Source organism: Elioraea thermophila (ex Habib et al. 2022), from assembly GCF_003336755.1.
Classification (GTDB): Bacteria; Pseudomonadota; Alphaproteobacteria; order Acetobacterales; family Acetobacteraceae; genus Elioraea; species Elioraea thermophila.
Map to the genome: position 1 here is coordinate 1 of NZ_QMDI01000005.1, position 114750 is coordinate 114750.

General features: G+C 70.9%; 95 protein-coding genes and 2 pseudogenes. 48 read left to right on the plus strand and 49 right to left on the minus strand.

Annotation, left to right across the window (positions count from 1 at the left end; genetic code table 11):
* Positions 1-119 precede the first annotated feature (119 nt).
* From rpsG to DWB05_RS15360, 10 genes and pseudogenes are all read right to left on the minus strand, one after another.
* A complete protein-coding gene (rpsG, locus tag DWB05_RS08215; RefSeq protein ID WP_114376728.1) occupies positions 120-596 on the minus strand; it encodes a 30S ribosomal protein S7 in 477 nt (158 codons plus the stop codon).
* 17 nt (positions 597-613) lie between these two features.
* Positions 614-985, minus strand: coding sequence for a 30S ribosomal protein S12 (gene rpsL / locus DWB05_RS08220; RefSeq protein WP_114376729.1), 372 nt, complete (start codon positions 983-985; stop codon positions 614-616).
* A 288-nt stretch (positions 986-1273) separates the two neighbouring features.
* The gene (rpoC, locus tag DWB05_RS08225; RefSeq protein ID WP_114376730.1) at positions 1274-5440 is read right to left on the minus strand and encodes a DNA-directed RNA polymerase subunit beta'; all 4167 of its coding nucleotides are present in this window, start codon (positions 5438-5440) and stop codon (positions 1274-1276) included.
* Between the two features lie 94 nt (positions 5441-5534).
* A complete protein-coding gene (gene rpoB, locus DWB05_RS08230; RefSeq protein WP_408608478.1) occupies positions 5535-9707 on the minus strand; it encodes a DNA-directed RNA polymerase subunit beta in 4173 nt (1390 codons plus the stop codon).
* Positions 9708-9891: 184 nt separating this feature from the next.
* Positions 9892-10287 carry a 50S ribosomal protein L7/L12 gene (rplL, locus tag DWB05_RS08235; protein WP_114376732.1) on the minus strand — a complete coding sequence of 132 codons (396 nt, stop codon included), beginning with the start codon at positions 10285-10287 and terminating at the stop codon, positions 9892-9894.
* A 98-nt stretch (positions 10288-10385) separates the two neighbouring features.
* A complete protein-coding gene (rplJ, locus tag DWB05_RS08240; RefSeq protein ID WP_114376733.1) occupies positions 10386-10904 on the minus strand; it encodes a 50S ribosomal protein L10 in 519 nt (172 codons plus the stop codon).
* Positions 10905-11258: 354 nt separating this feature from the next.
* Positions 11259-11951, minus strand: a complete 693-nt coding sequence (rplA, locus tag DWB05_RS08245) for a 50S ribosomal protein L1 (RefSeq protein ID WP_198669124.1) — start codon at positions 11949-11951, stop codon at positions 11259-11261.
* Positions 11952-12018: 67 nt separating this feature from the next.
* A complete protein-coding gene (gene rplK / locus DWB05_RS08250) occupies positions 12019-12453 on the minus strand; it encodes a 50S ribosomal protein L11 (protein ID WP_114376735.1) in 435 nt (144 codons plus the stop codon).
* A gap of 104 nt (positions 12454-12557) precedes the next feature.
* The gene (locus DWB05_RS08255) at positions 12558-13211 is read right to left on the minus strand and encodes a chromate transporter (RefSeq protein ID WP_157967133.1); all 654 of its coding nucleotides are present in this window, start codon (positions 13209-13211) and stop codon (positions 12558-12560) included.
* A 262-nt stretch (positions 13212-13473) separates the two neighbouring features.
* Positions 13474-13854 (minus strand): annotated as a pseudogene (locus tag DWB05_RS15360) (chromate transporter); the annotation flags it as partial.
* Between the two features lie 126 nt (positions 13855-13980).
* Here DWB05_RS15360 and DWB05_RS08265 point away from each other — a divergent pair.
* The gene (locus DWB05_RS08265) at positions 13981-14625 is read left to right on the plus strand and encodes a YjbF family lipoprotein (protein WP_114376737.1); all 645 of its coding nucleotides are present in this window, start codon (positions 13981-13983) and stop codon (positions 14623-14625) included.
* Here the strand turns inward: DWB05_RS08265 and DWB05_RS08270 are convergent.
* Complete coding sequence (locus DWB05_RS08270; protein WP_114376738.1) at positions 14588-15673, minus strand: glycosyltransferase family 4 protein; 1086 nt, start codon at positions 15671-15673, stop codon at positions 14588-14590. The two genes, DWB05_RS08265 and DWB05_RS08270, sit on opposite strands and share 38 nt — an antisense overlap.
* A 74-nt stretch (positions 15674-15747) precedes the next feature.
* Entirely contained in the window at positions 15748-17694 is a 1947-nt protein-coding gene (locus tag DWB05_RS08275) for a polysaccharide biosynthesis protein (RefSeq protein ID WP_114376739.1), read from the minus strand.
* A 119-nt stretch (positions 17695-17813) separates the two neighbouring features.
* Between DWB05_RS08275 and DWB05_RS08280 the strand changes: the two genes are divergently transcribed.
* Entirely contained in the window at positions 17814-19010 is a 1197-nt protein-coding gene (locus tag DWB05_RS08280) for a TIGR03087 family PEP-CTERM/XrtA system glycosyltransferase (protein WP_114376740.1), read from the plus strand.
* Between the two features lie 11 nt (positions 19011-19021).
* Here DWB05_RS08280 and DWB05_RS08285 read toward each other — a convergent pair whose 3' ends face one another.
* The 6 genes from DWB05_RS08285 to DWB05_RS08310 form a co-directional block, all read right to left on the minus strand.
* A complete protein-coding gene (locus DWB05_RS08285) occupies positions 19022-19888 on the minus strand; it encodes a sulfurtransferase (RefSeq protein ID WP_114376741.1) in 867 nt (288 codons plus the stop codon).
* Positions 19889-19962: 74 nt separating this feature from the next.
* A complete protein-coding gene (locus DWB05_RS08290; protein ID WP_198669111.1) occupies positions 19963-21093 on the minus strand; it encodes an acyl-CoA dehydrogenase family protein in 1131 nt (376 codons plus the stop codon).
* 55 nt (positions 21094-21148) lie between these two features.
* The gene (locus tag DWB05_RS08295) at positions 21149-21745 is read right to left on the minus strand and encodes an OsmC family protein (RefSeq protein ID WP_114376742.1); all 597 of its coding nucleotides are present in this window, start codon (positions 21743-21745) and stop codon (positions 21149-21151) included.
* 24 nt (positions 21746-21769) lie between these two features.
* Entirely contained in the window at positions 21770-22588 is an 819-nt protein-coding gene (locus DWB05_RS08300) for an ABC transporter permease (RefSeq protein ID WP_198669112.1), read from the minus strand.
* On the minus strand, positions 22585-23817 hold the full coding sequence (locus tag DWB05_RS08305) for an ABC transporter substrate-binding protein (RefSeq protein WP_114376743.1): 1233 nt from the start codon (positions 23815-23817) through the stop codon (positions 22585-22587). The genes DWB05_RS08300 and DWB05_RS08305 overlap by 4 nt, the downstream gene beginning before the upstream one ends.
* The gene (locus DWB05_RS08310; RefSeq protein ID WP_114376744.1) at positions 23810-24652 is read right to left on the minus strand and encodes an ABC transporter ATP-binding protein; all 843 of its coding nucleotides are present in this window, start codon (positions 24650-24652) and stop codon (positions 23810-23812) included. Before DWB05_RS08310 ends, DWB05_RS08305 begins: the two co-directional genes overlap by 8 nt.
* Positions 24653-24873: 221 nt before the next feature.
* Here DWB05_RS08310 and DWB05_RS08315 point away from each other — a divergent pair, with 221 nt between their 5' ends.
* The gene (locus tag DWB05_RS08315) at positions 24874-25539 is read left to right on the plus strand and encodes a TetR/AcrR family transcriptional regulator (RefSeq protein ID WP_198669113.1); all 666 of its coding nucleotides are present in this window, start codon (positions 24874-24876) and stop codon (positions 25537-25539) included.
* Between the two features lie 4 nt (positions 25540-25543).
* Here the strand turns inward: DWB05_RS08315 and hemW are convergent, their stop codons facing one another.
* A complete protein-coding gene (gene hemW / locus DWB05_RS08320) occupies positions 25544-26695 on the minus strand; it encodes a radical SAM family heme chaperone HemW (protein ID WP_114376746.1) in 1152 nt (383 codons plus the stop codon).
* 78 nt (positions 26696-26773) lie between these two features.
* On the opposite strand from hemW, the gene glgX reads away from it, so the two are divergent.
* The 4 genes from glgX (at position 26774) to glgA (ending at position 34276) form a co-directional block, all read left to right on the plus strand.
* Positions 26774-28858: a glycogen debranching protein GlgX gene (gene glgX, locus DWB05_RS08325; protein WP_114376747.1), complete on the plus strand. Its 2085-nt coding sequence runs from the start codon at positions 26774-26776 to the stop codon at positions 28856-28858.
* Positions 28859-28963: 105 nt separating this feature from the next.
* Positions 28964-31474: a glycogen/starch/alpha-glucan phosphorylase gene (locus DWB05_RS08330; RefSeq protein ID WP_232818469.1), complete on the plus strand. Its 2511-nt coding sequence runs from the start codon at positions 28964-28966 to the stop codon at positions 31472-31474.
* Between the two features lie 94 nt (positions 31475-31568).
* Entirely contained in the window at positions 31569-32846 is a 1278-nt protein-coding gene (glgC, locus tag DWB05_RS08335; protein ID WP_114376748.1) for a glucose-1-phosphate adenylyltransferase, read from the plus strand.
* Complete coding sequence (glgA, locus tag DWB05_RS08340) at positions 32843-34276, plus strand: glycogen synthase GlgA (RefSeq protein ID WP_114376749.1); 1434 nt, start codon at positions 32843-32845, stop codon at positions 34274-34276. The genes glgC and glgA overlap by 4 nt, the downstream gene beginning before the upstream one ends.
* A 34-nt stretch (positions 34277-34310) precedes the next feature.
* On the opposite strand, the gene DWB05_RS08345 is transcribed toward glgA, so the two are convergent.
* Positions 34311-35552 carry an NADP-dependent isocitrate dehydrogenase gene (locus DWB05_RS08345; RefSeq protein ID WP_114376750.1) on the minus strand — a complete coding sequence of 414 codons (1242 nt, stop codon included), beginning with the start codon at positions 35550-35552 and terminating at the stop codon, positions 34311-34313.
* A 138-nt stretch (positions 35553-35690) separates the two neighbouring features.
* Between DWB05_RS08345 and DWB05_RS08350 the strand changes: the two genes are divergently transcribed.
* The 3 genes from DWB05_RS08350 to DWB05_RS08365 all read left to right on the plus strand — a co-directional run bounded on the left by DWB05_RS08350 (position 35691) and on the right by DWB05_RS08365 (position 40873).
* Entirely contained in the window at positions 35691-38633 is a 2943-nt protein-coding gene (locus DWB05_RS08350; RefSeq protein ID WP_114376751.1) for a PAS-domain containing protein, read from the plus strand.
* A 3-nt stretch (positions 38634-38636) separates the two neighbouring features.
* Positions 38637-38855, plus strand: a complete 219-nt coding sequence (locus DWB05_RS08355; protein ID WP_114376752.1) for a hypothetical protein — start codon at positions 38637-38639, stop codon at positions 38853-38855.
* Positions 38856-39076: 221 nt separating this feature from the next.
* A complete protein-coding gene (locus DWB05_RS08365; RefSeq protein WP_114376754.1) occupies positions 39077-40873 on the plus strand; it encodes a PHA/PHB synthase family protein in 1797 nt (598 codons plus the stop codon).
* Positions 40874-40889: 16 nt separating this feature from the next.
* Here DWB05_RS08365 and DWB05_RS08370 read toward each other — a convergent pair whose 3' ends face one another.
* The 7 genes from DWB05_RS08370 to DWB05_RS08400 form a co-directional block, all read right to left on the minus strand.
* Entirely contained in the window at positions 40890-41861 is a 972-nt protein-coding gene (locus DWB05_RS08370; protein WP_232818470.1) for an MBL fold metallo-hydrolase, read from the minus strand.
* Positions 41862-41978: 117 nt separating this feature from the next.
* A complete protein-coding gene (gene holA, locus DWB05_RS08375; protein WP_114376756.1) occupies positions 41979-42995 on the minus strand; it encodes a DNA polymerase III subunit delta in 1017 nt (338 codons plus the stop codon).
* Entirely contained in the window at positions 42992-43480 is a 489-nt protein-coding gene (gene lptE, locus DWB05_RS08380; protein ID WP_157967134.1) for an LPS assembly lipoprotein LptE, read from the minus strand. Before lptE ends, holA begins: the two co-directional genes overlap by 4 nt.
* 22 nt (positions 43481-43502) lie before the next feature.
* The gene (gene leuS / locus DWB05_RS08385) at positions 43503-46115 is read right to left on the minus strand and encodes a leucine--tRNA ligase (RefSeq protein WP_114376758.1); all 2613 of its coding nucleotides are present in this window, start codon (positions 46113-46115) and stop codon (positions 43503-43505) included.
* Positions 46116-46227: 112 nt separating this feature from the next.
* On the minus strand, positions 46228-46743 hold the full coding sequence (locus DWB05_RS08390; RefSeq protein WP_114376759.1) for a DUF3576 domain-containing protein: 516 nt from the start codon (positions 46741-46743) through the stop codon (positions 46228-46230).
* Positions 46744-46894: 151 nt separating this feature from the next.
* Entirely contained in the window at positions 46895-48181 is a 1287-nt protein-coding gene (locus DWB05_RS08395; RefSeq protein WP_157967135.1) for a porin, read from the minus strand.
* A gap of 224 nt (positions 48182-48405) precedes the next feature.
* Complete coding sequence (locus tag DWB05_RS08400; protein ID WP_114376761.1) at positions 48406-49044, minus strand: thiamine phosphate synthase; 639 nt, start codon at positions 49042-49044, stop codon at positions 48406-48408.
* Between DWB05_RS08400 and DWB05_RS08405 the strand changes: the two genes are divergently transcribed.
* Complete coding sequence (locus tag DWB05_RS08405; protein ID WP_114376762.1) at positions 49043-49735, plus strand: YggS family pyridoxal phosphate-dependent enzyme; 693 nt, start codon at positions 49043-49045, stop codon at positions 49733-49735. The genes DWB05_RS08400 and DWB05_RS08405 overlap by 2 nt on opposite strands.
* Positions 49736-49784: 49 nt before the next feature.
* Here DWB05_RS08405 and DWB05_RS08410 read toward each other — a convergent pair whose 3' ends face one another.
* The 3 genes from DWB05_RS08410 to DWB05_RS08420 all read right to left on the minus strand — a co-directional run bounded on the left by DWB05_RS08410 (position 49785) and on the right by DWB05_RS08420 (position 52747).
* Positions 49785-50258: a hypothetical protein gene (locus DWB05_RS08410; RefSeq protein ID WP_114376763.1), complete on the minus strand. Its 474-nt coding sequence runs from the start codon at positions 50256-50258 to the stop codon at positions 49785-49787.
* A gap of 386 nt (positions 50259-50644) precedes the next feature.
* On the minus strand, positions 50645-51511 hold the full coding sequence (gene motA, locus DWB05_RS08415; RefSeq protein WP_114376764.1) for a flagellar motor stator protein MotA: 867 nt from the start codon (positions 51509-51511) through the stop codon (positions 50645-50647).
* A gap of 186 nt (positions 51512-51697) precedes the next feature.
* A complete protein-coding gene (locus DWB05_RS08420) occupies positions 51698-52747 on the minus strand; it encodes a flagellar motor protein MotB (protein ID WP_157967136.1) in 1050 nt (349 codons plus the stop codon).
* A gap of 308 nt (positions 52748-53055) precedes the next feature.
* Between DWB05_RS08420 and mbhE the strand changes: the two genes are divergently transcribed.
* Genes mbhE through mnhG form a run of 7 tightly spaced genes read left to right on the plus strand, consistent with a single transcriptional unit; the run spans position 53056 to position 58879 of the window.
* Entirely contained in the window at positions 53056-55350 is a 2295-nt protein-coding gene (mbhE, locus tag DWB05_RS08425; RefSeq protein ID WP_198669114.1) for a hydrogen gas-evolving membrane-bound hydrogenase subunit E, read from the plus strand.
* Positions 55347-55790 (plus strand): MnhB domain-containing protein, encoded by a 444-nt coding sequence (locus DWB05_RS08430; RefSeq protein WP_114376767.1) that lies wholly within the window; start codon positions 55347-55349, stop codon positions 55788-55790. Before mbhE ends, DWB05_RS08430 begins: the two co-directional genes overlap by 4 nt.
* A 4-nt stretch (positions 55791-55794) precedes the next feature.
* Positions 55795-56157 (plus strand): Na+/H+ antiporter subunit C, encoded by a 363-nt coding sequence (locus DWB05_RS08435; RefSeq protein WP_114376768.1) that lies wholly within the window; start codon positions 55795-55797, stop codon positions 56155-56157.
* Positions 56157-57656, plus strand: coding sequence for a Na+/H+ antiporter subunit D (locus tag DWB05_RS08440; RefSeq protein ID WP_114376769.1), 1500 nt, complete (start codon positions 56157-56159; stop codon positions 57654-57656). Before DWB05_RS08435 ends, DWB05_RS08440 begins: the two co-directional genes overlap by 1 nt.
* Positions 57653-58144, plus strand: coding sequence for a Na+/H+ antiporter subunit E (locus DWB05_RS08445; protein WP_114376770.1), 492 nt, complete (start codon positions 57653-57655; stop codon positions 58142-58144). The genes DWB05_RS08440 and DWB05_RS08445 overlap by 4 nt, the downstream gene beginning before the upstream one ends.
* Positions 58141-58461 carry an MrpF/PhaF family protein gene (locus tag DWB05_RS08450; protein ID WP_114376771.1) on the plus strand — a complete coding sequence of 107 codons (321 nt, stop codon included), beginning with the start codon at positions 58141-58143 and terminating at the stop codon, positions 58459-58461. Before DWB05_RS08445 ends, DWB05_RS08450 begins: the two co-directional genes overlap by 4 nt.
* Entirely contained in the window at positions 58454-58879 is a 426-nt protein-coding gene (gene mnhG / locus DWB05_RS08455) for a monovalent cation/H(+) antiporter subunit G (protein WP_114376772.1), read from the plus strand. The genes DWB05_RS08450 and mnhG overlap by 8 nt, the downstream gene beginning before the upstream one ends.
* On the opposite strand, the gene DWB05_RS08460 is transcribed toward mnhG, so the two are convergent.
* The gene (locus DWB05_RS08460) at positions 58783-59550 is read right to left on the minus strand and encodes an aspartate/glutamate racemase family protein (protein WP_114376773.1); all 768 of its coding nucleotides are present in this window, start codon (positions 59548-59550) and stop codon (positions 58783-58785) included. The two genes, mnhG and DWB05_RS08460, sit on opposite strands and share 97 nt — an antisense overlap.
* Before the next feature lie 176 nt (positions 59551-59726).
* Between DWB05_RS08460 and DWB05_RS08465 the strand changes: the two genes are divergently transcribed.
* The 10 genes from DWB05_RS08465 to DWB05_RS08510 all read left to right on the plus strand — a co-directional run bounded on the left by DWB05_RS08465 (position 59727) and on the right by DWB05_RS08510 (position 70604).
* Positions 59727-61346 carry an ABC transporter substrate-binding protein gene (locus DWB05_RS08465; protein WP_114376774.1) on the plus strand — a complete coding sequence of 540 codons (1620 nt, stop codon included), beginning with the start codon at positions 59727-59729 and terminating at the stop codon, positions 61344-61346.
* Positions 61347-61405: 59 nt separating this feature from the next.
* On the plus strand, positions 61406-62359 hold the full coding sequence (locus DWB05_RS08470) for an ABC transporter permease (protein WP_114376775.1): 954 nt from the start codon (positions 61406-61408) through the stop codon (positions 62357-62359).
* 3 nt (positions 62360-62362) lie between these two features.
* Positions 62363-63274, plus strand: a complete 912-nt coding sequence (locus DWB05_RS08475; protein WP_114376776.1) for an ABC transporter permease — start codon at positions 62363-62365, stop codon at positions 63272-63274.
* A 65-nt stretch (positions 63275-63339) separates the two neighbouring features.
* Positions 63340-64083, plus strand: a complete 744-nt coding sequence (locus DWB05_RS08480; RefSeq protein WP_114376777.1) for an SOS response-associated peptidase — start codon at positions 63340-63342, stop codon at positions 64081-64083.
* An 89-nt stretch (positions 64084-64172) separates the two neighbouring features.
* On the plus strand, positions 64173-65690 hold the full coding sequence (gene guaB, locus DWB05_RS08485) for an IMP dehydrogenase (protein ID WP_114376778.1): 1518 nt from the start codon (positions 64173-64175) through the stop codon (positions 65688-65690).
* A 22-nt stretch (positions 65691-65712) separates the two neighbouring features.
* Positions 65713-67026: an RsmB/NOP family class I SAM-dependent RNA methyltransferase gene (locus tag DWB05_RS08490; RefSeq protein ID WP_114376779.1), complete on the plus strand. Its 1314-nt coding sequence runs from the start codon at positions 65713-65715 to the stop codon at positions 67024-67026.
* A complete protein-coding gene (locus DWB05_RS08495) occupies positions 67023-67595 on the plus strand; it encodes a GNAT family N-acetyltransferase (protein WP_114376780.1) in 573 nt (190 codons plus the stop codon). Before DWB05_RS08490 ends, DWB05_RS08495 begins: the two co-directional genes overlap by 4 nt.
* Before the next feature lie 66 nt (positions 67596-67661).
* Entirely contained in the window at positions 67662-69209 is a 1548-nt protein-coding gene (gene guaA, locus DWB05_RS08500; RefSeq protein ID WP_114376781.1) for a glutamine-hydrolyzing GMP synthase, read from the plus strand.
* A 67-nt stretch (positions 69210-69276) separates the two neighbouring features.
* Positions 69277-69852, plus strand: coding sequence for an NnrU family protein (locus DWB05_RS08505; protein ID WP_114376782.1), 576 nt, complete (start codon positions 69277-69279; stop codon positions 69850-69852).
* A complete protein-coding gene (locus DWB05_RS08510; protein ID WP_114376783.1) occupies positions 69849-70604 on the plus strand; it encodes a GNAT family N-acetyltransferase in 756 nt (251 codons plus the stop codon). The genes DWB05_RS08505 and DWB05_RS08510 overlap by 4 nt, the downstream gene beginning before the upstream one ends.
* 7 nt (positions 70605-70611) lie before the next feature.
* Here the strand turns inward: DWB05_RS08510 and DWB05_RS08515 are convergent, their stop codons facing one another.
* The 6 genes from DWB05_RS08515 to DWB05_RS08540 form a co-directional block, all read right to left on the minus strand.
* Positions 70612-71187, minus strand: coding sequence for an NADPH-dependent FMN reductase (locus DWB05_RS08515; RefSeq protein ID WP_114376784.1), 576 nt, complete (start codon positions 71185-71187; stop codon positions 70612-70614).
* Positions 71188-71266: 79 nt separating this feature from the next.
* Positions 71267-72244: a quinone oxidoreductase family protein gene (locus DWB05_RS08520; RefSeq protein WP_114376785.1), complete on the minus strand. Its 978-nt coding sequence runs from the start codon at positions 72242-72244 to the stop codon at positions 71267-71269.
* A 28-nt stretch (positions 72245-72272) separates the two neighbouring features.
* Positions 72273-72722, minus strand: a complete 450-nt coding sequence (locus DWB05_RS08525; protein ID WP_114376786.1) for a methylated-DNA--[protein]-cysteine S-methyltransferase — start codon at positions 72720-72722, stop codon at positions 72273-72275.
* 62 nt (positions 72723-72784) lie between these two features.
* The gene (locus tag DWB05_RS08530) at positions 72785-73981 is read right to left on the minus strand and encodes a CaiB/BaiF CoA transferase family protein (protein WP_114376994.1); all 1197 of its coding nucleotides are present in this window, start codon (positions 73979-73981) and stop codon (positions 72785-72787) included.
* Positions 73978-74883 (minus strand): hydroxymethylglutaryl-CoA lyase, encoded by a 906-nt coding sequence (locus DWB05_RS08535; protein ID WP_114376787.1) that lies wholly within the window; start codon positions 74881-74883, stop codon positions 73978-73980. The genes DWB05_RS08530 and DWB05_RS08535 overlap by 4 nt, the downstream gene beginning before the upstream one ends.
* A 48-nt stretch (positions 74884-74931) precedes the next feature.
* A complete protein-coding gene (locus DWB05_RS08540) occupies positions 74932-75495 on the minus strand; it encodes a thermonuclease family protein (protein ID WP_198669115.1) in 564 nt (187 codons plus the stop codon).
* Positions 75496-75754: 259 nt separating this feature from the next.
* Here DWB05_RS08540 and DWB05_RS08545 point away from each other — a divergent pair, with 259 nt between their 5' ends.
* A complete protein-coding gene (locus DWB05_RS08545) occupies positions 75755-76444 on the plus strand; it encodes a PEP-CTERM sorting domain-containing protein (RefSeq protein ID WP_114376788.1) in 690 nt (229 codons plus the stop codon).
* On the opposite strand, the gene DWB05_RS08550 is transcribed toward DWB05_RS08545, so the two are convergent.
* On the minus strand, positions 76445-77413 hold the full coding sequence (locus tag DWB05_RS08550; protein ID WP_232818471.1) for a mitochondrial fission ELM1 family protein: 969 nt from the start codon (positions 77411-77413) through the stop codon (positions 76445-76447).
* 69 nt (positions 77414-77482) lie between these two features.
* On the opposite strand from DWB05_RS08550, the gene DWB05_RS08555 reads away from it, so the two are divergent.
* The 5 genes from DWB05_RS08555 (at position 77483) to DWB05_RS08575 (ending at position 83885) form a co-directional block, all read left to right on the plus strand.
* On the plus strand, positions 77483-78202 hold the full coding sequence (locus DWB05_RS08555) for an orotate phosphoribosyltransferase (RefSeq protein WP_114376789.1): 720 nt from the start codon (positions 77483-77485) through the stop codon (positions 78200-78202).
* On the plus strand, positions 78199-79896 hold the full coding sequence (locus tag DWB05_RS08560; RefSeq protein ID WP_232818472.1) for a peptide ABC transporter substrate-binding protein: 1698 nt from the start codon (positions 78199-78201) through the stop codon (positions 79894-79896). The genes DWB05_RS08555 and DWB05_RS08560 overlap by 4 nt, the downstream gene beginning before the upstream one ends.
* A gap of 18 nt (positions 79897-79914) precedes the next feature.
* Positions 79915-80859 (plus strand): ABC transporter permease, encoded by a 945-nt coding sequence (locus DWB05_RS08565; RefSeq protein ID WP_114376790.1) that lies wholly within the window; start codon positions 79915-79917, stop codon positions 80857-80859.
* Entirely contained in the window at positions 80856-81740 is an 885-nt protein-coding gene (locus DWB05_RS08570; protein WP_114376791.1) for an ABC transporter permease, read from the plus strand. The genes DWB05_RS08565 and DWB05_RS08570 overlap by 4 nt, the downstream gene beginning before the upstream one ends.
* A gap of 102 nt (positions 81741-81842) precedes the next feature.
* The gene (locus DWB05_RS08575; protein ID WP_114376792.1) at positions 81843-83885 is read left to right on the plus strand and encodes a PhoX family protein; all 2043 of its coding nucleotides are present in this window, start codon (positions 81843-81845) and stop codon (positions 83883-83885) included.
* A gap of 72 nt (positions 83886-83957) precedes the next feature.
* Here DWB05_RS08575 and DWB05_RS08580 read toward each other — a convergent pair whose 3' ends face one another.
* The 4 genes from DWB05_RS08580 to DWB05_RS08595 all read right to left on the minus strand — a co-directional run bounded on the left by DWB05_RS08580 (position 83958) and on the right by DWB05_RS08595 (position 90406).
* Complete coding sequence (locus DWB05_RS08580; RefSeq protein WP_114376793.1) at positions 83958-85115, minus strand: MBL fold metallo-hydrolase; 1158 nt, start codon at positions 85113-85115, stop codon at positions 83958-83960.
* A gap of 102 nt (positions 85116-85217) precedes the next feature.
* The gene (locus tag DWB05_RS08585; RefSeq protein ID WP_157967137.1) at positions 85218-86876 is read right to left on the minus strand and encodes a PhoX family protein; all 1659 of its coding nucleotides are present in this window, start codon (positions 86874-86876) and stop codon (positions 85218-85220) included.
* Positions 86877-86880: 4 nt separating this feature from the next.
* Positions 86881-89187, minus strand: a complete 2307-nt coding sequence (locus DWB05_RS08590; protein ID WP_114376795.1) for a molybdopterin-dependent oxidoreductase — start codon at positions 89185-89187, stop codon at positions 86881-86883.
* Between the two features lie 73 nt (positions 89188-89260).
* Positions 89261-90406, minus strand: coding sequence for an alpha/beta hydrolase (locus DWB05_RS08595; RefSeq protein ID WP_114376796.1), 1146 nt, complete (start codon positions 90404-90406; stop codon positions 89261-89263).
* A 72-nt stretch (positions 90407-90478) separates the two neighbouring features.
* On the opposite strand from DWB05_RS08595, the gene DWB05_RS08600 reads away from it, so the two are divergent.
* Both DWB05_RS08600 and DWB05_RS15055 read left to right on the plus strand, forming a co-directional pair.
* The gene (locus tag DWB05_RS08600) at positions 90479-91882 is read left to right on the plus strand and encodes an aspartate aminotransferase family protein (RefSeq protein WP_114376797.1); all 1404 of its coding nucleotides are present in this window, start codon (positions 90479-90481) and stop codon (positions 91880-91882) included.
* Positions 91883-92012: 130 nt separating this feature from the next.
* Positions 92013-94334 (plus strand): methyl-accepting chemotaxis protein, encoded by a 2322-nt coding sequence (locus DWB05_RS15055; protein ID WP_114376798.1) that lies wholly within the window; start codon positions 92013-92015, stop codon positions 94332-94334.
* A gap of 135 nt (positions 94335-94469) precedes the next feature.
* Here DWB05_RS15055 and DWB05_RS08610 read toward each other — a convergent pair whose 3' ends face one another.
* On the minus strand, positions 94470-95450 hold the full coding sequence (locus DWB05_RS08610; protein WP_114376799.1) for a 2-hydroxyacid dehydrogenase: 981 nt from the start codon (positions 95448-95450) through the stop codon (positions 94470-94472).
* 122 nt (positions 95451-95572) lie between these two features.
* Here DWB05_RS08610 and DWB05_RS08615 point away from each other — a divergent pair, with 122 nt between their 5' ends.
* The 7 genes and pseudogenes from DWB05_RS08615 (at position 95573) to DWB05_RS08640 (ending at position 103612) form a co-directional block, all read left to right on the plus strand.
* Entirely contained in the window at positions 95573-96361 is a 789-nt protein-coding gene (locus DWB05_RS08615; protein WP_114376800.1) for an SDR family oxidoreductase, read from the plus strand.
* Between the two features lie 21 nt (positions 96362-96382).
* Entirely contained in the window at positions 96383-97648 is a 1266-nt protein-coding gene (locus tag DWB05_RS08620; protein WP_114376801.1) for a Zn-dependent hydrolase, read from the plus strand.
* Positions 97645-99723: a hydantoinase/oxoprolinase family protein gene (locus DWB05_RS08625; RefSeq protein WP_114376802.1), complete on the plus strand. Its 2079-nt coding sequence runs from the start codon at positions 97645-97647 to the stop codon at positions 99721-99723. The genes DWB05_RS08620 and DWB05_RS08625 overlap by 4 nt, the downstream gene beginning before the upstream one ends.
* The gene (locus DWB05_RS08630) at positions 99720-101420 is read left to right on the plus strand and encodes a hydantoinase B/oxoprolinase family protein (RefSeq protein ID WP_114376803.1); all 1701 of its coding nucleotides are present in this window, start codon (positions 99720-99722) and stop codon (positions 101418-101420) included. Before DWB05_RS08625 ends, DWB05_RS08630 begins: the two co-directional genes overlap by 4 nt.
* Positions 101417-101749: pseudogene (locus DWB05_RS15365) on the plus strand (FkbM family methyltransferase); the annotation flags it as partial. The gene DWB05_RS08630 and the pseudogene DWB05_RS15365, both read left to right, overlap by 4 nt.
* 62 nt (positions 101750-101811) lie before the next feature.
* A complete protein-coding gene (locus tag DWB05_RS15220) occupies positions 101812-102132 on the plus strand; it encodes an FkbM family methyltransferase (RefSeq protein ID WP_157967138.1) in 321 nt (106 codons plus the stop codon).
* 10 nt (positions 102133-102142) lie between these two features.
* Complete coding sequence (locus DWB05_RS08640; protein WP_114376805.1) at positions 102143-103612, plus strand: N-acyl-D-amino-acid deacylase family protein; 1470 nt, start codon at positions 102143-102145, stop codon at positions 103610-103612.
* A 105-nt stretch (positions 103613-103717) separates the two neighbouring features.
* On the opposite strand, the gene DWB05_RS08645 is transcribed toward DWB05_RS08640, so the two are convergent.
* Positions 103718-104731, minus strand: coding sequence for a 2-hydroxyacid dehydrogenase (locus DWB05_RS08645; protein WP_269815566.1), 1014 nt, complete (start codon positions 104729-104731; stop codon positions 103718-103720).
* 126 nt (positions 104732-104857) lie between these two features.
* Between DWB05_RS08645 and DWB05_RS08650 the strand changes: the two genes are divergently transcribed.
* Both DWB05_RS08650 and DWB05_RS08655 read left to right on the plus strand, forming a co-directional pair.
* Positions 104858-106027 carry an acyl-CoA dehydrogenase family protein gene (locus DWB05_RS08650; RefSeq protein WP_114376806.1) on the plus strand — a complete coding sequence of 390 codons (1170 nt, stop codon included), beginning with the start codon at positions 104858-104860 and terminating at the stop codon, positions 106025-106027.
* A 145-nt stretch (positions 106028-106172) separates the two neighbouring features.
* On the plus strand, positions 106173-107294 hold the full coding sequence (locus tag DWB05_RS08655) for a CaiB/BaiF CoA transferase family protein (protein WP_114376807.1): 1122 nt from the start codon (positions 106173-106175) through the stop codon (positions 107292-107294).
* A gap of 28 nt (positions 107295-107322) precedes the next feature.
* On the opposite strand, the gene DWB05_RS08660 is transcribed toward DWB05_RS08655, so the two are convergent.
* Complete coding sequence (locus DWB05_RS08660) at positions 107323-108351, minus strand: polyprenyl synthetase family protein (RefSeq protein ID WP_232818473.1); 1029 nt, start codon at positions 108349-108351, stop codon at positions 107323-107325.
* Positions 108352-108445: 94 nt separating this feature from the next.
* Between DWB05_RS08660 and DWB05_RS08665 the strand changes: the two genes are divergently transcribed.
* Both DWB05_RS08665 and DWB05_RS08670 read left to right on the plus strand, forming a co-directional pair.
* Positions 108446-108661, plus strand: a complete 216-nt coding sequence (locus DWB05_RS08665) for a putative signal transducing protein (protein ID WP_114376808.1) — start codon at positions 108446-108448, stop codon at positions 108659-108661.
* The gene (locus DWB05_RS08670) at positions 108655-109407 is read left to right on the plus strand and encodes a tRNA1(Val) (adenine(37)-N6)-methyltransferase (protein ID WP_332871717.1); all 753 of its coding nucleotides are present in this window, start codon (positions 108655-108657) and stop codon (positions 109405-109407) included. Before DWB05_RS08665 ends, DWB05_RS08670 begins: the two co-directional genes overlap by 7 nt.
* Positions 109408-109547: 140 nt before the next feature.
* Here the strand turns inward: DWB05_RS08670 and DWB05_RS08675 are convergent, their stop codons facing one another.
* The 4 genes from DWB05_RS08675 to DWB05_RS08690 all read right to left on the minus strand — a co-directional run bounded on the left by DWB05_RS08675 (position 109548) and on the right by DWB05_RS08690 (position 113262).
* Positions 109548-109832, minus strand: a complete 285-nt coding sequence (locus tag DWB05_RS08675) for a hypothetical protein (RefSeq protein WP_114376809.1) — start codon at positions 109830-109832, stop codon at positions 109548-109550.
* 124 nt (positions 109833-109956) lie between these two features.
* Positions 109957-111012 (minus strand): ribonucleotide-diphosphate reductase subunit beta, encoded by a 1056-nt coding sequence (locus DWB05_RS08680; RefSeq protein WP_114377001.1) that lies wholly within the window; start codon positions 111010-111012, stop codon positions 109957-109959.
* A 101-nt stretch (positions 111013-111113) separates the two neighbouring features.
* Positions 111114-111341 carry a DUF2188 domain-containing protein gene (locus tag DWB05_RS08685; protein ID WP_114376810.1) on the minus strand — a complete coding sequence of 76 codons (228 nt, stop codon included), beginning with the start codon at positions 111339-111341 and terminating at the stop codon, positions 111114-111116.
* Between the two features lie 37 nt (positions 111342-111378).
* The gene (locus DWB05_RS08690; protein WP_198669116.1) at positions 111379-113262 is read right to left on the minus strand and encodes a ribonucleoside-diphosphate reductase subunit alpha; all 1884 of its coding nucleotides are present in this window, start codon (positions 113260-113262) and stop codon (positions 111379-111381) included.
* Positions 113263-113624: 362 nt separating this feature from the next.
* Between DWB05_RS08690 and DWB05_RS08695 the strand changes: the two genes are divergently transcribed.
* On the plus strand, positions 113625-114623 hold the full coding sequence (locus tag DWB05_RS08695) for a lysophospholipid acyltransferase family protein (protein ID WP_114376812.1): 999 nt from the start codon (positions 113625-113627) through the stop codon (positions 114621-114623).
* Positions 114624-114750: the final 127 nt, after the last annotated feature.

The window sequence follows — 114750 nt, forward strand, 5'->3', positions numbered from 1 at the left end:
CGTCTTGCCATGGTCGACATGACCAATCGTCCCGATGTTGCAGTGCGGCTTCGTCCGCTCAAACTTCGCCTTCGCCATGGCCCTTCCCTATCGCTCGTCCGTCTGCCGTTTCGTCCGCGTCACCACCGGTAGTGCGAGAAGGCACGGTTGGCCTCGGCCATCCGGTGCGTGTCCTCGCGCTTCTTCACTGCCGCCCCGCGATTGTTCGCCGCATCGAGCAACTCGTTGGAAAGCCGCTCCTGCATCGTGTGCTCGCCGCGCTTGCGCGCCGCTTCGATGATCCAGCGGATCGCGAGCGTCTGCCGCCGCTCCGCCCGCACCTCCACGGGGACCTGATAGGTCGCGCCACCGACGCGGCGGCTGCGCACCTCGACCGCCGGCTTCACGTTCTCGATCGCCTCGTGGAAGACGCGCAGCGGGTCGGTCGAGCCGCCGACGCGGCGCTTCACCGTATCCAGCGCGCCGTAGACGATCGCCTCGGCCACACTCTTCTTGCCGTCATACATCAGGGCGTTCATGAATTTCGACAGCACGACGTCCCCGAACTTCGGATCGGGGAGCACCTCGCGCTTCTCGGCACGCCGGCGACGAGCCATCCGTCAGCCCTCCTCGCTCACTTCGGCCGCTTCGCGCCGTACAGCGACCGGCGCTGGCGACGCTTGGCGATGCCTTGCGTGTCGAGCACGCCGCGCAGGATGTGGTAGCGCACGCCCGGCAGGTCCTTCACGCGACCGCCGCGAATCATGACCACCGAATGCTCCTGCAGATTGTGACCTTCGCCCGGGATATACGAGACGACCTCATAGCCGTTCACCAGGCGAACCTTCGCCACCTTGCGCAGGGCGGAGTTCGGCTTCTTCGGCGTCGTGGTGTAGACGCGCGTGCACACGCCGCGCTTCTGCGGGCATCCCTGCAGAGCCGGCACCTTGTTTCGCCTCTTCTTCGCCTCACGCCCCTTGGCGATCAGCTGATTGATCGTCGGCATCCCATCCCTCGCGCCGCACCGGTCACCCGGTCGATCATCCTCACAACAAATCACCCCGGCCGTCGGCCCGAAGGCGACAGCCGTGATTTGACCCTCATCTGCCCCGACCTAAGCTCTCCAACGGAGAGCGGCGCCGGAGCCGATCGCATCCCTTGAGCAGCCGCGGCGGCCCCGCCAACCGCGAGGCGCGCAACCTATCGGCGGCGGCCTAGGCCGTCAAGCGGAGCACCGCCGCCTCAGGGCCGCAGGACAGCCCACCCCCCCGCGCATGTCGGCGGTGGGCTCTGCCTACTCCGCCGCCACCTCGGCCCCGGGCAGGGCCGGTGCCTGACCAGGGGCGACGCGCGTCTTGTCGCGCTGCGCGGCGAGCGCCTTCAGCCGCATCATCACATTGCCGGTGCCTGCGGGGATGAGGCGGCCGACGATCACGTTCTCCTTCAGTCCGGCGAGTGTGTCCACCTTGCCCGCCACCGCGGCCTCGGTGAGCACGCGCGTCGTCTCCTGGAAGGAAGCGGCGGAGATGAAGCTGTGCGTCTGCAGGCTGGCCTTGGTGATGCCCTGCAGCACCGGGAAGGCCTTCGCCGGGCGCTCGCCGGCGGCGATGCGCGCCTCGTTCTCCATCTCGAACTCGATGCGGTCGACCTGCTCGCCGACGAGGAACGTCGTGTCGCCCGGATCCTCGATCTCCACCTTCTGCAGCATCTGGCGAACGATCACCTCGATATGCTTGTCGTTGATCTTCACGCCCTGCAGCCGGTAGACGTCCTGGATCTCGTTGACGAGGTAGTTGGCGAGCGCCTCCACGCCGAGCACGCGCAGGATGTCGTGCGGCACGCGCGGCCCATCCACCAGCGGGTCGCCCTTGCGCACATGGTCGCCCTCCTGGACCGAGACGTGCTTGCCCTTCGGGATCAGGTATTCGCGCTCCTCGCCGGTCTCGTCGTTCTTCACCACGATGCGGCGCTTCGCCTTGTAGTCCTTGCCGAACTCCACCCTGCCATCGATCTCGCTGATGATCGCGTGATCCTTCGGCCGGCGCGCCTCGAACAGTTCCGCCACGCGCGGCAAACCACCCGTGATGTCGCGGGTCTTCGAGCTCTCACGCGGGATGCGTGCGAGCACGTCGCCGGCGTTCACCCGCTGCCCGTTCTCGACGGAAAGGATCGAGTCGACGGAGAGGAAGTACCGCGCCTCGGCATTGTTCGGCAGGCGCACGATCTCGCCCTTCTCGTCGCGCAGCACGATGCGCGGACGCAGATCCGCCCCCTTCGCCGCCTGCTTCCAGTCGACCACCACCTTCGACGACAGCCCCGTCGCCTCGTCGACACGTTCGACGATGGTCACCCCGTCGATCAGGTCGACGTACTCGACGATGCCTCCCTTCTCGGTGATCACGGGCAGCGTGTAGGGATCCCACTCCGCGAGCTTCTGGCCGCGCGTGACCTGGGTGCCTTCGTCGGCGAGCAGCTTCGCGCCGTAGGGCACGCGGTAGCGCGCGCGTTCGCGCTTCTGCGCATCGAGCAGGACGAGCTCGCAGTTGCGGCTCATCACGATCGCCACCCCCTGGCTGTTGAGGACCACGTTGCGGTTCTTCACCGTCACCGTGCCCTCGGTCGCCGCCTCGACCTGGCTCTGCTCCGCGCCGCGCTGCGCCGCACCACCGATGTGGAAGGTGCGCATGGTGAGCTGCGTGCCCGGCTCGCCGATCGACTGCGCGGCGATCACACCGATCGCCTCGCCGATGTTCACCGGCGTACCGCGCGCGAGGTCGCGGCCGTAGCACTTGGCGCACACGCCCGTCCGGCTCTCGCAAGTGAGCACGCTGCGAATGAATACGCTCTCCACTCCGGCGCGCTCGATCGCATCGGCATCCGCCTCCTCGATCAGCTTGTCGCGGGGAACGAGCACGCTGCCGCTGATCGGGTCGATCACGTCGCGCGCCGCCGTGCGGCCGAGGATGCGCTCGGACAACGGCGACACCACCTCGCTGCCGTCCAGCACCGCGCGCACCGTGATGCCCTTCTCCGTGCCGCAATCTTCCTCGACGATGATGCAGTCCTGCGCGACGTCGACGAGACGACGGGTGAGGTAGCCGGAGTTCGCCGTCTTCAACGCCGTGTCGGCGAGGCCCTTGCGGGCGCCGTGCGTGGAGTTGAAGTACTCCAGCACGGTCAGCCCCTCCTTGAAGTTGGAGATGATCGGCGTCTCGATGATCTCGCCCGAGGGCTTCGCCATCAGCCCGCGCATACCGGCGAGCTGACGCATCTGGGCGGGCGAACCGCGCGCGCCGGAGTGGCTCATCATCCAGATCGAGTTGATCGGCTTGCCCTTCTCCTTCTTGGAGATCTCCTTCATCATCGCCGCCGCCACCTCCTCGGTGCAGCGCGACCAGGCATCGACCACCTTGTTGTAGCGCTCGCCCCAGGTGATCAGCCCGTCCTGGTACTGCTGTTCGAACTCCTTCACCTCGGCTTCGGTCTTGGCGATCAGTTCGCGCTTGTTGGCGGGAACGATCATGTCGTCCTTGCCGAAGCTGATGCCGGCCTTCGCGGCATGGCGGAAGCCGAGGCCCATCAGACGGTCGGCGAAGATCACGCTCTCCTTCTGGCCGCAGTGGCGGTAGACGGCGTCGATCACGTCGGACACCGCGCGCTTGGTGAGCTGGCGGTTGACCAGGCTGTACGGCAGGTTCGGGTGGCGCGGCAGGATCTCGCCGATCAGCATGCGCCCCGGCGTGGTGACGACACGTTCGTAGACCCTGTTGCCGGACGCGTCGACCGTCTCCCGTCGCGCCCTGATCTTGGTGTGCAGCGTGACGTGACCCGCCTCGAGCGCCTGCTCGATCTCGCCGATCGAGCTGAAGGCCGGCGCGGTCTTGTCGTCAGCCTCCTCGAACTCCTTCGTCTCCAGCGAGAGGTAGTAGATGCCGAGCACGATGTCCTGGCTCGGCACGATGATCGGCTTGCCGTTCGCGGGGCTGAGGATGTTGTTCGTGCTCATCATCAGCACGCGCGCCTCGAGCTGCGCCTCGAGCGAGAGCGGCACGTGCACCGCCATCTGGTCGCCGTCGAAGTCGGCGTTGAAGGCGGTGCAGACGAGGGGGTGAAGCTGGATCGCCTTGCCCTCGATCAGCACCGGCTCGAAGGCCTGGATGCCGAGACGGTGCAGCGTCGGCGCGCGATTGAGCAGCACCGGATGCTCGCGGATCACCTCCTCGAGGATATCCCAGACCTCCGGCCGCTCCTTCTCCACCATCCGCTTCGCCGCCTTGATGGTGGTGGCCAGCCCGTACTTCTCGAGCTTGGAGTAGATGAACGGCTTGAACAGTTCGAGCGCCATCTTCTTCGGCAGCCCGCACTGATGCAGCTTCAGTTCGGGCCCGACCACGATGACGGAACGGCCCGAGTAGTCGACGCGCTTGCCGAGCAGGTTCTGGCGGAAGCGCCCCTGCTTGCCCTTCAGCATGTCGGACAGCGATTTCAGCGGGCGCTTGTTCGCCCCCGTGATCGCGCGCCCCCGCCGGCCATTGTCGAACAGCGCGTCCACCGCCTCCTGCAGCATGCGCTTCTCGTTGCGCACGATAATGTCGGGGGCGCGCAGCTCGATCAGCCGCTTCAGCCGGTTGTTACGGTTGATGACGCGCCGGTAGAGGTCGTTGAGATCGGAGGTCGCGAACCGACCGCCATCCAGCGGCACGAGCGGACGGAGTTCGGGCGGGATGACCGGGATGACATCGAGGATCATCCATTCCGGCCGCGTGCCGCTCTCCAGGAACGCCTCGACGAGCTTCAGCCGCTTGACCAGCTTCTTCCGCTTGGCCTCGGAGGTCGTTTCCTTCAGTTCGGCGCGGAGCTTGGTCTTCTCGGCGTTGAGGTCGATGGAGGCGAGCACGGCCTTCAGCGCCTCGGCACCGATGCCGACCGAGAACGCATCCTCGCCGAACTCGTCGATCTTGCGCTGGTACTCCTCCTCCGTGATCAGCTGATGGAGCTTGAGGTCGGTGAGCCCCGGCTCGAGCACGAGATAGTTCTCGAAGTAGAGGACCTTCTCGACCTCCTTCAGCGTCATGTCCATCATCAGGCCGATGCGCGAAGGCAGGCTCTTGAGGAACCAGATGTGCGCCACCGGGCTCGCGAGCTCGATGTGGCCCATCCGCTCGCGCCGCACCTTGGCGAGTGTCACCTCCACACCGCACTTCTCGCAGATGATGCCGCGGAACTTCATCCGCTTGTACTTGCCGCAGAGGCACTCGTAGTCCTTGATCGGGCCGAAGATGCGCGCGCAGAACAGCCCGTCGCGCTCCGGCTTGAAGGTGCGGTAGTTGATCGTCTCCGGCTTCTTGATCTCGCCATACGACCAGGAGCGGATCTGATCGGGGCTCGCGATCGAGATCCGGATCTGGTCGAAGGTCAGCGTCCCGCTCTGCTGACCGAGAATTTTCATCAACTCGTTCATCGCACCACCCTCGCCCTCATCGCCACCGCGATGGTTCCGCGACCGTCGTTCGCTCGCGACGGGGTGCTGCGCCCCACCGCAGCACCCCGTCTCATCACGCTCCGCGCGTCTCGAGCTCGACGTTGAGCCCGAGCGACTTCAGCTCCTTCACCAGCACGTTGAAGCTTTCGGGGATGCCGGCCTCGAAGGTGTCCTGATCGCGCACGATGGCCTCGTACACCTTCGTGCGGCCGGAGACGTCGTCCGACTTCACCGTCAGCATCTCCTGCAGCGTGTAGGCCGCCCCGTAGGCCTCGAGCGCCCACACCTCCATCTCGCCGAAGCGCTGGCCGCCGAACTGCGCCTTGCCACCCAGCGGCTGCTGCGTCACCAGGCTGTAGGGGCCGATCGAGCGGGCGTGGATCTTGTCGTCCACCAGGTGATGGAGCTTGAGCATGTAGATGTAGCCCACCGTCACCTTGCGCTCGAAACGTTCGCCCGAGCGCCCGTCGTACAGCCACACCTGGCCCGTGCGGTCGAGGCCGGCCTTCTCCAGCATCGCCTCGATGTCGTCCATGCGCGCGCCGTCGAACACGGGGCTCGCGATCGGCACGCCGCGACGGAGGTTCTCGCCGAGCTCGTCGAGTTCGGGCTCCGTCAGCGGTTCGATCTGCTCGCGATAGATCTCCTCGCCGTAGATGTCCTTCAGCTTCTCGCGCAGCGGCGCGTAGTCGCGCATCCGGCGCGCGGCGTCCACGGCCTCCCCGATCTGGCGCCCGAGCCCCGCGCAGGCCCAGCCGAGATGCGTCTCCAGGATCTGGCCGACGTTCATGCGCGACGGCACGCCGAGCGGGTTGAGCACGATGTCCACGGGGGTTCCGTCCTCGAGGAACGGCATGTCCTCGATCGGCACCACCTTCGACACCACGCCCTTGTTGCCGTGCCGGCCCGCCATCTTGTCGCCCGGCTGCAGCTTGCGCTTCACCGCGACGAACACCTTCACCATCTTCATCACGCCGGGTGGCAGCTCGTCGCCGCGCTGCAGCTTCTCCACCTTGGAGAGGAAGCGCGCCTCGAGCTTCTTCACCGCCTCGTCGAACTCGCGCTTCAGCGCCTCGATCTCCGCCATCGTCGCATCGTCGGTCACGACGATGTTGCGCCACGCCCCGCGCGGGATCTCCGCCAGCACCTCCTCGGTGATCAGCGTGCCGGCCTTCAGTCCCTTGAAGCCGGAGGCGGCCGTCTTGCCGAGCAGCTTCTCCTTCACCCGGTTGAGGAAGCTCCGCTCCTGGATCGCCTTCTCGTCGTCGCGGTCCTTGGCCAGGCTCTCGATCTCGGCGCGCTCGATCGCCAGCGCACGCTCGTCCTTGTCCACGCCGCGGCGAGCGAACACGCGCACGTCCACCACCGTGCCCGACACGCCGGGCGGCAGGCGCAGCGAGGTGTCGCGCACGTCGGAGGCCTTTTCGCCAAAGATCGCGCGCAGCAGTTTCTCCTCCGGCGTCATCGGGCTCTCGCCCTTCGGCGTCACCTTGCCGACCAGGATGTCGCCCGGCCGCACCTCGGCGCCGATGTAGACGATGCCCGCCTCGTCGAGGTTCTTCAGCGCCTCCTCGCCGACATTCGGGATGTCGCGCGTGATCTCCTCCTGGCCGAGCTTGGTGTCGCGCGCCATCACCTCGAACTCCTCGATGTGGATCGAGGTGAACACGTCATCGCGCACGATCCGCTCGGAGATCAGGATCGAGTCCTCGAAGTTGTACCCGTTCCACGGCATGAACGCGACGAGAACGTTTCGCCCGAGCGCCAACTCGCCGAGGTCGGTCGACGGCCCATCCGCGATGATGTCGCCGGCCTTCACCACGTCGCCCACCTTCACCAAGGGGCGCTGGTTGATGCAGGTCGACTGGTTCGAACGCTGGAACTTGCGCAGGCGGTAGATGTCGACCCCCTCCGTCGTGCCGTCCTCGCGCGTGGCGCGCACGACGATACGGGCACCATCGATCTGATCGACCACGCCCGGCCGGCGAGCGACGATCGTCGCACCCGAGTCGCGCGCCACCGGTGCCTCCATCCCGGTGCCGACGAGGGGTGCTTCGGTCTCGATCAGCGGCACCGCCTGGCGCTGCATGTTCGAGCCCATCAGCGCTCGGTTGGCGTCGTCGTTCTCGAGGAAGGGAATCAGCGCCGCCGCCACCGAAACGAGCTGCTTGGGGCTGACGTCAATCGCCGTCACCTGTTCGGGCGGCACCATCGCGTAGTCGCCGCCCTTGCGCACGGAGACGAGCTCGGCCTGGATCCGGCCGTCGGGGCCGATCGGCACGTCGGCCTGGGCGACGACGAGCTTCTCCTCCTCCATCGCCGAGAGGTAGCGCACCTCGGGCAGGACCTTGCCGTCCTTCACCATGCGATAGGGGGTTTCGATGAAGCCGTACTTGTTCACCTGCGCGTAAGTCGCCAGGCTGTTGATCAGACCGATGTTCGGCCCCTCGGGCGTCTCGATCGGGCAGATGCGGCCGTAATGCGTGGGGTGGACGTCGCGCACCTCGAAGCCCGCGCGTTCGCGCGTGAGCCCGCCGGGCCCGAGCGCGGAGAGGCGGCGCTTGTGCGTCACCTCGGAAAGCGGGTTCGTCTGGTCCATGAACTGCGACAGCTGCGAGGAGCCGAAGAACTCGCGCACCGCTGCCGCAGCCGGCTTGGCGTTGATCAGGTCGTGCGGCATCACGGTGTCGATGTCGACCGAGCTCATCCGCTCGCGGATGGCGCGCTCCATCCGCAGCAGGCCGACCCGGTACTGGTTCTCCATCAGCTCGCCGACGGAGCGCACGCGGCGGTTGCCGAGGTTGTCGATGTCGTCGATGTTGCCGCGGCCGTCCTTCAGCTCGTGCAGCATGCGCACGACGGCCAGGATGTCGGCCTTGCGCAGCGTGCGCACGGTGTCCGGCACCTCATCCAGCGAAAAGCCGAGGCGCATGTTCATCTTCACGCGCCCCACGGCTGAGAGGTCGTAGCGCTCGGGATCGAAGAACAGGCCGCGGAACAAGGCCTCGGCGGTCTCGAGTGTCGGCGGCTCGCCCGGGCGCATCACGCGGTAGATGTCGAGCAGCGCCTCGTCGCGGTTGGTGTTCTTGTCGATCACCAGCGTGTTGCGCAGCCACGGGCCGGTGTTCTGGTCGATCGCGAGCGTGGGCAGCGCATCGAAGCCTGCCGCCTCGATGTCGGAGAGCTTGGCCTCCGTGATCTCCTCGCCCGCCTCGAGATAGACGAGGCCCGTCGTCGGATCGACGAGATCTTCCGCCGCGTAACGCCCGATCAGGTCGGTCCGCCCGACCAGCACTTCGGTGGTGCCGGCCTCGGCGATCTGCCGCGCCTTGCGCGGCGTGAGCTTGGTGCCGGCCTCGGCCACCACCTGGCCCGTCCGCGCATCGACCAGCGGCTCCATCAGCTTCACACCGCGGAACGCCTCGACGTCGTAAGGCCGCTTCCAGCCCTTCGCCCCGCGCGAGAACACCACCCGGCCATACACGGTGGCGAGGATCTCCTCGGCGTCCATGCCCTGGATTTCGCCGGGCTCGAGCGTCTCGCCGCGCGCCTCGCGTTCGGCCCGCAGCTTTTCCGTCGCCGCACTCTCGAGCGCGTAAAGGAGCGTGGTCACCGGCAGCTTGCGGCGCCGATCGATGCGCACGTAGAGGATGTCCTTGGCGTCGAACTCGAAATCGAGCCAGGAGCCGCGATAGGGAATGACGCGCGCGGCGAACAGGTACTTGCCCGAGGAGTGCGTCTTGCCCCGGTCGTGGTCGAAGAACACGCCCGGGGAACGATGCATCTGCGAGACGATGACGCGCTCGGTGCCGTTGATGATGAAGGTGCCGTTGTCCGTCATGAGCGGCATGTCGCCCATGTAGACGTCCTGCTCCTTGATGTCGCGGATCGAGCGCGCCCCGGTATCCTCGTCGACGTCCCAGACGATCAAGCGCAGGCGCACCTTCAGCGGCGCGGCGTAGGTCATGCCGCGCTGCATGCACTCCTCGACGTCGTATTTCGGCTCCTCGAATTCGTACTGGACGAATTCGAGCCGCCCGCGCCCGGCGAAGTCGTCGATCGGGAAGACGGACTTGAACACCTCCTGCAGCCCGGTGTGCGTGCGCGCATCGGGCTTCACGTTCATCTGCAGGAAGGCCTCGTAGGAGGCGCGCTGAACCTCGATCAGGTTCGGCATCGGCGCCACCTCGGGGATGCGCCCGAAACTCTTGCGAATCCGCTTCTTGCCCGTGAACGATCCGATCATCGATGCGCTCATCGACCCGCTCTCCCGCCAGAGCAACCGGCACCGCCCGCGCGGACGGCACTATCGGGCCCTCGGCCGCCGTGAGGACGGCCGAACACAAAGCCGAAGGCCGGGCGGAGGGGCCCCCTCTCCGCCCGGCACCTGCGTGCGGCCGAAGCCGCTCTGCTGACAGGGGCGAGACCGATCACTTGATCTCGACGGTCGCGCCCTGCTCTTCCAGGATCTTCTTGATCTTCTCAGCCTCTTCCTTGCTCACCCCGGACTTCACTTCCTTCGGCGCGCCCTCGACCAGGTCCTTGGCCTCCTTCAGGCCAAGCCCGGTGATGGTCCGCACCTCCTTGATCACGTTGATCTTCTTGTCGCCAGCCTTGGCCAGGATGACGGTGAACTCGGTCTGCGCCGGAGCGGCCTCGGCCGCCGGGGCCGCAGCACCGGCCGCCGCCGCGCCGGGCACCGCCGCCACCGCGACGGGCGCGGCGGCCGACACGCCCCACTTCTCCTCGAGCATCTTGGCGAGCTCGGCCGCCTCAAGGACGGTCAGGCTCGAGAGCTCGTCCACCAGTTTTGCAAGATCCGCCATCGGGTTATCCTTTCTTCACTCGGTTCGGTCTTCGCACGCAACCCGCTCGTCCCGGGCTGCACGTTCACGTTTTGCTCAGGGCGACGCCGTTTCCCCGCTCACGCCGCCTCGTCCTTGCGCGCATAGGCGCCGATCACCCTGGCCAGCTGGCCGGCCGGCGCGGCGAGCATGCCCGCCACCCGTGTCGGCGGTGCCTTCAGCACGCCGAGCAGCTTCGCCCGCAGCACGTCGAGCGAGGGCAACTCGGCCAGTGCCTTGACCCCTTCCGCATCGAGGGTGCGGGTGCCGACCGCGCCCCCGATGATCACCAGCTTCTCGTTGGCCTTGGCGAACGTCACCACCGTCTTGGCCGCGGCCACGGGATCCTTCGACCACGCCAGCGCGGTCGGACCCTTGAGCAGCGGAACCACGGCCTCGAACGGCGTGCCGCGAAGGGCGAGAGCGGCGAGACGGTTCTTCGTCACCCGGAAGGTCGCGCCGGCCGCGCGCATCTGCCGCCTCAGCTCCGACACCTCCGCCACCGTCAACCCCTCGTTGCGGGTGACGACGACGATCGGCACGGAGGCGAAGGTGGCGGAGAGCGAAGCCACGAGCTCCCTCTTCTCCGTACGGTCCACGTCCCGTCTCCATCGCTCCGGCGCGCCCGAAGCCATCCCCGAACGCGCCGACCTTCACCATGGACGACCCGATCCGGGCTTGCGCCCGCACCGGCCCGCCCGGCTCGCCTGCCCGAACGAAGAAGACCGAACCGAACCGCGACACCCGAGGCACTTGCTCGCCCCGGCCGTCACGCCCGATCGGCTCCTCCTGTCTACCGCCTGCGGGCCCGAAGGCCCTTCACGGGGTCACCCCCACATGCGGTCTCGGACAGGATCGGGCGGATCGAACCCGACCCGCCCTTGCTTCCGACACGCGGGCCGAGCCCCCGGCCGGAACCCGTACGCCCCTCAGCCGGGGGCAGAACCTCTCGCTCAGACCCCGACCGAAGCGGGATCGACCTTCACCCCCGGCCCCATGGTCGAGGAGAGCGAAATCTTCTTCACGTAGGTCCCCTTCGCCCCCGAGGGCTTGGCCTTGATGATGGCGTCGATGAAGGCGCGGGCGTTCTCGACCAGCTTCTCCTCGGGGAAGGACGCCTTGCCGATGCCGGCGTGCACGATGCCAGCCTTCTCGGCGCGGAACTCGACCTGCCCGCCCTTCGCCGCCTGCACCGCCCCCTTCACGTCCATCGTCACCGTGCCGAGCTTCGGGTTCGGCATCAGCCCCCGAGGCCCGAGGATTTTGCCCAGACGGCCGACGAGGGCCATCATGTCCGGGGTGGCGATGCAGCGGTCGAACTCGATCTTGCCGGCCTGCACGGCCTCGGCGAGATCCTCCGCTCCCACGATGTCGGCACCGGCGGCCTTGGCCTCCTCGGCCTTCGCCCCCTTGGCGAACACGGCGACCCGGAGCGTCTTGCCGGTTCCGTTCGGCAGCACCGTCATGCCGCGCACCGCCTGGTCGGCGTGGCGCGGATCGATGCCGAGATTCATCGCAATCTCGATCGTCTCGTCGAACTTCGCCCGCGCGTTCTGCTTGACGAGGCGCACCGCCTCCTCGAGCGGGTAGGCCTTGTTCGGGTCGAAGCCGGCATAGAGCGCGGCGAGCCGCTTGCCGGCCTTCAGCGCGCGCGGCGGGACGGCGGGCTTGCCGGCAGCGGGGGTGGTGCGGGCCTCAACCTGCGCCATCGCCTCAGCCCTCCACCACCTCGAGGCCCATCGAGCGCGCCGAACCGGCCAGCATGCGCATCGCCGCCTCCTCGTCGTAGCAGTTCATGTCGCGCATCTTGATCTTGGCGATCTCGCGCAGCTGGCTCGTCGTCACCTTGCCGACCTTCGCGCCCTTCCCCGGCGTCTGACTGCCCTTCTCGAGCTTGGCCGCCTTGAGCAGGAAGTAGGTGTTGGGCGGGGTCTTGATGACGAAGGTGAAGGTGCGGTCGGAATAGGCGGTGATGACCACCGGCGTCGGCACACCCGGCTCCATCTGCTGGGTGGCGGCGTTGAATTCCTTGCAGAACTGCATGATGTTGAGCCCGCGCTGACCGAGTGCGGGGCCCACGGGGGGCGAGGGGTTCGCCTTCCCGGCCGGAATCTGCAACTTGATGTAGCCAACGACCTTCTTCGCCATCGTTCACCCCCGCCTGCTCAAGGGGGCCGCGGTGCCAGCGGAGGCGCATCCTCCTCCCGCGTCCCGAAACGAGGCGCGCGCTATGCTCCCTCGCCCCGCCGCTGTCAAGGGTCGAGAGCGCGGATCAGCACGCCGATCCCGGCACAAGCGCCGAGGGTGCAGAGCACGCCGAGGCGGAGCGCGAACAGGGCAACGACGCCCACCCCCGCCACCGCGACGGCTGCCCAGTCCGGTACCGCCGGCAGGGGCAGGCGCAGGGCGCCGACCGGTAGCCAGGCAACCTCGCGAAAGAGGACGGAGAGGGCGAAGGTCGCACCGAGGCTCGCGATCAACCCGACGGCGGCGGCAGAGATGCCGGCAACCGCCGCCCTCGCACGGGCGCTGCCGGCGAGGCGGTCCGCCACCGGCACCGCCAGCAGCGGCAGGGCGAAGGAGGGCAGGAAGAGCAGGACGACGGCGAGAAACCCCACCGCCGTGCCGTGCCCGAGCCCGCCCTCGCGCGCCCCGGCCAGCACGGCGAGGAACTGCAGCACCAGGATGGTGGGTCCCGGCGTGGTTTCGGCGACGGCGAGCCCGTCGATCAGTTCGGTCGCCGTCACCCAGCCGCGCCGGGCGACCGCCTCTTCCGCCACCCAGGCGAGGATGGCGTAGGCCCCGCCGAAGGCGAGGACGGAGACCTTGGCGAAGAACCGTCCGATCGCACCCGCCGCCTCGCCCATGGCTGCGGCGCCGGCGATGGCGAGCCCCCACAGCAGCATCAGCGCGAGGCCGGCCGCGACGACACCCGCTCGCCCGGGCGGCGCGACGTTCGGCGAGGGGGCGGTGTGGCCCGCCCCGCGCGATGCGAGCCTTCCGCCGATGAGCCCGAAACCAGCCGCCGCCAATACGATCGAGGGGGCGGGGAGACGCAGGAAGAAGGCGGCGGCGAATGCGGACGCCGCAACCGCCAGCGCGATCCGGCCGGATGGCGCGACGCGAGAGGGCCACCACCGCCTGCGCCAGGATGGCGAGCACCGCCCCGCGCAGCCCGAAGAACAGGGCGGAGAGCGCCGGCGCCTCGGCGTGGGCGGCGTAGAGCGCAGCCAGCGCGGCGATGGCGACCGTGCCGGGCAGGATGAACAGCGTGCCCGCGGCCATCGCCCCCGTCACGCCGTGCAGGCAGAAGCCGAGCCAAGTCGCGAGCTTGTGCGCCTCCGGACCGGGCAGCAGCAGCGCGACGGCAAGGCCGAGCGCGAACCGCCCCTCTCCCACCCAGCGCCGTTCCGCCACCACGAGGCGATGGAGGAGGGCGATCTGCGCCGCCGCTCCTCCAAACGAGACGAGACCGAACGCCAGCCACACCCGGCAGGCGGTCGCGAAGGAGGGGGCCGGCGCCGCCTCAGCGCCGGATGCGGCTGGCATGGTGGGGTGCTTTCCGACGAGCTGTTCGAGCGGTGGGACAGGACCGAAGCAGCCCCGCAACCGCCACGCCAGCGAGGATCCGCCCCCCTCCCGCGCCCGTGATGCGGCTCGTGCTACCCTCCTGCCATGGCGTGCATCCGGTTCGCCCCGGCCGTCCTCGCCCTCGCCGTGATGCTCTCCGCCTGCAGCGACACGCCGGGCGGGGCGGTGGTCGAGGTGCTCAGCGAGGCCGTGGCACCCGATCGCACCCCCCCGGTCAGCCGGGCCGAGGCGATGGCCCTTCCTTACGCCTCCGCCCTGGGCACCCTCGGCGGTCGGCGGCCGGCCTTCGTCGTGCTGCATTCGACGCAGGGCGGGCGGCAGATCTGGCTGAGTGCCGACCGGGTGGCGATCGCGACCGAACAGGGCCGCGTCGTCGCCCTCGCCGGCCTTGCCGGCACGATCACCGAAACCCGCTTCCGCGACGGTCAGCCGCCGAAGCCGCTCGCGGGCGGCGAACACCTGCGGCTGGTCGACATCGCGCCCAACCTCTGGGGCCTCACCATCGCTTGCGCCAACCGCGAGGACGGGGAGGAGACGATCCGCATCCTCGGGGAACCGGCGCCGACCTTGCGGGCCGTGGAGACCTGCCGCACGGAAACCGCTGAGCGCTTCACCGAACGGTTCTGGATCGGCGCCGAGGACGGGCTGATCCGGCGGGCCGAGCAGTGGATCGGGCCCGGCCTGCGGCGGCTCACCTTCGAGCTGGTGAAACCCCCGACCAGCTGGTGAGGCCGGCCCGTCGCGCCCGCCACGCCACCCAGGCGGCGTAGAGGGCGAGCGCGGCGACCACCCCGGCCACCACCGCGAGCTTGGCGGGCGGAGAGAGGGCGACGAAGCGGAAGGCCACGAGGCCGAGCACCGCCGTCATCCCGACCGACAGCGCGCTCACCGCCAAAGGCGGCACGCCCGTGCGCGCCAGCACCTGGTAGAGATGGCCGCGATGCGCCTCGGCAAGCCTCTCCCCCGCGAGCGCCCGGCGGATCAGGGTGAAGGCGACATCGAAGATGGGTACCGCGAGCAGCAGCGGCACGATGTAGAGCGAGACGCGCGCCTGGTCGAAGCGGGCGGCGGCGATGCCGAGGATGGCGAACAGGTAGCCGATGAACTGCGACCCCACATCGCCCAGGAAAATCTGCGCCCGCGGCACATTGAACGGCAGGAACCCGGCACAGCCCGCGGCAAGGCTTAGGGCGGCGACGTAGACGAAGGCCCCGCCCTCGGCGAGTGCCAGCGCGGCGAGAAAGAGAGCGGCAACCAGCGCGATGCCCGCACACATGCCATCCAGCCCGTCGATGAAGTTCATCGCATTGGTGAGGAACACCACCCAGAGCACCGTGAGAGGCCAGGCGAGCGGCCCGAGTGGGACGGGCCCGATCCAGGGCAGCGAGAGGGTGTCGATGGCGAGCCCCCAAGGCAGGGGGGCGATCGCCGCCGCCACCTGAGCGAGCAGCTTCCAGTGCTGGCGGAACGACAGGATGTCGTCGGCGAGCGAGACGGCGGCGATCGCCGCCGCTCCGACGATCACGGCGAGAAAGTACGGGTCGTCGAGGCGGGCAAGCGTGGCGAACCGATACTGGATGAGGAGCCCCACCAGGGTGGCGACGACGACGCCGAGCCCCCCACCCTTGGGGATGGGCCGGGCATGGGCGGAACGATGGTTCGGCACGTCCAGGATCCGCCACGCGATCGCGAGCCGCACGCACAGCGCGGACAGGAGGGCGAGTGCCAGGAAGAACCCGGCGTGACGAAGCGCCGCGTCGGGGGCGAGAGGAAGCATGCGGCGGCGGATAGGCCGCCCACCGCCCGACCGGCAAGGCCCCGACGGCGTCTTCCCGTCCCGGCGGCGCGCGCTCAGCCGCCGGGCGCCGTCCGCTCCACCGCCTCGCCGCCCTCGCGCGCGAACTCCGGCACCAGCGCGGCGAGCACGGAGAGTGCGGCCGCTTCCCGCCCCGCCCGCGCCGCCGTCGCCGCCTCGTCGATCGCGCGCGCGACGATGGCGAGATCGACCGTGCGCGGGGCGGCCATCAGCAGACCGGGCAGCCCGAGCTCGATCAGCCGTTCGCGGCCGTGGAACAGCTCCTCGTGCAGCTTCTCGCCCGGCCTCAGCCCGGTGTAGCGGATCTCGACGTCGATCTCGGGGCGAAGCCCGGCGAGGCGGATCATGCGCCGAGCAAGATCGACGATCTTCACCGGCTTGCCCATGTCGAGCACGAAGATGCCGCCCTGCCGCGCCGACTCGGGGATCGCCTCGTCCTTCACCCGCACCACGGTGGCAGCAAGGACCAGCCCGACCGCCTCCTGCACCGTCATGAAGTAGCGCTGCATGTCGGGGTGGGTGACGGTGAGCGGGCCCCCGCGCTCGAGCTGGCGGCGGAACAGCGGCACCACCGACCCGGTCGAGCCGAGCACGTTGCCGAAGCGGACGGTGACGAAGCGCGTGCCCTGGCCATCCGCGCGCGCCTTCAGGTCGAGCGCCTGGCAGTACATCTCGGCGAGCCGCTTCGTCGCCCCCATCACCGAGGTCGGGTTCACCGCCTTGTCGGTGGAGATCAGCACCATCGCCACCGCGCCGTAGAGGCGAGCGGCATCGGCGACGATGCGGGTGCCCAGCGCGTTGGTGAGAATGCCCTCGCCCGGGTTCGCTTCGACGATCGGCACGTGCTTCAGCGCGGCGGCGTGGAAGACGAGCTCGGGGCGGTGGCGCGCGAACAGGGCGAGGATCCGCTCGCGGTCGCGGATGTCGGCGATGACGGCGACGCGCGGCACCTCGGGCGCGGTCTCGGCGAGTTCGAGATCGATCGCGTAGAGGGCGAACTCGCTGTTCTCGGCGAGCACGAGTTCGGCCGGGCCGAGGGCGGCGATCTGGCGCGAGAGCTCGGCGCCGATCGTGCCGCCCGCGCCGGTGACCAGCACGCGCCGGCCCTGGATCAGCCGCGCCATCGCCTCGCGATCGAGCGGGCGCTGCGGGCGATCGAGCAGGTCCTCGATGGCGACGGGCTTGAGTTCGATCCGTGCCGGCTCGCCGCGGGCGGCGGGGCGGAGATCCGTCAGCCGCGGCATCACCGCGACCGAGACCCCAGCCGCCTCGGCGACATCGAGCAGGCGCTCGAGACGTTCGCCCGCGATCTCGCGCCCGGTGACCACGATCTGCTTCGGGCTTTTCCCCTTGCGCGCGAGCTTGCGCAGCGCGTGCGCGATGTCGTCCACCGTGCCCTCGACGCGCACGCCATGCATCAGCCGCCCCGACTGCTGCGGGTCGTCGGTGACGAGGCCGACGACGCGGTAACGCGGTGCGGCCTCACGGGCGATGGCGCGCAGGAAGAGATCGGCCCCGTCGCCGCCGCCGGCGAGCAGCACGGGGGTCGCCCCTTCGCCGTCGCCGTGCCGGTCGGCCGCCGCGCGCCAGGCACCGCGGGCGCCGAGCAGCAGCGCGGACACGACGAGGGCATGAATGACCGGCAGGAGCGGCGTGAAACCCGCGAGGTGACCGACCCCGCCGAGCACGAGCCCGAACAGCACGGCGCAGAGGGAGGCCGTGCCGATCACGCGCAACAGATCGCCGAGCCCGAGATAGCGCCAGGACACGCGCGGGATGCGCGCCGCGAGGAAGGCAACCGCGCAGAGAGCGGCGAAGGCCCACGCCTCCAGGGCGGTCTCGCCCCAGCTGCGGCCGGCGAGGCCGGCCGGCGACGCAAGGCCGAGGGCGAGCGGCCAGGATAGGGCGGCGGCCAGCGCGTCGGCGGCCAGCACCGCGCGGGAGCGCGAGAAGCGCGAGAGCAGACGGTCGGTCGCCGCCATGTCCGCCCCTTATCAGCGAACGCGGTCGAAGGGAACCGCCGGGCGTGTGGGGAGTGCTTCCGCTGCAACTCGGTCGGGGCTAGGAGCGGGGCTCGCCCCGCCACCGGGATCGCTCTCCCATGCCGTGCCGCCTCCTCTTCCTCGCCCACCGCATCCCCTATCCGCCGGACAAGGGCGAGAAGATCCGCGCCTGGCACATGCTCGATCATGTCGCGAAACGATACGTCGTCGATCTCGGCTGCCTGGTCGACGATCCGCGCGACCTCGCTCACCTGCCCCGGCTCGGCCAGATCTGCGCCGAAGTGCAGGCCTTCGCAGTCGGTGGCAGCGTGCGCGGCGCGCTGCGCGCGCTGCTGCGGGCCCGCCCGGGCGTGCCGCTGTCGCAAGGCTGGTTCCACCACCCCAAGCTCGCCGCCTGGGTCGAGGCGGGGCTGCGCCAACGCCGCTGGGATGCCGCCCTCGTCTACTCCTCCTCGATGGCGCCCTACCTGATGGGGGATGCCAGGCTGTTCCGCGTGCTCGACATGGTCGATGTCGACTCGACCAAATGGGCGGCGTACGCGGCGGGTGCGCGCGGCGTGATGCGCCGCGTGTGGCAGCGCGAGGCGCGCACCCTCCTGGCGCTGGAGCGGCGCGCGGCGGCGACGTTCGAGCGAACCCTGTTCGTCTCCGAACAAGAGGCACGGCACTTTCTCGACCTTTGCCCGGAGGCGGCTGGACGGGTCGATTGGGTGGAGAACGGGGTCGATCTCGCCCGCTTCGACCCGACGGTTCCGCAGCCCAATCCGTTTCCCCAAGGCACGCTGCCGATCGTCTTCACCGGCACGATGAACTATCGTCCGAATGTCGAGGCAGTCGTGTGGTTCGCCGAACAGGTGCTGCCGCGGATCAGAGCACGGTTTCCGGCAGCGGGCTTCTGGATCGTCGGCGCCAACCCCGCCCCGCCGGTGCGTGCGCTCGCGCGGCTGCCCGGCGTGTCCGTCACCGGCTCAGTGCCGGATGTGCGTCCGTTCCTCGCCCATGCGGCAGCCGCCGTCGCCCCCCTCTTCATCGCGCGCGGCATCCAGAACAAGGTGCTGGAGGCGATGGCAATGGCGCGACCGGTCGTCGCCTCGCCGCAGGCCTTCGAGGGCGTGCGCGCGGTGCCCGGCCGGGACCTGCTGGTCGCCGAGGGCGTCGAGCCGACGCTTCAGGCCGTCTGCGCCGTGCTGGAGGGGCGGCATCCGGGGCTCGGCGAGCGGGCACGGGCGGCCGTGCGCGAGGGCCACGACTGGAGCGCGACCCTCGCCCGGCTCGACTCCCTCCTGCCGGTCTGATCCCTGGAGGCTCAGGCGGCCTCGGCGTAGGGAAGAAGGCCCGGTGCGCCCTCCTCGATCGGGCACGCCGGATCGCGGGACCATTCGTTCCAGGAACCGAAGTAGATCCGCACGTCCTTCACGCCCGCCTCCTTCAGCGCGAGGAAGGTGTTGGAGGCACGCGCCCCCTTGAAGCAGTAGAGGGAGACGGGCGTGTCGGGCGTGATGCCGACGGTGGCGAGCTCGGCGCGGATCTCGGCCGGGGCCTTGAACATCGGCCCGGCTGCGGTGGGCTTCATGAAGCGGTACCACTCGATCCATCGCGCGCCCGGGATCCGGCCCTTGCGCGGGCAGAAATCCTTGCCGTAGGGCGAGGAGGACTCGCCGATCCACTCGTCGACGTCGCGCACGTCGAGGATCGCGACGTCGGGCCGGCCAAGGGCATCGAGCATGTCCTCCTTGGTCGCCATGATCGACGCCGGTTCGGCGCCGAGCGGAAAGGTCGCGGCGGCGCGCAGCGTCGGCTCCGTCGTCACCGGCAGTCCGGCCGCCGTCCATGCGGCGAGCCCGCCGTGCAGCACCGCGACCTTGGGATAGCCGAGCCAGGTGAGCAGGTAGTAGCCGCGGCAGGACCGACCGAAGCCCGTGTTCATCGACTGCTCGTAGAGCACCGCCGTCTCCGCCCCCGACAGGCCGGCGGAGGCGAAGGCCTGGGCGAAAGTGCCGCGCAGCTTCGCCAACCCTTCCGCATCCGACGTGGCGAGGTAGGTGAAGATCTCAGGCAGGTTCACCGCCCCCGGAATGTGGCCGGCCGCGAAGGCCTCCGGCGCGCGGGTGTCGATCGGCACCGCGTCCGGCATCGCCGCCAGCTCGGCGGGTGAAATCAGCGTCTTGACCATCTCCGTCTCCCTCGTTCGTTGGGTGACGGGCGTTCCTCCTCAACGTCGACGCACGGCGGCGAACCGCCAGGGCGTCACTGTGGCCTCTGCACGCCTGGACCGTCGTCGAGGTCGTGCAGCATCTTGCGCAGCTGCTTCGTCGCCGGGGTGACGATGGCGACGAACTGCGCCTCGCGCAGCCGCCGCTGCGGGCGGGCGGAGGCGAGATAGCCCCGCGCGCCGGCATGCAGCATGGCGGCCTGCGCCGCCTTCAGCGTGGCCTCGCCGGCGGCGAGCCGCAGCGCGATCACCCGCCGCCAGTGGCCGGGCGAGGGGTCGAACGGATCCTCCGCCAGCGCCTGCGCCTCACGCGCGAAGGCCGCGCATTCCGCCTCCAGAGCATCCGGCTGCACCTCGAGGAAGCGGTTGACGTGACCAAGGGCCGGTTCGACCTCGCGCATGATGGCGATGCAGTCGCGGATCAGCCCCAAGGCCATGCCGGACTGCAGCAGGACGAAGCCCGCCCGGATGCGGGAGAGGTAGCCGTCGATCGGGTCGGCGAGCACGTTCCGGTAAGGGATCGGTGCCTCCTTGAAGCGCACCGCGTAGGTCGCGGTGCCTTCGAGCGCGATGAAGGGCCCGGCACGCTTGATCTCCACCCCCGGGGCGCCGCATTCGGCGAGGAAGAAGACCTTGCTGCCGTCGTCGACGCACTCCGCGATGGTGCCGAACACGTGCCCCTCGCCCAAGTTCGACACCCACGGCAGGGTCCCGTCGACGATGAACCCGTCGCCGGCACGGCGCGCCTTCAGTCGCAGCCGCTCGATGCCGAAGAAGGCCTTCATCGGGTTGGAGAGCCCCGTGCCGCCGAGAAGGCGCGCCGCGGCGGCGGGCTCGAGCCAGGCCTCGCGCGCGGCGGCGTTCGGGCTGTTGCGCACGTACCAGATCAGCGCCGACTGGCACCAGGCAAGGAACCCCGTCGAGAGGCACACCTCGCTCACCCGCGCGATGACATCGACCTGGCTGGAGAGGTCGGCGGCGGCAACGGGACGGAAACCGCCCACCGCACCGAGCCGGCGCAGGAACGGTTCGGGATAGAGACCATCGCGGTCGATGCGTACCGCGAGGGGGGCGAGTTCGGTGTCGGCAAGCGCCGAGACGGTCGCGCCGAGCTCCGGGGTGGCGGGCTTGGGCGCGGCGGCATCGCTCAGGGTGATGGTCTGCATCGTTCGCTCTCCTTGATCCGATCTCGCAATGGACTCGCCGCCGCGCCCCGACGGCTCACTTCGGCGCGACGGTGAGGTTGACGGGCCTGAGGAAGGTGTTGGCGACGGGCGACCACTTGGTGACATGCGCGATCAGTGCGGCGACCTCCTCCGGTGGGGCATCGCACTCCATGTCCACTTTCACGCGCACGTCGGTGAAGCCGACCGGCTTGTCGGAGGTGTCGCCCGTGCCCCAGACGGCGGTGATGTTGAGGTCGCCCTCGAGTTCGAGTTCGAGCTTGCGCACGGTCCAGCCCTTGTGCACGGCGTTGGCGTGCAGCCCGACCGCAAGGCACGAGCCGAGGGCGGCGAGCGTGGCCTCGGACGGATTGGGGGCGGTATCGTCGCCGAGGAGTTGCGGGGGTTCGTCGACGATGTAGGGGGGAAGCGAGCGGATGTAGTTGGCGTGGCGGAACTTCCCTTCCGCCACCGTGCGGCACTTCAGGGTCTTGATCGCCTTCGGGTTCGCCTTGCCGGACTCGATCAGCTTCAGCAGCCCCTCGCGGTCGATCGGCGTCAGGCAGCCGGAAGCGGCGGGCGCCGCCGACGGGGCAGGCGCATCGCCCGGGCTCAGGCAGGAGGGGAGGATCGCCGGCGGGGTCGTTTCGTTCATGGTTCGTTGCTCCGTGGTTGGCGCTCAGGGTTCGCGGATCCAGGAGGCGCGCGCCTGCGCCTCCTGACAGAGGAGATCGAGGGCGAAGCCGATCAGTCCGATCAGCAGCACGGTGGCGGCGAGGCGGTCGTATTCGAGCGTGTCGCGGGCGTCGTTGATCGCGTAGCCGAGCCCGGAGGTGACGCCGAGGAACTCGGCCGGCACCAGCACCACCCACGCGATGCCGACGGCAAGGCGGATCCCTGTCAGCACGTCGGGCAGGATCGCGGGCAGGATGACGAACCAGAGGAGATGCGGCGGGCGTGCCCCGAGATTGCGCGACATGCGAAGCCACGCCGGATTGATGCGGCGGTAGCCGGCGGCGGTGGCGAACAGCACCGGCCAGACGGCGGCGACCGCGATCAGGAAGATGATCGCCTCGTCCCAGCTGCGGAAGGCGAGCACCGCGATCGGCATCCAGGCGAGCGGGCTCACCATGCGCAGGATCTGGAACGGCAGGTTGGTCGCGGTGCGGACGGAGGGCGAGGCGCCGATCAGGATGCCGACCGGCACGCCGATCGCGATCGCGATGGCGAGGCCGTGGAGGATGCGGTTCAAGGAGGGAGCCGTCATCGCCCAGGCCTCGCCGCTCGCGAGCATCAGCCAGAAGCGGGCGAAGGTCGGGCCCGGGGCGAAGTCGGCGAAGGCCGAAGTGCGCGGGTTGGCCGCCACCGCCGCCGCGCCCAGCCACCAGGCGAGCCCGATCACCCCGAGCCCGGCGGCGATCAGGACGACCCGCATCGCCCCGCGACGGAGCGCGAGCGGTGCGGGGCGCGCGGCGGCAGGAAGGGCGAGCGCGGTCACAGCGCGAGCACCTCCTGGCGAACGAAGGGGTCGGGGCGTGACACGCCGGCGTCGTTGATCCAGTCCGGGAAGCGATCGAGAGCGCGCCGGACGGGCCCGTAAGCGACGAGGTCGCGCGCGACGAAGGCAGGATCGAGGGTGGCGAGGAAGCCCGCATCGCCGCCGACCACGGTATCCTTCAGCAATGTCACCATCAGTTCGGTGGCGGACGGATAGGGCCAGGGCTGGAAGTCGATCCGCCCCGCCTGCCAGTCGGCGTGCTTGATCGCGCCCGAACTGCGATAGGCGGGCTCGTCGTAAGCAAGCATCGCGCGCTCGACGACATCGGCGGGAACCGGCAGGTACCCCTCGCCGTCGCGCGACAACAGGCGCGCCACCTCGCGCTTGTTCTGCGAAGCGTAGATGGCGCCGCGCACGACGGCGGTGACGACGCGATCGGTCCAATCCGGGTCGTCGGTGAGGCGGTTCTCGCGCACGCAGGCGACACAGCACGGATGGTGCTTCCAGATGTCGCCGGTGAAGCGCAGCATGCGCCCGCCGGCGCGGAGTTCGCCGAGCGCGTTGAACGGTTCGGCGACGATGTAGGCGTCGAGCTTGCCGGCGGCGAGCGCGGGCGGCATGTCGGGTGGGGGCATGATCTGCAGGTTGCACTCGTCCGGGCCGAGTGCCGCTCCTTGCGGTTTGATCACAGCGCGCACGCCCGCCGCACGCAGCGCGTACTGCAGCACGATGTTGTGCATCGAGTACCAGAAGGGCACCGCGACCTGCTTGCCGGCGAAGTCGCGGAAGGAGGCGATGCCCGAGTTGCGACCGACCACGATGCCTGAGCCGTTGGTGTGCGCCCAGGCGACGATCTTCACCGGGAAGCCGTTGCCGTAGCGCATCCAGATCGGGATCGGCATCAGGAAGTGGACGAGGTTCACCCGGTCGGCGGCGAAGGATTCGACGAGGGGGGCCCAGCCGCGCATCAGAACGGGCCGTTCCGCCTCGAGCCCCGCTTCGCGGAAGAAGCCCTTGGCGTAGGCGACGAGGAGGGCGGTGGCGTCGGTGATCGGGATGTAGCCGATGCGCACCACGCGATCGGACGCGCGTGCCTGGCGCGCGCCGGCGGCGAGCGCGGCCGCCACGCCGCCGGCGGTGATCGCCTCGAGGAAGCCGCGCCGGGGCAGTGCCACGTAGTCGGAGGCGTACAGGGTGGCCCAGGGGCGGGGCAGGCGCGGCTCAGGCATGGGAGAAGCTCCGTTCGACGGGGACGGGACGGACGGACGGGGTGGGGGGCGAAGCCTCGGTCGCGGCCTCGGGCGGGGCGAGATCGCCGGCGAGGGCGGCATACAGACGGGCGCGCGCCTCGGCGAAGCGGGGATCGAGCGGGGAACGATCCGCCGGCAGATCGAAGGTGAGATCGGCGACGATGCGGCCCGGCTCGCCCGCCAGCACGACCGCGCGGTCGCACAGCGCGACCGCTTCCGCGATGTCGTGCGTGACGAGGATGAGGGTGAGGCCGAGCCGTTCGGCGATCGCGCGCACGTCGCGCTGCAGGGCGGCACGGGTCAGCGCATCGAGGGCGGAGAAGGGCTCGTCGAGCATCAGGAGGTCGGGCTCGACGGCGAGGGCGCGGGCGAGGGCCACGCGCTGCTGCTGCCCCCCCGAAAGGTCCTGGGCGTTGCGGTCGGCGAAGGCCGACAGCCCGACGAGGTCGAGCAAGGCGGCGATCTTCTCCTTTCTGCCCTCGCGGCGGCCGAGGAAGGAGAGGCCGAGGCCTACGTTGCGCGCGGCCGTGAGCCAGGGCAGCAGGCAGGGCTCCTGGAACATCACCACGCGCGAGGGGTCGGGGCCGGTGACGCGCCGGCCGTCGATGTGAATGGCCCCGAGGGTTGGGGTGGCGAGACCGGCGATGAGGTGCAGGAGGGTGGACTTGCCGCAGCCGGAGCGGCCGATCAGGGCGACGCGGCTGCCGGGGGCGATCTCGAGCGAGACGTCGGCGAGCACGGGGCCGGAGCCGCGCCGGTAGCGGTGCGACAGGGCGTCGATCTGGACGTGGGCGCCTCTGCCGCGTCGGGTCATGGTGTGGCGCCTGCGACGCCTGGACCGGAACAGCATGTCCGGTTTTTTGGCACAACCCGGTCAAAAAGTGTAGAAAACATTTTTGCCCTTCACCACTAAGACAGACTGGTCAGTCTCTCCGTGTGCACAGCCTTGCACAAACTGTGCCAGCCTTGCCCCACCCGGACACCCGGCGACCCGGCCTTTCCAGCCCTCGCCAAGGCTGCTACCGAACGCGGCACATGCCTGAAATGGACGCGCCCGCTGCTCAGGATTCGACCACCACGCAGACGATCGCAGGCGAGCGCGGCCCCGGGCTCAGCCGGACCGACGAAGCCCGCGCCCGTCTCCTCTCCGCCGCCGAACGGCTGATCTGCGCCCGCGGAGTCGCCGGCACGGGAATCGAGGCGATCCTCGCCGAGGCCGAGGTCGCCAAGGCCACCCTGTACCGCCTCTTCGGGTCCAAGGAGGCGCTGGTCGAGGCCGTGCTCGACCGCCACAGCCGCGGCTGGAGCGCCTGGTTCGCGGCCCGCCTCGCCGAAACGCCGGGCCCTGCCGAGGAGCGTCTGCTCGCCGGCTTCGACATCCTCGCGGAATGGTTTCGTTCGCCCGGCTTCCGGGGCTGTCCGATCCTGAACGCGATCGGCGAGGGCCCGGCCGCCGGCGACGCGCCACGCCGCGTCGCCGCCGCGCACAAGGCTCGGCTCTCGCCCGTGCTGGTCGGCCTCGCCCGCGAGGCCGGTGTGCCCGACCCGCAGGCCCTGGTCGATGCCTTCATCCTGCTGATGGACGGCGCGATCGTCGTTGCCCTCGCCTCGGGCTCGCCGGCCCCGGCGATGACCGCCCGCGCCACCTTCGCCGCCGTGCTGCAGGCGGCGAAGGCGAGCACCCACGCCCCGGCCGCCTGACCCCTCAGCGCACGACGAGCGGCAGCAGCGCCTCCAGCCTGAGCCGCCCCGCTGCGGTGGCGACGAGCCTGCCATCGGGGCGGCGCACCAGCCACCCCTCGGCCTCCGCCAGCGCAAAGCCTCGGGGGTCCAGCGCCTGGTCGAGCGCAACCCCGGTGCGGGCGCGGAAACCCTCCGGTTCCACCCCCTCGGCGAGCCTCAGCCCCATCAGCAGCGCCTCACGTGCCCGCGTCGGCGGATCGAGCGCCTCCTCCTCCGCCACCCCATGCCCGAGGCGCTCGACCTGCTCCATCCAGGCCTCGGGGGCGCGCACGCGTCGCGTCGCCACCAGGCCGTTCTCGACCGGCACCCGCCCATGCGCCCCGGGCCCTACGCCCAGGTAGGGCTGGTAGCGCCAGTAGGCGAGGTTGTGCCGGCTCTCCGCCCCCGGCCGCGCGTAGTTCGACACTTCATAGGGGACGAGCCCGGCGCGTTCGGCCTCCTCCGCCGTCGCCGCGTAGAGCTCGGCCTGAGTGCCGTCGTCCGGCAGCACGAGCTCGCCGCGGGCCTGGGCGCGGGCGAACGGCGTGCCCGGCTCGATCGTCAACTGATAGAGCGAGAGGTGGTCGAGCCCGAACGCCAAGGCGGCGCGCAGCTCCGCCCGCCAGCCGGCCTCGGTCTGTCCGGGCCGCGCGTAGATCAGGTCGAACGAGGCGCGGGGGAAGGTCGCCCGCGCCAGCGCGAGCGCGGCGCGCGCCTCCGCCGCCGTATGACGTCGGCCGAGGAAGGCGAGGGCAGCGTCGTCCAGCGCCTGCACGCCGAGCGAGATCCGGTTCACCCCCGCCTCCCGAAAGCCGCGCAGCCGACCCGCCTCGACCGAGGTCGGGTTCGCCTCGAGCGTGATCTCCGGCTCGTCGGCCGCGGGGAAGGCCGCCCGTGCGGCGTCGATGATCGCCGCCACCGTCTCGGGCGACATCAGCGACGGCGTGCCGCCGCCCAAGAACAGCGAACCGAGCGGCCTGGGGCCGACGCGGGCTGCCTCGAAGGCGAGGTCGGTCAGCACCGCGCGGCGGTAGCGCACCTCGTCGATGCGCTCGCGCACGTGGGCGTTGAAGTCGCAATAGGGGCAGCGCGACAGGCAGAACGGCCAGTGCACGTAGAGCGCGATCGGGTCCATCAGCCGCGATATGGGCAGGGGTCAACCACCGGACAGGCGCCGTTGCGCGCGCCCGCCCGCCCGCGTGAACTGGAACCCATGTCGTCTCCCCGCCCCGCCCGCCTGCTGCCCGGCCGCCCCTGGCCGCTCGGGGCCACCTGGGACGGGGCGGGGGTGAACATCGCCGTCTTCTCCGCCCACGCGACGAAGGTTGAGCTCTGCCTGTTCGACGAGCGGGGCGAGCGGGAAGTCGCGCGGCTTCCCTTGCCCGAATGGACGGACGAGATCTGGCACGGCTACCTGCCCGACGCGGGCCCCGGCCTCGTCTATGGCTTGCGCGCGCACGGCCCTTTCGACCCGATGGCCGGGCATCGCTTCAACCCCGCCAAGCTGCTGATCGACCCCTACGCGCGCCAGCTGCGCGGATCGCTTCGCTGGCATGAGGCGCTCTCGGGCGGCGAGCGCGCACCCGACCCGCGCGACAGCGCCCCCTACGTGCCGAAGGCGGTGGTGGTCGCCGACGACCCCGCCCCCGACGACCGCCCGCGCATCCCGTGGGACCGCACCGTGATCTACGAGGCGCATGTGCGCGGGCTCACCGTGCGCCACCCCGCCGTGCCGGACCCGATCCGCGGCACCATCGCCGCCCTCGCCCACCCCGCGATCCTCGACCACCTGACGGGGCTCGGCGTGACCGCGATCGAACTGATGCCCGTGCAGGCGATCCTGCACGATCGCTTCCTGCTCGAGCGGGGGCTCGTCAACTACTGGGGCTATCAGACGCTCTGCCACTTCGCCCCCGAACCGCGCTACCTGCCCGCTCCGGAGGACCGCGTGGCATTCCGCAGCACCGTGCGCGCCCTGCACGCCGCCGGCATCGAGGTCATCCTCGACATCGTGCTGAACCACACCGGCGAGGGCGACCATCGCGGCCCGACCCTCTCCTGGCGCGGGCTCGACAACGCCTCCTACTACCGGCTCGACCGCACCGATCGCGCCCGTTACGTCAACGACACGGGCTGCGGCAACACGCTCGATCTCTCCAACCCGCGCGTGCTGCAGTGGGCGCTCGATTGCCTGCGGCACTGGGCGACGAGCTACGGCATCGACGGCTTCCGCTTCGATCTCGGCGCCACCCTCGCCCGCGGCCGCGATCATGCTTTCGACGCGTGCGGCGCCTTCCTCTCCGCCCTGCGCCAGGACCCGCTTCTGTCGACTCTGAAACTGATCGTCGAGCCCTGGGACCTCGGCCCCGGCGGCTATGCGCTGGGCCGCTTCCCGCCGGGTGTGTCCGAGTGGAACGACCGCTTCCGCGACGCGGCCCGCCGCTTCTGGGCCGGCGATGCGCACGTTCGCCCCGACCTCGCCGCGCGCCTCGCCGGCTCTGCCGACCTGTTCGACCGCGCCGGCCGCCGCCCTTGGGCGTCCGTGAACTTCATCACCGCGCATGACGGCTTCACCCTGTTCGACCTCACTGCGTACGAACGCAAGCACAACGAGGCGAACCGCGAGGACAACCGGGACGGCCGGGATGCCAATTTCAGCCGCAACTGGGGCGTGGAGGGCGAGACGGAGGACCCCGCCATCGAGGCCCGTCGCGCTGGGATCGCCCGTGCCCTCCTCCTCACCCTCTTCGCGGCCGCCGGCACGCCGATGCTGCTGGCGGGCGACGAGGTTCGCCGCACGCAGAAGGGCAACAACAACGCCTACTGCCAGGACAACGAGACGAGCTGGCTCGATTGGGACCGCGCCGCCCGTCCCGACGCCGTCGCGCTGCACCGCTTCGCGGCCCGGCTGATCGCGCTGCGCGCCGAGTGGGCCCCTCTTCGCCCCCCGCTCTTTCCGCACGGCATGGACGAGCCCATGCCCGGGGTTGCGGACATCGCTTGGTTCGACACCGAAGGCCGCCCGATGACGCCGGAAGCGTGGCAGGAAGCGGGGCACGTGATCGTGCTGCGCCGCTTGGCGCGAACGGACGACGGCACGGTCCAGGCCACCCTCCTCATCCTCAACGGCGGGGAACGGACGTGTACCGTGCGCCTGCCGCACCCGCCCCTGCCCTGGCGCGTGCTGGTCGATACCGACGCCGAGGCGGACGCCCCGGCCGACGCCACGGTGTCGGAGGCGCTGCCGCTCCCTCCCCATGCCGCGCTGCTGCTCGGTGCGGTGGTGGCGGGGGGCTGAAACGCCCGCAAAGGCGTCGCCCCTTTCCGCGGCCGAAGGTATCATGCCGGTGATGCGGTGCAGCGAAGCGCCGAACAGCGCCATGGCGATGGTATTGGAGGGATCTTGGATACGCTGACGACACCGGCCACCACGGCCTCGATCGACCCCTCCAGCTTGCGCGCGGCGATCGTGCGCAAGCTCACCTACGATCTCGGCCGCTCCAGCCAGTCGGCCTCCGATCACGCCTGGTTCGTCGCCACCGCGCTTGCCATCCGCGAACGGTTCGTCGATCGCTGGATCGCCACCAACCGCCTCGCCTACGAGAGCGGGGCGAAGCAGGTCTACTACCTCAGCCTCGAATTCATGATCGGGCGGCTGTTGCGCGACAGCATCGACAACCTCGGGCTCACCGAGGCGGTCAACGACGCGCTCGCCCCCCTCGGCGTCACCCTCGAGCGCATGCGCCAAGCGGAGCCGGACGCCGCCCTCGGCAATGGCGGTCTCGGCCGGCTCGCCGCCTGCTTCCTCGAGAGCATGGCCTCGCTCGGGATCCCGGCCTTCGGCTACGGCATCCGTTACGATCACGGTCTGTTCCGCCAGGTGATCGCCGACGGCTGGCAGCACGAGTACCCGGAGGACTGGCTCGCCTGCGGCAACCCTTGGGAGTTCGCCAAGCCGGAGATCGCGCACGAGATCGGCTTCGGCGGCGCGGCCGTGCCCCTCGGTGCCGACCCGCTCGGTCCGCATCGCTGGCAGCCGGCGGAGACCGTGCTCGCCGTCGCCTACGACACCCCCATCGTCGGCTGGCGCGGGCGGTCGATGACGACGCTCCGCCTCTGGTCCGCCCGCGCGCCCGACCCCCTGCTGCTCGAGGCCTTCAACAAGGGCGACCATGTCGGGGCGATCGCGCATCGCGCGAGACTGGAGTCGATCAGCAAGGTGCTCTACCCCGGCGACGAGACCACGGCCGGGCAGGAGCTGCGCCTGCGCCAGCAGTATTTCTTCGCCTCGGCCGCGCTGCAGGACCTGATCCGCCGCCACCTGCGCGTCTATCAGGACCTCTCCTCGCTGCCCGACAAGGTGGCGATCCAGCTCAACGACACGCACCCCGCCATCGCGGTGGCGGAACTGATGCGGCTCTGCATCGACCAGCACGGTGTCGCCTGGGACGACGCCTGGGACATCACCCGCCGCACCATCGCCTACACCAACCACACCCTGCTGCCGGAGGCGCTGGAATCCTGGCCGGTGTGGATGATGGAGAAGGTGCTGCCGCGGCACATGCAGATCATCTACCTGATCAACGCCCGCCACCTCGAGGACGTGCGCACCCGCTTCCCGAAGGACGACCGTCTGGTCGCCTCCGTGTCGCTGATCCACGAGAACATGGAACGGCGTGTGCGCATGGCGCACCTCGCCTTCATCGGCTCGCACCGCACCAACGGCGTGTCCGCCCTGCACACGGAACTCCTGAAGCGCACGGTGTTCCACGATCTCGATCGCGTCGCACCCGGGCGCATCGTCGGCATCACCAACGGCATCTCGTTCCGACGCTGGCTGTTCCAGGCCAACCGGCCGCTTGCGTCACTGATCGAGCAGACGATCGGCCCTCGCTTCCGCGACGACGCCGAGGCGCTGGCCGCGCTGCGTCCGCGCGCGGACGATGCGGGCCTGCAGGCGGCGGTGGCGGCGGTGAAGAGGCGCAACAAGCAGGCGCTCGCCGACATGCTCAAGCGCGACCTCGGCGTTCGGCTCGACCCCGGCGCGCTGTTCGACGTGCACATCAAGCGCATTCACGAGTACAAGCGCCAGCTCCTGAACCTCCTGGAGACGATCGCCCTCTACGACGCGATCAAGGCTGACCCCGGTGCCGCTTGGGTGCCGCGGGTGAAGATCTTTTCCGGCAAGGCCGCCGCCTCCTACTGGCGGGCGAAGCTGATCATCCGTCTCGCCCACGACATCGGCCGCAAGGTGGCCGAAGACCCCGTCGTGCGCGACCTGCTGAAGGTCGTGTTCATCCCCAACTACAACGTGTCGATCGCCGAGATGGTCATTCCGGCCGCAGACCTTTCCGAACAGATCTCGACCGCCGGCATGGAAGCCTCCGGCACCGGCAACATGAAGCTCGCGCTGAACGGCGCGCTCACCATCGGCACACGCGACGGGGCGACCGTCGAGATGGCCGAGCGCATCGGCGAGGAGAACATGTTCCTCTTCGGCCTCTCCGCCGAGGAGGTGACGGCGCGCCGGGCGCAGTGGGTCGGTGGGGCGGCGGAGATCGCGAAATCCCCCCGCCTGGGTGCGGTGCTGGAGGCGCTTGCCGCCGGCGCCTGGTCCCCCGACGACCCCGCACGTTACCGCGTGCTGGTCGATTCCATCCGCGGCGAGGACCGCTTCATGCTCGCGGCCGATTTCGAGTCCTATTGGGCGGCGCAGCGCGCGGCGGATGCGCTCTGGCGCGATCAGGCCGCCTGGCAACGCGCAGCGATCCGCAACATTTCCGCCATGGGCTGGTTCTCCGCCGACCGTTCGATCGCGGAATACGCCGCCAAGGTTTGGGACATCCCGCTGCCGCGCCTGCCCGTGCCCGCCGCTGAACCGCCGCGCCCCGCCGTACCGGTGGACGCCGCCTGAGCTGAACTCGGGCGGCCGGGCTTGCCGGGCCCTCGCCGGGTCGCGCTAGCATCCCCTGCCGACGGGCCGAGGAACAGGCGGAGGAACGGACGGGATGGCGCACGCACGCGAGACGACTCAGGGGCCCCTCGCGCGCACCGCCATGGCCTTCGTGCTGGCCGGCGGACGCGGCTCCCGTCTGATGGAGCTGACCGACCGCCGCGCCAAGCCGGCCGTGTTCTTCGCCGGCAAGTCGCGCATCATCGACTTCGCCCTCTCCAATGCGCTCAATTCCGGCATCCGCCGCATCGCGGTCGCCACCCAATACAAGGCGCACAGCCTGATCCGCCACCTGCAGCGCGGCTGGACCTTCTTTCGCCCCGAACGCAACGAGAGCTTCGACATCCTGCCGGCCTCGCAGCGTGTGTCCGAACATCTCTGGTACCGCGGCACCGCGGATGCCGTGTTCCAGAACATCGACATCATCGCCGACCACGCGCCGCGCCACGTCGTCATCCTGGCGGGCGATCACGTCTACAAGATGGACTACGAGGTGATGCTGCAGGAGCACGTGCGGGCCGGGGCGGAGGTCACCGTCGCCTGCATCGCCGTGCCGCGCGAGGAGGCGAGCGCGCTCGGCGTGATGGCGGTCGACGAGACGGGTCGCATCGTCGACTTCGTCGAGAAACCGGCCGACCCGCCGGCGATGCCGGGTGCGCCACACCTCGCCCTCGCCTCGATGGGCATCTACGTGTTCGACACCGACTACCTCTTCGACGTGCTGAAGGAGGATGCGGCGGACGAGTCCTCGACGCACGATTTCGGCCGCGACCTGATCCCCCGCATCGTGCGGCGGGGTCGTGCCCATGCCCATGCCTTCGAACGGTCCTGCGTGCGCTCGCGCGACGAGGCCGCGCCCTATTGGCGCGATGTCGGCACCATCGATGCCTACTGGGAGGCGAATATCGACCTCACCGACGTCGTGCCCGATCTCGATCTCTACGACCAGAACTGGCCGATCTGGACCTATGCCGAGGTCGTGCCGCCGGCGAAGTTCGTGCACGACGAGGAGGGGCGGCGCGGTCAGGCCGTGTCCTCGCTCGTTTCGGGCGGCTGCATCATCTCGGGCGCCTTCGTGCACCGCTCGCTGCTGTTCACCGGCGTGCACGTGCACTCCTACGCCCGGCTGTCGGGGGCGGTGGTGCTGCCGCAGGTGGACATCGGCCGACACGCGCGGCTGACCAACGTCGTGGTCGATCGCGGCGTGCGCATCCCGCCCGGCCTCGTCGTCGGCGAGGACCCGGAACAGGACGCGCGGCGGTTTCGTCGCACCGCGCGCGGGGTGTGCCTGATCACGCAGACGATGATCGACCGGCTGGGCGCGCCGTCGTGACGCTCTCCGTCCTCGCTGTTGCCTCCGAGGTCTACCCGCTGGTGAAGACCGGCGGACTCGCCGATGTCGTCGGCGCCTTGCCCGCTGCCCTCGCCCCGTTCGACGTCACCGTCACCACCCTGGTTCCGGGCTACCCGACGGTGTGCGACGCGCTCGAGGAGGCAGCCGAGATCGCCGCCTGGCATGACCTGCCGGGCGGGCCGGCGCGTGGCATGCGCGGGCGTGCGGCCGGGCTCGACCTTGTGGTGCTCGACGCCCCGCAGCTCTTCGATCGCCCCGGCAACCCGTATCTCGGCCCCGACGGCGCGGACTGGCCGGACAACGGCCTGCGGTTCGCCGCCCTCGGCGCGGCGGCCGCCCGCCTCGCACACCTCCTCGGCGTCGATGCGGTGCACGCGCACGACTGGCAGGCGGGGCTCGCGCCCGCCTATCTCAGGCATGGTCACGGTCGCGCGATCCCCTCGCTCTTCACCGTGCACAACCTCGCCTTCCAGGGCCGGTTCGGGGCCGATCTCTTTCCGCTGCTCGGCCTCCCCCCCTCGGCCTTCGCCATCGACGGCGTGGAGTTCCACGGCGGTGTGGGCTTCCTCAAGGCCGGGCTGTGGTACGCCGACGCGCTCTCCACCGTCTCTCCGACCTACGCCGAGGAGATCCTCACACCCGAGGGGGGCATGGGGCTCGACGGATTGCTGCGCGGGCGAGCGGAGGCTCTGTTCGGCATCCGCAACGGGCTCGATGTGGAGCAATGGAACCCGGCGACCGACCCGCATCTGGCCGCGCGGTTCTCCGCCGACGACCCCTCCCCGCGCGCGGCCAACGCCGCTCTGCTGCGGGAACGCTTCGCGCTCGATGCGAACCTGGCCGGGCCGCTGTTCGCCTTCATCGGCCGCCTCACCTGGCAGAAGGGGATCGATCTTCTGCTCGAGGCCCTGCCCGCCCTGCTCGATACCGGCGCCGCGCTCGTCATCCTCGGCCAGGGCGAGGCCGCCCTGGCCGCCGCCTGCGAGGCGGCGCAAGCCGCCCACCCAGGCCGGGTCGGCACGTTCGTCGGCTATTCGGAGCCGCTCGCTCGCCTCGTCTATGGCGGGGCGGATGCCGTGCTCATCCCCTCGCGCTTCGAGCCCTGCGGCCTCGTCCAGCTGATCGCGCAGCGCTACGGTGCGCTCCCCGTCGTCGCCCGCACCGGCGGTCTCGCCGACACGGTGATCGACGCCAACGATGCCGCGCTTTCCATGGGCTGCGGGACGGGGGTGATGTTCTCGCCCCCCTCCGCCGCCGCTCTCGCCGCCGCGATCCGACGCACCAGTCGCCTGTTCCAGGACCAAAACGTCTGGCGCGTGCTGCAGGCCAACGCAATGCGGCTCGACGTCTCCTGGCGAGGGTCGGCCGAACGCTACGCCGCGCTCTTTCGCCGCCTTGCCGGCCGCTGAGGACGGCGATCGCGCACCGCTCCCTCCGCCCGGCTCACTCGGCGGCGGCTTTCGTGTCCCACGCCGTCATCGCCGCGCGCAGGTTCGCCGCGATCCGGTCGAGGAAGGCGTGGGTGTTCAGCCAGGGCTGCTGCGGGCCGATCAGCACCGCGAGGTCCTTGGTCATGTAGCCAGCTTCGACGGTCTCGATGCATACGCGCTCGAGCGTCTCGGCGAACCGCATCACCTCCGGCGTGTCGTCGAACTTGCCGCGGTAGTAGAGCCCGCGCGTCCAGGCGAAGATGGAGGCGATCGGGTTGGTCGAGGTCTCTCGCCCGGCTTGGTATTCCCGATAGTGGCGGGTCACCGTGCCGTGCGCGGCCTCTGACTCGACGCACTTGCCATCGGGAGTGAGCAGCACCGAGGTCATCAGCCCAAGGCTGCCGAAGCCCTGCGCCACGACGTCGGACTCGACGTCGCCGTCGTAGTTCTTGCAGGCCCACACGTAGCCACCGCGCCACTTCAGCATGCAGGCGACCATGTCGTCGATCAGGCGGTGCTCGTAGATGAGGCCTCGGCGGTCGAACTCCTCCTTGAACTCGGCGTCGAAGATCTCCTGGAACACATCCTTGAACAGCCCGTCATAGGCCTTGAGGATGGTGTTCTTGGTCGAGAGGTAGACGGGCATGTTGCGCATCAGCCCGTAGTTGAAGCAGGCGCGCGCGAAGCCCTCGATCGAGGCGCGGGTGTTGTGCATCCCCAAGGCCACGCCGGGGCCCTTCATGTCGATCACCTCCATCGCCAGCCCCGGCGTGCCGTCGTGCGGCGTCCAGGTGATCGTCACCGTGCCGGGGCCGGGGATGCGGAACTCGGCCGCGCGGTAGATGTCGCCGTAGGCGTGGCGGCCGACGATGATCGGCTTGTCCCAGTGCGGCACCAGGCGGGGAACGTTGCGGCAGATGATCGGTTCGCGGAAGATCGTGCCGTCGAGGATGTTGCGGATGGTGCCGTTCGGGCTCTTCCACATCTTCTTCAGCCCGAACTCCTTCACCCGCGCCTCGTCGGGGGTGATGGTGGCGCATTTCACGCCCACACCGTATTCGCGCGTCGCATGGGCCGCCTCGACCGTGACCCGGTCGTCGGTGGCGTCGCGGTTCTGGATCCCGAGATCGAAGTACTTCAGGTCGATGTCGAGGTAGGGAAGGATCAGCTTCTCCTTGATGAGCGCCCAGATCACGCGCGTCATCTCGTCGCCGTCCATCTCCACGATGGGGTTCTTCACGCGGATCTTGCTCATCGATCTGGTCCCCGATTGCTGCGGCAGCCTGCCACGATCGGCCGCAAGCCTTGCTAGGCTTCGCCCTGCGCCGGCACCTTATGGTCAAGATCGGGCGAGGACAACCGAAGCCGCCGCCGAGGAGGAGTGCAGGACGGTATGAACGGTCGCAGCGCGCGGTTCGGCATCGCCGCGGTCGGCGTCCTTCTCCTCGCCCTCGCCTGGGTGGCCGTCGTCCTGCATACCCTGCGCGATCGGGCCGAGAGCGAGGCGGCGAGGGCGGAGAGGGCGCGCCTCGCCGCCCTCGTGCTCGAAGATCACCTCAGACGGCAGCTCGTCCCGCTCGATGAGGCCGCAGCCCGCCTGGCCCGCGCGGCAGGCGGCCGGGCGGAGACGATCCCCCCCGCTGCGCTTGCCGCCGTCGCGGAGGCGGCGGGCCCGGCCCTGCGCGCGCTCGCGGTAATCGATGGCGACGGCCGCGTGCTCGCCTCCAACCTGGGCCTTCCCGGCACCCGCCTCACCGTCGACCTCGACGAAGTGGGGCGGAGTGTGCTGCTGTTCGATCCTGGGCGGGCGGTGGTCGGGCGCGTCGCCCCCAACCCCGTCACCGGCGAGGCCGCGCTGCCGATGGCGCGTCGCATCACGCGGGCCGGCGGCACGTTCGGCGGCCTCGTCGTCGCCTACCTCGATCCCGACGCCCTGTTGCGGCGCCTGCCGGACGCTGTCGCGACGGGAGAGAGCATGGCAGCGGTCATCCGCAGCGACGGCTGGCTGTTGGCCGCTTCCGGTGCCGCCCTCGGACCGATCGGCTCGCCGCTGACCCAGGACGGGCTCTACGACGCGCTTCGCGCCCGCGCCGAGGGCGTGGTGCCGCTCGAGGACGGGACTGCCGGCGGGGTGAGCCTCCTCGCCTTCCGCCATCTGCCGGAACTGCCGCTGATCGCTGCGGTTGCGGTCTCCCCTCGCACCGTGCTCGGCGGGCTGTCGCCGGCCGAGGCGCTCGGGGCGGCCTCAGCCGCCGTCCTCGCCCTGGGGCTGGTCGCGATGCTGGCGGGGCTCGCCACCCAGGCGCGACGGATGCAGGCCCGCGAGGCCGCGCTCGCCCAGGATCGCAAGGCGCTGGAGGAACGGAGCCTCGCGCTCGCCCGTGAGAAGCGGCTTGCCGACAGCAAGACCGAACTCCTTGAGACCACCCTCGCCGCCCTCGCCGACGGGGTGATCGTCGTCGATGGCAACCTTCGCCTCGTCACCTGGAACAATCGCGTGCCCGACCTGCTCGGGGTGCCGCCGCAGCTGCTGCAGGTCGGCGTGCGCTACGAGGAGATCCTGCGGGCCCTCGCCCGGGCGGGCGAGTTCGGCCCGGTTGCGCTGGAGAGCGAGGTGCGCCGACGCCTCGACGAGGCGCGGGCGGGAATCTCTGCGACCGAGGAGCGTCGTCGGCCGAACGGGCGAGTGATCGAGACCAGGAGCTCGCCCTTGCCCGCGGGCGGTTTCGTCGCCATCCTGCGCGACGTCACCGCCCGCCACGAGGCGGAGGAGCAGCTTCGGCGCGGGCGGGAGATGGCAGAGGCCGCCTCGGCGGCGAAATCCAACTTCGTCGCCATCGTCAGCCACGAGATCCGCACGCCGATGAACGCGATCATCGGCACGCTCGGCCTGCTTGCCGACACCGCGCTCGATGCCGAACAGAAGCGCTATGTCGAGACCGCGCGCGACAGTGCCGAGCACCTGCTCGACATCATCAACGACATTCTCGACCTCTCCAAGATCGAGGCCGGCCGGCTTGCGCTCGAGCCCGCCGACTTCGCCCTGGCACCCCTCGTCTCGGCCGTGGTCGACCTCTACCGTCCCGCCTGTCTCGCCGCCGGCATCGCGCTCGAGGTCGCGATCGAGCCCGGTGTGCCGCCGTTCGTGCGCAGCGACCCGGGGCGCATTCGCCAGATCCTGCTCAACTTGCTGTCGAACGCAGTCAAGCACACGCAAACGGGCGACATCCGGGTCGAGATCGGGCTTGCGGCGCCACCGCGACGCGGCGAACCCTGGCAGGTGCGGTTCGCGGTGGCGGATCGCGGCCCCGGCGTGCCGCCGGAACGCAAGGCGGAGCTCTTCGAGCCCTTCGCCGAGATGGAGCCGGCAGGGCAGCGCCGGCCCGGCGGCACTGGGCTGGGGCTTGCCATCTGCCGCCGCCTGGTTGAACTGCTCGGCGGCAGCATCGGCATCGCCGATCGCGCGGGCGGCGGGGCCGTCTTCTGGTTCGTCCTGCCGCTCGCCGAAGCGGCCTCCCGTCCCGACCAGCCGGCGGAGCCCTTGCCCCTGCCGCGCGCCCGGCGCGCCCGCGTGCTGATCGCCGAGGACAGCCCTGCCAACCAGCTCGTCGCAGCCACCTGGCTGCGCAAGGACGGCCATCACGTGGACGTGGTCGGCAATGGCCGGGAAGCGGTGGACGCGGTCGCCTCCCGTCCCTACGACATCGTGTTCATGGACCTGATGATGCCGGAGATGGACGGCCTCGCCGCCACGCGGGAGATCCGCCGGCTGCCGCCGCCTGCCGGCACGGTGCCGATCATCGCGCTGACCGCGAACGTGATGGCGGGGGATCGCGAGCGTTTCCTCGCCGCCGGCATGAGCGGCGTGCTCGCCAAGCCGGTGACGGGGCGGATGCTGAGCGAGGCGTTGCTCGCCGAACTCGGCCCGGCTGAGGCGGCCGAGCGCACCTCCCGGCCGGAGCCGACCACCCCCCTGCCCGCCGCGGCCGAGGTGATCGACCGTGCGCACCTCGCTGCGCTCGCGCGCGGTCTGACGCCGGAGACGCTGCGCGGGCTGCTCGAGGCCTGTGCCGAGGATGTACGCGCGCGCCTTGCCGCCCTGGAGGAAGCAGGCCAGCGCGGCGACCTCACGGCCGTTCGCCACGAGGCGCACGCCTTGCGCGGCAGTGCGGCCAACTACGGCTTGGTCGCGCTCGCCGCCGCCGCCGCCGCGGTCGAGCGGGCGGCGGGGCTTGACGATGCCGAGGCTGCGCTCGCCGGGCTGGCGCGCCTGCGCGCCGCCGCCGAGGCCGCCCTGGCGCGGCTCGCCGAGACCGCGCCGGCCGGGAGTGCGTGAGCGGTGACGGAACGACGCTCCCCTGCCACCCGCCACCCGGGAAGCGCGATCGCCGAGGCGCTCGATCGTGCGACCTACGCGGGCTACGCCGCCGGCTTCGCCGCCGCCCGCGACACCGCGGCAGCGCTTGCCGAGGCCGACGGGGCGACGGGTCTTGCCGAGCGCATCCGCGCCCTCGCGCCCCTGCCCGATCGCAACCGGCGAGCGCCAGGCCGCGCATGACGCGGCCCACGCCGATGCCGCCGCGGCGCGGCGAGGTGCTCGCCTGTCCCTTCTGCGACGAGGTGACCCAGCCCAACCGGCTGAGCGACGGGTCGGTCGTTTGTTCCTGCCCCGCCGCTCGTGCGCTGCCCGCCGAGGAGCGGGCCCTTGCGCCCGATCAAGGTACCGCACGAGCGCGGCGGTGACACTGCCCTCCCGTCCCTCGGCTCGGCAGTCCCGCCATGACCTCGCTTTCCGGCCCGCCTGAACCGCTCGCCGCCCCGTTCAGCCCCGCCGCGCAGGCGCCCTCGCCCGGCGAGGCGATGGAGCGGCTCGGTGACGCTTACGACCGCGTGCTGCGCGGCGCGGTCGCCCGCCTCACCGCCGGGGTGTCGCCGAAGGCGATCGCGCTCGCCTTCACCGATTGGTGGCTCCATCTCGCGGCCTCGCCCGGACGGCAGGCCATGCTCGGGGTGAAGGCGGCAACCAAGGCCGCGCGGCTCGCCACCTACGCCGCCCGCTGTTCGCTCGACCCCTCGGCCGAACCCTGCATCACGCCGCTGCCGAACGACTCGCGCTTCGCCCATCCTGGCTGGCAGATGCCGCCGTTCAGCCTCTACGCGCAGTCTTTCCTGCTCACCCAGCAGTGGTGGCATGTCGCCACCCACGGCGTGCGTGGCGTGTCGCGCCACCACGAGGAGGTCGTGTCCTTCGTCGTGCGCCAGATGCTCGACGTCGTCTCGCCCTCGAATTGGATCGTCACCAACCCGGAAATCCTTGAACGCACCCTGGCCGAGGGTGGACGCAACCTGTGGCGCGGGCTGCAGCACGCGGCGGAGGACGCGGCGCGCGAACTCGCCGGCCTTCCTCCCGTGGGTGCCGAGGCCTACCGTGTGGGCGAGACGATCGCCTGCACGCCCGGCCAGGTCATCTTCCGCAACCGACTGATCGAGCTGATCCAGTACGCGCCGACGACGGATCGGGTGCGGGCCGAACCGGTGCTGATCGTGCCGGCCTGGATCATGAAGTACTACATCTTGGATCTTTCGCCGCACAATTCGCTGATCCGCCACCTGGTGGCGCAGGGCTTCACCGTGTTCGCGATCTCCTGGAAGAACCCGGGGCCCGAGGATCGCGACCTCGGCATGGACGACTACCGCCGGCTCGGCGTGCTCGCCGCACTCGATGCGATCCGCACCGTCTGCGGCGCGGTGCGCGTGCACGCGCTCGGCTATTGCCTCGGCGGCACGCTCGCCGCCATCACCGCCGCCGCGATGGGGCGCGACGGCGACGACCGCCTCGCGACCCTCACCCTGCTCGCCGCGCAGACCGACTTCTCGCAGCCCGGCGAACTCGCCCTCTTCATCGACGAGAGCGAGGTCGCCTGGCTCGAGGACCAGATGGCGCTCACCGGCACCCTCGATGCCCGGCAGATGGCGGGCGCCTTCCGCATGCTGCGCTCGGCCGACCTGATCTGGTCGCGGCTCGTACGCGAGTACCTGCTCGGCGAACGCTCAGCCGTGACCGACCTGATGGCGTGGAACGCGGACGCCACGCGCATGCCTGCGCGCATGCACGGCGAGTACCTGCGCCACCTCTTCCTCGACAACGACTTCGCCGCGGGCCGTTGGATCGTCGACGACCGGCCCGTCTCCCCCAACGACATCCGCCCGCCCCTGTTCGTGGTCGGCACCGAAACGGATCACGTCTCGCCCTGGCGCAGCGTGTTCGCCATCCACCACCTCACCGAGGGCGAGGTGACGTTCGTGCTGACCAATGGCGGGCACAACGCCGGCATCGTTTCGCCGCCCGACCATCCGCGGCGGCGTTACCGCATTCGCACGCATCGGCCGGGCGAGTCTCATCTCGACCCCGATGCATGGCTGGCGGCTGCCGAGGCGCGCACCGGGTCCTGGTGGGGGGCCTGGTTCGACTGGCTCGCCGCCCACAACGGCGCGTGGGTGGCGCCGCGCGTGCCGGGCGAGGCGGGGCTGCCGGCGCTCTGCCCCGCCCCCGGCACCTACGTGCTGATGCGGTGAGCCGGCGCGCGCCGGCTCAAAGGTCCACACCCCAGGGCAGCGCGTGCCAGGCGAAGCCCTCGCCCTCGGCGGCGACGTGACCGACACCGGGGAAGGGGAAGTGGTAGGAGAGCACGAAAGTGCGCTCGCGCGCGATCTGCCGCAGCAGGCGAAGCCGCGTCTGCGCCGACTGCTTCGGGTCCGTATCAAAGGCGAATTCGATCAGCGGACGCCGCAGCATGATCACCTGGTGGTGCGCGAGGTCGCCGATGAACATCGCCACCCGGTTGCCCGACTGGATGGCGTAAGCCGTGTGCCCCACCGTATGTCCGGGTGCGGCGACCGCGACCACACCCGGCACCACCTCCTTGCCGTCCTCGGCGAAGGTGAGCCGGTCGCGCACGGGAAGAAGGTTTCGCCGCGCGCCCTGTACGAAAGTGCCGACCCAGCCGGCGGCGGAGGCGCGCGCCTCGTCCGTCCAGTAGTCGAAATCGGCCTTGCTGATGAACACCTGGGCGTTGGGGAAGTTCGGCTTGCCGTCGCCGCCGATGATGCCCCAGACGTGGTCGATGTGGCCGTGGCTGCACACCACGGCATCGATCTCCTCGGGGCGGATGCCGGCCGCGCGCAGGTTGGCGAGCAGCATTCCCGTGTTCGGGCCGAAGGGGCGCGTGTAGCCGACCCCGGTGTCGAACAGCACGAGCTGGCGGCCCGTGTTGAGGACGAAACAGTTCTGCGGCAGCACGAGCTTGTCGGTCGGCAGGAAATGCTCGCGCAGCAGCGCGGTGAGATCGTCCTTCGGGTGTCCGGGGAAGCCGCCCGCTGGGTCGCCGAGATCGAGATCGCCGTCGCCCACCACCGTGATCTCGAACTCGCCGAAGCGGAAGCGGTACCACTCGGGCGGGCGGAGGAAGGTGCGCGGAGCGGCGGCGGCGGTTTCGCGCCGCGTCGCCGCCAGCGCCGCCAGGGCCACGGCACCGCCGAACAGCCTCCGACGCGCCACAGACATCCCGTGTTCCCTCATCGCGTCCTCCCCGATCCGTCTCCTGTCGGTCACACCTTGTCGCGGCGTGTGCACGCAAGGGTAGCGCGCCAGCCCAGGACGCGCAACGAAACGACGGAAGCCTCAGCGACGCGCGGCGGCGAGCGCGATCTCGACCACCATGCGGCGCGCGATCAGCACGTCCGGCATGCCGGTGCTCTTGCAGGCGAGTTCGGCCGCGAACAGACGATCCGCCACCGCGGCCGCACGCTCGCCGCTCCAGCGGGAGAGCGCGCGGGCGAAATCCTGTTCGTGGCGAAAGAACACCGGCGGCTTGGCCCGGCGCGCGGCCTCCTTCGCCGGCAGGCGTGCGAGCCCCTCCGCGGCGGCGAGGGCGAGCCGCTGCAGGTGACGAAGCGCGGCGCGCAGCACGGCGACACTGCTGGCACCTTCGGCGACAGCAGCGGCGAGCGCGCGATCGGCGCGCGCCACATCGCCGGCGGTGGCGGCGAACAACGCATCCTCCACGCCGAGCCCGGCATGGTCTCCCACCACCGCTTCGCACGCCGCGACGTCCGCCCGGCCCCCCTCGCCGACATAGAGGGCGAGTTTCTCCAGTTCGCGGCGCGTGATGCCGCGATCCTCGCCGAGATGCTCGGCGAGCCAGGCAGCCGCGTCCGGCTCGGCCGACACGCCGAGCTCGCGCAAGGTGGCGCCGATGGATTGGGCGAGTTCCGCCCCGCGCTCCGGCCAGCAGGCGATGGCGACGACGTCGTTGCGGCGTTCGAACAGCGTGCGCAACTTCTCGCCGGCCTTGAGCGCGCCCGCCTCGACGAGGAGGAAGGAGTCGCCCGGCACATCGAGCGCGGCGGAAACCGCGGCGGCGAGCGCGTTGGTGGCCCCGCGCAGCCGCACGCAGCGCCGCCCCCCGGTCAGGCTGAGGGCGGCCATCTCGCCCGCGAGAAGGCCGGGGTCGGCAGAAGCCGCCTCGCGCGAAACGACACTGAGGCGAAATGGATCCTCCGTCGCACCGAGCACTGCGCGCACCAGCGCCTCGGCGCGATCGCGGATCAGCCCCTCGTCCTCGCCGTAGAGCAAAGCGCCGCGCGAGGCGCCCGGGTCGGCGAGGAAGGCGGCGAGCTGGCGGCCGTCGAGCTTCACGTGCTGCCCGCGCCGCGGGCGTAGAAGGCGGCGAGCTGGGCGACGATGTCCTCGGCGAGCCGCTCCGCCACCCGGGCCTCCGCCGCCTCGCCGGACAGCTGCGCGGCGAAGAATTCGTTCGGCACGATGTTGAACGCATCGACGGCGTAGGCGCGCCCCGCGAACACGGGATCGCCCGAGGGCAGCGGACGGAGCGTGAACTCGGCCGTCGCGTTCACCCGCTGGCGGGATGCCGTTTCGTCGCGCCGCACGCCGAGGAGCTCGCGCCGGATGGTCAGCGCCACCCGCAACTCGTGGCGCGGCGCGATCCCGGGACCGTTGCCGAGACGCTGGATGATGGCGTTGCGCAGGATCTGCCCCTGGCGGTCGGGGATGGTGGCGACCCGCGTGGCGGCGAGTGCGCGGGCGGTCGACGGCGCCTCGCCGCGCGGGCGGTCGTCGTAAAGCGGGCGGAAGCCGCAGCCCCCGAGGCCGAGCGCGGCCAAAACGATCAGCCTTCGGCCCGGCTCACAGGACGAAGTTGACGATCTTGCCCGGGACATGGATGCGCTTGCGGATCGGCCTGCCGGCGATGGCGCGGGCGACGTTGGGCTCGGCTTCGGCGGCGGCGAACACGCTGGCCTCGTCGGCGCCGACGGGGACCTCGATCGTGCCGCGCAGCTTGCCCATCACCTGCACTGCGATGGTGAGCGTCTCGGCGGCGGCGAGGGCCGGGTCGTGCTCCGGCCAGGGCTCGGTGGCGAGCATCGGCTCGCCCGGCGCGAGCAGCGACCAGCACTCCTCAGCCAAATGCGGGATCATCGGCGAAGCAAGCCGAATGAGCGCCTCGAGCGCTTCGCGGCGCGCCCACGAAAGCGAGGGGTCGCCCTGGTCCGCCTTCGCCTCCGCGATCGCGTTGGCGAGCTCGTGCAACCGCGCGACCGCGACGTTCATCGCGAAGCTCTCGAGGGCCTGGGTGACGGCGGCGATGGTGCGGTGGGTGGAGCGGCGCAGCGTACGGGCGGCATCGCTCATCGGCTCGGGCGGGGCGGTGCCACGCGGCGGCAGAGACGGGAGCGCGCCGGTGACCAGCGCCCACACGCGGCGGAGGAAGCGGTGCGCACCGGCCACCCCGGCTTCCGTCCACTCCATGTCGCGCTCGGGCGGGTTGTCGGAGAGGATGAACCAGCGCGCGGTGTCGGCCCCGAAACGGTCGATGATGGCGCCGGGGTCGACGGTGTTGCGCTTCGATTTGCTCATCGCCTCGACGGCGCCGACCGTCACCGGTTCGCCCGTTTCCTTGTGCACGGCCGTGCCGTCAGGCCGCTTCTCCACCTCCCACGGGTAGAGCCAACGCCCATCCGGCCCCTTGTAGGTCTCGTGCTTCACCATGCCTTGGGTGAAAAGGCCGGCGAAGGGTTCGCCGGAAGCGAGCCCCAAGTGCCCCGTGTCGCGCATCGCGCGGGTGAAGAAGCGCGAATAGAGAAGATGCAGGATCGCGTGCTCGATGCCGCCGATGTACTGATCGACGGGAAGCCAGGCATCGACCGCTTCGCGCTTCGTCGGTGTCGCCGCGTGCGGTGCGGTGAAGCGCGCGAAGTACCACGAGGAATCGACGAAGGTGTCCATGGTGTCGGTCTCGCGCCGCGCCGGCGCACCGCAGCGCGGGCAGGCGACATGCTTCCAGGTCGGGTGGTGGTCGAGCGGGTTGCCGGGGCGGGAGAGGTCGACGTCCTCGGGCAGGGTGACGGGAAGATCCGTCTTCGGCACCGGGACGATGCCGCAGGCTTCGCAGTGGATGACGGGGATCGGGCAGCCCCAGTAGCGCTGGCGAGAGATGCCCCAGTCCCTCAGCCGCCACTGCGTCACCCCCGTTCCACAGCCGTTCCGTTCCAGCTCCTCAATCACGCGGCGCTTGGCGGAGGCGACGTCCAGCCCATCGAGGAAGGCGGAGTTGATCAGCGTGCCGTCGCCGACGTAGGCCTCGTCACCGATGGCGAACGAGCCGGCGTCCGCTCCCGGCGGCAACACGACGGGGGTGACGGAGAGGCCGTAGGCGCGGGCGAAATCGAGGTCGCGCTGATCATGCGCGGGGCAGCCGAAGATCGCGCCCGTGCCGTACTCCATCAGCACGAAGTTGGCGATCCAGACCGGGAAGGTGCGGTCGAGGAACGGATGACGCACCAAAAGCCCCGTCTCGAAGCCGCGCTTCTCGGCGGTTTCGATCGCGACCTCGGTGGTGCCGAGGCGTCGGCACTCGGCGATGAACTCCGCCGCCTTCGCGTCCCGTTCGGCGACGGCGGCGGCGAGCGGATGGTCGGCCGAGATGGCGAGGAAGCTCATGCCGAACAACGTGTCGGGGCGCGTGGTGAAGACTTCGACCGCGTCGATGCCGCCGATCGGGGCGACGAGCGGGAAGCGCACGCGCGCCCCTTCGCTTCGCCCGATCCAGTTGCGCTGCATGGTGCGCACGCGCTCGGGCCAGCGGTCGAGGCGATCGAGGGCGGCGAGCAGGTCCTCGGCGTAGGCGGTGATTTTCAGAAACCATTGCGCGAGCTTGCGCCGTTCGACGGGGGCGCCGGAGCGCCAGCCGCGGCCGTCGATCACCTGCTCGTTGGCAAGCACCGTCTGATCGACCGGGTCCCAGTTGACGAAGGCCTCCTTGCGCTCGACGAGCCCCTTCTCCAGGAAGTCGAGGAACAGCGCCTGCTGGTGGCCGTAATAGGCGGGGTCGCAGGTGGCGAATTCGCGCGACCAGTCGAGCGAAAGCCCCATGCGCTTCAGTTCCGCCCGCATGGTGGCGATGTTGTCCCAAGTCCAGCGCGCGGGGTGGATGCCGCGCTCGCGCGCCGCGTTCTCCGCCGGCAGGCCGAAGGCGTCCCAGCCCATGGGGTGCAGCACGACGAAGCCGCGCGCGCGCTTGTAGCGGGCGACCACGTCGCCGAGCGTGTAGTTGCGCACGTGCCCCATGTGGATTCGCCCCGAGGGGTAGGGGAACATCTCGAGCACGTAGTATTTCGGCCGCGTGCCATCGGGCACGTCGGGGGCGGCGAAGCACGCCGCGTCCTCCCAGGCTTTCTGCCAGCGGGTTTCGATGGTGGCGGGGTCGTAGGCGCGGGGGGCGGGCGAGAGCTCGTTCATGCCCGTTGTGTTGGCGCGAAACCGCGCCCCGGTCCAGGGGCGGCGTCGCGGGTTCGGCGCGTGGTGGGGCGGGACGGGAAGGCTTGGTGGGTGGCGCGGAAGCAGCGGGGGCTCAGCGCCCGGCGAGCTGAGACTGCACGCGGAGTTCGCGGGCGCGGGCGAGGATCTTGTCCTCGAGCTGCGGGGCCATGTCGGCGGTCACCGGCACGTCGATCCACTGCCCGCGGGAGTTCACCTGGCGGAAGACGGAGACGCGGATGCCATCGGCCCTGAGTTGCCGGCCAAGGATGTAGGCGGTGACCTTGAAGCGTTCGTTGGGGGCTTCGGGCGGCGAGTACCAGTCGGTGATGATGACGCCGCCGAAGGGGTCGGCGGAGACGAGCGGCATGAAGGAGAGGGTGTCGAGCGTGCCGCGCCAGAGGAAGGCGTTGACGCCGAGTGCGCCCCCACCTTCGTCGCGGCGCGACCGGTCGGTGCCGAAGACGATCAAGCCGTCCCGTCCCGCAATCGAACCGCGCTCCGGCCCTCGGTTGAAGTCATCGTTGTACTCGCTCTCCTCGACGTACCGCCCCTGACCGCAGGCGGTCAGCGCGAGGACGGCAAACAGCGCGAGCCAAACCCTTCGCATGCCACGTGATCCTGCCTCAGGCGATCAGACCCCCTATGTCGCGCGCCGCGACCAGCGGGTCAACCGGTGGGCCTCGTGCGAACAGAACTCGTGCGAACAGAAAAAGGGCGGCGGATCGCTCCGCCGCCCCGACCTCCCAAGAGGATCCGACTCAGAAGCCGATGCCGACGCCAACCAGAACCACGTTGGCGGTCATCTTGTCCTGCGTCCCGACCTGGTAGTTGAAGAAGTCGCGGCCGCTCTCCCTCACGCGGCTGTAGAGGTACTCGGCGAACAGGGCAAGGCCGGGGCCAAGCGAGTAGGAGCCGCCGAGGCCGAAGCCACGCTCCCTCAGGTCGGCCGGGTTGCCCTGGTCGCCCTCGGTCTTCAGCTCGTGATAGGCGGCGCCGACCGTGAAGGCGCCGAAGGTGTAACGGGCGCCGATCTGCCAGCCGAACGCGCTGTCCTTCGTGCCGCCGGCAGCCGTGTCCTGCAGCGGGGCGAAGCTGCGCTGGTAGCGGCCGCCGTGCATCAAGCCGCCGACAGTAAAGCCGGCAAAGGTGACCTCGGCACCGCCGATCAGACCCCACGGGTTCTTGAAGGCGGTGGCGCCGTTGGTCGCGTCCGCCGTGCTGGCCATGCGGCCACCGAACGAGGCGGCGACGCCAACCCCGCCGAAGGTGCCGCGGTAGCGCAGCATGGCGTCGACGATATTGCGCACCTGATTGGCGTTGGTGCCGCCGCCGCCGACGCGCTCGATGCGATCGCAGTTGCGCATCGCGGCGTCGCCGCAGTCACCCAGGAAGCCCTTCTCCGACGGGGCGAAGGAGAGGCCGATGTCGAACCCGGCGAATTGCGGCGAGTAGTAGCCGATGGCCGTGCTGCGGTTGACGACGGAGGACGAATACCAGAAGTTGTTGGCCGCCAGGAAGCCACCGCCGGTGTAGAAGAAGTCTGACGCATCGCCATCGAGCAGCCCGGTCGCGATCGAGCCCATGATGTGGCCGACATGCATCTGCTCGACCGCCATCACGTTGCCGGAACCGAAGCGGAGCTGGCCGAGGGTCGGGGTGCCGACGAAGCCGGTGACACGGCGGAAGAACATGGTGGGTGAGCCACCGCCGGTCGCGGCCATACGGGCTTCGAGCCGGCCACCGTAGATCAGCCCGGCCTCATTGCGGCCGGAGAGGTCGAAACGCAGGCGGCCATAGGTGTTGAAGTCGTACTTCGCGAGCTTGTCGCCGTCCTGGTGGTTGAGAGTGGCCACATTGGCGCTGTCGCCGCTCTGGTCGACCCAGGCGCCATGGAAGCGGAAACGGCCCGAAACGGTCAGCGACAGCCCCGGCTGCGGGGTCTGCCCGGTGACTTGCGCCGCCTGGGCGTAGGCCGGCGCGGGGGTCGCGCCGTTCGCCACCAGGGCGGCGAAACCGGCCGCGGTGGCGAGGAGGATCTTGCGCATCCTGTCCATCCCTCTCTCGTGTTGCACAACGCCGGGTCGACCCGGCAGCCATCCCTCACGCGGGGTCGCTCACCACTCCCCCACGCGTCGGCCCCGCCCTCCCCCCGCACGCCGCACGCCATGCCGCACGGTGCGCATGACGGGACCAGGGGCCGGACCTCGCGGCGGATCATGCTCAACAGGGCGCGAGACTGTCCACGGGGTGCAGCGCCCGAGCGTGCGTTTCAGGGCACACCGTGGCGAGGCTGCAACACCGGCCCGGCCAGGGCCCCCACAGCGGCGAAGGCCACCGCCCCGGCCCGACGCGCCGCCACCGCCCGCCCCCCGCCCGCAAGCCCGCCCAAGGCCGCCACCGGCAGCCCGGCCCGACGGGCGAGTGCGGCGAACCGAACCGGCCCCAACGCCGCCGCACCGGGATGGGACAGGGTGGGAAAGAGCGGGGAGAGGAGGGCGAGATCGGCCCCCAGCGCCTTCGCCCGGCGCAGCGCGCGCGCCCCGTGTGCAGCGACGGTGAGCAGCGCGCCGCGCCGCGGCCTCCAGCAGAGGGGGCGGGGCATGCCGTCAGCGAGATGCAGGCCCGCCCCGAGCCGAGCCGCGAGCCGGGCGTCGCGGGCGACGACCAGCCGCAGCCCCCGGCTGCGGCAGAGGCGGGCCAGGACCGCGGCGAGCCGCTCCCGCCCCGCCACCCCGTCATGGCGCAGCACCACCGCCGCCCAACCCGGCCCGCACCCCCGCACTCGGGCGGGCGGCAGACGCGAGGCGGCCGCCACGGGGTCGCCGCCGCGCGCGGCATCGGTCATAAGGATCAGGCGCGGCAGGCCTGGCCGAGGCCCGAGCCGCCGCGCCGCCGCCACCAGGTCCATGCCCGACACCCCACCCCCCTCGGCCGAAACCCCCGTCGCCCAAGCGCTCGCGCGCATCCGCGCCCGAATCGCCGCCGCCTGCGCGCGCGCCGGGCGCGACCCTGCCTCCGTCACCCTGGTCGCGGTGAGCAAGACCCACCCGGCCGAGCGCGTGGCGGAAGCGATCGCGGCGGGGCAGATGGTGTTCGGCGAGAACCGCGTGCAGGAGGCGAAGGCGAAGTTCCCCGCCCTGCGCGCCGCCCACCCCGGGCTCACGCTCCATCTGATCGGGCCCCTGCAGACGAACAAGGCAGGGGACGCCGTGGCGCTGTGCGACGCGATCGAGACGCTGGATCGGCCGAGGCTCGCCGAGGTGCTGGCGAAGGAGATGGCGAAGCAAGGCCGCCGGCCCGATGTGTTCCTGCAGGTGAACGTGGGCGATGAGCCGCAGAAGGCCGGGGTGGCGAAGGGGGAGGCCGCCTCCTTGCTTCGCCTCGCGCGCGAGGAGTTCGGGCTTCCCGTGGTGGGGGCGATGTGCATCCCCCCCGTCGATCAGGACCCCGCGCCCCACTTCGCCTGGCTTGCCGCCTTCGCCCGCGACCAGGGCCTCGCTTGCCTCAGCATGGGCATGAGCGGGGATTTCGAGGTCGCGATCGCCCACGGTGCCACCCATGTGCGGGTGGGGACCGCCATTTTCGGCGCGCGCGGTTGAGGCGGGGCGGAAGCCCGGCTTCGCCCCGCTCCCTGCACGATCCGGCGCCTCAACGCCGGCCGAGGGCGGCGATCAGGCCGTCGATCTCCGCCACCCGATCGGCCTTGACCCGCCAGGCTTGCTCGGCCTCCGCCGCCTCGCCGGCGAGGGTGTGGCGCAGCCGAAGCAGGGCACGCCGCAACGGGCGGGACGGGTCCGCGGCGTCGGCGGCCTTGCGCCGGGCGCTGCGCGCGGCATCGAGCACCGCGGTTTCGGCCGGGAAGCGCCGGCGGATCTCCGCCGCCAGCAGCGCGCCGGCGAAGCCGGGGCCGCAGTCGTCGTCATGCAGGCGCTCGTAGCGGGCGAGGAGCCCCACCGCCTCCTCCGGCAGGGGGCCGAGGATGGCGGCGAGTCGCGCCCGCTCCTCCACGGATGGAGCCACCGCATGGGCGGCGAGCGGATCGGCCGCCTCCCACCCATCGGCACGGCCCTCCTCGCGCGGCTCGTCCGCCCTTGCCCTGTCGCCGTCGTTCGTTGCGCTCATCGGTCCCTCCGTCGCTGCAACCGTCATCGGAGGGGGGAGCGCCTCGGCCCGCTTCGTTGCCCCGCAGGCGCCGTGCGCCTGGAGCCACATCCCGCGCGGAGCCCGGAGCGCCTCGGCCCAAGCCCCGTCGCGGCAGCCACCTTGCCCGGGCGGGCAGGTTGGCGGGGGCGAAACCGCCCCACTCGCGATGACACCCGGAGGATCGGCGGTGCCGACGTCGCCGTCAACCGCCCCGGCACCCCCCGCCTTGCCGCTGCGTCCGACCCTGACGCACGACGGGCGATGCCGGCCGGTCGTCCGCCGCCCTCTTCGTCAGCCGTGTCGGGATTGCCCACCCTCCGCCTGCCCGTCTGCCGCCGATCCCGGCCGCGCGACATGCAATGGGGTCAAGCTATCTTCAGCTCCTGCAGCGCCGCCTCGAGCTCCTGGAACGACGGCATGTGCTCGGTCGGTGCCATCTTCCGCCCCGTTTCCACCGCCACCTGCGGCGCGTTGCCGTGCAGATGGGCGACCAGCACGGCGCGGATCACCTCGTAGTACTTCATCTCCTCCTCGACCACGCCGGCGAGACGCGACGAAAGCGGCCCCATCAACCCGTAGGCGAGCAGCACGCCGAGGAAGGTGCCGACGAGCGCGCCGCCGATCATCCTGCCGAGCACGGGGGGCGGTTCGGTGATCGAGCCCATCGTCTTGATGACGCCCATGACCGCGGCGACGATGCCCAAGGCCGGCAGGGCGTCCGCCATCTTCTGCATGGCGTGTGCGGGGTGCATCTCCTCGGCCAGCATCTTCTTCAGCTCGCGGGCGAACACGTCCTCGATCTGGTGCGGGTCGTCGGCGTTCATGCCCACCATGCGCAGGTAGTCGCAGATCAGGGTCACCGCGTGGTGGTCGGCCGCGATCTTGGGGAACTTGTTGAACGCCGCGCTTTCCTGCGGCTTCTCGATGTGCGGCTCGAGCGCCATCGAACCCTTGGTGCTGGCAAGCCGCACGAAATAATAGAGCAGGCTCAAGAGCTCGATGTAGTCGGCTTTCTTGAACCGCGCACCCTTGATGATCTTGCCGAAGCCTGCCAGCACGTGCTTCACGCCGTGCATCGAGTTCGCCATGATCAGCGTGCCGATGGCGGAGCCGCCGATGATCATCATCTCGAACGGCAGGGCGGCGAGGATGATGCCGAGCTTGCCACCGGCCAGGATGTAGCCGCCGAAGACGCAGATCAGCACGACGACGAAGCCGACGATCGTCAGCATCGGGCCTGGTCCCCGTCACGACCTGAGGAACACCGCGCGAAGGCGAGGCTGATGAGCGGCTGCGGCCTCGGCCGGTCGGACGACGGCTCTTGACCGACGGTCTCGTCGGGCAAGGACGCCGCCGTCACGCGTGCCCGAGTGATCACTGGCCCTCCACCCCTGCGCCGCATGGCCTGCCCCTCGCCATCAGTTGACCGCCGCGGCCGTGACGCCCTGCGGGCCCGGCACCGTGCGCTGGACGAAGATCGCGATCCGGCGGTTGGCCGGCGCGCGGGGATCGGCCGGCAGGAGCGGTTCGCGATCCGCCCGCCCGGAGACCGACTGCACGAGCCGCTCCGGCAGTCCTGCCTCCTGCAACACGCGCCGCGCGGCATTGGCCCGCTCGGCCGACAGGTCCCAGTTGCTCTGCGCACTGCCCGGGCGGAACGGCGCGGCATCCGTATGGCCGGCGATGGTCACCGGCTTGTCCAGCCGGGCGAGGATCGGCGCCACCTTGGCGAGCAGCGCGCGCGCCGCCTCGTTCGGCTGCGCCGACCCGAGTGCGAACATCGCCCGGTTCTCGCTGTCGAGCAGCTGCAGGCGCAAGCCTTCCGGCGTGACGTCCACCGCGAGGTGGCGGGCGAGGGCAGCGAGCGCCGGGTCGGCCGCGACCTCGGCCTTGATCGCCTCCGCTGCGGCCTCGAGCGCGCGCGCCTCCGCCTCCGCCTCCGCCTCCGCCCGCTCGCGTTCCGCCTGCGCCTGGCGAGCGGCCTCGCCCTCCGTCGCATCGAGCCCGCCTTCGCCACGGGTCCGCGGGTCGGCGAAGCGCCCCCCTTCGGCGTAGGGGTTGGCGAAGGCCCCGCCTTCGGCGAACTGGGCCTGATGCGGCTCACCCTCATCCGGCACGTCCACCTGGTCGGGCGGGAAGGAGCGTGGCACCTGCGGCACGGTCGGCGTGCCCGCGCGCCCGACCAGCGAGTCGTCGTGCGTCATGTCGGCGCCGCCGAAGGGACGGCCCATGCCGGAATTGCCCGAGCCGAAGATGTTCGCCTCGGCGAAGTAGTTGGCGATGCCGAGCCGCTGCTCCTCCGTCGTGGCGTTGAGCAGCCACATCAGCAGGAAGAACGCCATCATCGCGGTGACGAAGTCGGCATAGGCGACCTTCCAGGCCCCGCCGTGATGACCGTGGCCCTCGCCCTCGTCGCGGCGGATGACGATCGGCGCGGCGTCCTTGTCCTTGCCCTTGCCCTTGCTCATCGTGCCCACGTGCCGGGATGGAAGCCGCCTCGCGCGACCCCGCCCGCTCCCGACACTGCCGCACAGGGATTAAGCCTTGCCTAAACGCCGGCGCATGCCCGGCCTGGCGGCGCCCGGTTGCGCCCCGTCACCCCGGCGCCTATATGCGCGCCCGGCGCGGGTCGGCCCCGTGCTGCGTGCATGAAGACCTCGGGGCATCGCCCGACTGCCCCGGACCGGACGGCGAGCGCAGCCGCGCCCGCGTCCTTCTGGGGGAGAGAGATGGCGATTGGCGAGGCCCTGAGCGAGCGGCGGCGGAGCGACTGGCTGTGCTGACTGTCGTTCTCGCCCCCTTCTTCGCTGCCCTCGCCGCGCCGTGGCTGGTGCGACGTCTCGACCGCCGGGCGTCCTTCGTCCTCGCCCTCGTTCCGGTCGCGATCTTTGCCTGGACCCTCTCGCGCCTGGATGCCTTCGCCGCGGGGTTGACGGACGTGACACCGTGGGTGCCGGGGCTCGACGTCGCGCTGGCCTTCCGACTCGACGGGCTGTCGGGGCTGTTCGTGCTGCTGATCTCCGGCATCGGCACGCTCGTCGTGCTGTATGCCGGCGGTTACCTCGCCGGGCACCCGATGCTCGGCCGGTTCTTCGTGTTCCTGATGCTGTTCATGGGCGCGATGCTCGGCCTCGTTCTGGCCGACGACCTGATCGCGCTCTTCGTGTTCTGGGAACTGACGAGCCTCGCCTCCTACCTCCTGGTCGGCTTCCAGAGCGAGAAGCCGGCCGCGCGGCGGGCCGCGCTGCAGGCGCTGCTGATCACGGGGACGGGCGGGCTTGCGCTGCTCGCGGGCCTGATCCTCGCCGCGATCGCCGGCGGCTCCTGGCGACTCTCCGACCTCGTCCTCGCCGGTGAGGCAATCCGCGGCCATGGGCTCTACCTGCCGGCGATGGGGCTGATTGTGCTCGGCTCGTTCACCAAGAGCGCGCAGTGGCCGTTCCACTCCTGGCTGCCCGGCGCGATGCAGGCACCGACCCCCGTCTCGGCCTACCTCCATTCCGCCACCATGGTGAAGGCCGGCGTCTATCTCCTCGCCCGGCTGGATCCGGCCTTCGGCGGCACCGCGGCCTGGACCACCACCCTGCTCGTCATCGGCGGCATCACCATGCTGGCGGGGCTCGTGCTCGCGCTCCTCGAGACCGACCTCAAGCTCGTCCTCGCCTGGACCACGGTGTCCGCCCTCGGCGCGCTCGTCTTCCTGATCGGCCCGGCGACCGAGGACAGCGCGCGGGCGGCGATGGCCTTTCTGCTCACCCACGCCCTCTACAAGGGTGCCCTCTTCATGGCGGCGGGCAATGTCGATCACGAGGCGGGAACGCGCGACCTGCGCGACCTTTCGGGGCTGGTTCGCGCGATGCCGATCACCTTCGCCGCCACCGCCGTCTCCTCGGCCTCCATGGCGGGGTTTCCCTTGAGCCTCGGCTGGGTCAGCAAGGCGATCACCAAGGCCGCCGCGATCGAGGCGGGGGGGTTCGTGCCGGTGGCGGTGGTCACCTTCGCCACCCTGCTCCTGGTGGCGATCGCCGGCGTGGTCGCGATCGAACCGTTCCTCGGGCGCAAAAGCGAGGCGGCGAAGGAGGCGCACGAGGCGCCGCCCTCGATGCTGGTCGGGCCGCTCGCACTGGCCTCCCTTTCGCTCCTCTTCGGCCTCTTCCCCGATCTCGTCTCCGACGCGGTGCTCGCTCCCGCCGCCTCCGCCGTCGCCGGCGTGCCGCTTGCCGTCGAGGCGAAGGTGATCAAGCCGTTCGACTGGACCCTCGGCCTCACCCTCGTCGCCTTCGCCGCCGGTGCCGCGCTCTACGTGCTGTGGCAGCGCCGTGCCGAGCTCTGGCGCGATCGGCTCGAGCCGGTGCTCTCGCGCGGGCCCGATGCCGGATACGATCATGCCCTCGTCGGCCTCGCGCGCCTCGCCGCCTGGCAGACGCGGCTTTGGCAGCCGGGCCTCCTGCATCGCTACACCGCGGCAACCTTCGCCGTCATCGTCGTCGCCACCTTGGCGGCCCTGTTCCGCGGCGATCTCCGCCTCGCCTTCCCGCTGGATGGGCTGCGGCTGATCGAAATCGCGGTGATGGCGCTCACCGCTGCGGCCGCGATCGTCGCCGCCATCGCCACCACCCGGCTGCTCGCCGTCACCGCGCTCGGCATGGTCGGCATCGGGGTCGCGCTGATCTTCATGCTGTTCGGCGCGCCCGATCTCGCCATCACCCAGTTCATGGTCGAAACGCTGGTCGTCGTGCTGCTGGCGCTCGTCTTGGTCCGCCTGCCCGGCTTCCGCCTCTCCGCCACCGCCGACCGCCCGCGCGCGCTGCACGCGGCGATCGCCGGGGCGACGGGGCTTCTCGTCATCGTGCTCCTGCTCGGCGTGCTCGCCGAACCGTTCGATTCGCGGCTTTCCGAGTGGTTCGCGCGCACCTCCGTGCCGGAGGCCTTCGGGCACAACATCGTCAACGTCATCCTGGTCGATTTCCGCGCCATCGACACCCTGGGCGAGATCATTGTCGTGTTCGCGGCCGCCCTCGCCGGGCTTGCCGCCATCGCGGCGCGGGCGACGCGGCGGGGGGCGCGATGAGCAGCCTGATCCTGCGCGCAGGCACGCGGATCCTCGCGCCGATGATGCTTCTGCTCTCGGTGTTCCTGCTCTGGCGCGGGCACAACCTGCCGGGTGGCGGCTTCATCGGCGGCCTCGTCGCCACCTCGGCGATCGCGCTGCAGGGCATCGCCTTCGGCCCCGAGGCGATCCGCCGCACCCTGGTCGTCCCCCCCGCCGTCGTGGCCGGGGTGGGCGTGCTGATCGCCGTTGTCGCGGCGTTGCCGGCCGCGCTCGCGGGCTTGCCGTTCTTCACCGGGCTCTGGCTCAAGCTCGACCTCGGCGACGGCGCGGTGCTGCCGCTCTCCACGCCCCTCCTGTTCGACATCGGGGTCTATCTCACCGTCATCGGCGGGGTGTGCGCGTTGATCGCCGCCCTCGAGGAGGAGCCTTCGCTCGAGGGCGGCGAAGAGGGCGGCTGAGGCGATGGAACTGCCGCTGGTCCTCCTCATCGGCCTGCTGACCGCGGTCGCGACCTGGCTGATGCTGTCGCGCAACCTGATCCGCCTGTTGTTGGGTTTCGCCGTGCTCGGCAACGCGGTGAACCTCGCGATCTTCGTCTCTGGGCGCCTCACGCGCGATGCGCCGCCGCTCGTGCCGCTCGATGCCGAAACGATCACCGGTGCCTTCGCCAACCCCCTGCCGCAGGCGCTGGTGCTGACCGCGATCGTGATCGGCTTCGGCCTCCTCGCCTTCGCCCTCGTCCTCGCCTGGGTGGCCTACGAGCGCCTCGGCACCGTGCGCACCGACGAGATGCGCGTGGCCGAGCCTCCCGAGGAGAAGGCGTGATGGGCGGCTGGCTCGCCGCGCTCGTCCTCGTCGTGCCGATGCTCTCCGCCGGCGCGACCACCCTCGCGCACGCCGCACCTCGGCTGCAGGCGCGGCTTTCGCTGGCCGGTGCCTTCGCCCTGCTCGCGGTTTCGGTCGCGCTCCTTGCCGTCGTGCTGTCGGACGGGATGGTGGTGCTGCAGTCGGGCAACTGGGCCGCCCCCTTCGGCATCGCCTTCGCCGTCGACACGCTGGGCGCGGTGATGACGGTGATCGCCGCCGTCACCGGGGTGGCCTGCCTCGCCTTCGGCCTCGGCGAGATCGGCGAGACGGAACGGCGCGCCTGGTTCCATCCGCTCTCGCACGTGCTGCTGCTCGGCGTGTGCGGCGCCTTCCTGACGGGCGATCTGTTCAACCTCTACGTCTGGTTCGAGGTGATGCTGATCGCCTCCTTCGGCCTGATGACGGTGGGAGGCACGAAGGCGCAGATCGATGGGGCGGTGAAGTACGTCGCGCTCAATCTCGTCGCGACCTTGATGTTCCTGCTCGCGGTCGCGCTGATCTACGGGCTGACGGGAACACTGAATTTCGCCGACATCGCGCGCAGCGTTCCTGCCGTCGCCAACACCGGCGTGCTGACCGCCGCCGCCACCCTGCTGCTGGCCGCCTTCGGCATGAAGGCCGCCGTCTTCCCGCTCTTCTTCTGGTTGCCGGCGGCCTATCACACGCCGCTCGTCTCGGTCTCGGCGGTGTTCGCGGGCCTCCTCACCAAGGTCGGCGTCTACGCGCTGATCCGCGCCTTCACGCTCCTCTTCACCCACGACCCCGACTGGACGCACACGCTGCTCTTGTGGATCGCGGGCCTGACCATGGTGACGGGCGTGCTGGGTGCCGCGGCGCAAAGCGAGATGCGGCGCATCCTGTCGTGGCACATCATCAGCCAGATCGGCTACATGGTGATGGGGCTGGCGCTCGCGACCCCGCTCGGCATCGTCGGCTCGGTCTTCTACCTGGTCCACCACATCATCGTGAAGGCGAACCTGTTCCTGATCGCGGGCGTGGCCGCGCGGCTGACGGGGTCGATGGAGCTGAAGAGGATCGGCGGGCTTTATCGCTCCGCGCCGTGGCTCGGCGTGCTGTTCTTCATTCCGGCCTTCAGCCTCGCGGGTTTCCCGCCGCTCTCGGGATTCTGGGCGAAGCTCGTGCTGGTGCGCGCCGCGCTCGAGATCGGCTCGTGGTGGATCGCGGCCGCGGCCCTCGTCACCGGGCTCCTCACCATCTACTCGATGACGAAGATCTGGGGCGAGGCGTTCTGGAAGCCGCACCCGGCCGGTGAAGCGGCGGCGCGACCGCTCGCCGAAGCGCCGCCCGCGATGCTCGCCCCCATCGCCGCCCTCGCCGCCGGCACGGTGGTGATCGGCCTGTTCGCCCAGCCCTTCTACGTCGTTGCCGAACGGGCGGCGCGGGAACTCCTCGACCCCGCCGCCTACATCGCCACCGTGCTCGGAGAGGTGCGATGAACCGCGACGTCGGGTTGTTCGCCATCAACCTGCTGTTGATGCTCGCCTGGTGCGCGGCCTTCGGCTCGTTCTCGCTCTGGACCATGGGCACGGGTTTCGCGGCCGGTTTCGGTGCGCTCTATCTCACGCGCGACCTCTGGGCCGGTGGCACGCCGGCCTATTTCCGCAAGACCGTCCGCTTCCTCGCCTTCACCCTCTTCTACGCCAAGGCGCTCGTGCAGTCCTCGCTGCAGATCGCGCGCCAGGTGCTGAGCCCGCGCCTCGTGGCGCACCCGGGCGTGATCGCGGTGCCGCTCGCCGCCGAGCGCGACGTCGAGATCGCCGCACTCGCCAACCTGATCACGCTCACCCCGGGCACGCTCGCCCTCGACGTCTCGGAGGATCGCTCGACCCTCTACGTGCACGCGATGTTCCTCGACGACCCAGAGGCCGCGCTCGCCGACATCAAGGGCAACTTCGAGGCCCGGCTTCTCGGGTTCCTGCGATGAGCGGCATCGTCTCGGTCGCCATCTGGTTCGGCTGGGTGATGATCGCGGCGGCCTTCGCGATCGGGCTCGCGCGCCTCGTCAAGGGCCCGCACCTGCCGGATCGCATCGTCGCCCTCGACATGCTCGCTCTCACCTGCATCGCCGCCGCCTGCCTGATGGTGCTCTCCTCAGGGATCGCGGCCTATCTCGACTTCGCGCTGGTGATGGCGCTCGTCTCCTTCCTCTCCACCGTCGCCTTCGCCCGCTACGTGGAGTGGGTGGCGTTGCGCCGCGCCCGCCAGGCCGAGCCGCCGCCGCTCGAGCAGGCCGATGACTGATCTCCTGCTCGATCTCCTCCTCGTCGTGCTGATCCTCGCGGGAGCGGGCTTCGCGCTGATCGCCGCGATCGGCATCTGGCGCCTGCCCGATTCGCTGATGCGCATGCACGCCTCGTCCAAGGCCGGCACGCTGGGCGGCTCCCTCCTCCTGTTCGCGGTCGCGATCGGGGTGGGCGAACTCGACGTCGTCGCGCGCGCCCTCGCCGGGGTCGGTTTCCTGCTCTTCACGACACCGATCGCCTCGCACTTGATCGCGCGCGCCACCTACCTGCTCGGCGTGCCGCGCTGGGAAGGGCAGGTGCGCGACGATCTCGAGGGCCGCTACGACCTCGCCGTCCGAATCTGCCGCGCCCCGGCGAGGACCGCCGACAGCGCCGCACCGAGCCCGGCGAAGGCGGAGGGATCCTCCACCGGCTGAGCCGCGCGCGGGGCGAGGCCGAGGGAGGCGAGGGCGAGCGCGAACCGCACCCCTGAGGCGAGGCTGTCGAGCACGGGAACCGGGATGAGGGGAGCGAGCCGCGGCGCGAGCCCGGCAAGCCCCGCCCCGCCGAGCACCACCACCTCCGCCCGATCGCGCTCCACCGCCGCTCGCGCCTCTTCCACAAGCGAGGCGAGCGCCGCTTCGGGGTCGCGCGCGATCCGGTCCCCCGTCGCCGCCACCGCGCGCACGATCACGCGACCGCTGAAGCCCATCGCGGCGGCGAATTCCTCGAGCATCGGCACCCAGGCCGCCCCGCCCGTCAGCAGCGCGATGCGCTGCCCGACCGCCGCCGCGACGAGGATGGAGGCCTCCGCCATGCCGGTGACGGGGACGGGCGCGAGCTCGCGCAGGGCATGCAGCCCTGGGTCGCCGAAACAGGCGATCAACACGGCATCCGGCTCGCCGCCCTGCGCCGCCGCCTCGGCATAGGCGTCGAGTACGGCGTGGGCGGCGATCGCGGCCGCGACGCGGCTGGCGATGTAGCGGGCGCCGAAACGCGCGGTCGCGCCGTTCACCTCGACGCCCTGGCCGACCTCGGCCATCGCCAACCCGACCATGCGCGCGGTCAGCGCCGCATCGGTGTTGCCGTTGATCAGCAGGAGCCGCATCGCCCCTCCGCCCGAATCGTCATCCCTCGCTGCCCATTGCGCGGGCAGGCGGTCGATCCGACCCTGCCGTCCGCCCCGCCGCAAGACGCCGCCTCGTCACGGCACACGCCTTGCGTCCCCTCGTCGTGTCTGGAACGCTCCTACCCGGGCTTCACTGAAACGACAGGGACACCGCGATGCACCTGCGCCGCCTGCTGCTCGCCGCCACCTTCGGGCTTCTGCCCGCCCTCGCCGCCAACCATGCCGCCGCCCAGGGCACCATCCGCATCGGCATGACGGCGGCCGACATCCCGCTCACCCACGGCCAGCCCGACCAGGGCTTCGAGGGCAACCGCTTCACCGGCATCCCGCTCTACGACAGTCTCACCGCCTGGGACCTCACCCGGGCCGACCGACCGACTCCGCTCGTGCCCTCCCTCGCCACCGAGTGGTCGGTCGATCCGAACGACAAGACGCGCTGGATCTTTCGGCTGCGCCGCGGCGTGAAGTTCCACGACGGCTCCGAGTTCAACGCCGATGCTGTGGTGTGGAACGTGCGCAAGGTGCTCGATCGCGACGCGCCGCACTTCGACCCGCGTCAGGTCGGCGTCACCGCCACCCGCATGCCCACGCTGCGGCGGGCGGAGAAGATCGACGACTACACCGTGGCGTTGATCACCTCGGAGCCCGACTCGCTCTTGCCGATCAACCTCACCAACCTGTTCATGGCGAGCCCCACGCACTGGGAGCGCAAGCGCGCCGCCGCCCCCAACGCCGAAGCCGCCTGGAACGCCTTCGCCGCCGACCCCTCCGGTACGGGCCCGTTCCGCCTCGTGCGCTTCGTGCCGCGCGAGCGCGTGGAGTACGTGCGCAACGAGAACTACTGGGGGGAGATCAAGGCCAAGGCCGAGCGCATCGTGCTGCTGCCCATCCCGGAAGCGAATGCGCGCACCGCGGCCCTGCTGTCGGGCCAAGTGGATTGGATCGAGGCCCCCGCCCCCGATGCGCTGCCGCAGCTGCGCGCGCGCGGCATGCAGATCCACTCCAACGTCCAGCCGCATGTCTGGCCGTGGCAGCCCTGCTTCGTCGAAGGCTCTCCGCTCGCCGATGTGCGGGTGCGCAAGGCGATCAACCTCGGCATCGACCGCGAGGGGCTGAAGACCCTGCTCGGTGGGATGATGGTGCCGGCCGTGGGCACGGTGCAACCGGGCCATCCCTGGTGGGGCAACCCCTCGTTCCAGATCAAGTACGATCCCGCCGAGGCCCGCCGCCTGCTCGCCGAAGCGGGCTACGGCCCGCAGCGGCCGCTCAACCTGAAGGTGCAGATCTCGGCCTCCGGGTCGGGGCAGATGCAGCCCCTGCCGATGAACGAGTTCATCCAGCAGAACCTGCGCGCGATCGGGGTGAACGTCGAGTTCGACGTGCTCGAGTGGAACACGCTGTTCACCAACTGGCGCCGCGGCTGCAAGGACCCGTCCGCCCGCGGCGCGCACGCGATCAACGTCTCCTTCGCCGCGATGGACCCCTTCTTCGCCATGGTGCGGTTCTGGGACAGCAAGATGGCCCCGCCCGTCTCCAACAACTGGGGCCACTTCTCGGACCCCCGCTTCGACGCGATGGTGGCGGCGGCGCGCAACGCCTTCGACCCGGCAGAGCGCGACGCCGCGCTTGCGCGCCTGCACGCGGCCGGTGTGGATGAGGCGCTGTTCATCTGGATCGCGCACGACGTCGGCCCGCGGGCGATGAGCCCGCGCGTGCGCGGCTTCGTGCAGCCGCAGTCGTGGTTCGTCGATCTGCGCCTGCCGTTCATCCAGTGACGGCGAGGCGATGACGCCCGCGGGGGCGGGAGAGCCCCGCCCCCGACCCGAACACCACGATGCTCCTCTACCTCCTCCGACGCCTGCTCTACGCGGTGCCGATCGCCCTCTCGGTCGGGCTCGTCTGCTTCCTCCTCGTGCACATCGCGCCGGGCGACCCGATCAACGCCATCGTGCCGGCCGATGCGCCGCAGGAGCTGGTCGAGCAGATCCGGCGCGACTACGGGCTCGACCGCCCGCTGCCCATCCAGTTCGCGGTCTGGCTCGGCAAGGTGGCACAAGGCGATTTCGGCAATTCGCTGGCGACCGGCCGCCCCGTGTGGGCCGACCTTTCGGTCGCCATCGGCAACACGCTGCGGCTTGCGTTCGCCGCCGCGCTGATCGGGTTCGTGCTCGGCACCGTGTTGGGCGGGCTCGCGGGGTCGTTCCAGGGCAGCCCGATCGATAAGCTCGCGGTCGCCTTCGCGGTCGCCGGCGTGTCCGTGCCGCACTACTGGCTCGGCATGGTGCTGGTGGTCATCTTCTCGGTCCAGCTGAACTGGCTGCCCGCCATGGGGGCGGGGCCGGGAGGGTCGTCGGACTGGGCGTGGGATGCCGAACACGTCCGCCACCTGATCCTGCCTGCGGTCACCCTCTCCGTCATCCCGATGGGAATCGTCACCCGCACCGTGCGCGGCATCGTCGCCGAGATCCTGAACCAGGACTTCGTGCAGACGCTGCGCGCCAAGGGCCTTTCGGGGTGGGGCGTGTTCCTGCACGTCGTCAAGAACGCCGCGCCCAACAGCATCGCGGTGATGGGGCTGCAGCTGGGCTACCTCCTGGGGGGCTCGATCCTGGTCGAGACGGTGTTCTCCTGGCCCGGCACGGGGCTGTTGTTGAACAACGCGATCTTCCAGCGCGACCTTCCCGTGCTGCAGGCGACCATCCTCGTGCTCGCGATGTTCTTCGTCGTGCTCAACCTCGCGGTCGATCTCGTGCAGACGGCGATCGACCCGCGCATCCGCCGAGGCTGAAGCGTGAGCACCGCGCGCCCTTCCGCGTCCGCCGCCGCCGAACTCGCCGTCCAGGCCCGCGAGGCGGCCACACGCCGGGAGGGCTACTGGGCGGGGGTGCGCAAGCGGCTCGCGCGCGATCCCGTCACCATCGCCTGCGGCGTGATCCTGCTCGCCATGTTGGCGGCGATCGTCTTCGCCCCCCTTCTTGCACCGCACGACCCCTACCAGGGCTCGATGCTGCGCCGCCTGCGCCCGATCGGCACGCCGAACTACCCCCTCGGCACCGACGAGCTCGGGCGCGACATGCTCACGCGCCTGCTCTACGGCGGGCGGCTCTCCTGGTTCATGGGCATCACCCCCGTCGTGCTCGCCTTCGTCATCGGCACCGTGCTCGGCGTGCTCGCGGGCTTCGTCGGCGGTGGCGTCAACATGCTGATCATGCGCGCTACCGACGTGTTCTACGCCTTCCCCTCGGTGCTGCTCGCGATCGCGATCTCCGGCGCCCTCGGAGCCGGCACGATGAACGCCATCCTCTCGCTCACCTTGGTGTTCATCCCGCCCATCATCCGGGTGGCGGAGAGTGTCACCACCGGGGTGCGCAACCTCGACTTCGTGGAAGCCGCCCGCGCCTCTGGGGCGGGGCCGCTGACCATCATCCGCGTGCACATCCTCGGCAACGTGCTGGGGCCGATCTTCGTCTACGCCACCAGCCTCATTTCGGTGTCGATGATCCTCGCCTCGGGCCTCTCCTTCCTCGGCCTCGGCGTCACCCCGCCCGAACCCGAATGGGGGCTGATGCTGAACACGCTGCGCACGGCGATCTACGTCAATCCCGGTGTCGCCATGCTGCCGGGGGCGTGCATCTTCGCGACCTCCTTGTGCTTCAATCTGCTCTCGGACGGGCTCAGGCAGGCGATGGACGTGCGCGCGTGAGCGCTCGGCCTCGCCCCGCCGCCGGGCCCTGACGGGCCGGGCCCGCCTACCCTATCCTCGGCGCCATGTGCGGCCGCTACGTCCAGACCACGCCGCCTGCGTCCCTCGCGCGGCTGTTCCGCACCGTCAACCCGGTGCCGAACCACCCCCCCTCCTGGAACGTGGCACCCACCCAGGAGGGGCTTGTCGTGCGCTTCAACCCTCAGACGCGGGCGCGCCACCTCGACCCCCTGCGCTGGGGGCTGGTGCCGCGCTGGGCGGAGGACCCTTCGATCGGCTCGCGCATGATCAACGCCCGCGCCGAGACCCTCGCCACCAAGCCTGCCTTCCGCGACGCCTACCGCAAGCGCCGTTGCCTGGTGCCGATCGACGCCTTCTACGAATGGTACGCGCCGCCTGGTTCGCGCACGAAACAACCCTACGCCGTGGCTCTCGCCTCCGGCGAACCGATGGCGCTCGCCGGGCTGTGGGAGGGCTGGCGAGCGCCGGACGGCACGATCCTGCGCACCTTCACTGTCGTCACCACCGACGCCAACCCGCGCCTTGCGCTCCTGCACGAGCGCATGCCGGTGGTGGTGGCGCCGGAGGATTGGCCGCTCTGGCTCGGCGAGGAGGAGGGAGACCCCGCCCGCGTCCTGAAGCCCTCTCCGGCCGAGGCCTTCGCGGTCTGGCCGGTCTCCACCCGCGTCAACGGCACGAGGGCGAACGATGCGTCCTTGCTCGACCCGCTCCCCGGCGTGCCGTCGATTCCGGGGCTCGGCGAGGCGACCGGGCCGCCGCCAACCCTCGCGGTCGCGCCCCCACCCTGAACACGTCGCCTCAGCGCAATTCTTCCATGCTTGCCCCCGCCCCCCTTCGCGGCGTAAGGGGGGCCGCCAAGGCTGCGAAAGGTTGCGCCATGGCCCCCGACACCGCCCCCGTTCCCGCGCGCGAGAGCCTCGCGCCGCGCGCCCTCCCCGTCATCGAGGAGGCGCTCGCCTTCGATGACGTGCTCCTCGTTCCCGCCTACTCCGCCGTTCTGCCCTCGCGCACCGACGTCACCACTCGGCTGACGCGCCGCATCGGGCTGAACATCCCGCTCGTCGCCGCCGCCATGGACACGGTGACGGAGGCGCAGATGGCGATCGCCATGGCGCAAGCGGGCGGCATCGGCGTCATCCACAAGAACCTCGAAGCGGAGGAGCAGGCGGCGCAGGTGCGCCAGGTGAAGAAGTTCGAATCAGGGATGGTGGTGAACCCGGTCACCATCCACCCGGACCAGACGCTGGCCGAGGCGCGCGCGCTCATGAGCCAGCACAGGATCAGCGGCATCCCGGTGGTCGAGCGCGGCAGCGGCAGGCTCGTCGGCATCCTCACCAACCGCGACGTGCGCTTCGCCTCCGACCCGGAGGTGAAGGTCTACGAGCTGATGACGCGCGAGAACCTCGTCACCGTGCGCGAGCACGTGGATGCCGAGGAAGCCAAGCGTCTTTTGCACAAGCACCGCATCGAGAAGCTCCTGGTGGTGGATGAGAATTACCGCTGTGTCGGTCTCATCACCGTCAAGGACATGGACAAGGCGACGGCGCACCCCAATGCGGTGAAGGACGAACTGGGGCGCCTGCGCGTGGCGGCGGCGGTGGGTGTCGGCGCGGACGGCCTGCGTCGGGCCGAGGCGCTGATCGCGGCGGAGGTCGACGTGCTGGTGGTCGACACCGCGCATGGCCATTCCGCCGGCGTTCTGGAAGCCGTCGCCGCCATCAAGCGCCTGTCGAACGCGGTCGAGGTGGTGGCGGGCAACGTGGCGACCCCCGAGGCGGCCGAGGCGTTGATCGATGCCGGGGCGGATGCGGTGAAGATCGGCATCGGGCCCGGGTCGATCTGCACCACCCGCGTCGTCGCCGGGGTGGGCGTGCCGCAGTTCAGCGCCATCCTGGAGACGGCGGCGGTGTGTGCGGCGCGCGGCGTGCCGGCGATCGCGGATGGCGGCATCCGCACCTCGGGCGACATCGTGAAGGCGATCGCCGCCGGCGCGGACTGCGTGATGATCGGCTCGCTCTTCGCCGGCACCGACGAAAGCCCGGGCGAGGTCTTCCTCTACCAGGGCCGCAGCTACAAGGCCTATCGCGGCATGGGCTCGATCGGCGCGATGGCGCGCGGCTCGGCCGACCGCTACTTCCAGCAGGATGCCGCGCGCGACAAGCTCGTGCCGGAAGGCATCGAGGGCCGGGTGGCGTACAAGGGGCCGGTGGCCGGCGTGATCCACCAGCTGGTCGGGGGCTTGCGGGCGGGGATGGGCTACGTGGGGGCGGCGACCATCGCCGAATTGAGACGCAACGCACGCTTCCGCCGCGTCACCAACGCCGGCTTGCGCGAAAGCCACGTGCACGACGTCGCCATCACCCGCGAGGCGCCGAACTACCGGCTCGAGCCGTGACGATGGCGCATCGTTCCGCCGCGTGACCCCGGCCGCGCGGATCCAGGCGGGAATCGATCTCTGGGCCGAGGTCGAGGCGCACCCCGACGTCCCGGCCGATCGCGTCGCCGACGCCTTCTTCAAGTCCCGCCGCTACATCGGCGCCGGCGATCGCCGCGCCATCGCCGAACGCCTCTGGGCCATGCTGCGCGCCGCCCCGCGGCTGGCTTGGCACCTCGCGGCGATCGGCGCGCCCGCCACCCCGCGGCTGATGATGCTCGCGGCCCTCACCCTGGCGGAGGGGATGAGCGCCGATGCCGCGGCCGGGCTCTTTTCCGGCGCGCGCCACGGGCCCCAACCGCTTTCGGACGAGGAACGCCTCGCGCTGCGCCGGCTCGCCGACCGCCGCCTCGACGACCCCGCCATGCCGGAGGCCGTGCGCCTCGGCGTGCCCGCCTGGCTCCTCCCCTTGCTCGCCGCCCGCTTCGGCCCCCTTCTTGCCGAGGAACTCGCGGCGCTCGATCGCCCCGCCCCCACCGACCTTCGCGTCAACACGCTGAAGATCACGCGCGAGGCCGCTCGCGACACCCTGGCGGCGGAGGGAATCGCGACCGAACCCACGCCGTTCTCGCCCTGGGGCCTGCGCGCGCCCTCTCGTGCCCCGATCACCGCCACGCGCGCCTTCCGCGACGGTCTGATCGAGATCCAGGACGAAGGCAGCCAGCTCGTCGCCGCGATCCTCGATGCGCGGCCGGGGATGCGCGTGTGCGACTTCTGCGCCGGCGCCGGCGGCAAGACGCTGGCGCTGGCGGCGATGATGGCGAACCGCGGCGCGATCATCGCCGCCGACGTCTCCGCCCACCGTCTGGAAGCCGCCGTGCGAAGGCTTCGTCGCGCCGGCGTGAGCAACGTCGAACGTCGCCTCATCGCGCCGGGCGAGAAGTGGATCAAACGCGCGCGAGGCTCCTTCGACCGCGTGCTGGTGGACGCACCATGCACCGGCAGCGGCACCTGGCGGCGCAAGCCCGATGCGCGGCTTCGCCTCGCGCGGGAGGATCTCGACGAGCTCCTCCTTCGCCAGCGGGAAATCCTCGCTCGTGCATCGACCCTGGTGAAACCGGGCGGCGTTCTGGTCTACGCTACCTGCTCGGTGCTCGAGGAGGAGAACGAGGCGCAGGTGAGGTCGTTCCTGGAGCGAAACCCGAGCTTCCGGCTCTTGCCGCTCGCTGCGCTTCGGGCGCGCGCGGGCCTCGGTTTCCTGCCCGGCGACGGTCCCTTCCTCGCCCTCACCCCCGGCCGGCACGGCACCGACGGCTTCTTCGCCGCCGCGCTGATCCGCGCGGAGCAAGCGCCGTGATCGCCATCCGCCGCGCCCGCCCCGCCGATGCCGAGGCGATCGCGGCCGTGCATGTCGCCACTTGGCGCAGCGCCTATCCGGGCATCCTGCCCGACAGCTACCTCGCAGGCCTCTCGGTCGACCGCCAGACCCTGCTCTGGCGACGCAGCCTGGTCGCCCCTCCGGCGGGGCATGCGACCTTCGTCGCCGTCGCCACCGGTTCCGACTCCCCCGACCCGCTCTCCCCCACGGTGGTCGGTTTCGCTTCGGGGGGCCGCTTGCGCGACGGCACACGCCGCGACGCGGGCGAGATCGAGACCCTCTACGTGGCCGACGACTGGCGCGAGCGCGGGGTGGGGCGCCGCCTGATGCGCGCGCTCGCGGCGCACCTGAACGTGGTCGGCTGCCGCTCCGTCGTGCTGTGGGTGCTGAAGGAGAACCCCTCGCGCTGGTTCTACCGCCGCCTCGGCGGACGGGCGGTGGCGGAGCAGACCATCGCCGTCGGCGGCCGGGCCGTCGTGCAGACCGCCTATCTCTGGGAGCCGATCGGGGCGCTGCTCGCCGCCACGGAACCGACCGCCGAGCGCTGAGCGCGAGGCCGAGCGAGGGGCGGCGGCGCCCCTGACGCGCAGGCCGCGATCCGCTATGCCTCGCGCATGACGGAGCGCGTCCTCATCCTCGATTTCGGCAGCCAGGTCACGCAGCTGATCGCCCGGCGCGTGCGCGAATCCGGCGTCTATTGCGAGATCTGGCCGTACCATGCCCCGCCCGAGCGCATCGCCGACTTCGCGCCCCGCGCCATCATCCTCTCGGGGGGCCCCGCGTCCGTCACCGAAGGCGAAAGCCCGCGCGCGCCCCCGATCGTGTTCGAGCTCGACGTTCCCGTCTTGGGGATCTGCTACGGCCAGCAGACCATGGTCGCGCAGCTGGGCGGCGAGGTCGCGACCTCGGACCATCGCGAGTTCGGCCGCGCCTGGCTCGATGTGGTGGACGATTGCGCCCTCTTCCACGGCGTCTGGGAGAAGGGCGCGCGCGAGCCGGTGTGGATGAGCCATGGCGATCGCGTCACCCGCCTGCCCCCCGGCTTCCGCGTCGTGGGGGTGAGCGAAGGGGCACCCTTCGCCGCCATCGCGGACGATCAGCGCCGCTTCTACGGCGTGCAGTTCCACCCCGAGGTGGTGCACACCCCGCATGGGGCGGCGCTGTTGCGCAACTTCACCCATGCGGTCGCCGGCTGTCGGGGCGATTGGACGATGGCGAATTTCCGCGCCTCCGCCATCGAGCGCATCCGCCGCCAGGTCGGCCAGGGCCGCGTGGTGTGTGGCCTTTCGGGCGGGGTGGATTCCTCCGTGGCGGCGGTGCTGATCCACGAGGCGGTGGGGGATGCCCTCACCTGCATCTTCGTCGATCACGGCCTGATGCGCGCGGGTGAGGCGGAGGAGGTGGTGCGCACCTTCCGCGACCGCTTCAACATCCGCCTCATCCATCGCGACGCGTCCGATCTCTTCCTCGCCGCCCTGGCCGGGGTGACGGACCCGGAGGAGAAGCGCAAGACGATCGGCCGGCTGTTCGTCGAGGTGTTCGAGGAGGAGGCCGCCAAGTTGGGCGGGGCCGAGTTCCTCGCGCAAGGCACGCTTTATCCGGACGTGATCGAGAGCGTCTCCGCCACCGGCGGGCCTTCCGCCACCATCAAGAGCCACCACAACGTGGGCGGCCTGCCCGAGCGGATGAACCTTCGCCTCGTCGAGCCGCTGCGCGAGCTGTTCAAGGACGAGGTGCGCGCGCTCGGGCGTGAACTCGGCCTCCCCGAGAGCATCGTCGGCCGCCACCCCTTCCCCGGGCCGGGTCTTGCCATCCGCATCCCCGGCGAAGTGACGCGCGAGAAGCTCGACCGCTTGCGCAAGGTGGATGCGATCTTCCTCGAGGAGATCCGCGCCGCCGGGCTCTACGACGCGATCTGGCAGGCCTTCGCCGTGCTTCTGCCCGTGCGCACGGTGGGCGTGATGGGGGATGGGCGCACCTACGACCAGGCGGTGGCGCTGCGCGCGGTGACCAGCACCGACGGCATGACGGCCGACGTCTACCCCTTCGACATGGGATTCCTGCTGCGGGTGGCGAACCGCATCGTCAACGAGGTGCGCGGGGTCAACCGCGTCACCTACGACATCACCTCCAAGCCGCCCGGCACCATCGAGTGGGAGTGAGCGCCGCGGTTGCACGCGCCGCCGCGCGCTGGCAGCACCGGGGCGGAACGCTGATCCGGAGACCGCGATGGCCCTCCTTGTCCTCGGCCTGATCGTCTTCTTCGCCGCCCACACCGTCACCACCTTCCGCGAGGCCCGCGCGCGGCTCGTCGCCCGGCTGGGCGAGGGCCCGTACAAGATCGTGCACAGCCTCGTCTCCCTCGCGGGGCTCGTGCTCATCGTCTGGGGCTTCGGCAGCTACCGCGCCGAGGGCTACATCCCGCTGTGGGACCCGCCGGTCGGCGTGCGCCATGCCGCCACACTCCTGCTCCTGCCGGCGATGGTGCTGCTCGCCGCCGCCTATGCGCCGGCCGGGCTCATCAAGGGTGCGACGCAACACCCGATGCTGACGGGGGTGAAGCTCTGGGCCTTCGCGCACCTGCTCGCCAACGGCGATCTCGGTTCGGTGATCCTGTTCGGCACCTTCCTCGCCTGGGCGATCTACGACCGAATCGCGGTGAAGCGTCGCGAGGGCGGAACGGTCCGCTTGCGCACCGGCTGGAACAGGGGCGACTGGATCGCCGTCGGGGTGGGCAGCCTCGTTTGGGTGGCGTTCGTCGGCGGGCTGCATCGCTGGCTGTTCGGCGTGGGCGTGTTCGCGTGACCGAACCCTGCGCCCTCCCCGCCCCGGTCGCGCTCGAGCGCGCGCTCCTGACCACGCTCCCGGCTTCGCGCGTCGCGTTCCTCGGCAGCGCGGTGGTGCGCGCCGCCGCCGGCGGCTCCTCGCGGCTGAACTGCGCCACCTGGCTCGATCCCGACGATCGGCAGGACCTGCCGAGCCGGGTCGCGCGCATCGAGGCCTGGTACGATCGGCTGGGCTTTCCCGCCCGGTTTCGCCTCACGCCCCTCTCGCCGCCCGGCCTCGACCATGCGCTGATGGCTCGCGGCTATGCGCGCGACGAGGAGGTGGTGGTGCTCGCCGCCCCGCTCGACACGCTGCCGCTGCCCGACGGGCCGGCCGAGATCGCCGAGGAACCGGACGAGGCGTGGTTCGCCGCCAACGAGGAAGCGGCCGACCGCTCGCCCGCCCGGATGGCCGAGCTCCGCGCCGCCCCCTCGCTGCTGCTGGTGCCCGATGCCTGGATTTCCGTCCGCTCCGGGCGGCGGGTCGCCGCGACGGGCTTCGTCGCGACGGACGGGGTGCATGCGGGCCTCGCCTGGCTCGCCACGTTGCCCTCCTGCCGCGGCCAGGGGCTTGCCCGGCGCGTCGTGCTGGCGGGCTTCGGCTGGGCGCGCGCGGAAGGGGCGAGGTGGGGCTTCGTGCAGGTGGAGACGGCGAACGACGCCTCGCTCGCCCTCTTTCGCCGCCTCGGCTTCCGCGAGGCCTATCGCTACGGCCTGCGCACGCGCGCCTGACGCCCTCTCAGGCCGGCTTGGGCGCGAGTTGCGCGATCCAGGCGACGAAGCGGTCGAGCATCGTCTCCACCATCGCCCGCGTCGCCTCGTCGGTGATCGACCCGTCCGCCCCGAAGCGCGCGGCCGCGTTGGAGACGAACACGTTCGGCCCCGGCAGCACGGGAAGAGAGAGGTTTTGCAGGATCAGCCTGAGCTGCGACTGCGCCCGCGCCGTGCCCAGCATGCCGGGCGAGGTGCCGAGGATGGCGACGGGCTTGCCGGCGATCGGCGCGGGGCCCGCGGGGGTGGCGCGCGAAAGCCAGTCGATCGCGTTCTTCAGCGGCCCCGGAATGCCGGCGTTGTATTCGGGGGTGACGATCATCACCGCATCGGCCCGCCGCACCGCCTCGCCGAACGCGAGCACCGCGGCCGGCCAGGGCTCGCGCTCGAGATCCTCGTCGAAATGCGGGAGGTCGCGGATCGGCACTTCCGTGATCGCGAGCCTCGGCGAAGCGAGCGACGCGGTCGCGGCGAGCAGCTTGCGGTTCCAGGACTCGCGGCGGAGCGAGCCGCAGAGCGCGGCGACGGTGTAGCGATCGGCCATGCTGGACCTCTGGCAGGGTGGAGGAAGAACGCGCCGGGAGATGGGGCGCAGCACGCCCCCGGCAAGCCCGGATCGGTCGTTACGGCAAGAGGATGGTCGAACCCGTCGTGCGCCGCCCCTCGAGGGCGCGGTGCGCCTCCGCCGCGTCCTTCAGCGCGAAGCGCTGGTTCACCTCGATCTTCACCGCCCCCGAGCGCACCACCGCGAACAGCGCCTCCGCCGAGGCGACCAGGTCCTCGCGCTTGGCGGTGTAGGTGACGAGCGTAGGCCGGGTGAGGAAGAGCGAGCCCTTGGCGGCCAGCAGCCCGATGTCGAAGGGCGGCACCGCGCCGGAGGCATTGCCGAAGGAGACGAGCAGGCCCAACGGCGCGAGACAGTCCAAAGACTTCAGGAAGGTCTCGCGGCCCACGCTGTCGTAGACCACGGGCAGCATCCTGCCCTCCGTGATCTCCTTCACCCGGGCGACGAAATCCTCGCGCGTGTAGACGATCGGGTGGTCGCAGCCATGCGCGCGGGCGATCTCCGCCTTCGCGTCGGAGCCCACGGTGCCGATCACGGTGGCGCCGAGCTGCTTCGCCCACTGGCACATGATCAGCCCCACCCCGCCCGCGGCGGCGTGGATCAGGATGGTCTGCCCCGGCTTCACCGCGTAGGTGCGGCGCAGCAGGTACTCCGCCGTCATCCCCTGCAGCATCATCGCTGCCGCGGTCTCGAAGCCGATGTCGTCGGGGAGTTTCACCAGACGGTCCGCCTTGATGGTGCGCAGCTCGGCATAGGCGCCGATGGGGGCGGAGGCGTAGGCGACGCGGTCGCCGGGTGCCACCTCGGTCACGCCGGGCCCCACCGCCTCCACTGTGCCCGCCCCTTCCATGCCGATGACGCAAGGAAGCCCGGGCGGCTTGTAGAGGCCGGTGCGGAAGTAGACGTCGATGTAGTTGAGGCCCACCGCGGCGTGGCGAACCAGCGCCTCGCCGGGGCCGGGTGCCGGGGTGGGCACCTCCTCCCAGCGCAGCACCTCAGGGCCGCCGTGCTCATGGATCCGGATGGCGTGGGGCATCCCTCGTGTCCTTCGGACGTGGATGGTCTCAGAGCGCGCCTTCGAGGCGAAGGAGGTACAGTTTCGTCTCCGTCCCCTCTCCGCCCGAGTAGCCGGCAAGGGCCCCGTCGGCGGAGACGACGCGATGACAGGGTATGAGGATAGGGATCGGGTTGCGCGCGCAAGCCCCCCCGATGGCGCGCGGCGAGGTGGCGAGCGCGCGCGCGAGCTCGCCGTAGCCGCGGGTGGTGCCGCGCGGGATCCTCCGCAGCGCCTGCCAGACCCGGCGCTGGAAGGGGGTGCCGGAGGGTGCCAGCGGCAGGTCGTCGAACGTCACCGCCTCGCCGTCGAAATAGGCCTGAAGCCGATCCGCCACGCGCGCGAGCAAGGGTGTCGCGGTGCGATCGCGCCCGCGCCCCCAATCCAGCGAGACGACGGCGCCATCCTCCTCCGAAAGCGTGATCTCGCCGAGCGGCGTGGTCAGGGCGAGCTGCGGCACGGGGCGAGGTCCGGCAAGTGTCCCGGCATGGGAAGCGTTGTCGGAGGGGGCCTGGGGGGGAGTCAAGCCGGGGCGGGCTGGGGCAGCCGGACCACCCCGGCGGCGACGAGGGCGTCGATCTCGGCCTCCGTGAGGCCTGCTTCGGCCAGTACGGCGCGGCCGTGCTCGCCCACCTCCGGCGGCTGTCGGTCTAGCCCGGGCCTTGCCCCGTCGAGGGCGAGCGGCAGGGCGGGCAGTTTCGCCGTCCGCCCGTCGGGGAGCGTGATGGGAAGAAGCCCGCCCGAGGCGTTGAGATGGGGGTCGTCGAACAGCTGTTCGGGCCGCACGATCGGGGCGAAGGGAAGCCCGATCGCCTCGAAGCGCGCGCAGAGTGTCGCGGCATCGAGGGCGCCGAGCCGACGCGCAAGTTCCGGGATCAGCCAAGCGCGTTCGGCCACCCGGCCGTTGTTGGTGGCAAGCCGTGCGTCGGCGGCGAGGTCGTCGTAGCCGAAGGCGGCGCAGAACGCGCCCCATTGCGTGTCCGTCACCACGCCGACGAAGACGCGCTCGCCGTCGGCGGTGTCGATGATGTCGTACACACCCCAGGTCGGGTTGCGCACCGACATCGGCTGCAGAGGCCGGCCGGTGATCGCGTGCTGCGCCATGTGCTGGGCCATCAGGAGCACGGTGTTCTCGTAGAGCGAGGCGACGACGTGGCTGCCGCGCCCGGTGCGGTGCCGCTCCTCGAGCGCGGCGAGCACGCCGATCGCGCCGAACATGCCCCCCATGATGTCGTTGACGGAGGAGCCCGCGCGCAGCGGCTGACCGGGCGGCCCCGTCATCCAGGCGAGCCCGCCCATCATCTGCACCACCTCATCGAGCGCCACGCGATGCGCATAGGGCCCGTCCTGGAACCCCTTGTGCGAGACGTAGATCAGGCGCGGGTTGCGGGCGGCGAGCGCGTCGCGGCCGAAGCCGAGACGATCGAGCGCGCCGGGGCGGAAATTCTCGCTGAACACGTCCGCCCGGTCGATCAGCCGCAGCACGGCCTCGCGGCCGCGGCCGTCCTTGAGATCGATCGCCAGGCTGCGCTTGTTGCGGTTGAACACCGTCGCGAAGCCGATCCCGGGCCCGGTGAGGCGACGCGTGTTGTCGCCTTCGGGCGGTTCGACCTTGATCACATCGGCGCCGAGATCGGCGAGGATCATGCCGCAAGTCGGGCCCATCACCATGTGCGTCATCTCGACCACGCGCAGGCCCGCGAGGGGTTTCGCGCTCATGCCGCGCACCGCACGCGGGCGAGGTGGCCGTGCAGGGGCTCGCCCGGCAGGGCTTCCGCCAGGATGGCGCGGGCGGCGAGCAGCCGATCGAGATCCACCCCCGTGCGCAGTCCCATGTCCTCGAACATCCAGACGAGATCCTCGGTCGCCACGTTGCCCGAAGCCCCCGGCGCGAAGGGGCAGCCGCCGAGCCCGGCGAGGGAGGAATCGAAGGCGCGGATGCCCTCCTCCAGGCCGGCAACGGCGTTGGCGAGCCCCCGGCCGCGCGTGTCGTGCAAGTGGAGCCCGACGAGGCGTTCGCCCACGCCCGCGCGCACCGCGCGGACGAGCCGCTTCACCTGGGCGGGGTTGGCGTGGCCCACCGTGTCGGCGAGCCCGATCTCCTCCACCCCGGCTTCGGCCAGGGCTTCGGCGAGCCGCACCACGTCCCCTTCCGGCACCGTGCCCTGCAGCGTGCAGCCGAAGGCCGTGGAGATGCCGACCGCGACCTCGGCCGGCGGGTCGGCGTCGCGGGCGAGGGCGAGGATCTCCGCCACCTGCGCCACCGCCTGCTCGGGCTCCATGCGGATGTTGGCGCGGCTGTGCGCGCGCGAGGCGGAGACGGGCACGGTGAGCTTGCGCGCCCCAGCGGCGAGCGCCCGTTCCGCCCCCTTGCGGTTGGGCACCAGCACGACGATCGAGACGCCTTCTATACGCTTCGCCGCCGCCACCACCTCGGCCGTGTCGGCCATGGCGGGGACGAGGTCGGGGCGGACGAAGGAGCCGACCTCGATCTCCGGCAGGCCGGCTTCGGCGAGTGCGGCGATCCAGCGGATCTTGTCCGCGGTCGTCATCCGCCCGCGCGCGTTCTGCAACCCGTCCCGGGGCCCGACCTCGCAGATGGTGACGTCGCGCTCGCTCATCCCTCGCTCGCCTTTGCGCCGGGACCATCGGGCCGGACCGGGTTGCGGTCAACGCCCCTGCCGCCAATGTTCAGGCGGGTCGAAGCTGCCGGCCCAAAGCCCGCGCCCGTGCCAGCGGGCAATCCACTCGTCGACGACATAGGCGTCCGAATAGCGCCGATACGCGACTGCCCACCCCTCGCGCACCAGCCAGCGGTTGAGGTTTTCGCCATCCACCGTGCAGAGTGCGACCAGGCGACCGAAGCGATCGGTCGTAACACCGCGGCACGAGACGAGGCGGCCGGCGACGCGCTGGGCAAGCGCGAACGCCGCCTCGCGCCCGCAAGCCCAGGCGACCCCGTCGCGGAGGCAGCTCTGGTCGAGCTCCGGCGCGTCCACGCCGTGCAGGCGGATCCGTCTGCCGGCGATGGTCAGCGTGTCGCCGTCATGCACGCGGGCAGGGCCCTGCACGGTGCCGTCCATCCCCTCGGTGCCGAGCCGGGCGGGCACCCGGCTGGTCAGCCACACCCCGGCCAGGGAAGCAGCGGCGAACAGGGCGACGATCGCGCCGAGGGCGCGGCGTCGCTTGCCGCGATGCCACCACCACGGGCTGCTGCGACGGCGCGACCACATCGTTCCCTCCTAGCCGACGCCGTCGAGTCGGGCGACCGCGTTCGGGAGAGCGGAAGGCAAGCGGCGACGGGTTAGGCACGGGGTGAATGACCGCGTGGAATCGTCCATGCGTGGGGTGTCGAAAAACTTGACGGTTCGATGACGCGGCCTGATATCGTAACGAAAAATCGTATTGTGTCAGACACTTGCCATTTTGGCTCCGGAATTGCTCGGCCTCGCGCCGCAACCCGCCGCACGCGGCCGACCCGAAAGGAGACCCATGACCCGCACCCTGCCCTTCGCCGCCGCCCTGGGGCTCGCCGCCCTGGCCGCCGCCCCGGCCCAGGCCAACCTGCTGATCAACCCGGGGTTCGAAAGCGGGCTGACGGGATGGACGACGAGCGGGAACGTGTTCGACATTTCATGCGCGGGGATCCCGCCTGGTTGCGCACCTGGCGGTGGAAGCAGGATCGCTACGCTGAACGATGCCTCGCTGCCCAACACGGGCATCGGCAGCGCAAGCCTCAGCCGGGCGGTCACCGTGCCCGGCCCCGGCACCTTCGCGTTCGGCGCGGTGTTCTCCTACGCGACCGTCCTGCCCGCCGCCGGCAACTTCACGCAGGGGCAGATCTCGCTCACCGTGCAGGGTGGAGGGCCTTCGGTGACCCTCGGCTTCGACCCGAACGCGCTCGCCAGCCAGTTCACCATCTCCGGCTTCGCCGGCTTCTCCTTCACCGCCTGGATCCCGCTCTCCGGCACCCTCGCTTACGCCGGCCCCGGGCCGGCGAGCCTGCTGCTCACCATCAGCGTGCAGAACGCGACGGCGGACAACCGCCTGGTCCTCGACGTCGACAACGTCTTCCTGCGCGCGGTCACGGTCGAGGTGCCGGAGCCGGCGGCACTCGCTCTGCTCGGCCTGGGGCTGGTTGCCCTCGCCGCGCTGCGCCGCGCCGCCCCCGCGCGGGCCTGATCAGCCGAGCCAGCCCCGCGCGCGGATCTCCGCCGCCACCCGCCCCGCCTCGTCGATCGGCACCACCGCAGACGGGGCGGGCTCGCCGAGCCGCGCCACCCTCCCCGCCGCGACCAGGCTCGCCACCAGCCGCGCGTGCCGCCCGGCCGCGTCGCCCGCGACGAACACGGGGGCGGCGGTCGCGCAGGCCTCGGCCAGCATGGAGACCGAGTCGGCGGTGACCACGATCGCCTCCGCCCAAGCGAGGAACCCCGCGTAGGGGTTCTCGCCCGCGTCTCCCCAGCGGAACAGGCGGTGCGGCACGCCGGCGAGCGCCTCGGCGATCGCGGCTGAGGCGTGCCTCCCCGTGCGCCGGCTGGTGCTGACCAGGAACGACCCGCCGGGGAAGCGATCGCGCACGGCGCGGATCAGGCCCCGCGCCTCGGCGTCCGCCATCCTCTGGCCGCGAACGGGCCCCCCAACCAGCACCGCCACCCGCGGCGAGGGCAGTGTCGGGAGATCGCACCACCGCGTGCGCGCCGCCGCCAGCACGGCGGGCGACAGGCGGTGGCAGGCGCCGAGGATCGCGATCACATTCGGCGCTTGCGGCGGGCGGTCGTGCTGGCCGAGCACGAGCAGGTCGAAGGAGGATGCGCCGAAGCCCGGCCGCATCGCGTGCACCGCCCGCGCGCCGTGCTGCTTCAGCCACAGCGCGATGGGGGCGGACCGTCGCCCGGCCGAGATCACGACCCGGGGCCAAGGCGGACGCAGGAGCGCGCGCGCGGCGGGGCCGAGCCCCGCCAGCGTCGGCCAGGGCCAGGGGAGGCGCGCAAGCGGCCCCCAAGCGAGCGGCACCACGCGCACCGGCACGCCGAGCCGTTCGGCGATGCCCAAGGCCTGGTTCGCCGTGCCGGGCCGCGGGTCGGCCAGCACCCACACCGATGCCGCGTCCGTCCCCGCCGCCTCGGCCACGGCCTTACTCGCGCTCACCCGGCGCCTCGGCGTTGTGCGCCCGCCCGCGCGGGGCTACGAACGGTGAGGCCCTCGCAGGGAGTTCGCATGTCCGACCGCCACACCTCCGACTGGGACCGCGACGCCGCGCGCATCACCGCCCGCGCGCTCCTCGACATCAAGGCCGTGAACTTCCGCCCCGAGGAGCCCTACACCTTCACCTCGGGCTGGAAATCCCCCGTCTACATCGACTGCCGCAAGATCATCTTCTTCCCCCGCGCGCGGGCCAAGATCTGCGAACTCGCCGCCGAGAAGATCGGCCGCCACGTCGGCTACGAGGCCTTCGACGTCATCGCCGGCGGCGAAACGGCCGGCATTCCCTTCGCCGCCTGGATCGCCGATCGCCTGCAACTGCCCATGATCTACGTGCGCAAGAAGGCGAAGGGCTTCGGGCGCAACGCGCTGATCGAGGGCGACGTGCCGGCGGGCCAGCGCACGCTTCTGGTGGAGGACCTCACCACCGACGGGCAGTCGAAGATCCGCTTCTGCACCGCGCTGCGCGACGCGGGCGCGATCGTCCACCACACCTTCGTCGTGTTCTTCTACGGGGTCTTCCCCGGCAGTTTCGAGACACTGCGGCGGATGGACATCGGGCTGCATCACCTCTGCACCTGGTGGGACGTGCTCGAGGTCTGCCGCACGCATCCTTACTTCTCCGACTCGGCACTCGCCGAGGTGCGCCGCTTCCTCGACGACCCGGTGGCGTGGTCGAAGGCGCATGGCGGCATCGGGGCGCCGGAGGAGGCGGCGGCGAAGGAGGAGGCGTGAGCGCGCGCGCCACCCTGCGCGCGATCCTCCGCGCCCCGCGTCGCGCCCTCGCCGCCCTCGCGGTCGGTCTCGCGCTCGCCGCTCCCGCCACGCCCCTCGCGCGCGACACGCTCACCATCGGCATCACCCAGTATCCTTCCACCCTTCATCCCTCCATCGAATCGATGGCGGCGAAGTCCTACGTGCACGGTTTCACGCTGCGCCCGATCACCGTGCACGACGCGGAGTGGAAGGTCGTCTGCATGCTCTGCGAGCGCCTGCCGACGATCGAGAACGGCGATGCGGTGCCGGAGATGGCGCCGAACGGCAACCCGGGCATCGCCGTCACCTACCGCTTGCGCGCCGATTCCGCCTGGGGCGACGGCACGCCGATCACCACCGAAGACATCCTGTTCGCCTGGGAAGCGGGGCGCGAGGCGGCCACGGGGATCGGGCCCGCCGAGCTCTACCGCTCGCTGCACCGGATCACGGTGATCGATGCGCGGACCTTCACACTCCATTTCGACAAGCTCACCTTCGAGTACAACGCGATCAACGAGCTTCGTCCCCTGCCTGCGCATCTCGAGCGCGCGATCTGGCAGGCGGATCCGCGCGCCTACCGCACCCGCACGCTGTATGACCGCGAACCGGCGCGGCCTGGACTGTGGTCCGGGCCCTACCGCGTGGTTGCCACCCAAGCCGGCGCCTCGGTCACGCTCGAGCGCAACCCGGCCTGGCGCGGGCGCGAGCCCGCCTTCCGGCGCATCGTCATCCGCACGGTGGAGAACACCGCCGCGCTGGAGGCGAACCTGCTCGCGGGCCAAGTGGACATGATCGCGGGCGAACTGGGGCTTCCGCTCGATCAGGCGCTCGCCCTCGAACGCCGTGCCGCGACCCGCTTCCGCTTCCACATCCAGCCCGGGCTCGTCTACGAGCACATCGACCTCAACCTCGACCTGCCGGCACTCTCCGATCGGCGCGTGCGCGAGGCGCTGGTGCGCGCGATCGACCGCGACCAGATCGTGCAGAGGCTGTTCGAAGGCCGCGTGCCGGTGGCGCACTCCTTCGTCAACCCGCTCGATCGCATGCACGACCCCACCGTGCCGCGCATTCCCTTCGACCCCGAAGGAGCGCGACGCCTGCTGGAGGAGGCGGGCTGGCGCCCCGGCCCCGACGGCATCCGCCGCAACGCGACAGGCGAACGGCTTTCGCTTGAACTGATGACCACCGCCGGCAACCGCTCGCGCGAGCTCGTGCAGCAGGTGCTGCAGGGGATGTGGCGCGCGGTCGGCGTCGAGGTGCGCATCCGCAACGAACCGCCGCGCGTCTTCTTCGGCGAGACCCTCTCGCGCCGCCGCTTCCAGGGCATGGCGCTGTTCGCCTGGATCTCTTCGCCCGAGAACGTGCCGCGCACCATCCTCCATTCGACCGAGATCCCGACGGAGGCGCGCAACTGGGCGGGGCAGAACTACACGGGCTTCCGCCACGCGGAGATGGACGAGTTGCTCGAACGCCTGCCGATCACGCTCGAGCCCGAGGCGCGCCGCCCGCTGTGGCGGCGGGTGCAGGAGATCTACGCCACCGAGATCCCGGTGATCCCGCTCTTCTTCCGCGCGGATGCGCATATCTGGCCGCGCTGGCTCGAGGGCGTGCGGCCGACGGGGCATCTCGCGCCCTCCTCGCTGTGGGTCGAGGCGTGGCGCGTGGCGCCATGATGACCCGCTCCTGAAACGATGCTGCGGCTGGTCGGCGCCCGTCTGGTTCAGGCCGCCGTCACCGTCGTCCTCCTGTCCTTCGCCGCCTACGCCCTGATCGGGCTGATGCCGGGCGATCCGATCGACCTCGCCATCGCCTCCGACCCGCGCCTTTCCGCGGCGGACGCGGAGCGGTTGCGTGCGCTGCACGGACTCGATCGCCCGCTCCTCGAGCGCTATCTCGCCTGGGCCGTCTCGGCGCTCGCCGGCGAGTTCGGCTTCTCGCGCCTGTTCGCCGCCCCGGCGCAGGAGGTGCTCGCCGCCGCCCTCGTCAACTCGCTCGCTCTCCTCCTGCCCACCACGCTCGCTTCGGCCGCGATCGGCATCGCGCTCGGCATCCTGGCCGCGCGGCGCCCGCGCGGCGCGGTCGACGCGATCATCAATGCCGTCGCCTTCGCCGGCATCGCCATGCCGAGCTTCTGGCTCGCCATCCTGCTGATCATCCTGTTCGCCGTCGTGCTCGGTTGGCTGCCGGCGGGCGGGCCGCCGCCGGAACCCACCCTCTCCGCCTGGCTTCGCCACCTCGCGCTGCCCTCACTCACCCTCACCACCCTTGGCCTTGCCGCCTATGCGCGCCAGACCCGGGCGGCGATGATCGAAGCGCTGGGCGAGCCCTGGATCCGCACCGCACGCGCCAAGGGGGCGCCGCCTTCGCGCGTGCTGCTGCGTCACGCCCTGCCGAACGCGGCGATCCCGATCGTCACCGTCGCTGCGCTGGATTTCGCCACGCTCGTCTCCGGTGCGCTCGTGGTGGAAACCGTGTTCGCCTGGCCTGGGATGGGCAAGCTCCTGTACGACGCCATCCTCGGCAACGACTACAACGTCGCGCTGCTCGCGCTCCTGCTCGCCGCCCTCGTCACGCTGGCCGCCTCGCTCGCCGCCGACCTGATCCAGCTCGCCCTCGACCCGAGGCTCAGGCGATGAGCGGCCGCGCGCTCTCCCGGTTCCTCGCCCATCGCGCGGGGGCCTTCTCCGCCCTCGTCCTCGTCGCGCTCCTCGCCGCCGCGCTCGCCGCACCGATCCTCGCCGAAGCGATGGGGCATGATCCGTTCGCACCCGACCTGTTCAAGCGCTTCGCCCCGCCTTCCGCCGAACACCCGTTGGGCACGGACGAGTTGGGGCGCGACCTCTTGCTGCGCCTTCTCTACGGCGCGCGCGTATCGCTCGCGGTGGGCTTGGGTGGCGCGCTCGCCTCCGCGCTCATCGGGCTTGCGGTGGGGCTTGCCGCCGCCTGGTGGGGCGGCCTGGTCGACGCGGTGCTGATGCGGCTGGCCGACGGCCTCGTCGCGCTGCCTGCGCTCCCCTTGCTGATCGTGCTCGCCGCGGTCGACCCCGCGCGCATCGGCCTGCCGCGCGGGGCGCTCGCCGCCGATCTCGCGCGCATCATCGTCATCGTCGCCCTGTTCGGCTGGGTGAAGGTGGCGCGCATCACGCGCGCGGCGGCGCTCTCCATCCTGCGCATGGACTATGCGCGCGCCGCCATCGCCCTCGGCGTGTCGCCCGCGCGTCTCCTCGCTCGCCATGTGGTGCCCAATCTCGCCGGGCACGTCGCGGTGGCGACCACCCTCTCCATCGGGGCGGTGATCCTGCTCGAATCCGTACTCTCCTTCCTCGGTTTGGGGATCCAGCCGCCGGCCGCCTCGTGGGGGGCGATGCTCGCCAACGCGCAGGACCTCGTCTTCTCCGCGCCCATGGCCGCGGTGTGGCCTGGGCTCGCCATCTTCGTCACCGTGGTGGCGACGAACTTCGCCGGCGACGCGCTGGCCGATGCGCTGGACCCGAAGGCCGAGGCGCGGCGCGGCTGACTGTCATCGAAAATTCGCCCACGAGGGGCGAGGGCGCGTCTAGTCGGTGAACGAGGCGCGACCGCCAGGAGGTTGCGGCCAAGTTGTTCAAGGGAGCGATCGATGACCGAGCAGAGCTTCGTGCTGCACGACGCCGGCGAGGGCGATGAGCCCCTGTCCAACCATTCGGCCAACCCGACCTTCGGCGAGATCCTGGAGGCGCGGCTTTCGCGCCGCGGCGCGCTGCTGGGAGGGCTCGCCACTGCCCTTGGCGCCATGTTCGTCCGCCCGGGCGAAAGCTTGGCCTCCGCCGCCACCTCCATCGGCCCAGCCGAGAAGATGCTCGGCTTCGCCGCCATCCCCGTGAGCGACAAGGACACGCTGGTCGTTCCGCCTGGCTACACCGCGCGCGCGATCTGCGCCTGGGGCGAGCCGATCCGCAGCACGGGCCCCGCCTTCGCGCCGACCAACACGGGGGCGGATCAGGCGCAGCAGATCGGCATGCACCATGACGGCATGCACTTCTTCCCGATCGAGGGCCGCTCGCCTTACGAGGGCTCCTCGACCGACGGCCTGCTCGTGATGAACCACGAGTACGTCGAGCCGCGCTACCTGCACGCCGCGAAGTACGCCGGGCAGAAGATCGCGACCGACGCGGTGGTGATCCGCGACGGCAAGCGCGACGACGACGAGGTGCTGAAGGAGATCAACGCGCACGGCGTCACCATCGTGCGCATCGCCAAGCAGGCGGACGGCAGCTGGAAGATCGTGGATGATCCGCGCAACCGCCGCATCACGGGGCTGACCGTGATGGAGATCGGCGGCCCCGTGCGCGGCACCGAGTTCGTGCGCACGAAGTTCAGCCCGGACGGCACGCGCGTCCGCGGCACGCTGAACAACTGCGCGCACGGCGTCACGCCGTGGAACACCTACCTCACCTGCGAGGAGAATTGGGCCGGCTACTTCCGCAACGGCACCATAGTGGACCAGAAGCCCGATTTGCCGCGCGAGCACGCCCGCTACGGCGTGCGCACGGAGCGGTCGCGCTATGCGTGGGAGCTCGCCGCCTCGGGCCGCGACGAGTTCGTCCGCTTCGACGCCACCGCCCGCGGCGAGAACCCGACCCAGGACTATCGCAACGAACCCAACGCCTTCGGCTGGGTGGTGGAGATCAATCCGTGGGATCCGAACAGCGTGCCGGTCAAGCGCACGCATCTCGGCCGCTTCGCCCATGAGGGCGTGATCTTCGCCCCGGTGAAGGAGGGCAAGCCGGTGGTGTGCTACTCGGGCGACGATGCGCGCTTCGAGTACATCTACAAGTTCGTCTCGGCCAAGCCCTACCATGCGGCGACGGCGAACGGGTCGCTGCTCGATGAGGGCACGCTCTATGCGGCGAAGTTCAACGCCGACGGCACCGGCGAGTGGCTGGCGCTGAAGCCCGGGGTGAACGGCCTCACCCCCGAGAACGGCTTCGGGTCGCTCGCCGAGATCCTGGTCAACACCCGTGCCGCCGCCGACCGGGCGGGGGCGACGAAGATGGACCGGCCGGAGTGGGGCGCGGTCGATCCGCGCGACGGCCGCGTCTACTTCACGCTGACCAACAACTCGCGCCGCACCGAACAGCAGGTGGACGCAGCCAACCCGCGGGCGCGCAACCTCTTCGGCCACATCATCCGCTGGCGCGAGGAGAACGACGACCACACCTCGACGCGCTTCACCTGGGATCTGTTCGTCATCGCCGGCCCCGCCGAGGAGAGCCGCACGGCCTCGGGGGCGCGGCTGACCCAGGACAACATCTTCGCCTGCCCCGACGGGCTGTGGTTCGACTCCGCCGGCCGGCTCTGGATCCAGACCGACATCGGCGAGAGCGAGCAGAACCGCGGACCGCACGCGGTGTTCGGCAACAATCAGATGCTGGCCGCGGACCCGATCACCGGCGAGATCAAGCGCTTCCTCACCGGGCCCATCGGCCAGGAGATCACCGGCGTCGTGACCACGCCCGATCGGCGGACGATGTTCATCAACGTCCAGCACCCGGGCGCCAACACCTCGGCCGACGAGTATGCGGAGGGGAAGATCCGCAGCCGCTGGCCGGACGGGCAGGGCGTGCCGCGTTCGGCCACCGTGGTGATCACCAAGGACGACGGCGGCTTCATCGGCACCTGACGCCGTCGCCTTCGGCAACGCAACGGGGGCTCCGTCCGCAAGGGCGGAGCCCCTTCGCGTTCCGCCGACCCCTCAGGCGCCGAACACGAAGCGCGTGCCGGTGGAGGAGCGGACGAAGTTCTCCGGCATTTCCGCCTGCACCATGGCGATGAAGGCCTCGCCCGAGCAGTGCATCGGCACCAGGAGATCGGGCTTCAGCGCCTTCAGTTCCTCGAGGGTGCGGCGTTGGTAGTCGAGCGGGAATGGCGCGAGGTGGAAGCCGCCCATCACGGCGTGCAGGCGGTCGGTGCCGGCGGCCGCCATGGCGGAACGGACGGAGTTGACCACGCCGCGATGGCCGCAGGAGGTCAGCACGACGAGGCCCCGGTCCCGCACCAGGAAGGCGGTGGAGACCTCGTGCTCGAAATCGTCGGGCACGATGGTTTGCGTCCGTTTCGCCTCCGACAGCCCCTCCGGCGCGCAACCGAACGCACCCTGTTTGCCGACGTACATTCGGGTTGGGGAAAGCACGCGCTCGAACGACGAGGCCGCGATCCGCCCGCCGGAGAAGCCGTGGCCGGCGATGAGGGAGGGCCGGTCCACCACCGTGATGGCGAGCCCCGCCGCCAGCATCGCCTCACGATCGAGGGCGCCGAAATTGCCTGCCTCGCCCGGCACGTTGAGTTCGCGAACGCAGAAGCACTCCTCGCCACCGAGATAGAAGGGCAGCCCTTGCTTCAGCCGGCCGCGATTCGCCTCGAGAAAACCGACCAAGCCGCCGAAATGGTCGTAGTGCCCGTGGCTGAGCACCAGCGCGTCGATGGTGGCGGCGTCGATTCGCGCCAGCATCAGGTTGTTGAGCAGCGTCTCGGGCGTGTAGCCGAAGTCGATCAGGATGTTCCGCCGCTCGCCGCGGGCTTCCGTCTCGCAGAACAGGGAGAGCCCCCATTCGTTCTGCAGCGTGTGCCTGGGCGGCCGGCCGGGGGCGACGGCGAAGCCGAGACGCTCCACACGCACGCCTTGCACCGTGCGGGCTGGTTCGAAGGCGTGATGATACGAGTCCGTCACCACTCGCACGGCGAGGCGATCGACCACCGGCACGCCGCCCGCCGGGATCGGCTGTGCGGCGGCGACGCGGCTGCAGAGGAAGCCTCCGCCCACCAGCGCACCGAACAGACCGAGGCCGGCGCCCAGCGTGCGGCGCCGCGTAGTGGTGGCGGCTACGCCGGCCTGATCGTTCTGCGACGGCATCGTCTCCTCCTTCCTGTTATTCTTGCGCGGAATGGTTGGACGATGCGCCGGCCCGGTCAAGCCATGCCGACCACGAAACGTTATACCGTATCGATGTCTCCGTCAGCCGCCGATCGGCCCGCCGCGATCGCGCGCGATCGCGATCACGGTGGTGCGCGGCGGCAGGGCGGGTTCGAAGGCGGGCCACCGCGTGGCCGGGCGGGTGAAGTCCGCCCCCGCCTCGGCCCCCGGGGTGCGCACCACCGAGAACAGGGTGGTGTCGTCGGGTGAGAAGCGGAGCCCGCCGATCGCGGCCGCGCGCGGTGCGGCGTAAAGGAGCGCGATCGTGCCCCGCGTCGCGCCCGATGCGGTGCCGCAAACGTAGATGCCGTCGGCGATGCCGGTGCTGCGCTGCAGGGGGCCTTGCGCCGTGCCGATGAACAGCCGCCCACGCCGATCCACCTCGAGCACGGCGGGGCACGCAAGCCAGACGCGCGAGCCTGCCCCGTAGCGCGCGGTCGATCCCGGCTGGGCGGGATCTCCGCCGAGGATCAGCACCGCGCCTGAAGCGGCGTCCGCTCCGTGGTCGCGGTTGTCCGGGAGGATCTCGACTACGTGGCCCCAAGGATTGATCGGGCGGGGGTTCAGCGAGTCGAGGCGCGCGGGCGTCCGCTCTCCCCCGCGGCAAGCGAGGAACAGCCGACCGTCCGGCGAAACGGCGAGCCCAGAAGGCGAGTCGAACGGCGTCGCCCCCGCCTGTTCGGCCGCCATGCGGGCATCGATCAGCGCGGCGGCGGTGGCGGGAAGACGAAGCCAGCGGATGGTCGATCCCTCCACGCGCGCCACCGACAAGGCTCCCTCGTCGAGCAGCGCGCCATTCGCGGCAAGCCCGTCCCCGTCCGGCCCACTTGCGGCGACGAAACGGTAGAGGAACCCGTCGCGGCGCGCTTCCGTCATGTACACCACGGGCCGGCCATCGGCCGAGCGCGTCACCGCCACATCGGCCTTGGGAAAGCGCCCGAGCGCAGTGCGCTTGACAGGGACCGCCGTCGGGTCGAGGGCGTCGAGTTCCACCACCCAGCCGAAGCGGTTCGGCTCGTTCGCCTCGCGGAAGCGGGGGGCGAGGTCGCGCCAGGCGGCGATCTGTGCGCTCGCGTCTCCTTCTCCGATCAGAACAGTCCGCCAGGGTGTGGCGCAGCCGCCCTCCGCGGCGAGGATGCCGCGCGCCGCCATCCCGGCCGGGTCCTCGCTCGTACGCAGCCGCGCATCACCCGCCGCCGGGCCCGCGAGGCGGCAAAGCGTGGTGCCGGTGAGACGCCGCGCTTGGAACCCGCCATCCACCACCACCCAGCGCCCGCCGAGGAACTCGAGGTTCACCACCGAAGCGCCGACCATGCCGATCTCGATCGCCGGGTTGGGCAGAAGTGATGGGAAGGCCATGCGCGGGTCGACGCGGGTATGGGAGAAGACGGCGACCAGGCGCGGAATGCCGTCCGCCGCCGGTGGAGGTTCGACGATGGCGGCGAGCCGCGCATCCCAGGCGAATTGCGTCGCCGCCGCCTCGGCGTCCGGAAGATGCGGGTTCCAGGGCGGGGCGTTGAACGCCACCCGGTCGCCCCAGCGCAGCAGCACGTCGCGCCGATAGCCGCGCGCGATCCGATCATCCAGCAGCACCGGCTGGGAGACGTCGGCGACGTCGGACACGCCCGGCTGAGCGGCGGCAGGCCAAGCCAGCGCAGCCGCGGAGGCGGCGAGCAGCGAGCGTCGGGAGAGGATCGGCACCGGCTTACGACTCCTCCTCGATCGGCGGGGGTTCATGCACGCGGACAGGCGGGAGCGGGCCCCGCCAGCGTTCGATCTCGACCAGACAGGAATGGGCGACCGGGCCCTGGCCGAGGCGCGAGGTTCCTTCGTCGCGGGTCAGCACGTTCGGATTGCCGTGCACACAGAGCGAGCCCGGCACGCCGGGCTCGAGCGGGTCGAACCAGGCGCCCGTCGCCATCGCCACCACGCCGCGCATGAGGCCCTCGTCGAACACCGCGCCGGCGAGGCAGGCGCCGCGGTCGTTGAACACGCGCACGACATCGCCCGCGGCGATGCCGCGCGCCGCGGCATCCTCGGGATGGATTCGGATCGGCTCGCGCCCGGCGACCTTGGCGGCGAGGCTGACCCGGCCCGGGTCGCCCTGCCCGTGCAGCCGCGTGGCGGGCTGGTCGGTGAGAAGATGCAGCGGGTAGCGGGCGGCGGCCGGTGCGCCGAGCCACTCGCGTGGTTCCTTCCACACCGGGTGGCCGGGGCAGTCGTCGTAGTCGAAGCCGGCGATCGTTTCGGAGAAGAGCTCGACCTTGCCGGACGGCGTGGCGAGAGGTTCCGCGTAGGGATCGTTCCGGAACCCCTCGAACAGGACGAAGGGGCGCGCCGGCGGGTCGAACTCGAGGAAGCCCCGATCCCAGAAGCCGTCGAAATCGGGCGTCTCCAGCCCCGCTTCGCGCCAGCCGCGGCGCGCCGTCTCGTAGAGGTGAGCGAGCCAGGCGCGCTCGTCGCGCTGTTCGGTGAAGCGCTCGCGCACGCCGAAGGCTTCGGCGATGTCGGCGAGCATCGCCCAGTCGTCGCGGGCCTGGCCCTGCGGCGGCACCGCCCGTTTCATGGCGAGAACGAAGCGGTCGCGCGAGGAGGCGGCGATGTCGTTGCGCTCGAGCGTGGTCGTCGCCGGCAGCACGATGTCGGCGTGGCGGGCGAGCGGCGTCCACCACGGCTCCTGCACGATGATGGTGTCGGGCTTGGCCCAGGCGCGCAAAAGCCGGTTCAGGTCCTGGTGGTGGTGGAAGGGGTTGCCGCCCGCCCACCAGATCAGCCGGATGTCTGGGTAGGTGAGGGTGCGGCCATTGTAGTCGTAGGGCTCGCCCGGCCGCTCCAGCATGTCGGTGAGGCGGGCGACGGGGATGAACAGGCCCAAGGGGTTGCGCCCCGGCGAGAGGGCGGGAACGGGCAGCTCCTGGCGCGGGTTGCCGACCCCGTTGATCGAGCCGTAGCCGAAGGCGAAGCCGCGGCCGGGCAACCCGATGCCGCCCGTGATCGCGGCGAGCGCCACCACCATCCAGAACGGCTGTTCGCCCCAGTCCGCCCGCTGCAACGACCAGGTGGCGGTGATCATGCTCGGTTCGCGCGCGATCATCCGTGCCACCTCGGCGATATGCGCCGCCGGCACCCCCGTGATCGCCTCCGCCCAGGCGGGCGTTTTCGCCACACCGTCAGGCTCGCCGAGGATGTAGGCGCGGAGTTTCGGCCACCCCGTGCAGTGGGTGGCGAGGAAGTCTCGATCCTCCAACCCCTCGGCGACGATGACGTTCGCGGCGGCGAGCATGAAGGCGGTGTCGGTGCCGGGGCGGATGGGGATCCACTCGGCCCCGAGGAAGGCCGGTGTGGGGCCGCGGTCGGGGGAGACGTTGAGGATCTTGAGTCCCGATCGCGCGAGTTCGGCCAGCCGAAGCCGGTACTGGCCCTCGCCCGCTCCGCCGGCGCAGACCTCGCCGTTCTTCAGCGGCAGGCCCCCGAAGCAGAGCAGCACGCGAGCGTGGGCGAGGACGGAGGGCCAATCGGTGGCTGGGCCCTGGACGCAGTCGTTGGTGCCGACGACGTGCGGCATCAGGGTCATGCCGGCGGCGTAGGAGTAGTTGGTCACCTGGCCCACGTAGCCGCCGATCAGCGCGAGGAAGCGCTGCAGCTGCGTCCGCGCATGATGGAACCGCCCGGCTGAGGCCCAGCCATAGGAGCCGCCGAAGATCGCGGCGTTGCCGTGGGCGGCCCGCACGCGCGCCACCTCCTCGGCGACGAGGCGGATCGCGCGATCCCAGGAGACCGGCACGAAGGGATCGCCGCCGCGCGGGCAGCCGGCGCGACGCCCCGCGAGCCAGCCCTTGCGCACGTAGGGGCGATCGATGCGCGCGCGCGCATGCACGAGGTCGGGCACGGACTCGATCAACCGCCCCGGGGCGCGGTCGCGGCGGAAGGGGCGCACGCCGACGACGCGGCCCGCTTCGACCAGGGCCTCGAAGGCGCCCCAATGCGCCGCGTGCGGCACGGCGATGGCCATCGCGCAGTTACCCCCCGTTCGCTTCTGCCACCCTGTCGTGACTTAGCGCGGGTCTGCCTTCAGCGCGAGGGCGTCAGGCGGCGGGGCTGACGTAGCCGCCATGGCCGAGGACGAAGCGTCCCGCCCCGGCGGGGCTGCGGCCCGCGATCAGGCTGGGGGGAATGCCGGCGAGCACGCGCAGCATGTCGGCCTGCACGGTTCGGTTCCGCCGGCCGTAGAAGTGGTGGGTGTCATCGCCGGTCCCGATCACCACGGCACCGACGTCCACCGCCTCCACGGTCGCCACACCGGGGTCGCGCAAAGGGCCACGCTGGCCGAGGCGGAACCCGGCGAAGCGGAAGCGCACCGGGTTCGACCGCAGCTTCTGGCTGAGCTGCAGAGCACCGTCGCGCTCGCAATGATAGACGACCGTGCGGGGCACAAGCTCGGGCAGGCGTCGCAAGCCACCCTCGCGACCGAAGGCGTCCGCCTCGATGTCTGCCCCCGTGCTCAGCACGACGTCGATCCCCCCCGGAAAGTCGAGGGCGGACAGCGCGGAGGCAAGAACGGCATGGCCGAGGCTCTGCACCATGAGAACCAGCCGCGGGGCGGCGCCGAGAGGTCGCGCCGCGGCCACCTCCGCGAGCACGTCGACAAGAAGGTTCACCGCGCGACGCAGGGCCTCGCCCGACCGCTCGGCGTCCTTGACGTCGCTCCAATAGGCGCGCGTGCCGAGCACGCCGTCCGAGGGCCAGGTGAACACCGTCGGCACGAGGGGGCGAGGCCGTTCCTCCTCGGGCATGGCGCGACGGATCGCCTCGAGGTTCACCGCAATCCGCGCGGTGAGGGCGAGCGCCTCGGCGAAGCCCGTCTGGAAGCCGTGCACGTAGAGGAGAAGGTCGTGCGTCGCCGCCTCGCCCTGGCCGCCGAGCAGCCGCTGCAGACGCGCCGAGAGTTCCGTGCTGCCGAGCACGCCGGCGCCCGGGTCCTCGGCGAACACGCCCAGCGCGTGGCGGCCGGTCGGCACGTCGTGCGACCACGACGCCGCGAGCCCGGCGAAGCGTGCGGCGCCGAAGCGGAGTTCCGCCCCATCGCCGTTGAGGGCCGTGCCGAAGCCGTCGGGACGGACGGGGTCGCCGACCGGGTTGCGGTTGGTGGCGAAGAAGACCGTGAGATCCCCGCCGCCCCCTGCGCTGCCTTTCCTGCGCGGCCTGGCCGCCGATGACGCCGTGCGGGCCATGCGTGCGTTCTCCCCTTCTGGTCGGATCGCACTCCCCGTCCCTATAGTGGCGCCGGCCTCAAGGAGACGACAATGACCTCGCTTCCCCGCCCCAACAGCCCGGCCGCCCGCGACATCGCCTCCGTGCTCCACCCCTACACGGATCTCGAGGCGCACCTGCGCACCGGCCCCCTCGTCATCACCCGCGGCAAGGGGGTGCGGGTGTGGGACGATGCGGGGCGCGAGTACATCGACACCCTCGCCGGGCTGTGGTGCGCCGCCTTGGGCTTCGACAACGAACGCCTCATCGAGGCGGCGGTGCGGCAGATGCGCGCCCTGCCCTTCTACCACGCCTTCGGTGGGCGGTCGCATCCGCCGATGATCGAGCTCGCCGAGATGCTGCTCGCCCGAGCCCCCGTACCGATGAGCCGCGTGTTCTTCGCCAATTCCGGTTCGGAGGCGAACGATACCGCGATCAAGATGATCTGGTACGCGAACAACGCCTGGGGGCGGCCCGAGAAGAAGAAGATCATCGGCCGGGTGCGCGGCTATCACGGCATCACCATCGCCGCCGGCTCCGTCACCGGGCAGACGATCAATCACAAGGCCTTCGACCTGCCGCTGCCCGGCTTCCTGCACCTCCGCTGCCCGACCTTCTACCACGAGGGGCTGCCGGGCGAGACGGAGGAGCAGTTCAGCCTGCGCCTTGCCGAGGAGCTGGAGGCGCTGATCCTGCGCGAGGGGCCGGAGACGATCGCGGCGATGTTCGCCGAACCCGTGCAGGGTGCCGGCGGCGTGGTCATCCCACCGCGCGGCTACTTCGAGGCGATCCAGCCCATCCTGCGCAAGTACGACATCCTGCTGGTCGCCGATGAGGTGATCTGCGGCTTCGGCCGCACCGGCAACTACTGGGGCAGCGAGACCTTCGGCCTCGAGCCGGACATCCTCGTCTGCGCCAAGGCGCTCTCCAACGCCTACCTGCCGATCTCGGCGGTGATGGTGAACGACCGCATCTTCCAGGCGCTGGCGAAGCAGAGCCACGAGATCGGCACCTTCGGGCACGGCTTCACCTATTCGGGCCATCCCGTGCCGGCGGCGGTCGCGGTGGAGACTCTGAAGATCTATGACGAGATCGACATCGTCGGCCATGTGCGCGAGGTGGGGCCCTACTTCCAGGCGCAGCTGCGCGAACGTTTCGCCGACCACCCGCTGGTGGGAGAGGTGCGCGGGGTTGGGTTGATCGCGGGCGTGGAGCTGGTGGAGGACAAGGAGACCCGGCGCAACTTCGCGCCTGCGCGCAAGATCGGGGCGCGCTTCGTCAAACACGCGGAGGAGCGTGGCCTGATCTGCCGCGCCATGGTGCTGGACACCATCGGTTTCTCCCCCCCGCTGATCATCACGCGGGCGGAGATCGACGAAATGCTCGACCGCTTCGGCCGTGCGCTCGACGATCTCGCCGTGGCGCTCGCGACGGAGCGCGAAGCGACGCTGGCGTGAGCGCCGAGGGGGGCGGTCGCGCTCGCCACGACGTGAGGCCGGCGTCCGAGGGCAGTTGCCCTCGCTAACGCGCGCTTAAGGGTTCCTGTCGATCCTGCGCCGCGCCGTGAAGGCATGCGAGGGGGCGACCATGCGCGTGTTTCGAAACCTGCCGATCGCCGGCAAGCTCGCAGTGTCGGGCGCCGTCACCCTCGGCCTGGTGGCCGTGCTCGTGGTGCAGACCATGCGCGGCCTCGACCGGATAGCGAGCGCGGATCAGCGTCAGAGCGGCGCCGTCGCCAACGAGATCGCCGTGCGCGAGGCGATCGCCGCCCTCCTGCAGATGCCGACCTTCAACCGGGATGCCCAGATGGCGCAGGATGCGCGCGCCGTCGAGGCGGCGGTCGCCCGCGCGTCGGAGGCGGCGAACCGGGCGCTGGCTGCCCTGGGCCGGCTTCACGGCGACGAGGGTGAGGAGGCGCTACGTCGTCGCCTCTCTGAGGCGCAGACCGCCATCGTCGCCTATCGCGACGCCATCGCCACCATGGGCGAGATCCGCAAGCGCCTTCTCTCCGCCCGCGACGAGGCCTTCCTGCCGGCGACCGACCGCTTCCGCGACCGCGTGACGCAGGTCGAGACCGCGATCTGGCTCGAGGGCATGGACACGGTTGCGGAGAACGACGCGCGCGCGAAGCTTGTCGAGCTCGGGGAGGCGGCGGCCGATCTGCGCATCGCCGTGCTGCGCTATCTGGCCACGGACGAGGCAACGCAGCGCAACGCCATGCAGGCCGCGATCGCCCTCGGCCACACATCACTGCGGCCGCTACTCAATGCGCCGGTCTCGGCCTCCTTCCGCGACCAGGTGCTTGCCCTGCAGCAGGCCTTCGCCGAACTCGGCGCAACCGCGAGTCAGCTCGCCGGCTTCACCGCGCAGATGGCCGTCCACCAGAGCGAAGGCACGGGCCCAGCACGGGCGACGGCGGAGCGTCTCCTCAGCGCGCTGGTCGAGAGCTACGCCGCGATCCAGGCGGAGGCGAAGGCGCAAGCGGCGAGCGAGACCGCGGCCGTCGAGCGACAGCTCATGCTGGTGGGACTCGCCATCGCCCTCACCCTTGTCGTCTCCGGGGTGGTGACCGCCTTTGCCATCGCCTCGCCGCTGCAGCGGATGACGGCGACGCTTGATCGCATCGCCGAGGGCGACACCTCCGTCGCGGTCGGGTTCTCCGGCCGTCGCGACGAGATCGGCCGCATCGCCGCCGCGACGGAGCGCCTGCGCGCGGAAGCCGAGCGGGCCTTCCTGCAGAGCCAGATCCTCGACCAGCTGCCGCAGCCGGTGATGGTGGCCGATCCGAAGGACGACTTCCGCATCTCCTATCTCAACCAGGCCACGCGCGAGACCCTTGCCGCAGTCGAACACCTTCTCCCGGTGAAGGTCGACGCGCTGATCGGCCAGAGCGTCGACATCTTCCACCGTGACCCGCAGCGCGTGCGGCGGATCCTCGCCGACCCGGCCAACCTCCCGCATAAGGCGCGGATCCGGCTCGGCCCGGAGACGATGAAGCTTTCCATCAGTCCCGTTCGGAATCGCAACGGTGCCTATGCCGGCGCGCTCCTCAACTGGGAGCTGATCACGCGGGAAGTCCGCCTCGCCGACGAACTCGAGGCGAACGTGGGCTCGGTGGCGAAGAGCGTGCTCGGCGCTGCCCAGTCCATGCGCGCCTCGGCCGAGACCCTGACCCAGGTCGCCTCCGAGACGGGCAAGCGGACGGTCGCGGTCGCCGCTGCCACCGATCAGGCGAGCACGAACGTGCAGACGGTCGCCGCCTCGGCCGAGGAACTCGCCGCCAGCGTGCGCGAGATCGCCCGCCAGGTGCAGGAGAGCACGACGATTGCGGCGGAGGCGGTGGCCCAGGCGCAGGCGACCGACGAGACGGTGAAGGGGCTCGCGGAAGCGGCCTCGCGGATCGGCGACGTGGTGCGCCTGATCGGCGACATCGCGGGGCAGACGAACCTGCTTGCCCTCAACGCCACCATCGAAGCAGCACGGGCCGGTGAGGCGGGCAAGGGCTTCGCCGTTGTTGCCTCCGAGGTGAAGAACCTGGCCAGCCAGACCGCCAAGGCGACGGAGGAAATCGCGACCCAGATCACCGCCATGCAGGGGGTGACCGAACAGGCCGTCTCCGCCATCCGTGCCATTGCAGCAACGATCCGGCGCATGGAGGCGATCGCCACCTCCATCGCCGCCGCCGTGGACCAGCAGGGCGCGGCGACGGCAGAAATCGCGCGCAGCGTGCAGCAGGCGGCCGCCGGCACCGCCGAGATCGCCGGCACCATCGGCTCGGTCAGCCGCGCCATCGAACAGGCGGGAGGCGAGGCGGTGCAGGTGCTGGAAGCGGCAAACGGCCTGAACGCCGAAGCGTCGAAGCTGACCGCCGAGGTCGATCGCTTCCTCGCCGGCATGCGCGCGGCCTGAGGGGGTTCTGCTCGGACGCTGCGGAGCACGACGGCAGGCCGGGACACGCTCCGGCGAGGGCGCGTTCGGTGCTGCGGGTCTGATCGGCGCGACGCGGCAGCGACCGATCGGAACCGGCAGGCTCCGGTACGCCCGTCACGCCACCCGATCGGGCGGATCAGCGCCGGCGAAGAACGCATCGAGGTTGTCGAGGGCACGAAACCCCATCGCGTCCCGGGTCTCCACCGTCGCACTGCCGAGGTGCGGCAGAAGCACGACGTTCGGCAGGTCGAGATAGCCCGGGTGAAGCGCCGGCTCGCCGTCGTAGACGTCGAGCCCGGCATACGCCACGTGCCCTGAGCGCAAGGCCGCGATCAGCGCGGCATCGTCGACCAAACTTCCCCGCCCGGTGTTCACCACGATGGCACCGCGCGGCAGCAAGGCGATCCGCTCGGCATTCAGCCAATGCCGCAGCGCTTCGCTGCCCGGGGCGGTGAGCGCGAGGATGTCGATCGCGCTCAGCATCGACTCCGCCTCCGCATGATGGATCGCGCCCTCCTCCAGAGCGGGGTCGAGCCGCCGCCGATTGTGGTAGTGCACCTCCATCCCGAGGCCGCGCGCCATCCGCGCCAGCGCCCGGCCGATCCGCCCCATGCCGAGGATGCCGAGCCGCTTGCCGCTGACGCGCAGGCCAAGGAGCTGCGTCGGCGTCCAGCCCTGCCATGCCCCCGAACGCACCAGCCGCTCGCCTTCGCCGAGCCGGCGTGCGGCGGCGAGGATGAGGGCGAGCGTCAGTTCGGCGGTCGCCTCCGTCAGCACATCGGGCGCGTTGGTGACGACGAGCCCTCGCCCCCGCGCCGCTTCGAGGTCGATGTGATCGGTGCCGGCGGAGAAGGTGGCGAGGATGCGCACGCTTGGCGGCATCGCCGCGATCGTCGCCCCATCGAACACGTCACCCGGCGCGCACAGCACCGCCTGCGGGTTTGCCTGCGCCAGGGCCGCAATCAGCCGCTCGCGCGGCCACGGCAGATCCCCCGGCTCCGGCCCGACCAGGGCGTAGTCGCGCCGCGCCCGCGCCATCACGTTCGGCGGCAGGCGTCGCGTCAGCAGGAGGTTGGTCTTGGCCTGCGGCTGCATGCGAAGTCTCGACGCTGTGGGATAGGCGCCGCATGCCAGGGGCATACCCGCCTGTCCAGCGTCCCTCCCTTGCGGGCCGCCCTCCGACGGCTACGATCCGGCGCATCGACGAGGGAGACGGGATGGATCTCGGGCTGAACGGTCGGCGCGCGCTGGTGCTCGGCGCCTCGCGCGGACTGGGACGGGCGATCGCGACCGCGCTGGCGGCGGAAGGTGCGGCGGTGGCGCTGGCGAGCCGCAACCGCGAGGCCCTCGCCGCCCTCGCCGCCGATCTCTCGGCGCGGCACGGCGTGGCGGCGCACGCCATCGTTGCCGACGTCGCGGACGAGGCGCGCATGGACGTGCTGGCGGAAGAGGCCGTGTTGCGCCTGGGCGGTGTGGACATCCTGGTGCTCAACCACGGCGGGCCTCCGGTCGGGCCCGCCCTCGAGCTCTCGCTCGAGGCGCTGAAAGAGCAGTTCGCGCGCATGGTGGTCGCCCCGATCCGGCTCGCCATGCGTCTGTTGCCCGGCATGCGCGACCGCCGTTGGGGCCGCATCCTCACCATCGGCTCCTCGGGCATGATCCAGCCGCTGCCGAACATGGTGCTGTCCAACACGCTGCGCGGCGCGATCGTAGGCTGGAACAAGACGCTCGCCGCCGAGGTCGCGGCGGAGGGCATCACCTGCAATATCCTTGCCCCAGGCGCGATCGAAACCGACCGCCTGCGCGAGACCGCCGGTTTCGAAGCGAAGCGCACCGGAGCGAGCCTCGACGAGGTGCTGGCGAAGCGTGCCGCCACCATTCCCGCCGGCAGGCTCGGCCGGCCGGAGGAGTTCGGCGCCGTCGCCGCCTTCCTCGCCTCGGACCGCGCCGCCTACATCACCGGCAGCATCGTCCGCGTCGACGGCGGGCTGATCCGCTGCGTCTGAAGCACCGATCGCTCACGCCCCGTGCGCCCCAACCTCTCGCCGGACATCGCGCTTGCGGAACGTTTTCTCGCCGATCTCGCCGCGCGCACCCATGACGGGGTGGGGATCACGCGCGAGGCCTACGGGCCCGGCGAGCGCATCGCGCACGCGCTCTTCCGCTCCCATGCCGCCTCGCTCGGCCTCGCGCTCTCGACCGACCACGTCGGCAATCTCTACGCCACGCTGGCGGGAACGGATCGTTCGCTTCCCGCGATCATCATCGGCTCGCATCTCGATTCCGTTCCCCGCGGCGGCAACTACGACGGCGCGGCCGGTGTCGCGGCAGGTCTCGCCGTGCTCGCCGGCTTCGTCCGCGCGGGGTTCGCGCCGGCCCGCGATCTCACCGTGATGGCGATCCGCGCCGAGGAAGCCGGCGCCTGGTTCCCCACCTCCTATCCGGGCAGCCGCGGCGCCCTGGGCCTCCTACGCGCCGAGGAGCTCGACATCCGTCGCCGCGACAGTGGGCGCAGCCTCGCCGAGCACATGGCCGAGGAGGGGTTCGACCCGGAGGCAGTGCGCGGCGGGCGCGCCCATCTCGCCCGCGACCGCGTCGCCGCCTTCGTCGAACTGCACATCGAACAGGGCCCGGTGCTGGAGGCGGAAGGCATCCCCGTCGGCATCGTCACCGGCATCCCCGGCTCGCGACGGCTGCGCTCCGCCCGCGTCTTCGGCCGCTACGACCATTCCGGCGCGACCCCGCGGCGGTATCGGGCGGATGCCGCGATCGCCGCGGCCGAACTCGCTTATCGCCTCGACCTCGCCTGGGAACGGATGGAGCAGGAGGGCAAGGAGCTCGTCTGCACCTTCTGCGTGCTTGCCACCGCCCCCGAGGCGGGCTTCACCAAGATCGCGGGCGAAGCGCGGTTCGAACTCGATGTCCGTTCGGTCGAGCTTGCGCACTGCGACGCCCTCTTCGCCGAACTGCATGCCCTGGTCGCCGAGATCGAAACCCGCCGCAAGGTCCGTTTCGAACTCGGAGCGGAAACCGGCTCCCGCCCCGCCCTGATGGACCCGGCGATCCGGGCCGGCCTCGCCCGCGCCGCGGAACGTCTCGGCATCCCCCACCGCATGATGCCTTCGGGCGGAGGGCACGACGCGGCGGCCTTTGCCAGCGCCGGCATTCCCGCCGGCATGCTGTTCGTGCGCAACCAGAACGGCAGCCACAACCCCGACGAGGCGATGCGCATGGAGGATTTCGCGCAGGCCTGCGCCGTGCTGCAGGCTTGGCTCGCGGAGGCTGCGGCGTGAGCGTTCGGCTCGCCGTCGACATCGGCGGCACCTTCACCGATTTCGCCCTCGAAACGCCGACCCGGCGGCTGACCGCCAAGGTGCTGACCACGCCGGCCGAACCGGAGCGCGCCGTGCTCGAGGGCACCGCGCGCATCCTGGCCGAAGCGGGGCTCGCGCCGGCCTCGCTCGACCTCGTCGTGCACGGCACCACGCTTGCGACCAACGCCATCATCGAACGCAAGGGCGCGAAGGTGGCCTTCCTCACCACGGAAGGCTTCCGCGACGTGCTCGCGATGGGCACCGAGTCGCGCTACGACCAGTACGACCTGCAGATCGACCTTCCCGAACCGCTCGTTCCGCGCCGCCTTCGCCTGCCCGTGCGGGAACGGCTCGATCGGGCGGGACGCGTGCTCGTCCCGCTCGACGAGGAGGGCGTGCGCGCTCTGATTCCCCTCTTGCGGGCGGAGGGCGTGGAGGCGGTTGCGGTGGGGTTCCTGCACGCCTTCGTCGATCCGCGCCATGAGCGGCGCGTGCGCGAGATTCTGCACGAGGCCTGGCCCGACCTGCCGGTCAGCCTCTCCTCCGAAGTGAGCCCGGAGATGCGCGAGTACGAGCGCTTCTCCACCACGGTGGCGAACGCCTACGTGCAGCCGCTGATGGACCGCTACCTCGCGCGGCTCGAGGAGGGCTTGCGCGCGATCGGGGCGCGCGCGCCCCTGCTGATGATGCTCTCCTCGGGGGGCTTGTGCAGCGTTCAGACGGCGCGGCGCTTCCCGGTGCGCCTGGTCGAGAGCGGGCCCGCTGGCGGCGCTCTCTTCGCCGCCGCGATCGCGCGCGAGGCCGACCTCACCCGCGTGCTCTCCTACGACATGGGTGGGACGACGGCGAAGGTCTGCCTGATCGACGACTTCCGTCCGCACACCACGCGCGCCTTCGAGGTCGCGCGCGTCGGGCGCTTCAAGAAGGGTTCGGGCCTGCCCTTGCGCATCCCGGTGGTGGAGATGGTGGAGATCGGTGCCGGTGGGGGGTCGATCGCGCGCGTCGATTCGCTCGGCCGCATCGCGGTCGGGCCGGACAGCGCGGGGGCGGATCCCGGTCCCGCCTGCTACGGCCGCGGCGGAGACCGACCGACCGTGACGGACGCCAATCTTCTGCTCGGCCGCTACGATCCTGACCGTTTCGCCGGGGGCCGCCTCGCCCTGCACCGCGACCGCGCCGAAGCCGCGATGGCCCGCGACGTCGCGGTCCCGCAAGGGATCGATATCGCAACGGCTTCGGTCGGCGTGGTCGAGATCGTCGACGAGGCGATGGCGAACGCAGCGCGCGTGCATGCGATCGAAGCGGGCACCGCGCTCGAGGGGCGAACGCTGATCGCCTTCGGCGGTGGCGGGCCGGTGCACGCCGCGCGCGTGGCGGAGAAGATCGGCATCGACTCGGTGCTCGTCCCGCCCGGCGCAGGCGTGGGCAGCGCGATCGGCTTCCTGCGCGCCCCCGTGGCCTACGAGGTGGTGCGCAGCCTCTACCAGCGCCTTGCTTCGCTCGACCTCGCCCGCGTCAATGCGCTGTTCGCGGAGATGCGCGGCGAGGCGGAGACGATCCTCGCGCAAGGGGCGCCGGGCCGGGAGGCAGAGGAGGAGCGGGTCGCCTTCATGCGCTATGTCGGCCAGGGCCACGAGATCGCGGTCGCCCTGCCGGCGCGCGCCCTTGTTCAGGATGACATCGGAACGATCCGCGCCGCCTACGACCGCGCCTACGCCGCGACCTACGACCGCCCGGTGCCCGGGACGGACGTCGAGATCCTCGCCTTCGCCTTGCGCCTCGCCGCACCTGCCGACCCGCCGCCTCCGCTCTCCCCCGCCGGCGGCGGCGCCGCCACCGAACCGACGACGCGCCCCGTGCGCGACACGACGAGCGGCCTCGTTTCGCCTTGGGCCATCCATGACCGCTCCGCCCTCGGCCCCGGCGCGGAGATCGCGGGGCCCGCCATCATCGCCGAAGACGAGACCTCGACACTCGTCCCGCCCGGCTGGCGTGCGAGGATCGATGCACGGGGCTTCATCCGGCTTTCCCGCGAACAGGGAGCGAGGACATGAACGACGCGGTGCTGCATCGCCCTTCCTCGGCCTCCGAGGCGCTCGAGCGCATCCGCCTGCAGGTGATGTGGAACCGCCTGATCGCGGTGGTGGAAGAGCAGGCGCAGACGATGATCCGCACGGCCTTCTCCACCACCGTGCGCGAGGCGGGCGACCTTTCCGCCGGCATCTTCGACCTCGAAGGCCGCATGCTCGCCCAGGCCGTCACCGGCACGCCGGGCCATGTCAATTCGATGGCGGAATCGGTCGCGCACTTCCTGCGCGCGATCCCGCCCGAAACCATGCGCCCGGGCGATCACTACATCACCAACGACCCCTGGCTCGCCACCGGGCACCTGCACGACCTCACCGTCGTCACCCCGGCCTTCATGGACGGCCGTCTCGTCGCCCTCTTCGCCAACACCGCGCACGTGATCGATGTCGGCGGGCTCGGCATGGGGCCGGAGGGTCGGTCGGTGTTCGAGGAGGGGCTCTCCATCCCGATCGTGACATGCTTCGAGCAAGGCCGGCCGAACGAGACCTTCTTCGCCTTCCTGCGCGCCAACTCGCGCACGCCGGCCGAGCTCGAGGGCGACGTCTATTCGCTCTGTGCCTGCAACGAAGCCGGTATCCGGCGTCTTCGCGCGATGATGGAGGAGTACCGTCTCGACTCCCTCGAGCCGCTCGCCGAGGCGATCTTCGACGCTTCGCTGAAGGCGACGCTGGCCGAGATCGCGCGCCTGCCGAAGGGCACTTGGCGGGCAGAGCTCGTCTCCGACGGCTACGACGAGCCGATCACGCTCTCCGCCGCGCTCACGGTGCACGAGGACGGGATCGCGGTCGACTACGCCGGCACCTCGCCGCTCTCGTCACGGGGCATCAACGTTCCGCCGGCATACACGCGGGCCTACACCTGCTTCGGCCTGAAGGTGGTGGTGGCACCCGAGGTGCCGAACAACTGGGCGTCGCTCCTGCCCTTCCGCATCACGATCCCCCCGGGTTCGATCCTGAACGCGCCGCGGCCCTACCCGGTCTCGGTCCGCCACGTCATCGGCCAGCTCCTGCCGGACCTCATGATGGGCTGCCTTGCCCAGGCCGTGCCCGAGCGTGTGGCGGCGGAGGGTTCGTCGTCGTTGTGGAACCCGCCGCTGCGCGGGGGCTCTCAGGTGTCGGGGCCGCGCGCGGTGCTTCCCGATTTCGAGATCATCACCTTCAACTCGGGCGGCACCGGTGCGCGCTGGACGAAGGACGGGCTTTCCGCCTGCGCCTTTCCTTCAGGGGTGCGCACCATGCCGGTGGAGGCGACCGAGAACGCCGCCCCCATCGTCATCTGGCGCAAGGAACTTCGCCCCGACTCGGCCGGGGCGGGCCGCACGCGCGGCGGCTTCGGCCAGACGATGGTGATCGGTGCCGCGGAGGACGCCGAGTTCGCGGTCAACGCCATCTTCGACCGCGTGGCCAACCCACCGAGGGGCCGCTTCGGCGGCAAGGACGGCGCACCTGGCGCGGTGCTGCGCGACGACGGTGTGGTGCTGCGCACCAAGGGCTATCAGGTGATCCCCGCCGGCCGACGCCTCGTGCTGCACCTGCCGGGTGGCGGCGGCATGGGCGATCCGCGCGAGCGCGACCCCGCGCTCGTCGCGCGCGACGTGGCGGACGGGCTCGTTTCGCCGGAGGCGGCGGCGCGCGATTACGGGTTCGTCACGGACGCGGCGTGAGCGCGGCGGCGTCGTTGCGAGGGCGGCTCGAATGGGTCGCCCATGTCTGGAAGGCGGCGACCCAGCAGCATCATCGCAATCTCCTGCCGCTTCTCCGCCCTCTCCTGCCGGCGGACGGGGTCGCCTTCGACATCGGGGCCCATGCCGGGCAGTTCACCAAGTTGTTCGCTCGTCTTGCTCCCGCGGGGCGCGTCATCGCCGTCGAACCCTCGCCTTATGCACGCTCGATCCTGGAGAGGATCGTGCGCCTGCATCGCCTGCGCAACGTCATCGTCGTCCCGGTCGGACTATCGGACCGGCCGGGCGAGCTCGAGCTCGCGACCCCGATCAAGCCATCGGGCGCGGTCGGGTTCCGCTTGGCGAGTTTCGCCCCTCCGACCGGCCGGGTGCCGTGCGCCAGGACCGCGTGGCGGTGGAGACGCTGGATGGGCTGGTGGAACGGCTGGCCCTTCGCCGTCTCGACCTCATCAAGTGCGACGTCGAGGGCTGGGAGGGGCACGTGCTGCGCGGCGGCATGCACACCCTCGCCCGCTTCCGCCCCGCCATCCTCCTTGAGATCGTCACCCCCTCGCTGGCGCGCGCCGGCGACACGCCGGACACCGTCTGGTCCCTTCTTGCCCCGCTCGGCTACGCTGCAGAGCGGCTGCCGGACGGTGCACCGGTCGAAGGCTACGCCGGCGACGCCGACTCTCTGTTTCGGGCCTTGAGGTGAGCACGCTGCCATGGCCACGCTGTTCCGCTGCGACCTCGTCATCCGCAACGCCCTCGTCTTCGACGGCACCGGCGCGCCGCGCCGCCTCGCCGACGTCGCCGTCGCCGGGGATCGCATCATTGCGGTCGGCGACTGTTCGGCCACCGCGGGCTGGGTCGAGATCGACGCCGCCGGCAAGGCGCTCGCCCCGGGCTTCATCGATGCGCACGCGCACGACGACCGCGCCGTGCTCTGCGGGCCCGAGTGCCTGCACTGCAAGCTGAGCCAAGGTGTGACCACCGTCGTCGTCGGCAATTGCGGCATCTCGCTCAGCCCTCTCGTGCGCGACACGCGCCCGCCCGCCCCGCTCGACCTTCTCGGCGATGCGTCCCACTGGCGCTACGACAGCTTCGCCGAATACGCCGAGGACTTCAGCCGCCACGGCTCGGCCGTCAATGCGATCGCCTTCATCGGCCACACCACGCTCCGCGCACGCGAGATGGGTGATGCCGAGCTCGGCCGCACAGCGACCGAAGCCGAGGCCGCGCGGATGAAGGATCGTCTCGCCGAGGCGCTCCGCCAGGGCGCCTGGGGCCTCTCGACCGGGCTCTGGTACCCCCCGGCGAACGCGGCGACGACGGACGAGGTGATCGCCATCGCCGAGGCGCTGACGGAAGCGGGCGGCCTCTATGCCACCCACATGCGCGACGAAGGGGATGCGATCCTGGAGGCGATCGATGAGGCCTGCGCGATCGGTCGCGCCGCGCGCGTGCCGGTGGTGATCAGCCACTTCAAGTGCATCCAGCCGCAGAACTGGGGCCGCAGCGTCGAGACCCTCGCGCGCGTCGACGAGGCGGCGAAGCACCAGCGCGTGGCGTTCGACGTCTATCCCTACCCGGCCTCCAGCACCGTGCTGTTGCCGGAGAAGCTGCGCGACGACGTGCGGGTCGTCGTCACCTGGTCGGTGCCGCACCCGGAGATGCAAGGGCGGGATCTCGACGACATCGCGCGCGCCTGGGGCTGCACGCGACGCGAGGCAGCCGTGCGCCTGCTTCCTGCCGGCGCGATCACCTTCCAGATGAGCGAGGAGGACGTGCGGCGCATTCTCGCCCATCCGCGCGCGATGATCGGCTCGGACGGCCTGCCGCACGATTCCTTCCCGCACCCGCGCCTCTGGGGCACCTTCCCGCGCGTGCTCGGGCGCTACGCGCGCGAGGAGCGGCTCTTCTCGCTCGAGGAGGCGGTGCGCAAGATGACGGGGCTGACCGCCGAGACCTTCGGCATTCCCGATCGCGGCGTGATCCGCCCTGGCGCCTTCGCCGACCTCGTGCTGTTCGACCCCGCGACCGTGATCGACGAGGCGACCTTCGAGGAGCCCACCCGGCCGGCCGCGGGGATCGAGCAGGTGTGGGTGAACGGTGAGGCGGTGTATCGATACGGCGAAGGTCCAACGGGGGCGCGACCGGGGCGGCTTTTGAAGAACCCAAAGGCGAGGGCTTGAGAGCGAGGGGCCGATAGGCCCCTCGCGCACCCCAGGAGGGCGGCCCTCCCGAGGGTCGGGCCGCGCCCCCCGCAGGGGGCGCGGGGGACAGGCTTGTCCCCCACCCTACGCTCTCACGCTCGCCACCGTCACCGCGTTGACCAGCGGCTCGCCCTTGGCGAAGGCCTCGATGTTGGCGAGCGTCGTCTCCGCGATCGCCGCCAGCGCCTCGCGCGTGAAGAACGCCTGGTGCCCCGTCACCAGCACGTTGGGGAACATCATCAGGCGCTGCAGCACGTCATCCTTGATGATCTCGTTCGAGAGATCCTCGAAGAACAGGTCCGCCTCCTGTTCGTAGACGTCGATGGCGAGCCCGCCGAGCCGCCCTTCCTTCAACGCCTCGATCGCGGCCTCCGAGTCGATCAGCGCGCCGCGCGAGGTGTTCACCACCATCGCGCCTGGCTTGAGATCGCCGAAGCTGCGCGCGTTCAGCAGATGCCGCGTCTGCGGCGTGAGTGGGGCGTGCAGGGTGATGACGTCAGACGCGCGCAGGAGCTCCTCCCGCGCCACGTAGGTCACGCCGATCGCCTCGAGAGCCGCATCGCGCCGCACATCGGTCGCCAAGACCGTGCAGCCGAAGCCCGCGCGCAGGATCCGTGCCACGATCGCGCCGATCCGCCCCGTGCCCACCACGCCGACGGTCTTGTCGTGCAGGTCGAACCCCAGGAGACCCTCGAGCGAGAAGTTGTTCTCGCGCGTGCGCTGATAGGCGCGATGGATGCGGCGGATCAGGCTCAGCATCAGGCCGATGGTGAACTCCGCCACCGCGTGCGGCGAATAGGCCGGCACGCGCACCACCGCAATGCGGTGCGCCTCGGCGGCCACGAGATCGACGTTGTTGAAGCCCGCGCAGCGCAGCGCGATCAGCCGCACGCCGCCGCGCGCCAACCGCTCGATCACCTTCGCGTTCGCATCGTCGTTGACGAACAGGCAGACAGCGTCGAACCCGTCGGCGAGCGGCGCCGTCTCGTGCGAGAGCCTCGGCTCGAGCCAGGCGAAGTCGCACAGGCGCCCGCCGTTGCGCTCCTCGAAGCTGCGGCGGTCGTAGGGCTTGGTCGAGAACATCGCCACGCGCATCATCGGGCCTCCTTCACCGTTCGGGCATGGGGTGCCCGAAGCACGGCCTCACGCGCAACCGCGATCGGCATCCGCCCGGCTTGTCGTGTCTCGGGCGCGGCGCGATAACGCGGCGGAGGAGGAAAGGCGATGGACGGAAGCCTTGCGCGTGGCGATCCTTGGGCTGACCTGCGGGCCGAGGTCGCCAAGCTGTGCAGCCGTTTCCCCGGCGAATACTGGCGCAAGCTGGATGCCGAGCGCGCCTACCCGACCGAGTTCGTGCACGCCCTCACCGAGGCGGGCTGGCTTTCGGTGCTGATCCCGGAGGAGTACGGCGGCGCGGGCCTGCCGCTCTCCGCCGCCGCCGCCATCCTGGAGACCATCCACGCCTCGGGCTGCAACGGTGCCGCCTGCCACGCCCAGATGTACACCATGGGCACGCTTCTGCGGCACGGCTCTGCCGAACAGAAGGCGCGCTGGCTGCCCGAAATCGCCGCCGGCCGGCTTCGCCTGCAGGCCTTTGCCGTGACCGAACCCACCTCCGGCTCCGACACGACCAGCCTGCGCACCTTCGCCCGCCGCGACGGCGATGCCTGGATCGTTTCGGGGCAGAAGGTCTGGACCTCGCGGGCGGAACATTCCGACCTCATGATCCTGCTCGCGCGCACCACACCGCGCGAGCAGGTGGCGAAACGCACCGAGGGACTTTCGGTGTTTCTGGTCGACATGCGGGAGGCGGTCGGGCGCGGCCTGACCATCCGGCCCATCCGCACCATGATGAACCACAACTCCTGCGAACTGTTCTTTGACGACCTTCGCATTCCGGCCGACAGTCTGATCGGCGAGGAGGGCAAGGGTTTCCGCTACATTCTCGACGGCATGAACGCCGAGCGCCTCCTGATCGCCGCGGAGTGCATCGGTGACGCGAAATGGTTCATCGCCAAGGCGGTGGCGTATGCGAAGGAGCGCGTGGTGTTCGGCCGCCCGATCGGGCAGAACCAGGGTGTGCAGTTCCCGATCGCGCGCGCTCATGCGCAGATGCGGGCGGCGGAACTGATGGTGCGCGAAGGATGCGCGAAGTTCGAGGCGGGGGCGCCGTGCGGGGAGGAGGCGAACCTCGCCAAGCTGCTCGCCGCCGATGCCTCCTGGGCCGCCGCCGAGGCCTGCCTGCAGACCCACGGCGGCTTCGGCTTCGCGGAAGCCTACGACGTGGAGCGCAAGTTCCGCGAAACCCGGCTTTATCAGGTCGCGCCCATCAGCACCAACCTCATCCTCGCCTACATCGGCGAGCACGTGCTCGGCATGCCGCGTAGCTACTAGGAGGAACGGCGGGGGACACGCGTGTCCCCCGCGCCCCCTGCAAAGTGCGCCGCTCCCGATGGTCGCGGCGCGTGCGGCCCGACCATCGGGAGGGCCGCCCTCCCGGGGGGCGCGGGGGGCCCATCGGCCCCACGCGAACCAGACGATGAAACCCCTCTCCGGCCTTCTCGTCCTCTCCCTCGAACAGGCGGTCGCCGCCCCTTTGCTCACCTGCCGCCTGGCGGACGCCGGCGCGCGGGTGATCAAGGTCGAACGCGCCGAAGGCGACTTCGCCCGTGGCTATGACGATTACGCGCGCGGCCTCGCCTCCTACTTCGTGTGGCTCAATCGCGGCAAGGAAAGCCTGGTCGCCGACCTGAAGAACCCGAACGATCGGGCGCTCCTTCACCGCATCCTCGCCCGCGCCGACGTGTTCGTGCAGAACCTCGCCCCCGGCGCGGCCGCCCGCGCCGGTTTCGACTCGGCAACGTTGCGGGCGCGTCACCCTCGGCTGATCACCGTCGACATCTCGGGCTACGGCGAGGAAGGCCCCTACGCCGCGATGAAGGCCTACGACCTGCTCGTGCAGGCGGAATCCGGGCTCTGCTCCGTCACCGGAAGGCCCGAGGGCCCGGGCCGCGTCGGCGTTTCCGTCTGCGACATCGCCTGCGGGCTTTCGGCCTATGCCGGGGTGCTGGAGGCGCTGATCGAACGCGACCGCACCGGGCGCGGGCAGGGCCTCGCCGTCTCCCTGTTCGACGGCATGGCGGAGTGGATGACGGTGCCGCTGCTGACCTGGGAGGCGACGGGGCGGCCGCCGCCGCGGCTCGGCCTCGCGCACCCCTCCATCTGTCCCTACGGTGCCTTCGCCCTCGCCGATGGCGCCCTCGTTCTGATCTCGATCCAGAACGAGCGGGAATGGGCTGCCTTCTGCGCCGAGGTGCTGGATGAGCCCGAACTGCCGAAGCGCGAGGGCTTCGAGACCAACGTGGCGCGCGTGCGCAATCGCGCCACGGTCGATGCCTTCGTCGCCGAACGGCTCGCACGGCTCGATCGGGCCGAGGCGCGCGCCCGGCTCGATCGCGCGAAGACGGCTTATGGCTTCGTGAACGACGTCGCCGGGCTTGCCGCGCACCCAGTGCTGCGTCGCGTCGTCATCGAGACGGAAGCGGGGCCCATTGCCATCCCTGCCCCCCCGGTGCGCCGCGCCGGCGAAGCGCTTTCCTTCGGTGCGGTGCCGCGCCTCGGCGAACACACGGAGAAGATCCGCGCCGAATTCGGCGTCTGAGCGTCACGCCGCAGCCGGGGAACGCCGTTCAGCGCGTGCGGTCGGCGGCGAACTCCGCCACCGCGAGAAGCGCCCGCTTCTCAGGCCGTTCGGGGAAGAGCGCGAGTTCCGCCTTCGCCTCCTCGGCCAGGGCCTGAGCACGGCGTGCCGTTTCCGCGAAGGCACCGTGGCGGCGCATCAGCGCGATCGCGGTGTCGAGATCGCCATCACGCTGATCGAGCTCTTCGATGGTGCGACGCCAGAAGGCGCGCTCCTCCTCATCCCCCCGCGCGTAGGCGAGAAGCACCGGCAACGTCACCTTGCCCTCGCGGAAATCGTCGCCCACCGCCTTGCCGAGACGCTTCGGGTCGGCGGCGTAATCCAAGAGGTCGTCGGCGAGCTGGAACGCAAGCCCGAGCTTGAGCCCGAACCGCTCGAGCGCCTCCTCCTCCTCCCGCGGACGGTCGGCCGCGACCGCGCCGAGCCGGGCAGCGGCGGCGAACAACGCGGCGGTCTTGCCGTGGATCACCTCGAGATACCGTTCCTCGGTGGTGGCGAGATCGTTCTGCGTCATCAACTGCAGCACCTCGCCCTCCGCGATGGTGGCGGAGGCACGCGAGAGGATCCCCAACACGGCGAGTGAGCCGTCCTCCACCATCAGCTCGAACGAGCGGCTGAACAGGAAGTCGCCCACCAGCACCGAGGCCTTGTTGCCGAACACGGCGTTGGCGGAAGCAAGGCCGCGGCGGACGGCGCTCTCGTCCACCACGTCGTCGTGCAGCAGGGTGGCGGTGTGGATGAACTCCACGCAGGCGGCGAGCTTGACGTGGCGCAGGCCGCGGTAGCCGCAAAGCCGGGCGGCGGCGATCGTGAGCAGGGGTCGCAGCCGCTTGCCGCCGGCGGCGATGATGTACGCGCCGATCTTGGGGATCAGCTCGACGGGGCTCTGCATCCGCGCCACGATCAGGCGGTTGCAGGCCTCGAGATCCTCGCGCACCAGGCTGGCGAGCGCGGTCAGGGCGTCCTCGCGCGCCGCCACCGACACCGAATCCGCACCTCGTTCGGCTGCCGCCCGCACCGGCCCGTCCTTTCGCCTGCTTGACCGCCCCTGGAGACCGACGAGGATATTGGCCCGGCGAAAAGCCGGTCAATGCAGGCGGCGGGAGAGGGCGGTGCGCGAGTTGCTGCGCAGCAATGATCCGGTGCGTCTGTCCTTCCTGCGTGCGCTGTTGCGCGACGCCGGGATCGAGACCGTCGTGCTCGATCGCGGCATGAGCGTGCTGGAAGGCTCGGGCCTCGCCATTCCGTGCCGGCTGATGGTGGCGGAGGAGGACGTGACGCGGGCGCGGCGGGTGCTGCGCGAGGCGGGCGAAGGGTTCGAGTGCTGAGCCGCGTGCTGAGCGAGGACCGGCTGGTCGGGGGCAGGGTCAGGCTGCGCCAGCCCCTCTATGGATTCCGCACCGCCATCGACCCGGTGCTGCTGGCCGCCGCGGTGCCGGTCGAAGCCGGCGAGGCGGTGCTGGAGGCGGGGCTCGGCACCGGGGCGGCCGCCCTCGCGCTGCTCGCGCGCGTGCCCGAGGCGCGGGTTGTGGGCATCGAGCGGGATGCCGAGCTCGCCGAGATCGCGCGCGCCAACGCGGGCCTGAACGCGGCTGAGGATCGGCTCGCCGTCCTCTGCGGGGATCTTGCCGACCGCACGACGCAGCGCGCGGCGGCGAGCCTCGGCCCGTTCCGGCATGCGATGGCCAACCCGCCCTTCTTCCGCGGCGGCACGGCGCCGCCCGATCCGCTGCGACGGGCGGCGGCGCATGAGGAGGCCGAGGCTCCCCTCTCCCTCTGGGTTTCCGTGCTGGCGCGGCGGCTGCTGCCGCGCGGCACGCTGACCTTGATCCTGCCGCCCGAGCGTCTGGCCGAAGCGCTCGCCGCCTGTGCAGCGACCGGCGTGGGCAGCGTCGTGCTGTTCCCGCTCTGGCCGCGGGCTGGCCAGCCGGCGCGGCGGTTGATCATGCAGGGCGTGAAGGGGGGCCGCGCGCCTTTGCGGCTGTCGGCGGGGCTCGTGCTGCACGAGGGCGACGGGTTCACGGACGAGGCGCAGGCCGTGCTGCGCGACGGCGACGCGCTCAGGCTCGGCTGACGCCTCCTCCGTTCGCTCCGTTCACCCGCCCACGACGCCGCAGCCGCGCGGCCCACCGGCCGCCCGTCGGCCGTTCAGACCTGGCTCGCCTCCGGATGGCGCAGGCTCGCGCCTGATCGAAAAGAAAGTGGACCGGCCGTTCAGACCTGGCTTGCCTCCGGATGGCGCAGGTGCCAAAGCCGCTCGTGGGCGGCGACCAGGCTCTCGATGTTCTTGCGCCGGTTGGTGTCCGGGCTCATCGGGCGCCGCGTGAGCATCATCTCGAGAATGTGCAGGAGCTGCTCGGCGACCTCGAAATCGCCCTGGTCACAGGCGTGATGGAAGGCGATCAGGATCTTGTCGGACAAGCGTCGGCTGTAGCGCGGTGTCGGGCTACGCGCGGTGTCCCTTTCCCGCACCTTGGTGTCGTCCTCGTCGCTCACCATGCTGCCTCTGTGTCGGTGTCCGGATCGGGCAGGCCGGATATCACCACGCAAAAGTTAAGCACAGTTTTTCGTAGGGAAAAAGCCCGCCGACGGGCGCCGGCCCTCCCCCCCCGGTGCGAACCCGTCAATGGGCGACGAGGATTGCCCCCTCGGGCTGCGGGTCGGCGAAGACGTGGTCGGCGAAGGCCTCCTCCCAGGTGCCGCGCGTCGCCGCGCGGCTGTATTCGGTGGCCCGATTCTCGAAGAAGTTCGTGTGCTCGATCGCGTTCAGCATCTCGTCGAGCCAAGGCAGCGGGTTCCGCTCGATGCCGTAGATCGGCTCGAGACCGAGCTGAACGAGGCGGCGATCGGCGATGAAGCGGATGTAGCGCTTCACCTCCTCGGGCCCGAGCCCCTCGACCCCGCCCAGTTCGAAGGCGAGATCGATGAAGGCATCCTCGTGGCCCACGATGGTGCGGCAAATCTCGACGATCTCCTCCTTCAGCTGCTCCGTCCAGATTTCTGGATTTTCCTGCACGAAGGTGCGGAAGAGGCGGATGACGCTGAGGCAGTGCAGCGTCTCGTCGCGCACGGACCAGGACACGATCTGGCCCATGCCTTTCATCTTGTTGAAGCGCGGGAAGTTGAGGAGGATGGCGAAGGAGGCGAACAGCTGCAGGCCTTCCGTAAAGGCGCCGAAGGCGGCGAGGGTCTTGGCGATCTCCTCCTTCGAATCGACCCTGAAGGTCTGCATGTAGTCGTACTTGTCCTTCATCTCCTTGTACTTGAGGAAGGCCTGGTACTCTACCTCGGGCATGCCGATGGTGTCGAGGAGGTGCGAATAGGCGGCGATGTGCACCGTCTCGATGTTGGAGAAGGCCGAGAGCATCATCAGCACTTCGGTCGGCTTGAACACCTGCGCGTAGTGCTTCATGTAGCAGTTGTTCACCTCGACATCCGCCTGGGTGAAGAAGCGGAAGATCTGGGTGAGCAGGTTGCGTTCCGCCGGCGTGAGGTTCTTCTGCCAGTCCTTCACGTCGTCGGCCATCGGCACCTCTTCGGGCAGCCAATGGATGCGCTGCTGGGTGAGCCAGGCGTCGTAGGCCCAGGGGTAGCGGAAGGGCTTGTAGACGGGGTTCTCGGTGAGCAGGTCCATCCGTCGCGGGGCGGCGAGATCGGTGGTGTGTCCGTTGGTGGTCATCATCGGTCCTTCAGCACCTAGGTGATTGATTACGGGTCTTGCGTGGTCGGCGTGCCGGCAGGTGTGCACCGTCGCCGATCGGGCGCGTGGAAAAATGGCGATCAGCCGCGCGGCGGGAATGGATCGTTTCCGTAACTGTTCCGCTCACGAATCCTCCCATCCCGGCCATGGATCAGATGTTCAGCGGCTCTCTCGCGTGCGAGTTCTCGTCCGCGTTCAGCCGCCGCGCTCTGGGTGCGATGGGTCGAGAGGGGATGGGGGTTGCCCTCCTCCTTGTTCGCCCACCCGCGTTCTGAAGGCACCGTATGAATGTTTCGAGTTCTCGTCATGGCTGAAGCTCCGATCGTCCGCAGTTGATGCGTAGGATCACTGGCAGGCGAGGCACTCCTCGTAGGTGGAGGGCTTGGCAGCGAGCGGAAGCGGGGCGGGGTCGTTCGCCGGCGCCTCCTGCGTGGGCTTGGCACCCTCCGCCGCCCCCCCTTCGATCGCGATCGCCTTCGTGCTCACCGCATCCGCCCGCTGGATGGAGAGGGAACGGCAGTAGTAGAGGCTCTTCACGCCCTTCTTCCAAGCGAGCCAGTGCAGCCGATGCAGGTCGCGCTTGTGCACGTCGGCCGGCAGGAACAGGTTCACCGACTGCGCCTGGCACACATAGGGCGTGCGGTCGGCGGCGTGCTCGATCACCCAGCGCTGGTCGATCTCGTAGGCGGTGCGGAACACCGCCTTCTCGTGTTCGCTCAGGAAGTCGAGGTGCTGCACCGAGCCCTTGTTCACGGTGATCGAGGTCCAGGTGTCGGCGTCATCCCGCCCCTTCTCGGCGAGCAGTGCGGCGAGGTGGCGGTTGCGCACGGTGAACGAGCCGGAGAGGGTCTTCTGCACGAACACGTTCGCCGCGATCGGCTCTATCCCCGGGCTCGCGTTGCCGGCGATGATGGAGATGGAGGCCGTCGGCGCGATCGCGAGCTTGTGCGAGAAGCGCTCCATGATGCCGTAATCCGCCGCGTCGGGGCAGGGCCCGCGCTCCTCGGCAAGCAGGCGCGAGGCGCGGTCGCAGGCCGCGCGGATGTGGCGGAACATGCGCAAGTTCCACACCTTGGCGATCACGCTCTCGAACGGCACGCGCTTCGCCTGCAGGAAGGAGTGGAAGCCCATCACGCCGAGGCCCACGGAGCGTTCCCGCATCGCCGCATACTTCGCGCGCGCCATGCTGTCCGGGGCGCGGCGGATGAAGTCCTCGAGCACGTTGTCGAGGAATCGCATCACGTCCTCGATGAAGGTCGGATGCTCGTGCCACTCGTCCCAGGTCTCCAGGTTGAGGGACGAGAGGCAACACACCGCCGTCCGTTCGCGCCCGTGATGATCGCGCCCCGTCGGCAGCGTGATCTCGGAACAGAGGTTGGAGGTCTTCACCGTCAGCCCGGCGAGCTTGTGGTGTTCCGGGCGGGCCCGGTTCACGTGGTCGATGAAGATCAGATAGGGCTCTCCGGTCTCGATGCGCGCGGTCAGGATGCGGATCCAGAGCGCGCGGGCGGAGATGCGGCGGATGACCGAACCGTCCTTGGGGCTGACCAGCGCCCACTCGCCGTCCGTCTCCACCGCGCGCATGAAGGCGTCGGGGATCAGCACGCCGTGATGCAGGTTGAGCGCCTTGCGGTTGGGATCACCCCCCGTCGGCCGCCTGATTTCGACGAATTCCTCGATCTCCGGGTGGTGCACGGGGAGATAGACCGCGGCCGAACCTCGCCGGAGCGAGCCCTGGCTGATGGCCAGCGTCAGGCTGTCCATCACCCGGATGAAGGGGATCACGCCCGAGGTCTTGCCGACGGCACCCACCTTCTCGCCGATCGAGCGCAGATTGCCCCAATACGAGCCGATGCCGCCGCCCTTGGCCGCCAGCCACACGTTCTCGTTCCACAGCCCGACGATGCCCTCGAGCGAGTCCTCCGCTTCGTTGAGGAAGCAGGAGATGGGCAGGCCGCGCGTGGTGCCGCCGTTCGACAGCACGGGGGTCGCCGGCATGAACCAGAGCCTGGAGATGTAGTCGTAGAGCCGCTGCGCGTGCGCGGTGTCGTCGGCGTAGGCCGAGGCCACGCGGGCAAACAGGTCCTGATAGGACTCGCCCGGCAGCAGGTAGCGGTCATCCAGCGTGGCCTTGCCGAAATCGGTCAGCAGCGCGTCGCGTGCGCGATCGACGCGGACGGCGGCATGGCCGGGCAGTTGGACGGTATCGAGCGGGACGACATCGAGCACGGCGGATTCTCCAGGTGACGATTCGGATTCAGGCACAGGCCGCTCCTCCGCCGCAAGATGTAGTGGTGGCAGGGGCGGCGCCTACGACATCAGGTGGTCGTGCGTGACTTGTCCACAACACCCGACGCCGTCCTCGCCGCCGCTTGTTCGCTTTATGTTCTCGGCTGGCTCGGCCTTGCGTCAAGCTTGGCACCCGCTCTCGCCCCGCCCGCCGCGCGCTCGTCCCCGCTTTCCACAGGGCAGGCGATCCACAGCCGGCACCTTGCGCGCGCCCGTCCCGTCCTGCCGCCCCCGCACGCGACCGTGACCCCGCCCGTCCCGCTTGCGCCCCAGCCCCGCCCGCGCCAAGCCTAGGCCCCGCCATGTCGCCGCGCCGGCTCGCCACGCGACGCTTCCGCACCGCGCTGATCCGCCCCCCCGCGGGAACGGACTGGCGCGCCCGCCTCGCCGCCCACGAGGCGGAACTTGCCGCCGATTACCGTGAGGCACGCGCACCCTCCGCCTGGCGCGCCGTCCGCGCCGTCCGCCGCCTCCTGCTCATGCTCCTCTGGACGCTCGCCTGCATCCCCGTCCAGGCGGTGCTGATCGCGGCTCCGGGCCGCGGCAAGGTGGTGCTCGCCCGCGTCTATCACGCCGTGCTCTGCCGCATCGGCGGCATCCGCGTGCGCGTGATCGGCGAACCCGCCCGCCCCGCCCCCGGCCGGCCCGTGCTCTTCCTCTCCAACCACCAGTCCTGGGCCGACATCCTGGTGCTGGGCGGCAGGCTCGAGGCCTGCTTCGTCTCCAAGGCGGAGATCGGCTCCTGGCCGCTCGTGCGCACGGTCGCCCGCCTCGGCCGCACGGTCTATGTCAGCCGCCGCCGCGGCGACACCGCCCGCGAGCGCGACGAGCTCGTCTCCCGCCTCGCCGCCGGGGACAGCCTGATCCTGTTCCCCGAGGGCACCACCTCGGACGGGGTGCGCGTGCTGCCCTTCCGCTCCGCCTTCCTCTCCATCGCCGTCGATGCCGAGGGCGTCACCCCGATCGTGCAGCCCGTCTCCATCGTCTTCGACCGGCTGGATGGGCTGCCCGTCACCCGGCCCCATCGCCCGCACTTCGCCTGGTACGGCGCGATGGACATTGCGCGCCACGCCTTCACCCTGCTCGGGCGACGGTCCTCGCGCGCCACCATCCTGCTCCACCACCCGCTCGACCCCGCGGCCTTCCCCTCGCGCAAGGCGCTCGCCGAGGCGGCCTGGGAGGTGGTCGATCGCGGCTGTGCCGCCCTGCGCCAGGGGCGGCGCGCGGTTCCGCTGCTGCCCTCCGCCCTGCAACCGAACGATCACGGGACCGACTCGCCGTCCCGTGCGCAAGCTGCTTGACAGATCGCGCTTCGCTGTGGCGAGGATCGATCGCGAAAGGAGAGGCCCGCACCCTTGACCCCACCCGTCCGGCCGCACGCGACCGGATGCCTCGCCGGACCAGGACGCCGGCCCCGCCCTGGCGGGC

Bases quoted from the DNA above. Each gene is read 5' to 3' on its own strand.
- rpsG (WP_114376728.1), bottom strand. From the start codon at position 596: ATGGCTCGTCGCCGGCGTGCCGAGAAGCGCGAGGTGCTCCCCGATCCG.
- rpsL (WP_114376729.1), bottom strand. From the start codon at position 985: ATGCCGACGATCAATCAGCTGATCGCCAAGGGGCGTGAGGCGAAGAAG.
- rpoC (WP_114376730.1), bottom strand. From the start codon at position 5,440: ATGAACGAGTTGATGAAAATTCTCGGTCAGCAGAGCGGGACGCTGACC.
- rpoB (WP_408608478.1), bottom strand. From the start codon at position 9,707: ATGATCGGATCGTTCACGGGCAAGAAGCGGATTCGCAAGAGTTTCGGG.
- rplL (WP_114376732.1), bottom strand. From the start codon at position 10,287: ATGGCGGATCTTGCAAAACTGGTGGACGAGCTCTCGAGCCTGACCGTC.
- rplK (WP_114376735.1), bottom strand. From the start codon at position 12,453: ATGGCGAAGAAGGTCGTTGGCTACATCAAGTTGCAGATTCCGGCCGGG.
- DWB05_RS08255 (WP_157967133.1), bottom strand. From the start codon at position 13,211: ATGCTGCTGTGGGGGCTCGCCATCGCCGGCGCCGCAGCCATGGGCGAG.
- DWB05_RS08265 (WP_114376737.1), top strand. From the start codon at position 13,981: ATGGCGTGCATCCGGTTCGCCCCGGCCGTCCTCGCCCTCGCCGTGATG.
- DWB05_RS08270 (WP_114376738.1), bottom strand. From the start codon at position 15,673: ATGCTTCCTCTCGCCCCCGACGCGGCGCTTCGTCACGCCGGGTTCTTC.
- DWB05_RS08275 (WP_114376739.1), bottom strand. From the start codon at position 17,694: ATGGCGGCGACCGACCGTCTGCTCTCGCGCTTCTCGCGCTCCCGCGCG.
- DWB05_RS08280 (WP_114376740.1), top strand. From the start codon at position 17,814: ATGCCGTGCCGCCTCCTCTTCCTCGCCCACCGCATCCCCTATCCGCCG.
- DWB05_RS08285 (WP_114376741.1), bottom strand. From the start codon at position 19,888: ATGGTCAAGACGCTGATTTCACCCGCCGAGCTGGCGGCGATGCCGGAC.
- DWB05_RS08290 (WP_198669111.1), bottom strand. From the start codon at position 21,093: ATGCAGACCATCACCCTGAGCGATGCCGCCGCGCCCAAGCCCGCCACC.
- DWB05_RS08295 (WP_114376742.1), bottom strand. From the start codon at position 21,745: ATGAACGAAACGACCCCGCCGGCGATCCTCCCCTCCTGCCTGAGCCCG.
- DWB05_RS08305 (WP_114376743.1), bottom strand. From the start codon at position 23,817: ATGCCTGAGCCGCGCCTGCCCCGCCCCTGGGCCACCCTGTACGCCTCC.
- DWB05_RS08310 (WP_114376744.1), bottom strand. From the start codon at position 24,652: ATGACCCGACGCGGCAGAGGCGCCCACGTCCAGATCGACGCCCTGTCG.
- DWB05_RS08315 (WP_198669113.1), top strand. From the start codon at position 24,874: ATGCCTGAAATGGACGCGCCCGCTGCTCAGGATTCGACCACCACGCAG.
- hemW (WP_114376746.1), bottom strand. From the start codon at position 26,695: ATGGACCCGATCGCGCTCTACGTGCACTGGCCGTTCTGCCTGTCGCGC.
- glgX (WP_114376747.1), top strand. From the start codon at position 26,774: ATGTCGTCTCCCCGCCCCGCCCGCCTGCTGCCCGGCCGCCCCTGGCCG.
- glgC (WP_114376748.1), top strand. From the start codon at position 31,569: ATGGCGCACGCACGCGAGACGACTCAGGGGCCCCTCGCGCGCACCGCC.
- DWB05_RS08345 (WP_114376750.1), bottom strand. From the start codon at position 35,552: ATGAGCAAGATCCGCGTGAAGAACCCCATCGTGGAGATGGACGGCGAC.
- DWB05_RS08350 (WP_114376751.1), top strand. From the start codon at position 35,691: ATGAACGGTCGCAGCGCGCGGTTCGGCATCGCCGCGGTCGGCGTCCTT.
- DWB05_RS08365 (WP_114376754.1), top strand. From the start codon at position 39,077: ATGACCTCGCTTTCCGGCCCGCCTGAACCGCTCGCCGCCCCGTTCAGC.
- DWB05_RS08370 (WP_232818470.1), bottom strand. From the start codon at position 41,861: ATGTCTGTGGCGCGTCGGAGGCTGTTCGGCGGTGCCGTGGCCCTGGCG.
- leuS (WP_114376758.1), bottom strand. From the start codon at position 46,115: ATGAACGAGCTCTCGCCCGCCCCCCGCGCCTACGACCCCGCCACCATC.
- DWB05_RS08390 (WP_114376759.1), bottom strand. From the start codon at position 46,743: ATGCGAAGGGTTTGGCTCGCGCTGTTTGCCGTCCTCGCGCTGACCGCC.
- DWB05_RS08395 (WP_157967135.1), bottom strand. From the start codon at position 48,181: ATGCGCAAGATCCTCCTCGCCACCGCGGCCGGTTTCGCCGCCCTGGTG.
- DWB05_RS08405 (WP_114376762.1), top strand. From the start codon at position 49,043: ATGCCCGACACCCCACCCCCCTCGGCCGAAACCCCCGTCGCCCAAGCG.
- DWB05_RS08400 (WP_114376761.1), bottom strand. From the start codon at position 49,044: ATGGACCTGGTGGCGGCGGCGCGGCGGCTCGGGCCTCGGCCAGGCCTG.
- DWB05_RS08410 (WP_114376763.1), bottom strand. From the start codon at position 50,258: ATGAGCGCAACGAACGACGGCGACAGGGCAAGGGCGGACGAGCCGCGC.
- motA (WP_114376764.1), bottom strand. From the start codon at position 51,511: ATGCTGACGATCGTCGGCTTCGTCGTCGTGCTGATCTGCGTCTTCGGC.
- DWB05_RS08420 (WP_157967136.1), bottom strand. From the start codon at position 52,747: ATGAGCAAGGGCAAGGGCAAGGACAAGGACGCCGCGCCGATCGTCATC.
- DWB05_RS08430 (WP_114376767.1), top strand. From the start codon at position 55,347: ATGAGCAGCCTGATCCTGCGCGCAGGCACGCGGATCCTCGCGCCGATG.
- DWB05_RS08435 (WP_114376768.1), top strand. From the start codon at position 55,795: ATGGAACTGCCGCTGGTCCTCCTCATCGGCCTGCTGACCGCGGTCGCG.
- DWB05_RS08440 (WP_114376769.1), top strand. From the start codon at position 56,157: ATGGGCGGCTGGCTCGCCGCGCTCGTCCTCGTCGTGCCGATGCTCTCC.
- DWB05_RS08445 (WP_114376770.1), top strand. From the start codon at position 57,653: ATGAACCGCGACGTCGGGTTGTTCGCCATCAACCTGCTGTTGATGCTC.
- DWB05_RS08450 (WP_114376771.1), top strand. From the start codon at position 58,141: ATGAGCGGCATCGTCTCGGTCGCCATCTGGTTCGGCTGGGTGATGATC.
- mnhG (WP_114376772.1), top strand. From the start codon at position 58,454: ATGACTGATCTCCTGCTCGATCTCCTCCTCGTCGTGCTGATCCTCGCG.
- DWB05_RS08460 (WP_114376773.1), bottom strand. From the start codon at position 59,550: ATGCGGCTCCTGCTGATCAACGGCAACACCGATGCGGCGCTGACCGCG.
- DWB05_RS08465 (WP_114376774.1), top strand. From the start codon at position 59,727: ATGCACCTGCGCCGCCTGCTGCTCGCCGCCACCTTCGGGCTTCTGCCC.
- DWB05_RS08470 (WP_114376775.1), top strand. From the start codon at position 61,406: ATGCTCCTCTACCTCCTCCGACGCCTGCTCTACGCGGTGCCGATCGCC.
- DWB05_RS08480 (WP_114376777.1), top strand. From the start codon at position 63,340: ATGTGCGGCCGCTACGTCCAGACCACGCCGCCTGCGTCCCTCGCGCGG.
- guaB (WP_114376778.1), top strand. From the start codon at position 64,173: ATGGCCCCCGACACCGCCCCCGTTCCCGCGCGCGAGAGCCTCGCGCCG.
- guaA (WP_114376781.1), top strand. From the start codon at position 67,662: ATGACGGAGCGCGTCCTCATCCTCGATTTCGGCAGCCAGGTCACGCAG.
- DWB05_RS08505 (WP_114376782.1), top strand. From the start codon at position 69,277: ATGGCCCTCCTTGTCCTCGGCCTGATCGTCTTCTTCGCCGCCCACACC.
- DWB05_RS08515 (WP_114376784.1), bottom strand. From the start codon at position 71,187: ATGGCCGATCGCTACACCGTCGCCGCGCTCTGCGGCTCGCTCCGCCGC.
- DWB05_RS08520 (WP_114376785.1), bottom strand. From the start codon at position 72,244: ATGCCCCACGCCATCCGGATCCATGAGCACGGCGGCCCTGAGGTGCTG.
- DWB05_RS08530 (WP_114376994.1), bottom strand. From the start codon at position 73,981: ATGAGCGCGAAACCCCTCGCGGGCCTGCGCGTGGTCGAGATGACGCAC.
- DWB05_RS08535 (WP_114376787.1), bottom strand. From the start codon at position 74,883: ATGAGCGAGCGCGACGTCACCATCTGCGAGGTCGGGCCCCGGGACGGG.
- DWB05_RS08540 (WP_198669115.1), bottom strand. From the start codon at position 75,495: ATGTGGTCGCGCCGTCGCAGCAGCCCGTGGTGGTGGCATCGCGGCAAG.
- DWB05_RS08545 (WP_114376788.1), top strand. From the start codon at position 75,755: ATGACCCGCACCCTGCCCTTCGCCGCCGCCCTGGGGCTCGCCGCCCTG.
- DWB05_RS08555 (WP_114376789.1), top strand. From the start codon at position 77,483: ATGTCCGACCGCCACACCTCCGACTGGGACCGCGACGCCGCGCGCATC.
- DWB05_RS08565 (WP_114376790.1), top strand. From the start codon at position 79,915: ATGCTGCGGCTGGTCGGCGCCCGTCTGGTTCAGGCCGCCGTCACCGTC.
- DWB05_RS08570 (WP_114376791.1), top strand. From the start codon at position 80,856: ATGAGCGGCCGCGCGCTCTCCCGGTTCCTCGCCCATCGCGCGGGGGCC.
- DWB05_RS08575 (WP_114376792.1), top strand. From the start codon at position 81,843: ATGACCGAGCAGAGCTTCGTGCTGCACGACGCCGGCGAGGGCGATGAG.
- DWB05_RS08580 (WP_114376793.1), bottom strand. From the start codon at position 85,115: ATGCCGTCGCAGAACGATCAGGCCGGCGTAGCCGCCACCACTACGCGG.
- DWB05_RS08590 (WP_114376795.1), bottom strand. From the start codon at position 89,187: ATGGCCATCGCCGTGCCGCACGCGGCGCATTGGGGCGCCTTCGAGGCC.
- DWB05_RS08595 (WP_114376796.1), bottom strand. From the start codon at position 90,406: ATGGCCCGCACGGCGTCATCGGCGGCCAGGCCGCGCAGGAAAGGCAGC.
- DWB05_RS08600 (WP_114376797.1), top strand. From the start codon at position 90,479: ATGACCTCGCTTCCCCGCCCCAACAGCCCGGCCGCCCGCGACATCGCC.
- DWB05_RS15055 (WP_114376798.1), top strand. From the start codon at position 92,013: ATGCGCGTGTTTCGAAACCTGCCGATCGCCGGCAAGCTCGCAGTGTCG.
- DWB05_RS08610 (WP_114376799.1), bottom strand. From the start codon at position 95,450: ATGCAGCCGCAGGCCAAGACCAACCTCCTGCTGACGCGACGCCTGCCG.
- DWB05_RS08615 (WP_114376800.1), top strand. From the start codon at position 95,573: ATGGATCTCGGGCTGAACGGTCGGCGCGCGCTGGTGCTCGGCGCCTCG.
- DWB05_RS08630 (WP_114376803.1), top strand. From the start codon at position 99,720: ATGAACGACGCGGTGCTGCATCGCCCTTCCTCGGCCTCCGAGGCGCTC.
- DWB05_RS08640 (WP_114376805.1), top strand. From the start codon at position 102,143: ATGGCCACGCTGTTCCGCTGCGACCTCGTCATCCGCAACGCCCTCGTC.
- DWB05_RS08645 (WP_269815566.1), bottom strand. From the start codon at position 104,731: ATGATGCGCGTGGCGATGTTCTCGACCAAGCCCTACGACCGCCGCAGC.
- DWB05_RS08650 (WP_114376806.1), top strand. From the start codon at position 104,858: ATGGACGGAAGCCTTGCGCGTGGCGATCCTTGGGCTGACCTGCGGGCC.
- DWB05_RS08655 (WP_114376807.1), top strand. From the start codon at position 106,173: ATGAAACCCCTCTCCGGCCTTCTCGTCCTCTCCCTCGAACAGGCGGTC.
- DWB05_RS08675 (WP_114376809.1), bottom strand. From the start codon at position 109,832: ATGGTGAGCGACGAGGACGACACCAAGGTGCGGGAAAGGGACACCGCG.
- DWB05_RS08680 (WP_114377001.1), bottom strand. From the start codon at position 111,012: ATGACCACCAACGGACACACCACCGATCTCGCCGCCCCGCGACGGATG.
- DWB05_RS08685 (WP_114376810.1), bottom strand. From the start codon at position 111,341: ATGACGAGAACTCGAAACATTCATACGGTGCCTTCAGAACGCGGGTGG.
- DWB05_RS08695 (WP_114376812.1), top strand. From the start codon at position 113,625: ATGTCGCCGCGCCGGCTCGCCACGCGACGCTTCCGCACCGCGCTGATC.